The 115343-nt window shown below is 73.4% G+C and carries 91 protein-coding genes, 1 pseudogene and 1 riboswitch (2 of these 93 cut by a window edge); of the genes and pseudogenes, 46 read left to right on the top strand and 46 right to left on the bottom strand.

Translation table 11 applies throughout. The features are described 5' to 3' along the window. Positions 1-29: riboswitch (SAM riboswitch) on the top strand; it begins 125 nt to the left of the window's first position. A gap of 17 nt (positions 30-46) precedes the next feature. The 5 genes from thrC to ACRAS8_RS14550 all read left to right on the top strand — a co-directional run bounded on the left by thrC (position 47) and on the right by ACRAS8_RS14550 (position 6704). Then, positions 47-1384, top strand: a complete 1338-nt coding sequence (gene thrC / locus ACRAS8_RS14570; RefSeq protein ID WP_438486482.1) for a threonine synthase — start codon at positions 47-49, stop codon at positions 1382-1384. A 55-nt stretch (positions 1385-1439) separates the two neighbouring features. Further along, positions 1440-1718 carry a MoaD/ThiS family protein gene (locus ACRAS8_RS14565; RefSeq protein WP_385861534.1) on the top strand — a complete coding sequence of 93 codons (279 nt, stop codon included), beginning with the start codon at positions 1440-1442 and terminating at the stop codon, positions 1716-1718. Between the two features lie 472 nt (positions 1719-2190). After that, on the top strand, positions 2191-2394 hold the full coding sequence (locus ACRAS8_RS14560; protein WP_004986573.1) for a cold-shock protein: 204 nt from the start codon (positions 2191-2193) through the stop codon (positions 2392-2394). Positions 2395-3195: 801 nt separating this feature from the next. Continuing rightward, on the top strand, positions 3196-4818 hold the full coding sequence (groL, locus tag ACRAS8_RS14555) for a chaperonin GroEL (RefSeq protein WP_018540079.1): 1623 nt from the start codon (positions 3196-3198) through the stop codon (positions 4816-4818). A 509-nt stretch (positions 4819-5327) separates the two neighbouring features. Continuing rightward, complete coding sequence (locus ACRAS8_RS14550) at positions 5328-6704, top strand: DUF998 domain-containing protein (protein ID WP_438486481.1); 1377 nt, start codon at positions 5328-5330, stop codon at positions 6702-6704. 553 nt (positions 6705-7257) lie between these two features. Here ACRAS8_RS14550 and ACRAS8_RS14545 read toward each other — a convergent pair. The 3 genes from ACRAS8_RS14545 to ACRAS8_RS14535 form a co-directional block, all read right to left on the bottom strand. Next, positions 7258-9066 (bottom strand): PTS transporter subunit EIIC, encoded by a 1809-nt coding sequence (locus ACRAS8_RS14545; protein WP_438486480.1) that lies wholly within the window; start codon positions 9064-9066, stop codon positions 7258-7260. Positions 9067-9221: 155 nt separating this feature from the next. Next, entirely contained in the window at positions 9222-10169 is a 948-nt protein-coding gene (gene murQ / locus ACRAS8_RS14540; RefSeq protein WP_438486479.1) for an N-acetylmuramic acid 6-phosphate etherase, read from the bottom strand. A gap of 215 nt (positions 10170-10384) precedes the next feature. Further along, on the bottom strand, positions 10385-11338 hold the full coding sequence (locus ACRAS8_RS14535; protein ID WP_438486478.1) for a MurR/RpiR family transcriptional regulator: 954 nt from the start codon (positions 11336-11338) through the stop codon (positions 10385-10387). 171 nt (positions 11339-11509) lie between these two features. Between ACRAS8_RS14535 and ACRAS8_RS14530 the strand changes: the two genes are divergently transcribed. Both ACRAS8_RS14530 and ACRAS8_RS14525 read left to right on the top strand, forming a co-directional pair. Then, the gene (locus tag ACRAS8_RS14530; protein WP_221906147.1) at positions 11510-11872 is read left to right on the top strand and encodes a hypothetical protein; all 363 of its coding nucleotides are present in this window, start codon (positions 11510-11512) and stop codon (positions 11870-11872) included. 1 nt (position 11873) lies between these two features. Then, entirely contained in the window at positions 11874-12134 is a 261-nt protein-coding gene (locus ACRAS8_RS14525) for a DUF4031 domain-containing protein (protein ID WP_438486477.1), read from the top strand. Between the two features lie 193 nt (positions 12135-12327). On the opposite strand, the gene ACRAS8_RS14520 is transcribed toward ACRAS8_RS14525, so the two are convergent. The 5 genes from ACRAS8_RS14520 to ACRAS8_RS14500 all read right to left on the bottom strand — a co-directional run bounded on the left by ACRAS8_RS14520 (position 12328) and on the right by ACRAS8_RS14500 (position 16598). Continuing rightward, positions 12328-13539: a Cmx/CmrA family chloramphenicol efflux MFS transporter gene (locus ACRAS8_RS14520; RefSeq protein WP_438490485.1), complete on the bottom strand. Its 1212-nt coding sequence runs from the start codon at positions 13537-13539 to the stop codon at positions 12328-12330. 137 nt (positions 13540-13676) lie between these two features. Continuing rightward, positions 13677-14369 carry an HD domain-containing protein gene (locus ACRAS8_RS14515; RefSeq protein WP_438486476.1) on the bottom strand — a complete coding sequence of 231 codons (693 nt, stop codon included), beginning with the start codon at positions 14367-14369 and terminating at the stop codon, positions 13677-13679. 18 nt (positions 14370-14387) lie between these two features. Then, positions 14388-15245 carry a transporter substrate-binding domain-containing protein gene (locus tag ACRAS8_RS14510; RefSeq protein WP_438486475.1) on the bottom strand — a complete coding sequence of 286 codons (858 nt, stop codon included), beginning with the start codon at positions 15243-15245 and terminating at the stop codon, positions 14388-14390. A 76-nt stretch (positions 15246-15321) separates the two neighbouring features. After that, positions 15322-16122, bottom strand: coding sequence for a hypothetical protein (locus ACRAS8_RS14505; RefSeq protein WP_438486474.1), 801 nt, complete (start codon positions 16120-16122; stop codon positions 15322-15324). After that, positions 16119-16598, bottom strand: a complete 480-nt coding sequence (locus tag ACRAS8_RS14500; RefSeq protein WP_438486473.1) for a hypothetical protein — start codon at positions 16596-16598, stop codon at positions 16119-16121. Before ACRAS8_RS14500 ends, ACRAS8_RS14505 begins: the two co-directional genes overlap by 4 nt. A gap of 357 nt (positions 16599-16955) precedes the next feature. Between ACRAS8_RS14500 and ACRAS8_RS14495 the strand changes: the two genes are divergently transcribed. Continuing rightward, complete coding sequence (locus tag ACRAS8_RS14495; protein ID WP_438486472.1) at positions 16956-17687, top strand: copper homeostasis protein CutC; 732 nt, start codon at positions 16956-16958, stop codon at positions 17685-17687. 262 nt (positions 17688-17949) lie between these two features. After that, entirely contained in the window at positions 17950-20241 is a 2292-nt protein-coding gene (locus tag ACRAS8_RS14490) for an FG-GAP repeat domain-containing protein (protein WP_438486471.1), read from the top strand. Between the two features lie 108 nt (positions 20242-20349). On the opposite strand, the gene ACRAS8_RS14485 is transcribed toward ACRAS8_RS14490, so the two are convergent. Continuing rightward, the gene (locus tag ACRAS8_RS14485) at positions 20350-22449 is read right to left on the bottom strand and encodes a HelD family protein (RefSeq protein WP_438486470.1); all 2100 of its coding nucleotides are present in this window, start codon (positions 22447-22449) and stop codon (positions 20350-20352) included. Positions 22450-22842: 393 nt separating this feature from the next. Between ACRAS8_RS14485 and ACRAS8_RS14480 the strand changes: the two genes are divergently transcribed. Then, positions 22843-23055 carry a hypothetical protein gene (locus ACRAS8_RS14480; RefSeq protein WP_438486469.1) on the top strand — a complete coding sequence of 71 codons (213 nt, stop codon included), beginning with the start codon at positions 22843-22845 and terminating at the stop codon, positions 23053-23055. A gap of 293 nt (positions 23056-23348) precedes the next feature. Then, positions 23349-24644 carry a glycosyltransferase 87 family protein gene (locus ACRAS8_RS14475; protein WP_438486468.1) on the top strand — a complete coding sequence of 432 codons (1296 nt, stop codon included), beginning with the start codon at positions 23349-23351 and terminating at the stop codon, positions 24642-24644. A gap of 78 nt (positions 24645-24722) precedes the next feature. On the opposite strand, the gene ACRAS8_RS14470 is transcribed toward ACRAS8_RS14475, so the two are convergent. After that, complete coding sequence (locus tag ACRAS8_RS14470; protein ID WP_438486467.1) at positions 24723-26453, bottom strand: DNA repair helicase XPB; 1731 nt, start codon at positions 26451-26453, stop codon at positions 24723-24725. A gap of 104 nt (positions 26454-26557) precedes the next feature. Further along, the gene (locus ACRAS8_RS14465; protein ID WP_438486466.1) at positions 26558-29149 is read right to left on the bottom strand and encodes a helicase-associated domain-containing protein; all 2592 of its coding nucleotides are present in this window, start codon (positions 29147-29149) and stop codon (positions 26558-26560) included. 163 nt (positions 29150-29312) lie between these two features. Here ACRAS8_RS14465 and ACRAS8_RS14460 point away from each other — a divergent pair, with 163 nt between their 5' ends. Beyond that, positions 29313-30482 (top strand): hypothetical protein, encoded by a 1170-nt coding sequence (locus tag ACRAS8_RS14460; protein WP_438486465.1) that lies wholly within the window; start codon positions 29313-29315, stop codon positions 30480-30482. Between the two features lie 37 nt (positions 30483-30519). Here the strand turns inward: ACRAS8_RS14460 and ACRAS8_RS14455 are convergent. Next, positions 30520-30633 (bottom strand): annotated as a pseudogene (locus ACRAS8_RS14455) (cobalamin/Fe(3+)-siderophore ABC transporter ATP-binding protein); the annotation flags it as partial. Between the two features lie 121 nt (positions 30634-30754). Here ACRAS8_RS14455 and ACRAS8_RS14450 point away from each other — a divergent pair. Next, complete coding sequence (locus ACRAS8_RS14450) at positions 30755-31447, top strand: HAD family hydrolase (RefSeq protein WP_438486464.1); 693 nt, start codon at positions 30755-30757, stop codon at positions 31445-31447. Here ACRAS8_RS14450 and ACRAS8_RS14445 read toward each other — a convergent pair. Next, positions 31399-31662, bottom strand: a complete 264-nt coding sequence (locus ACRAS8_RS14445; RefSeq protein ID WP_438486463.1) for a hypothetical protein — start codon at positions 31660-31662, stop codon at positions 31399-31401. The genes ACRAS8_RS14450 and ACRAS8_RS14445 overlap by 49 nt on opposite strands. A 211-nt stretch (positions 31663-31873) precedes the next feature. On the opposite strand from ACRAS8_RS14445, the gene ACRAS8_RS14440 reads away from it, so the two are divergent. Further along, on the top strand, positions 31874-32257 hold the full coding sequence (locus ACRAS8_RS14440; RefSeq protein WP_018540341.1) for a cold-shock protein: 384 nt from the start codon (positions 31874-31876) through the stop codon (positions 32255-32257). 51 nt (positions 32258-32308) lie between these two features. Here the strand turns inward: ACRAS8_RS14440 and ACRAS8_RS14435 are convergent, their stop codons facing one another. From ACRAS8_RS14435 to ACRAS8_RS14420, 4 genes are all read right to left on the bottom strand, one after another. Beyond that, on the bottom strand, positions 32309-33160 hold the full coding sequence (locus ACRAS8_RS14435) for a 1,4-dihydroxy-6-naphthoate synthase (RefSeq protein ID WP_438486462.1): 852 nt from the start codon (positions 33158-33160) through the stop codon (positions 32309-32311). Beyond that, positions 33157-33921, bottom strand: coding sequence for a futalosine hydrolase (locus ACRAS8_RS14430; RefSeq protein ID WP_438486461.1), 765 nt, complete (start codon positions 33919-33921; stop codon positions 33157-33159). The genes ACRAS8_RS14435 and ACRAS8_RS14430 overlap by 4 nt, the downstream gene beginning before the upstream one ends. A 52-nt stretch (positions 33922-33973) precedes the next feature. Next, positions 33974-34483 (bottom strand): hypothetical protein, encoded by a 510-nt coding sequence (locus ACRAS8_RS14425; protein ID WP_438486460.1) that lies wholly within the window; start codon positions 34481-34483, stop codon positions 33974-33976. A 105-nt stretch (positions 34484-34588) separates the two neighbouring features. Then, positions 34589-35986: an MFS transporter gene (locus ACRAS8_RS14420; RefSeq protein ID WP_438486459.1), complete on the bottom strand. Its 1398-nt coding sequence runs from the start codon at positions 35984-35986 to the stop codon at positions 34589-34591. A 386-nt stretch (positions 35987-36372) separates the two neighbouring features. Between ACRAS8_RS14420 and ACRAS8_RS14415 the strand changes: the two genes are divergently transcribed. Together ACRAS8_RS14415 and ACRAS8_RS14410 are read left to right on the top strand one after the other, a co-directional pair. Next, complete coding sequence (locus tag ACRAS8_RS14415; protein ID WP_438486458.1) at positions 36373-37278, top strand: DUF3027 domain-containing protein; 906 nt, start codon at positions 36373-36375, stop codon at positions 37276-37278. Positions 37279-37857: 579 nt separating this feature from the next. Further along, positions 37858-41121 carry a sacsin N-terminal ATP-binding-like domain-containing protein gene (locus tag ACRAS8_RS14410; RefSeq protein ID WP_438490484.1) on the top strand — a complete coding sequence of 1088 codons (3264 nt, stop codon included), beginning with the start codon at positions 37858-37860 and terminating at the stop codon, positions 41119-41121. Positions 41122-41209: 88 nt separating this feature from the next. Here the strand turns inward: ACRAS8_RS14410 and ACRAS8_RS14405 are convergent, their stop codons facing one another. Both ACRAS8_RS14405 and ACRAS8_RS14400 read right to left on the bottom strand, forming a co-directional pair. After that, on the bottom strand, positions 41210-43633 hold the full coding sequence (locus ACRAS8_RS14405; protein WP_438486457.1) for an HAD-IC family P-type ATPase: 2424 nt from the start codon (positions 43631-43633) through the stop codon (positions 41210-41212). A gap of 30 nt (positions 43634-43663) precedes the next feature. Further along, complete coding sequence (locus tag ACRAS8_RS14400; RefSeq protein ID WP_438486456.1) at positions 43664-43921, bottom strand: DUF2530 domain-containing protein; 258 nt, start codon at positions 43919-43921, stop codon at positions 43664-43666. Between the two features lie 324 nt (positions 43922-44245). On the opposite strand from ACRAS8_RS14400, the gene ACRAS8_RS14395 reads away from it, so the two are divergent. Next, positions 44246-45715 (top strand): NCS2 family permease, encoded by a 1470-nt coding sequence (locus tag ACRAS8_RS14395; RefSeq protein ID WP_438486455.1) that lies wholly within the window; start codon positions 44246-44248, stop codon positions 45713-45715. A gap of 18 nt (positions 45716-45733) precedes the next feature. Here ACRAS8_RS14395 and ACRAS8_RS14390 read toward each other — a convergent pair whose 3' ends face one another. Then, the gene (locus ACRAS8_RS14390; RefSeq protein ID WP_438486454.1) at positions 45734-45934 is read right to left on the bottom strand and encodes a hypothetical protein; all 201 of its coding nucleotides are present in this window, start codon (positions 45932-45934) and stop codon (positions 45734-45736) included. Positions 45935-46075: 141 nt separating this feature from the next. Between ACRAS8_RS14390 and ACRAS8_RS14385 the strand changes: the two genes are divergently transcribed. Genes ACRAS8_RS14385 through thpR form a run of 3 tightly spaced genes read left to right on the top strand, consistent with a single transcriptional unit; the run spans position 46076 to position 48566 of the window. After that, positions 46076-46513 (top strand): MarR family winged helix-turn-helix transcriptional regulator, encoded by a 438-nt coding sequence (locus ACRAS8_RS14385; protein WP_438486453.1) that lies wholly within the window; start codon positions 46076-46078, stop codon positions 46511-46513. 30 nt (positions 46514-46543) lie between these two features. Next, positions 46544-47941, top strand: coding sequence for an MFS transporter (locus ACRAS8_RS14380; RefSeq protein ID WP_438486452.1), 1398 nt, complete (start codon positions 46544-46546; stop codon positions 47939-47941). Between the two features lie 58 nt (positions 47942-47999). Then, positions 48000-48566, top strand: a complete 567-nt coding sequence (gene thpR / locus ACRAS8_RS14375; RefSeq protein WP_438486451.1) for an RNA 2',3'-cyclic phosphodiesterase — start codon at positions 48000-48002, stop codon at positions 48564-48566. Positions 48567-48743: 177 nt separating this feature from the next. Here the strand turns inward: thpR and ACRAS8_RS14370 are convergent, their stop codons facing one another. The 5 genes from ACRAS8_RS14370 to ACRAS8_RS14350 form a co-directional block, all read right to left on the bottom strand. Then, complete coding sequence (locus ACRAS8_RS14370) at positions 48744-49745, bottom strand: aldo/keto reductase (RefSeq protein ID WP_438486450.1); 1002 nt, start codon at positions 49743-49745, stop codon at positions 48744-48746. A gap of 50 nt (positions 49746-49795) precedes the next feature. Further along, positions 49796-50467, bottom strand: a complete 672-nt coding sequence (locus ACRAS8_RS14365) for a GDSL-type esterase/lipase family protein (protein WP_438490483.1) — start codon at positions 50465-50467, stop codon at positions 49796-49798. A 75-nt stretch (positions 50468-50542) separates the two neighbouring features. Then, positions 50543-50959 carry a PPOX class F420-dependent oxidoreductase gene (locus ACRAS8_RS14360; protein WP_438486449.1) on the bottom strand — a complete coding sequence of 139 codons (417 nt, stop codon included), beginning with the start codon at positions 50957-50959 and terminating at the stop codon, positions 50543-50545. 119 nt (positions 50960-51078) lie between these two features. Then, the gene (serC, locus tag ACRAS8_RS14355; RefSeq protein ID WP_438486448.1) at positions 51079-52197 is read right to left on the bottom strand and encodes a phosphoserine transaminase; all 1119 of its coding nucleotides are present in this window, start codon (positions 52195-52197) and stop codon (positions 51079-51081) included. A 159-nt stretch (positions 52198-52356) separates the two neighbouring features. Further along, on the bottom strand, positions 52357-53361 hold the full coding sequence (locus ACRAS8_RS14350) for a helix-turn-helix transcriptional regulator (protein ID WP_438486447.1): 1005 nt from the start codon (positions 53359-53361) through the stop codon (positions 52357-52359). A 173-nt stretch (positions 53362-53534) separates the two neighbouring features. On the opposite strand from ACRAS8_RS14350, the gene ACRAS8_RS14345 reads away from it, so the two are divergent. Then, on the top strand, positions 53535-55007 hold the full coding sequence (locus tag ACRAS8_RS14345; protein ID WP_438486446.1) for an FAD-binding oxidoreductase: 1473 nt from the start codon (positions 53535-53537) through the stop codon (positions 55005-55007). A 67-nt stretch (positions 55008-55074) separates the two neighbouring features. Here ACRAS8_RS14345 and ACRAS8_RS14340 read toward each other — a convergent pair whose 3' ends face one another. After that, a complete protein-coding gene (locus tag ACRAS8_RS14340; protein ID WP_438486445.1) occupies positions 55075-55275 on the bottom strand; it encodes a hypothetical protein in 201 nt (66 codons plus the stop codon). Positions 55276-55353: 78 nt separating this feature from the next. On the opposite strand from ACRAS8_RS14340, the gene ACRAS8_RS14335 reads away from it, so the two are divergent. After that, the gene (locus tag ACRAS8_RS14335) at positions 55354-58395 is read left to right on the top strand and encodes an FAD-binding and (Fe-S)-binding domain-containing protein (protein WP_438486444.1); all 3042 of its coding nucleotides are present in this window, start codon (positions 55354-55356) and stop codon (positions 58393-58395) included. Positions 58396-58674: 279 nt separating this feature from the next. Further along, positions 58675-59880 (top strand): AbrB family transcriptional regulator, encoded by a 1206-nt coding sequence (locus tag ACRAS8_RS14330; RefSeq protein WP_438486443.1) that lies wholly within the window; start codon positions 58675-58677, stop codon positions 59878-59880. Positions 59881-59913: 33 nt separating this feature from the next. Here the strand turns inward: ACRAS8_RS14330 and ACRAS8_RS14325 are convergent, their stop codons facing one another. Next, positions 59914-60771 carry a LysR family transcriptional regulator gene (locus ACRAS8_RS14325; RefSeq protein WP_438486442.1) on the bottom strand — a complete coding sequence of 286 codons (858 nt, stop codon included), beginning with the start codon at positions 60769-60771 and terminating at the stop codon, positions 59914-59916. A 266-nt stretch (positions 60772-61037) separates the two neighbouring features. Here ACRAS8_RS14325 and ACRAS8_RS14320 point away from each other — a divergent pair, with 266 nt between their 5' ends. From ACRAS8_RS14320 to ACRAS8_RS14310, 3 genes are all read left to right on the top strand, one after another. Continuing rightward, positions 61038-61892 carry an EamA family transporter gene (locus ACRAS8_RS14320; RefSeq protein WP_438490482.1) on the top strand — a complete coding sequence of 285 codons (855 nt, stop codon included), beginning with the start codon at positions 61038-61040 and terminating at the stop codon, positions 61890-61892. 999 nt (positions 61893-62891) lie between these two features. Next, a complete protein-coding gene (locus ACRAS8_RS14315; protein ID WP_438486441.1) occupies positions 62892-63635 on the top strand; it encodes a helix-turn-helix domain-containing protein in 744 nt (247 codons plus the stop codon). Between the two features lie 3 nt (positions 63636-63638). Continuing rightward, a complete protein-coding gene (locus ACRAS8_RS14310; protein ID WP_438486440.1) occupies positions 63639-64109 on the top strand; it encodes an NUDIX hydrolase in 471 nt (156 codons plus the stop codon). A 94-nt stretch (positions 64110-64203) separates the two neighbouring features. On the opposite strand, the gene ACRAS8_RS14305 is transcribed toward ACRAS8_RS14310, so the two are convergent. Next, on the bottom strand, positions 64204-65226 hold the full coding sequence (locus ACRAS8_RS14305) for an ETX/MTX2 family pore-forming toxin (protein WP_438486439.1): 1023 nt from the start codon (positions 65224-65226) through the stop codon (positions 64204-64206). A 315-nt stretch (positions 65227-65541) separates the two neighbouring features. Here ACRAS8_RS14305 and ACRAS8_RS14300 point away from each other — a divergent pair, with 315 nt between their 5' ends. The 7 genes from ACRAS8_RS14300 (at position 65542) to ACRAS8_RS14270 (ending at position 74596) form a co-directional block, all read left to right on the top strand. Then, a complete protein-coding gene (locus ACRAS8_RS14300; protein WP_438486438.1) occupies positions 65542-66345 on the top strand; it encodes a TIGR03084 family metal-binding protein in 804 nt (267 codons plus the stop codon). Between the two features lie 37 nt (positions 66346-66382). Continuing rightward, positions 66383-68155: an acyclic terpene utilization AtuA family protein gene (locus tag ACRAS8_RS14295; RefSeq protein ID WP_438486437.1), complete on the top strand. Its 1773-nt coding sequence runs from the start codon at positions 66383-66385 to the stop codon at positions 68153-68155. After that, positions 68152-69750 carry an acyl-CoA carboxylase subunit beta gene (locus ACRAS8_RS14290; protein ID WP_438486436.1) on the top strand — a complete coding sequence of 533 codons (1599 nt, stop codon included), beginning with the start codon at positions 68152-68154 and terminating at the stop codon, positions 69748-69750. The genes ACRAS8_RS14295 and ACRAS8_RS14290 overlap by 4 nt, the downstream gene beginning before the upstream one ends. 50 nt (positions 69751-69800) lie before the next feature. Continuing rightward, complete coding sequence (locus ACRAS8_RS14285) at positions 69801-71729, top strand: acetyl/propionyl/methylcrotonyl-CoA carboxylase subunit alpha (protein ID WP_438490481.1); 1929 nt, start codon at positions 69801-69803, stop codon at positions 71727-71729. A gap of 113 nt (positions 71730-71842) precedes the next feature. Continuing rightward, complete coding sequence (locus ACRAS8_RS14280; protein WP_438490480.1) at positions 71843-73057, top strand: acyl-CoA dehydrogenase family protein; 1215 nt, start codon at positions 71843-71845, stop codon at positions 73055-73057. A 163-nt stretch (positions 73058-73220) separates the two neighbouring features. After that, complete coding sequence (locus ACRAS8_RS14275; protein ID WP_438486435.1) at positions 73221-73973, top strand: enoyl-CoA hydratase family protein; 753 nt, start codon at positions 73221-73223, stop codon at positions 73971-73973. Next, positions 73961-74596, top strand: a complete 636-nt coding sequence (locus tag ACRAS8_RS14270; protein ID WP_438486434.1) for a TetR/AcrR family transcriptional regulator — start codon at positions 73961-73963, stop codon at positions 74594-74596. The genes ACRAS8_RS14275 and ACRAS8_RS14270 overlap by 13 nt, the downstream gene beginning before the upstream one ends. A 592-nt stretch (positions 74597-75188) precedes the next feature. Here ACRAS8_RS14270 and ACRAS8_RS14265 read toward each other — a convergent pair. Further along, on the bottom strand, positions 75189-76292 hold the full coding sequence (locus ACRAS8_RS14265; protein WP_438486433.1) for a citrate synthase 2: 1104 nt from the start codon (positions 76290-76292) through the stop codon (positions 75189-75191). Between the two features lie 471 nt (positions 76293-76763). Here ACRAS8_RS14265 and pdxH point away from each other — a divergent pair, with 471 nt between their 5' ends. Both pdxH and ACRAS8_RS14255 read left to right on the top strand, forming a co-directional pair. Then, complete coding sequence (gene pdxH, locus ACRAS8_RS14260; protein ID WP_438490479.1) at positions 76764-77399, top strand: pyridoxamine 5'-phosphate oxidase; 636 nt, start codon at positions 76764-76766, stop codon at positions 77397-77399. A gap of 613 nt (positions 77400-78012) precedes the next feature. Beyond that, the gene (locus tag ACRAS8_RS14255; RefSeq protein ID WP_438490478.1) at positions 78013-79356 is read left to right on the top strand and encodes a PAS domain-containing protein; all 1344 of its coding nucleotides are present in this window, start codon (positions 78013-78015) and stop codon (positions 79354-79356) included. Between the two features lie 70 nt (positions 79357-79426). Here ACRAS8_RS14255 and ACRAS8_RS14250 read toward each other — a convergent pair whose 3' ends face one another. Continuing rightward, positions 79427-80194, bottom strand: coding sequence for an SIS domain-containing protein (locus ACRAS8_RS14250; protein WP_438486432.1), 768 nt, complete (start codon positions 80192-80194; stop codon positions 79427-79429). Between the two features lie 258 nt (positions 80195-80452). On the opposite strand from ACRAS8_RS14250, the gene ACRAS8_RS14245 reads away from it, so the two are divergent. Further along, positions 80453-81145, top strand: coding sequence for a metal-dependent transcriptional regulator (locus ACRAS8_RS14245; RefSeq protein WP_018540380.1), 693 nt, complete (start codon positions 80453-80455; stop codon positions 81143-81145). A gap of 497 nt (positions 81146-81642) precedes the next feature. Further along, positions 81643-82518 (top strand): alpha/beta fold hydrolase, encoded by an 876-nt coding sequence (locus tag ACRAS8_RS14240; RefSeq protein WP_438486431.1) that lies wholly within the window; start codon positions 81643-81645, stop codon positions 82516-82518. A 94-nt stretch (positions 82519-82612) separates the two neighbouring features. Here ACRAS8_RS14240 and ACRAS8_RS14235 read toward each other — a convergent pair whose 3' ends face one another. From ACRAS8_RS14235 to ACRAS8_RS14210, 6 genes are all read right to left on the bottom strand, one after another. Further along, positions 82613-83269 carry a hypothetical protein gene (locus ACRAS8_RS14235; protein ID WP_438486430.1) on the bottom strand — a complete coding sequence of 219 codons (657 nt, stop codon included), beginning with the start codon at positions 83267-83269 and terminating at the stop codon, positions 82613-82615. 413 nt (positions 83270-83682) lie between these two features. After that, the gene (locus tag ACRAS8_RS14230) at positions 83683-84939 is read right to left on the bottom strand and encodes a hypothetical protein (protein WP_438486429.1); all 1257 of its coding nucleotides are present in this window, start codon (positions 84937-84939) and stop codon (positions 83683-83685) included. Continuing rightward, complete coding sequence (locus ACRAS8_RS14225; protein WP_438486428.1) at positions 84929-87052, bottom strand: hypothetical protein; 2124 nt, start codon at positions 87050-87052, stop codon at positions 84929-84931. Before ACRAS8_RS14225 ends, ACRAS8_RS14230 begins: the two co-directional genes overlap by 11 nt. 620 nt (positions 87053-87672) lie before the next feature. After that, a complete protein-coding gene (locus ACRAS8_RS14220; protein WP_438486427.1) occupies positions 87673-89295 on the bottom strand; it encodes a transporter in 1623 nt (540 codons plus the stop codon). Beyond that, on the bottom strand, positions 89292-90131 hold the full coding sequence (locus tag ACRAS8_RS14215; protein WP_438486426.1) for an ABC transporter ATP-binding protein: 840 nt from the start codon (positions 90129-90131) through the stop codon (positions 89292-89294). Before ACRAS8_RS14215 ends, ACRAS8_RS14220 begins: the two co-directional genes overlap by 4 nt. Positions 90132-90228: 97 nt before the next feature. After that, complete coding sequence (locus ACRAS8_RS14210) at positions 90229-90903, bottom strand: bifunctional DNA primase/polymerase (protein ID WP_438486424.1); 675 nt, start codon at positions 90901-90903, stop codon at positions 90229-90231. A 469-nt stretch (positions 90904-91372) separates the two neighbouring features. On the opposite strand from ACRAS8_RS14210, the gene ACRAS8_RS14205 reads away from it, so the two are divergent. Both ACRAS8_RS14205 and ACRAS8_RS14200 read left to right on the top strand, forming a co-directional pair. Beyond that, positions 91373-92764: a transcriptional regulator gene (locus tag ACRAS8_RS14205; protein ID WP_438486422.1), complete on the top strand. Its 1392-nt coding sequence runs from the start codon at positions 91373-91375 to the stop codon at positions 92762-92764. Between the two features lie 258 nt (positions 92765-93022). Then, positions 93023-94786: a hypothetical protein gene (locus ACRAS8_RS14200; RefSeq protein WP_438486420.1), complete on the top strand. Its 1764-nt coding sequence runs from the start codon at positions 93023-93025 to the stop codon at positions 94784-94786. A gap of 223 nt (positions 94787-95009) precedes the next feature. Here ACRAS8_RS14200 and ACRAS8_RS14195 read toward each other — a convergent pair whose 3' ends face one another. Next, a complete protein-coding gene (locus tag ACRAS8_RS14195; protein ID WP_438486418.1) occupies positions 95010-96350 on the bottom strand; it encodes an ABC transporter substrate-binding protein in 1341 nt (446 codons plus the stop codon). 171 nt (positions 96351-96521) lie between these two features. Between ACRAS8_RS14195 and ACRAS8_RS14190 the strand changes: the two genes are divergently transcribed. Beyond that, on the top strand, positions 96522-96980 hold the full coding sequence (locus ACRAS8_RS14190) for an SCO4402 family protein (protein ID WP_438490477.1): 459 nt from the start codon (positions 96522-96524) through the stop codon (positions 96978-96980). 58 nt (positions 96981-97038) lie between these two features. Beyond that, positions 97039-97929 (top strand): formyltetrahydrofolate deformylase, encoded by an 891-nt coding sequence (gene purU, locus ACRAS8_RS14185; protein WP_438486416.1) that lies wholly within the window; start codon positions 97039-97041, stop codon positions 97927-97929. Positions 97930-98022: 93 nt separating this feature from the next. Here the strand turns inward: purU and ACRAS8_RS14180 are convergent, their stop codons facing one another. Beyond that, entirely contained in the window at positions 98023-99384 is a 1362-nt protein-coding gene (locus tag ACRAS8_RS14180) for a zf-HC2 domain-containing protein (protein ID WP_438486414.1), read from the bottom strand. Beyond that, positions 99381-100043, bottom strand: a complete 663-nt coding sequence (locus ACRAS8_RS14175; protein ID WP_438486412.1) for a sigma-70 family RNA polymerase sigma factor — start codon at positions 100041-100043, stop codon at positions 99381-99383. The genes ACRAS8_RS14180 and ACRAS8_RS14175 overlap by 4 nt, the downstream gene beginning before the upstream one ends. A gap of 680 nt (positions 100044-100723) precedes the next feature. On the opposite strand from ACRAS8_RS14175, the gene ACRAS8_RS14170 reads away from it, so the two are divergent. Beyond that, positions 100724-101098 carry an STAS domain-containing protein gene (locus tag ACRAS8_RS14170; RefSeq protein WP_438486410.1) on the top strand — a complete coding sequence of 125 codons (375 nt, stop codon included), beginning with the start codon at positions 100724-100726 and terminating at the stop codon, positions 101096-101098. Between the two features lie 37 nt (positions 101099-101135). On the opposite strand, the gene ACRAS8_RS14165 is transcribed toward ACRAS8_RS14170, so the two are convergent. The 6 genes from ACRAS8_RS14165 to ACRAS8_RS14140 all read right to left on the bottom strand — a co-directional run bounded on the left by ACRAS8_RS14165 (position 101136) and on the right by ACRAS8_RS14140 (position 107358). Further along, positions 101136-102479 (bottom strand): sensor histidine kinase, encoded by a 1344-nt coding sequence (locus ACRAS8_RS14165; protein WP_438486409.1) that lies wholly within the window; start codon positions 102477-102479, stop codon positions 101136-101138. 14 nt (positions 102480-102493) lie between these two features. Next, the gene (locus tag ACRAS8_RS14160) at positions 102494-103156 is read right to left on the bottom strand and encodes a response regulator (protein WP_438486407.1); all 663 of its coding nucleotides are present in this window, start codon (positions 103154-103156) and stop codon (positions 102494-102496) included. Between the two features lie 321 nt (positions 103157-103477). Next, entirely contained in the window at positions 103478-104044 is a 567-nt protein-coding gene (locus tag ACRAS8_RS14155; RefSeq protein WP_438486405.1) for a hypothetical protein, read from the bottom strand. A gap of 199 nt (positions 104045-104243) precedes the next feature. Next, positions 104244-105461: a helix-turn-helix domain-containing protein gene (locus ACRAS8_RS14150; protein ID WP_438486403.1), complete on the bottom strand. Its 1218-nt coding sequence runs from the start codon at positions 105459-105461 to the stop codon at positions 104244-104246. A gap of 61 nt (positions 105462-105522) precedes the next feature. Continuing rightward, positions 105523-106689 (bottom strand): hypothetical protein, encoded by a 1167-nt coding sequence (locus ACRAS8_RS14145; protein ID WP_438486401.1) that lies wholly within the window; start codon positions 106687-106689, stop codon positions 105523-105525. 198 nt (positions 106690-106887) lie between these two features. Further along, on the bottom strand, positions 106888-107358 hold the full coding sequence (locus tag ACRAS8_RS14140) for a hypothetical protein (RefSeq protein ID WP_438486399.1): 471 nt from the start codon (positions 107356-107358) through the stop codon (positions 106888-106890). Positions 107359-107521: 163 nt separating this feature from the next. On the opposite strand from ACRAS8_RS14140, the gene ACRAS8_RS14135 reads away from it, so the two are divergent. From ACRAS8_RS14135 to ACRAS8_RS14125, 3 genes are all read left to right on the top strand, one after another. Beyond that, positions 107522-109555: a protein kinase domain-containing protein gene (locus ACRAS8_RS14135; protein WP_438486397.1), complete on the top strand. Its 2034-nt coding sequence runs from the start codon at positions 107522-107524 to the stop codon at positions 109553-109555. Positions 109556-109746: 191 nt separating this feature from the next. Beyond that, positions 109747-111393 carry a succinic semialdehyde dehydrogenase gene (locus ACRAS8_RS14130; RefSeq protein ID WP_438486395.1) on the top strand — a complete coding sequence of 549 codons (1647 nt, stop codon included), beginning with the start codon at positions 109747-109749 and terminating at the stop codon, positions 111391-111393. Positions 111394-111516: 123 nt separating this feature from the next. After that, positions 111517-113406: a GMC family oxidoreductase N-terminal domain-containing protein gene (locus ACRAS8_RS14125; protein WP_438486393.1), complete on the top strand. Its 1890-nt coding sequence runs from the start codon at positions 111517-111519 to the stop codon at positions 113404-113406. A gap of 788 nt (positions 113407-114194) precedes the next feature. Here the strand turns inward: ACRAS8_RS14125 and ACRAS8_RS14120 are convergent. Beyond that, complete coding sequence (locus tag ACRAS8_RS14120; protein WP_438486391.1) at positions 114195-114527, bottom strand: chorismate mutase; 333 nt, start codon at positions 114525-114527, stop codon at positions 114195-114197. A 262-nt stretch (positions 114528-114789) separates the two neighbouring features. On the opposite strand from ACRAS8_RS14120, the gene guaA reads away from it, so the two are divergent. Further along, on the top strand, positions 114790-115343 hold the 5' portion of the coding sequence (gene guaA / locus ACRAS8_RS14115) for a glutamine-hydrolyzing GMP synthase (protein WP_438486389.1). It continues 1033 nt past the right edge of the window; only the first 554 of its 1587 coding nucleotides appear in the window; the start codon lies at positions 114790-114792; its stop codon lies beyond the right edge, outside the window.

Here is a 115343-nt window from a genome sequence, read left to right as displayed (position 1 = left end):
GGCGAGATGCGTCGTGAGGAAGATGAGGAGAAAGGGCCTCGCCTCCATGGCTGTGCAAGCAATCGAACCCACTTCCGCCGTAGCTCTCGGCCCCGCCGTCGCGCTCTCGTGTCGCGAGTGCGGACAGCGCTTTCCGCTCAGCCCGCTCTTCGCCTGCCAGGAGTGCTTCGGTCCGCTGGAGATCGCGTACCGTTGGACTGAACGGCAGTCACACCCCGTGGCTGAGGATCGCAACGGCCCTCTCGACGTCGCCTACGAACTTCCCAGCGGCGAGGAGCTGAAGCGCCGGATCGAGGCCGGCCCCGCCAACATCTGGCGCTACGCCCCGCTGCTGCCCGTCCCCGCCGACGTGGCCGACAAGCCCAACCTCAACCCCGGCTGGACCAAGCTCGTCCAGGCCGACCGGCTCGCCGCCGAGCTCGGCGTCACCGGCGGCCTGTACGTCAAGGACGACTCCGGCAACCCCACCCACTCCTTCAAGGACCGGGTCGTCGCGATCGCCGTCGAGGCCGCCCGCGCCTTCGGCTTCACCACCCTCTCCTGCTCCTCGACCGGCAACCTGGCGGGCGCGGTCGGCGCCGCGGCACGCCGCGCGGGCCTCAAGTCCTGCGTCTTCATCCCGCACGACCTGGAGCCCGGCAAGGTCGTGATGGCCGCGGTCTACGGCGGCGACCTCGTCGCCATCGACGGCAACTACGACGACGTCAACCGCTTCTGCTCCGAGCTCATCGGCGACCCGCTCGGCGAGGGCTGGGGCTTCGTCAACGTCAACCTCCGCCCCTACTACGGCGAGGGCTCCAAGACGCTGGCGTACGAGATCTGCGAGCAGCTGGGCTGGCGGCTGCCGGACCAGATCGTCATCCCGGTCGCCTCCGGCTCCCAGCTCACCAAGATCGACAAGGCGCTGAAGGAGCTGATCGCCCTCGGCCTCGTGGAGGACAAGCCGTACCGGATCTTCGGCGCCCAGGCCGAGGGCTGCTCGCCGGTCTCCGCGGCCTTCAAGGCCGGCCACGAGGTCGTCCGGCCGCAGAAGCCGGACACCATCGCCAAGTCCCTGGCGATCGGCAACCCCGCGGACGGCCCGTACGTGCTCGACATCGCGCGCCGCACCGGCGGTGCCGTCGAGGACGTCACCGACCCGCAGATCGTGGACGCGATCAGGCTGCTGGCCCGCACGGAGGGGATCTTCGCGGAGACCGCGGGCGGCGTGACCGTCGGCGTGACCAGAAAGCTCATCGAGAACGGCATCCTGGACCCGTCACTGACCACCGTGGTGCTGAACACCGGTGACGGCCTGAAGACCCTCGACGCCGTCGCCGCCGGGCCCACCGCCACGATCCGGCCGGACCTGGACGCGTTCCGCGCGGCCGGCCTGGCCGGCTGAGCCCGGCCCCGCCCGCCCCCCGACTCCCACTCCCGTAGCCCCGGAGGCATCCACCATGAGCGTCAAGGTCCGCATCCCCACCATCCTCCGCACGTACACCGGCGGCGAGGCCGAGGTCACCGCCGAGGGCGCGACCCTCTCCGAGGTGATCGCCGACCTGGAGAAGAACCACCAGGGCATCGCCGCCCGGGTGCTCGACGACGCCGGCAAGCTGCGCCGCTTCGTGAACGTCTACGTCAACGACGACGACGTCCGCTTCGAGCAGGGCCTGCAGACGCCGACCCCGGACGGGGCGGGCGTCTCCATCATCCCGGCGGTGGCAGGAGGCTGCTGACCCGCCCGAGGGCGCTCGACGCGGAACGGCACGATCGACACGGATCGCATTTGCGCCAACTCTTCCCTGCGCTGACTGGAATTGCCCCGTCCGACCTAAACGGACGGGGCAATTCCGTGTCGTGAAAGGGGATACCATTGGGGCGATTCCCCTCCGGTTATCTCCGCGTACATGCCGAACGCATATGAGATCGCGGTGACTTGTGCGCAAGTTGTGTGCGCGTTTTGTCGGTTGTGTGGCATATTCCCGGCCCGAATCGGGCTGCAATAACGCCATTTGAGCGTATACGGCCGTTTCCCCGGTGCCGGAATTCTCGTCCGATTGACCTGTTGCGCTGGGCATTGGTCCAGATACATTCAGCGGCGGTCGACGCGTTCCGGCGCACACCCCACGGGCCATTCCCGGGGGTGAGGTCTGACCCGGGTCCGCGAAGTGCGGTCCTGCGCAAGGGCCAGTAATAGGGGAGTTAGGCATGGCTCAGGGCACCGTCAAGTGGTTCAACGCGGAGAAGGGGTACGGCTTCATCGCGGTCGACGGTGGTGCGGATGTATTCGTCCACTACAGCGCGATCCAGATGGACGGTTACCGCACCCTTGAGGAGGGTCAGCGGGTCGAGTTCGAGATCTCGCAGGGCCAGAAGGGGCCACAGGCGGACATGGTCCGGGTCACCGCCTGAGGCGGCGGCCGACTGCATCGTCGGCGGAAGGCCCGCAACCCCGGTGAACGGGGCTGCGGGCCTTCTGTCGTGCCGGCGCGTTGTCGTGCGGTTGCGCTGTCGTCTGTTGTGCCGGGCGCCCGGCGGGGGCCGGCGTATCGGTCCGTGCCGCGCCAGGTGGGCGCGCGGCTTGTCTCCCGTGCGCCCTTCTCCCGTGATGACCGCCGCCCCGCACGCGGGCGCCCGCGGGTGTAGACGGGCGCGCATGGGGGAGGGGGCCTGCCTGTGTCCCGCTGCGTCCCGCTGTCAAAGGGGGCGCGTTGGGGTCGTTGGGGCCCGTTGGGACGCCTGCGCGCGGGCGTGCGCGGTGGAGGTGGAGGGGACCCATCGGTCCCGCATTCGACGTGGGGCCCGGCGCGCGGGGCGCGCATGAGTCGGCCAGGTCCAGGCCGGCCGTGACGGGCGTGGGGCCCGGTGTACGCGGGCATGCATGGGGGCGTGAGACGGCCGTCTCACGGGTGCACGGCCGCCCGCGGTCACTCCCGTCCGCCGGCCCGCAATCGACCGCACCCCACCGGGAGACATCCTCCAAGCCGCTTGCACTCGCCTGGTGCGAGTGCTAATCATTGCGTTAGCACTCTCCCCGTGAGAGTGCTGAATGTGGACCGGGTCGGTGAGGCCGGCACGCCAGGTGGGGCAAGGAACCACAGGGCATGTGGGCCGTCCGTCGCGGGCGCCAGCGCGGTCCGGAGCTTCCTCCCCCAGCTCGTCACACTTGTTCGGGCAGGGGGTACCCCCATCAGTCCGGAGGGACCACTTCACATGGCCAAGATCATCGCGTTCGACGAGGAGGCGCGGCGCGGCCTTGAGCGCGGTATGAACCAGCTCGCCGACGCCGTCAAGGTCACCCTCGGCCCCAAGGGCCGCAACGTCGTCCTTGAGAAGAAGTGGGGCGCCCCCACGATCACCAACGATGGTGTCTCCATCGCCAAGGAGATCGAGCTGGAGGACCCGTACGAGAAGATCGGCGCCGAGCTGGTCAAGGAGGTCGCGAAGAAGACGGACGACGTCGCCGGTGACGGCACGACGACCGCGACCGTCCTCGCCCAGGCGCTGGTCCGCGAGGGTCTGCGCAACGTCGCCGCCGGCGCCAACCCGATGGCCCTCAAGCGCGGTATCGAGAAGGCCGTCGAGGCCGTCTCCGGTGCCCTGCTCGACCAGGCCAAGGAGATCGAGACCAAGGAGCAGATCGCCTCCACCGCGTCCATCTCCGCCGCCGACCCGCAGATCGGCGAGCTCATCGCCGAGGCCATGGACAAGGTCGGCAAGGAAGGCGTCATCACCGTCGAGGAGTCCCAGACCTTCGGTCTGGAGCTGGAGCTCACCGAGGGTATGCGCTTCGACAAGGGCTACATCTCGGCGTACTTCGCGACCGACATGGAGCGCATGGAGGCGGCGCTCGAGGACCCCTACATCCTCATCGTCAACTCCAAGATCAGCAACGTGAAGGACCTGCTGCCCCTCCTCGAGAAGGTCATGCAGTCCGGCAAGCCGCTGCTGATCATCGCCGAGGACGTCGAGGGCGAGGCCCTGTCGACCCTCGTCGTCAACAAGATCCGTGGCACCTTCAAGTCCGTCGCCGTCAAGGCCCCGGGCTTCGGTGACCGCCGCAAGGCCATGCTCGGCGACATCGCCATCCTCACCGGTGGCACCGTCATCTCCGAGGAGGTCGGCCTCAAGCTGGAGAACGCCGGTCTCGACCTGCTGGGCCGCGCCCGCAAGGTCGTCATCACCAAGGACGAGACCACCATCGTCGACGGTGCCGGCGACAGCGAGCAGGTCCAGGGCCGGGTCAACCAGATCCGCGCCGAGATCGAGAACAGCGACTCGGACTACGACCGCGAGAAGCTCCAGGAGCGCCTCGCGAAGCTGGCCGGCGGCGTGGCCGTCATCAAGGCCGGCGCCGCGACCGAGGTCGAGCTCAAGGAGCGCAAGCACCGCATCGAGGACGCCGTCCGCAACGCCAAGGCGGCCGTCGAGGAGGGCATCGTCGCCGGCGGTGGCGTGGCCCTGCTGCAGGCTTCCTCGGTCTTCGAGAAGCTGGAGCTGGACGGCGACGAGGCCACCGGTGCCGCCGCCGTGAAGCTGGCCCTGGAGGCCCCGCTCAAGCAGATCTCCGTGAACGCCGGCCTCGAGGGTGGCGTCATCGTGGAGAAGGTGCGCAACCTGACCCCGGGTCACGGCCTCAACGCCGCCACCGGCGACTACGTCGACATGATCGCCGAGGGCATCATCGACCCGGCCAAGGTGACGCGCTCCGCGCTGCAGAACGCCGCCTCCATCGCGGCGCTCTTCCTCACCACCGAGGCCGTCATCGCCGACAAGCCGGAGAAGGCCGCCGCGGCCGCTCCGGGCGGCATGCCGGGCGGTGACATGGACTTCTGATCCACCGCGGCCCCGTCCGCCGGTCGATCAACGTCCGTTCCGTTCGCCGGGGCGGTACCCCCTCTCCCAGGGGGTACCGCCCCGGCGGCGTTTTTGGGGGGCGGGGCTCGGGGGCGATGCGTCTTATGCGCCTCGTGTGCCCCATGTGTTCCACGGGCTCTGTGAGTCCTGTGAGTCCTGTGTGTCCTACGAGACCTTTGTGCCGCCGGTGTCGTGCGTGGTTTCGTCCTGGTTGGGTCCCCGGCTGGGTCCCCGGCTGGGTCCCTGGCTGGGTCCTTGGTCGGGTCCCCGGTTCGATTCGGGGCTCGGCCCCTGGTGCCGTTCCGGCGTCCGCGATGGCGTCCTCAGTGCCGTCCCTGCGTCCCCCGGGCGGTTCCCGCGAACGGGGGATCGGTTCGCCCTGTCGAGTGGCTGCCCGGCGCGCCTCCGACCGGCGCGCCAACCTGGCGGGCCCTGGCGGGGAGAACCTCGGACCTGGCCCCCGACCCCACCCGGAACAGGACCCGCCCGTGCCGAACGTCCCGAACCACACGAGGCCCGGTGCCCGCACCGTCTACGAGCCCGTGGTCGCCCCCACCACCCGCTACGCCGGACGGGAGGCGGCGGCGGCCGTCCTCTTCGCCGTCGCCGCCCTGCTCTACAACTGGTGGCCGCTGGAATTCGCCTTCCCCACCGGCCTCGACCCCCGCCACTCCTACGTCAGCGAGCTCTACGCCGCCGACCAGCCGATGCGCCGCCTCTTCGGCGCCCTGGAAGCCGGCTGCGCGCTCCTCGTCATCGGCGGCGCCCTGCTCGCCCGCAGCACACCCTCCGGCCACGGCCGCTGGGCCCGTACGGGTTGGCTCGCGCTGGTCGGCCTCGGACTCTCCTCACTGGCCGACGTCCTGCTCCCCATGGCCTGCGCCCCCTCGGTGGAACGCGGCTGTCTGGCCGTCCACCCCTGGCACACCGCCACCAGCGCCTTCGCACACTTCTTCCTCTTCGCCTCGATGGCCTTCCTCAGCCGCGCGGCCGCCGTGCAGCGTCCCCCGATGCCGGCGGTCCGCCGCTGGGGTCCGCGCGTCCTGGCCGTCGCCATGCCCGCCGCGATCCTCACCGTCGGCCCGCTCATCGGTCACCCCGGCTGGCACGGCGTCCCCCAGCGCGTCCACCTGGCCCTCGTCGGTGTGTGGTTCCTTCTGCTGGCCGGGGCACTCGGCCGCTCGGCACGCCGCCGTCGCCGCTGGGCAGGCCACTGGGACGGCCCCTGGGCCCGCTACGTGGAGGGCCTCCGGCGCGCCTGCCACAACACACCCGCGGGCCACGGGAACGCACCGCCTACGGGCCACGAGAACACGCCACCTGCGGCCGACGAGGACGACACACCCGCCCGCCACCCCGAGGAGGCCCACCACGAGAAGGCATCGATTACCGGACGCGAGAACGGCCCTGCACCTGAGAATGGTCGTGCACCTGCTCCGGAGCAGTCCGCTGCCAGTCCGACTCCTGCGAGTCCGACCGCTACGGAGCAGGGGACGCCAGGGGTGGAGGCTGCGGGACCGGGCACTGCTGCGGGACTGGGCACTTCTGAACTGGGCCTTCCACAGGCGGGTGTTCCGGAGGGGGCGACCGCTTCTGAGGCCGCCGGCCAGGGGCAGGGTGGGCCCGAGGTGAGGGCCGGGGAGCACTCTGGCCCTGGGCTGGGGGCCCGGGGGCTGGGCGCTCCCGAACCGGGCGTCCGCGGTGCAACAAACACGGGGCAGGCAGCTCGGCAGCCAGCTGCTCCGAGCGCGGGCGTCCCCGGAACGGCCACCCAGGAGCCAGGTACCTCGGGACAGCCGGGTACTTCGGGACAGGAGCCGGGTACTTCGGGACGAGCGGGATGGGAGCCGGCCGGCCCGGAGTGAGCCGGCTGACCCGGCTGGCCCGGAGTGAGCCGGCGGGCGGCGTGGCGATTCGCAGCGAGCCGGTCCGCAGAGCGGCACTCCCGAATGTGCCAGTCCGGGCGCGGAGGTCCGGCATGCAGGTCCGAGCGTGGCCGTTTGACCGTCACCCGGGCCAGGGCCGATCCGATCAGCCTGAGCAGGCCGGTCCGGTCTGCTTGGGCCAGGCCGATCCGGTCTGGGGCCCTGGTTGAGCACCCTGACCTCCAACACAACCAACCGGCCCCCAACACAACACACCCCCAAGACGTGGTCGGCTCGACGCGGCTACGACGTGGTGGGGCGGCGGCACGACCGGCCCGGCGTGCTCCGGCAGCCAATGCGCCGCTATGGCCGCTCCAGCCCACCCCTACGGCCACTACGGCGGCGAGGACAAGCAATCGCCCACGGGGCCAAGCAATCGCCCACGGGGACGCGCAGTCGACCGCGGACCAAGTCGGCGGCGGAGGCGCTCACCGAGCGTCAGGCCGGTTTGGCCCAGCCGGGAGCGTCGCGGGGGCCTTGGGCCTCGGGCCGGTTACCCGACGCCTTCGAGCGCGGCGTTGCGGGCGTCCGGGTCCGTTCGCCGGGAGCCGTCGAGGGTGGCCGCGTCGGCGTCTGGTTGCGGTGCCTCGGTGGCCGCGTTGAGGTCCGAGCGCTGCTGCTTGCTGAGGCCGAAGAAGTAGGTGGCGACGAAGCCGACCGCGTAGCCGACGAGGAGGCCGAGGGCGTAGACGGCGATCGTCGTGCCTAGCGCCTGGTTGCCCTTGACCAGGGGGAAGAGGGCCAGGCCGGAGGGGCCGATGGCGGTGGAGCCGACGGTGTCGCCGAGTTGATTGACGAGGCCCACGAAGCCGCCGCCGAACGCGCCTCCGACGCAGGCGGTGATGAAGGGGCGGCCGAGGGGCAGCGAGACGCCGTAGATCAGGGGCTCGCCGACGCCCAGGAAGCCCGCGGGGAGGGCGGAGCGGATCGTCGTGCGGATCGAGTGGTTGCGGCGGAGGCGTAGGTAGAGGGCGAGTGCAGCTCCCACCTGGCCTGCACCGGCCATGGCGAGGATCGGCAGGAGGGTTGTGTAGCCCTGCTGTTGGATCAGGGTGGTGTGGATGGGGATGAGGGCCTGGTGGAGGCCCAGCATGACGAGGGGCAGGAAGAGCCCGCCGAGGAGGAAGCCGGCGAGCGCGCCGCCGTGGGCGAGCAGCCAGTCGGCGGCGGTGCCGATGGCTTGCGAGACCTCGCCGGCCGCGTACATCAGGCCGAAGACGGTGACCAGGCCGGTGAGGAGGACGGTGAGGGCGGGAGTGAGGAGGACGTCCAGGGCCTCGGGGACGCGTCTGCGGAGCTGCTTCTCGACGTGGGCGGCGAGGAGGGCGGCGGCGAGGCCACCGAGGACGCCGCCCTGGCCGGGGGCGAGCTTCTGGCCGAAGGCGGTGACGTTGGCGATGCCGGGGAAGACGATCACGGCGGCGACCGCGCCGCCGAGGACGGGGGTTCCGCCGAACTCCTTCGCGGTGTTGTAGCCGACGAAGACCGCGATGAGGGACATGAAGCCGGAGGCGATGGCCGTCATCGACGGGACCAGGGACGGGAGCCAACCGGCGTTGGTGAGCAGGCCGTTGAGGCCGGCGATGATACCGCAGCCGATCAGGGCGGGGATGAGCGGCACGAAGATGTTGGCGATGCGGCGGAGGAAGAGCTTGACGGGGGTGGCATTGCGCGCCTTTTGGCGGGCCTTGAGGGCGGCGCCTTGGGCGGCCAGGTCAGAGGCGGAGGCGGGGGCGGTGGTGGGGGTAGGAGTGGGGGTGGGGGGCCGGGGGGTGCTGTTGGCGGTTGGGGCGGGGGTGGGCGCCTCCGCCGTCGACTTGGTGGGCGGGGTGGTCGGGGTGGTGGGGGTTGTCTGAGGGGCGGGGGTGGTGGGGCGTGGGGTGTGTGGGTTGTGGGGGTGGGTGGGGGTGGCGTTTGCGGGGGCCGTGGGGGCGCCGCCTTTTTCCTTGTTACGGCAACGGTTACGGAGCGTGATTTGTTTCTGTGGAGTGTCACTGGATCGGGGGGTTTGGCGTTGGGGGGCTTCGCTGGGGGTGGTGGCGGTGGCCTTGGCCAGTAGGTGGGTGAACTCGGGGGTTACTCGGGCGACGGTGCCGGGGCCGAGCACGATTTGGTAGGTGTCGTCGTCGACCACTCCCAGGACGGCGGGGAGTGCTTTGAGGGCGTCTTCCTGGATCAGGGAGTGGTCCTTGATGCCCAGGCGGAGGCGGGTCATGCAGTGGGCGACGGAGGTGATGTTGTCGGCGCCGCCCACGAGGGGGAGGAGGGCGGCGGCGGTGGCGCGGTTTTTGTCTTCGGTCATGTGTGGCGCCTTGCTGTGGGGGTGGAGGTAGGGGTGGTGTGAGCAATGGGGAGGGGTGGTGTGGGGAGGGGGAGGTGGCTGGGGTGGTTGGAGACCGTGCAGTCGGTGCAGGAGCCGATGTACTGCTTCGGCTGCGGTGGCTGGTTGATGTTGGGTCAGGTGGTTTGGGTGGGGGTGGATTGGAGGGCGGTGCGGAGGTGGCCCTTGGTGGTGTTGAGGAGGCGGGCGGCCTCGTGGGCGTCGACGCCGCCGAGCAGGACGAGGATGGCGTTCTTCACCTCGCCGTCGGTCTCGGTGAGGGCGGCCTCGATCTCCAGGTCGGTGGCCCCGGTGGCGAGTGCGACGATGCGGCGCGAGCGGGCGCGCAGTTTGTCGTTGGAGGCGCGGACGTCGACCATCAGATTCCCGTAGGTCTTGCCCAGGCGGATCATGGTGATCGTCGAGATCATGTTGAGGACGAGCTTCTGGGCGGTACCGGCCTTGAGGCGGGTGGAGCCGGTGATCAGCTCGGGCCCGACGACGATCTCGATGCCGTGCTCGGCGGCCGCGGCGAGGGCGGAATCGGCGTTGCAGGACAGGCCGATGGTGAGGGCGCCGATGGCGCGGGCGTGCTCGACGGCGCCGATGGCGTAGGGGGTGCGGCCGGAGGCGGAGATGCCGACGACGGTGTCGCGGTCGGCGATGGCGAGGGCGGTGAGGTCGGAGGCGGCCAGCTCCTTGCTGTCCTCGGCACCCTCGACGGCGGTGACCAGTGCGGACGGGCCGCCGGCGATCAGGCCGAGGATCTCCGAAGGGTCGGTGTTGAAGGTCGGCGGGCATTCGCTGGCGTCCAGGACGCCGAGGCGGCCGGCCGTACCGGCGCCGGCGTAGATCAGGCGGCCGCCGCGGGCCATGCGGGCCGCCGTGGCGTCGATGGCGGCGGCGATCTCGGGGAGGCGTTCGGCGACGGCGGCGGGGACGGTGGTGTCCTCGTCGTTCATCAGACGGGCGATGTCCAGGGTGGGGCGGCAATCGATGTTGGCGAGGTCGGGGCGGAATTCCTCTGTGGTGAGGGTTGCCAACTGGGTACGGAGGGATGAGTAGTTGGGGTCGCTGGGTGGCATGGGTGGGGCTCCTCGGGGCGGGGCGGGACGCGCTGGGATGGGATGGGGCAGGGTGGTGGGTGCCTGGCCTGCGTGGGTGTGCTGCGGCGTGGTCGGCTGTATGCGGTGGGGGTGACGGGGGTTTGCGCTCGGCTGCTTGCTGGTGGGGGTGCCGCTGTGCCCACCCGTGCCGTCCCGGCGGCACGACTGCCCATAGTTGGGTGCAGGTTGGTGGATCAGTGGCGGGGGTTGTGGCGGTGGGCGAGGGCTTCGTAGGAGGCGGAGAGGGCGGGGGCGGCGGTCTCGTAGGTGCGTTGGGCGACGCCTATGAAGAGGCAGTCGACGACGAGGAGCTGGCTGGTGCGGGAGGACATGGCCGCGGGGCGCAGCTCGCTCTCGCGGGCCGTGGAGGTCGTCAGGATGTGGTCGGCGTAGGCGGCGATCTCGCCGTCGGGGCGGCCGGTGATGGCGATCGTCGTCGCGCCGTGGTCGAAGGCGACGCGCAGTGGCTCTATGACGTCTGTCGTGCGGCCGGAATGGGTGATCGCGATGGCCACGTCGCGTGCCCGCATCTGCACGGCGTTGGTGACGGCGAGGTGCGGGTCGGAGTGGGCATGGGCGATCAGGCCGATGCGCAGCAGCTTCTGGACCAGGTCCTGGGCGACGAGGTTGGAGGCCCCTATGCCGTAGACGTCGATGCGGCGGGCGGAGGCGAGGGCGGCGACGGAGGCTTCGAGCTGGGTGACGTCCAGCGCGGCGGCGGTGTCGGCGAGGCACTGCTGCTCTTCCTGCGCGAGTTTGGCGACCACGTCGATGAGGGAGTCGTCGACCGCTATGTCCGCCGTGACGGCGGGGGCGCTACCGGCCTCCTGCTGTGCGGCGAGCGCGGCGAGGGCGAGGCGCAGGTCGCGATAGCCGGGGTAGCCCAGGAGGCGGGAGGTGCGGACGACGGTGGCCTCGCTGGTGCCGGTGCGCTCGGCCAGGCCGGTGACGGTGAGGGCGGCGCAGCCGGCAGGGTCGCCGGCGACGGTCTCGGCGACCCGCTGCATGGAGCGGGTCATCGTCGGCGCGAGTGTGCGGACCTTGGCGGCCAGGGCCGCGGGTGGGGGCGGGGCCGGTGGGGTCGGTGGCGATGTGGGAGGAGTGGTCTGTCCGGGGCCGGTGAAAGTTTCCTTCAGTCCGCTGTTCATGACTGAAAGGTATTTTCAGCTCTGGGAGCGCGTCAATCCCCTGCGTGAAGCCTGTGGATAGGTCGACGGGCGGATGGGGCGGGTGGACAGGCGGAGGGGGGAACGCGGATCGCGTGGCGGTCTGCCTGTGGATAAGTCGGTCGGTCGGTGGCTGCGCGCGAGAATGAGGTCATGGAGCTGGAACAGGCATTGCACGCCGCGCGGGCGCTGGTGCTCGCCGACCTGATGGCAGATGACGTAGCGGACGCCGAGATCGTCTCGCTCGTCGAGGATGCGGTCACGCATCGCCGATGGTGGGTGGAGCAGTGGCCTGAGGGTGCCTCGTTCGTCGCGGGGCTGATAGCGCAGGACGTCCAGGACGCGCTGCTGGAGCGGTACGGCCGTTGGCCGCTGTGCCCGGTGTGCACGGAGTCCGGGGATCCTCATGCGCTCGATGTGGAGCCGGAGTTGGGTCCGGATCCGCACTGGGTGTGTCCGAAGACGGCGGTCGCCGTCGCCCCGGTCGGGCGGCTGCGCGCGCCGGCGGAGGGCTGAGGTGACGATCTACGTCGACCCGCCCATATGGCCAGGGCACGGTCGTATGTGGTCGCACCTGGTGAGCGACCGGTCGTTCGACGAACTGCACCGCTTCGCGGCCGCGCTCGGCGCGCCGCGACGGGCCTTCGAGCGCGACCACTACGACCTGCCGTCCGAGCGGTATGACGATGCCGTGCGGGCGGGAGCGGTGGCGGTCGGTTCCAAGGAGCTGGTCCGCCGGCTCACGGAGGCGGGGCTGCGGCGGCCGAAGGGGCGGTGAGGGGCGGGGGTGCAGGTCACCGGGCCGCCGAGGAGCTTCCTGGCGGCGGAGCCCCCGCCGTGACGGGGCGAGGGCTCCGCGGAGTAAGCGCATGTGCGAACGACGTTCGTGGACGCCGGGCGGTTGCATGCATCGCCCTCAGGGGGGCGCCGCCCTCAGGAGCGTTCGCCGCCCTTGAGGGCGTTCGGTGGCCTCAAGGGCGTTCGGCGACCTCCGGGGAGCGGGCGGCGGACTTCGTGACGGACGCGGCGTCGGCGGCCGGGGCCGAGGACGCGACGACGCGGGAGTGGGCCGAGGCGCGGTGGAGGCGGAAGGCGAGGGCGGTGGTGAGGACGGCGACGGCGGCGAGGGCGGCACCGGTCCAGGCGACGGCGGGGTAGCCCCAGCCGGCGCTGATGGCCAGGCCGCCGAGCCAGGGGCCGAGGGTGTTGCCGATGTTGAAGGCGGCCGTGGTGGTGGCGCCGGCGAGGGTCGGGGCGGCGTTCGCCACGTTGAACATCCGGGCGTTCAGCGCGGGGGCCGTGGTGAAGGCGGTGACGCCGAGCATGAGGGAGAGGGCGACGGCGGCGACCGGGCTGTGCGCGGTCAGCGCCAGGACGGCGAGGACGGCGGTGGAGGCCGAGATGCCGCCGAAGAGGGTGCCGAAGAGGTGCGCGTCGGCGATCCGGCCGCCGATGAACGTGCCGATCAGCGCGCCGACGCCGAAGAGGGCGAGCACCGTCGGGACCCAGCTCTCCGCGAGGCCGGCGGTGTCGGTCAGCAGCGGGGAGAGGTAGGAGAAGAGGGCGAAGACCGCGGCGCCGTTCATGGCGGTGGCGATCAGTGCCAGCCAGACCTGCTTGTCCCGGTAGATGGTCAGTTCGCGGCGGAGCCGGGGGCGGTCCTCGCCGGTGGGCACCTCGGTGCGCGGGACGAGGGCGATGACGCCTACGAGGCCGAGCACGGAGAGTGCGGCCACCGCCCAGAAGGCGGCGCGCCAGCCGGCGTGCTGGCCGAGCAGGGCGCCGGCGGGGACGCCGGCGATGTTGGCGATGCTCAGTCCGCCGACCATGACGGCCATGGCGCGGGCCCGGGCGGTCACCGGGACGAGCGAGACGGCCACGGCCGCGCCCACCGCCCAGAAGCCGGCGCAGGCCAGGGCGCTGATCACCCGGGAGGCGAAGAGGACGGCGTAGGAGGGCGCCAGGGCGCCGGCGGCCTGGCCGAGGCCGAAGATCGCGAGCAGGGTGATGAGGGTGGTGCGGCGGGGGAGGCGGAGCGTGGCGGCGGCCAGTACGGGGGCGCCGACCACCATGCCGATGGCGAAGGCGGAGACCAGCAGACCGGCCTGCGGGATGGAGACCCCGAGGTCGCGGGCGAGCGGCTGGAGGATGCCGGAGAGCATGAACTCGCTGGTGCATGACAGGTACCAACAGGGGGATGGGTGCTGACATTCCCGGTCGGTGGGGTGGCGTTCGCCACGTGGGGGCCGCGCCCGGGGCCCGGTGGGGCAGGTAGTCGGACGGTGTCCTGGACAGGTCTGCCGGTCTGCCGGTCTGTCGATCAGTCCGTGTCCCGATCAGGTGCCGCCCCGAGGGTGCCCCCGCCCCCGCTCTCCAGGAGGGCGAGTTCCGTGGCGAGGTTGCGGCGGGCCGGTGCCTCCCAGCGGTCGTGGCCCGTCGGGGTCCTGAACAGGCGGGGGAGTGCGAGGAGTTGGCGGAGGACGGCGGCGCGGCCGGCCCGGAAGTCCGGGTCGGGGACGAAGCCGTACTCGGCGCGGACCGCGGCGGCGTAGGCGGCGTAGGCGTCGGGGGAGCCGGCCAGGACGGCCAGGTCGGCGTCGCACAGGACGGCGCCGTCGTGGTCGCCGGGGGCCGGGTCGTGGGTGACGGTGAGGCGGACGAGGCGGGCGACCTCGGCGGTGCGCGCCTCGGTGATGCCCAGTTCGGGGAGGGCGCGTTCGGCGAGGGCGGCGCTGCGTTCCTCGTTCTCGGAGCGGTCGGGCCGGTAGACGGCGTCGTGGAACCATGCGGCCAGCTGGACGGCGGGCAGATCGTCGGCGTGCGCGGCGAGTTCGTCGATCCGGTCGAGGACGGCGGTGAGGTGGTCGGTGGTGTGGTAGCGGCGCTGCGGCTCGGCCCAGCGGCGGAGGAGGTTGTCCGCGTACGGGGCGGGGGCGGGGCCTTCCTGGGTGCCGCGGGCCCGGGCCACGGTGGCGGCCCAGCGGGCGGCCAGGTCGGGGCGGGAGTCGGTCATGGGCGTCATTGTGCCGGGTCACGGGGCTGACTTGTCGCGGCAGGAGTATTTGTCGAGGTCGTCCGCGCTGGGTTTGTAGTGCGCCTCCCAGTGGGCGTCGGCCTGCGGGATGGCGGGGAGTTCGGTGGTGAAGTCCCTTTTCCAGTCGCTGCTGTTGAGGTAGTCGCGCAGTGCGTCGCGGAGTTTCCGGCAGTCTTCACGGTGGCCCTTTTGCATGGCGATTCCGTAGCGGTTGGTGGAGTCGATGTCGATGCCGGGGACGACCTTCAGGTTCGGGTACTGCTTGCTCTGGGTGAAGCCGTGGAGAATCATCGTGTCGGTGGAGACCGCGTCGACTTCGTGGTTTTCGAGGGCGCTGACGCAGCCGTCGGCGGTGTTCTTGGCGGAGAAGACGAGGCCGGGGATCTTCTGCAGTGCGATGCCCGAGGTGGTGCCGGACCAGGCGCAGACGGATTTGCCGCGGAGGTCGGCGAGGGTCCTGATGCGGTGGTCGTCCTTGCGGACCATGACGCCCTGCGGGGTGATGGCGTAGGGGCCGACGAAGTCGACGTCCCGGCTGCGCTGGTCGGTGATGGAGAAGGTCGCGATGACCAGGTCCTGGCGCCCTTCGGTGACGGCGGTGGTGCGGCGTTCGGAGGGTACGGCGGTGAAATTCGGTTCGGTGTGGAGTTTCTTGAGGAGTTGCCGGGCGACGGTGATGTCGAAGCCGCGGAAGTCGTAGCTGTCGAGATAGCTGGTGCCGGGCTGGTCGCTTTTCACGCCGACGGAGACCTGTCCCTTGGCGAAGAGGGACGGCGGTGCGTTCGTTCCGCAGGCGGTCGCGGTGAATGCGGCGAGGGCGAGCAGGGCCGCGATTCCGGTGAGGCGTGTGGTCATGGGTCCCCGTTTTCTGTTGCTCTTTTTCGTCGCCGGCTGCGGGGTGGTGTCGTTCCTCCGCCGCGCGGGGGGTGGGTCAGGTGTCGTGGAGGGTGGCTCCGGTGGTCCTGACGTCCATGCGGCAGCCGCGGTCGGTGTGGAGGGTGAGGCCGATGCGGACGGTGCGGGCCTGCGGGTCCAGGGGGATGTCGAAGGTGCCGCCGTCGTGGACGGAATCCGGTGTGGCCGCGTGGCCGGGGGGCGGTGCGGTGAGCGCGACGGCGGTGACCGGGCGGCAGGCCGGGGCCGCGGGGTCGTGGTCGTCGATGGCCAGGGTGAGGCGGAGGGCGTCGCGGGCCTCCCCGGGGGCGACGGCGAGGGTCAGGGTGAAACGGGCGCCGTCGGGCAGGTCCCGTGCCGCCGTGGTGATCTTGCCGGTGGCGTCGATCTCGCCGTGGGCGACGACGTCCCGGAAGGCCAGCCAGCCGCCGACGGTGGCCAGGAGGGAGGCGAGGGAGAGGGCGGCGACGATCCGGGCGCCGCGCGGGCGCTGGACGAGGACGCGGGCGGTGGCGGCGCCGACGGAGACGGCGACCAGCGTGCCCCACAGCACGTACTGGGACGCGGGGCCGTCCGGCCAGGTGGTGCCGGCGACGACGAGGGCGGCGCAGGCCAGGAGCAGGGGCAGCCAGCGGGCGCTGGGGTGCAGGGCCCAGCGGATGAAGACGTTCCGGATGGTGCCGGCGGCGATGGAGTGGTCGCCGTGGGCGGTGGCGTCGTTGTGGATCTGCGCCGGCTCGTGGAGGCGCCCCGGGTCGTGGCCGTGTCCCGTGTCGGGGAGGCGTTCCGGGTGGTGGAGGTGCTCCGGGTCGGGCCGGGGCGGTCTCCGGGGGGTCATGTGTCGTCCCGGGGGTGCGCGGTGCCTCCCATGGTGATGTTGCCGTGGATCTCGCCGGCGGCGAGGGAGTGGTCGCCGGTCGCCGTGACGTGGTGGTGGACGGTCCGCGGGCCGGTGGCGGCGCGGGCGACGTGCTCGCGGAAGCCGGCGGCGTCGCGGTCGGCGGCGGGGGAGTCCAGCCAGGCGGTGAGGGCGGCGGCGAGGGTGCGGCGGTCGTGGTCGTCGAGGGTGGCCAGCAGCCGGTCGAGGGCGTCGGCGCGGTCGGTGTCCAGGAGCGGCCGGGTGGTGTCGTCGCCGAGGGTGGCCGGGCTGCCGTTGCGGCGGTGCAGCAGGCGGCGGAAGAAGCCCTCGCCGGCGGCCACGGTGCGTTCGGCGATCCGGTCCTGGGTGGCGGTGAGGACGGAGGTGCCCAGGCTGTTGGCCGCCAGGGCGAGATACGGGGCTATTTCAGCGGATACGGTTGCAAGGTCGGACATCCGGACTCTCCGTGCTCGGCACCACGGGTGTGCGGGGAACAGGCGCAACACCCTTATGGAAAAGGCGTGTTACCCATGTGAGGGCTGATCCACACGCGCGTCGTGAGGCGGTTTCGGGGTGACGGCAGAGGGGGTGACGGGGGCGCCGGGGGTGGATTTCGGCCGCGTCGCGGGCCGGGTGCGGGTGCGGTGGTCGAGGAGCGCTTAGGGTGGGTATTGGACTAGACCTGTGTGGTGTGGGTTGGGGGCCGGCCGGGGCGCGAGTGCCCGGTGCCGTTCCGGCCGCCCGCCCCGCGCGCCTGGGCCACGTCGTTCGTCACCTGGGCCATGTCATTCGTCAGCGGAAGGTTGGGTCGTATGAATCAGCGCGCGCTCCTGGAGGTGATCGCGCTCGGTCCCGAGGACGCGGTCGCCGCGCAGGCCGGCGGTGCCGACCGCCTGGAACTGGTCGCGGACATGGCGGCGGACGGGCTGACCCCGCCGCGCGCCACGTTCGCCGCGGTCCGGGCGGCCGTCGGCATCCCGCTGCGGGTGATGCTGCGCGCCTCCGACGGCTTCGCGGCGGGCGACGCGGGCGACGTGGCCGCGCTGTGCGGGGCGGCCGAGGCGCTGCGCGCGGAGGGCGCCGAGGAGTTCGTCCTGGGCTTCCTGACGCCGGAGGGGCGGCCGGACCTCGCGGCGGTCACGGCGCTGGCCGAGGTGCTCGACGGGTGCCGGTGGACGTTCCACCGGGCCATCGACCGGGCCGCCGACCGGGACGCGCTCCGCCGGGAACTGGCGGGCTTCGCCGGCGCGGCCGGCCTCGACACGTATCTGACCGCCGGTGCCGCGGACGGGGTCGGCGCGGGACTGGCGACGCTGGTCGCCGAGCAGGCGCGCACGGCGGCGGACGAGCCCGGGTACGCGCCGCGGATCCTGGTGGGCGGCGGGCTCACCCTCGCGCACCTGCCGGAGCTGCGGGCGGCCGGGCTGGACGCGTTCCACATCGGGGGCGCGGCCCGCCCCGGTGGGTGGAGCGCGCCGGTGGACGCGGCGGCGGTGCGGGAGTGGCGGGCGGCGCTGGACGCCCCGGTGGTGGCGCCGATCTAGGGACGCTGGCGGTCCCGCGGACGTGCCCCCGGTCCCGCGGACCCACGGCAAACCCGAGACAGTGCCACAAAACCCCGAGATAGCGCCCATAACCCGAGCTGGTGCCCATAACCCGAGCTGGTGCGGAAAAAGGGAAAGCGCGCCAGACCTACCCGTTGGTAGGATTCGCGCGAATCGGCATGGGGGGACCAATTCGTCGGCTCGGGGAGGCAGTTCCCTCCTGGCCGCCCTCCGGCCGCACCACGCATCGCCAGGAGGGCAGATGACCCGATCCGCCATAGTTCGACGGCCTCGCACGCCGGGGCCGTCCGGCCGTTCGCGCCGGCTCGTCACCGGAGCCGTCGCACTGGCCCTGGCGGTCACCGCCGGTCCGCTCGTCGTGCCCGCCGTCGCCGCCGGCCCCGCCGCGACGGCCACCGGGGCCCCCGCTCAGCTGCTGAAGATCGCCGCCGGCTCCGAGATCGTCAGCGCCGGCCGGACCGGCTTCCTCTCCGTGGACCCCCGGCACCAGGTGCTGTGGACGCGCTACGCCGACGGCGTCACGACCCAACTCGCCCAGGACGACCCCCGGACCTCCTACGACACCACGCACGGCACCGCCTCCGACGTCGTGGCCCTCGGGGACGATCCGGTCATGGGCGCCTCCCGCAAGATCACCCTGCGGGACATGGCCGGCGGGACGTCCGCTCTCATCGACCTCACCGCGTACGGCTACCACTATCTGGGCACCGTCGGCTCGCGCGTCCTCGCCTACCAGCGGGGCGACAAGGGCACCGTGCGGGCGCACGTCCTGGAGGCCGCGGGCGGCACGGTCACCGACCGGGAGATCACCGGCCTGCCCGACGGCACACGGGACGTCGACGTGGCGTCCGGCTTCGGCGACTCCGTCGTGCTGCGGTACTCCGCCACCCCGGACGGCGTCGACGACCACGGCATGGAGGAGTACACCGTCGCCGACCTGGCCTCCGCCAAGGTCGTCACCGGCCGCGGCATGGTGGGCGGCTTCCCGACCGTCGCCGCGGTGTCGGGCCGTCATATGGCGCTCGCCGGCGGCCTGTTCATGGGCGACGCCACCACCTCCCTGCGCACCAAGGCGCTCGGCGGCGACCAGCGGCGCTGGAGCACGGACCTCGCCGGCGTCATCACCCCCCTCGTGGGCCTGGCCGGCGACTGGGCGCTGTACGGGAACGCCTGGCGGGCCAACGAGGGGAGCGACAGCGGCCAGGCGTCCTTCCGGGCCGTGCCGATCGGCGGCGGCACCGCCCGCAAGGTGCTGGAACACGCCTCCTCCGTCACCCCGGCCCCGGACGGCGGACTGCTGGTGATGGGCGGCACGGTGGAGAACGGGGAGGGGCTCTACCGCGTCGCCCCCGGGGCCGACGGCGCCCCCGTCGCCAAGCTGGTGGCGAGCACCGGCGAGCGGACGGGGCTCGCCCTCGTCGGCAGCGAGGTCCCGGCCGTGGCCGAGCCGGCCAAGGGCCACTGGCGGCCGCGCTGGCAGCTGTCGCACGGCAACGCCGAGGTGTCCGTCACCCTGCGCCACACCGCCTCCGGCGCCCGGCGCACCTTCGACCTCCGGATCGACCCCGCCAAGTGGGAGGCCCCGGGGCCCACTTGGGTGGACCTGGACTGGGACGGCCTGCTCGGCCCCTCCTACGCCCCCGACCTGGCCGCCCCCAACGGCGGCTACACCTGGACGCTGACCGCCAAGCCGCGCAACGGCATCGGCCCGGTCCTCACCGCCGACGGCGCCTTCACGGTCGCGCGCCCGCCCGCCCCGCACGACTACACCGACAACGGCACCCCGGACCTGCTGCTGCGCGACGGCTCGGGAGACCTGGAGCGCCAGGACACCTACACCGATCCCGACACGGCGCGGCTCAAGAGCCGGGACGCGGCCCGGATAGGCAGCGGCTGGGACGTCTACGACCAGGTCACGGCGGTCGGGAACGTCGCGGGCGCGGTGCACGGCGACGTGGTCGCGCGGGACCGGTCCGGGGTGCTGTGGCTGTACCTCGGCAAGGGGGACGGCACCTTCGACGCCCGGATCAGGGTCGGCGCCGGCTGGGGCGGCTACACCCAGCTCACCGGCGGCGGCGACCTCGACGGCGACGGCCGCGGCGACCTGCTGGCCCGCGACTCCGACGGGGTGCTCTGGCTCTACAAGGGCACCGGCAGCTGGCGGGCGCCGTTCGCGCCCCGGGTGAGGATCGGCGGCGGCTGGCAGGTCTACGACCGGATCGTCTCGGTCGGCGACGTGGCCGGCGGGCCCGCGGGGGACGTGGTGGCCCGGGACAAGGACGGGGTGCTGTGGCTGTATCCCGGCAAGGGTGACGGCACGTTCGAGGGCCGGGTCAGGGTCGGCGCCGGCTGGGGCGGCTACACCCAGCTGACCGGCATCGGCGACGCCGGCACCGACGGCCGGGCCGACCTCCTGGCCACCGCGCCGGACGGCACCTCGTACGTCTATCGCGGCACCGGCGACCGGCAGGCGCCGTTCGCCCCGCGCGAGCAGACCGGCATCCAGGTGCTGCCGGGCCAGACCGTGTCCTGAGTGGTGACCGGCGGTGCGGGGGCGGCGCCTGTACGGCGTGCGCCCCCGCACCGCTCTCGTGTGACACCCCCGCCGCCGTCAGCCGTTGTCAGCCGCCGTCAGCCGCCCTCAGCCGTCGGTGAGCCGCTCCGGCAGCTCCGCCGCGTGCACGATCGTCAGGCCCGAGACCGGTCGGGTCAGGCACACGTACAGGCGGCGCAGGCCGGTCCGCTCGTCCGGTTCGCCGTCCACGATCGCCGCCGGCTCGTCCAGCACCACGTAGTCGTACTCCAGGCCCTTGGCCAGTGTGGCCGGCACCAGCGTCAGCCGGGCGTCGGCCGAGGTCTCCGCACCCGGGGGCAGACAGGCGATGCCGGCCTCCTCAAGTGCCGTGCGCAGCACCGGAACACGGGCGTCCGCGGCGATCAGGCCGATCGAGCCCTCCTTGGCCAGCGCATCGCGGCAGGCCGCGAGGACCGTCGTGGCCAGGTCGGCGGGCCGCACCGACCGGATCTCGAAGTCGCCCGCCGACTCGCGGATGGACGTGGCCTCCGTCAGGTCGGGCGCGATCACCGGCAGCAGACGGGACGCATAGGCGATGACCTCGCGCGGCACACGGAAACCCTGGGTCAGCTCCTCCACGGTGGAACCGGGCTTGCCCAGGTGGGCCAGCGCCTGCTCCCAGGTGTCGGTCGCCCACGGGGTGGTGCCCTGGGCGATGTCGCCCAGGATCGTCGCCGAGCCCGTACTGCAGCGGCGGCCCACCGCGCGGTACTGCATGGGGGACAGGTCCTGCGCCTCGTCCAGGACCACATGCCCCAGCGAGTGTGTACGGGTCACCAGGTCCGTCGCCTCGTCGACCAACACCGCGTCCGCCGACGACCACTTGGCGCTCTTCACGCTGCGCGGGGCCCTCTTTCCCGATCCGGGCTGCGGCCACAGGATCGTCTTCTGCTCCTCGTCGGTGAGGATCCCCGCCGCGTGCTCGGCGAGGAAGTCGGCGTCGCTCAGCAGCCGCAGCACCAGCTTCGCCGGATCGACCGGCGGCCAGATCGCCTTGACCGCCGCCTTCACCGCGGCATTGCGGGCCACCGCGTCCTGCACCCGGTCGTCGGGCGCCTCGCCCGCCTGCTCCATCCGCACCAGGACCGCGTGCGCGATCCGCTGCGGCAGCGCCTCGCGGGCCGCCCCGTAGCGGATGTCGCGGTCCAGCAACTCCTGGACGATCTCCTGGAGTTCGTAGGCCGGGACGCGCCAGCGGCGGGAGCCGCGGACCACCACACAGGGCTCCTGCGGCGGCATGACGTGCGAGCGGACCGCCCGGCGCAGCACCTCGGCCATCCGCGCGTCGCCCTTGACCGTGGCCGTGGCCGCGTCGTCCGTGCCGCGCACCTCGACATGGCCTACGAGGTCGTCGATGGTGGCCTGCTTGACCTCCAACTCCCCCAGGGCGGGCAGCACCTGCTCGATGTACTGGAGGAAGGAGCGGTTCGGACCGATGACCAGGGTGCCGGAGCGGGCCAGCCGCTCCCGGTGGGCGTAGAGCAGATACGCGACACGGTGCAGGCCCACCGCGGTCTTGCCCGTACCGGGCGCCCCCTGGACGCAGACCGTGCCGCCGATGCCGGCCCGGACGATCTCGTCCTGCTCGGGCTGGATGGTGGCGACGATGTCCCGCATCGGGCCGACGCGCGGGCGCTCGATCTCCGCCTGGAGGAGGGCGCTGGTCCGCTCGGCCTCGGCCGGGTCGGTGAGGTGCTCGTCCTCGTAGGCGGTCAGCTCGCCGCCGGTGTAGCCGAAGCGGCGGCGCAGCTTGAGGTCCATCGGGTCCTTCTTGGAGGCCCGGTAGAACGGCTGGGAGACGGGGGCGCGCCAGTCGATGACCATGGGGTCGCCGTCGGCGTCGTGGACGTGGCGGCGGCCGACGTAGAAGTTCTCCCCGTCGGCACCTTCGGCGAGGTCGACGCCGGGGGCGTGGAGGTAGTCGAGCCGGCCGAAGAAGAGCGGGGTACCGGAGAGGTCCGCGAGGGCCTTGATGCGGGCGTCGATCTCGCCCTGGAGGACCTCGGCGTTGACCCAGTTCGCCGTGACGTCCTTGATGTTCAGGGCCTGGGCGTCCTCGCGCATCGCGCGCAGGGCGGCGCGGGAGGCGGCGAGGTGGGCGCGCTCCCGCTGGAGGGGGTCGGCGGGGCCGGGGTGGTCGGGTGACGGGTGGGCGTGCGAGGGCACGGCTTGCCTCCGGTGACGGGTCTTTCCTCGGTACGTGGCGCGCGCGGCGTGCGACGGAGAACGTGGACGGCGCGACGGCGTGCGACGGCGTGGTGCGAAGGGCCGACCGGTTTCCGACCGGACGGCGGCGCTCCCCTGACGGGAGGCAGGCAGGCGCGCGATTGTAGTCAGCAGCTATCCGGGGCGCCAACGGATTTCCGCGCGCCCCGCCGCGGCGGAGCGCCGTACCCGGGAGGGACGGTCACAGACGCGCCTGTATCCGGGAGGGGCGGCCCCGGAGTTCCGTAGGTCTCCCGTAGGGGTCGGTGTGGGCCTGGAGGTTGATGCCGGGGCGCCGGGAGATGGAACCGTGGGGCGATGTGCGCGGCCCGCCCGAAATCGATGATTGAAGGCATGAGCAGCGCAACGATGTCCTCGGTCCCCGTCCACGCCGTCCCCCGCCGCCAGGCCAAGGCCGCCGCGGCCCTCGACAGAGCGCCCACCGCCGGCCAGGCGGACGACGCCCGCGAGCACCGCCGCCCGCTGGGCGTTGCCTGCCGCGCGGTGAAGGTCTTCGCCGCCGCCGCGTTCAGCGTGGTGGTGATGGGCGAGTATGCCGAGGGATGAGCGGACGCGAGCCGGTCGGGTCGGTCGAGCCGGTCGGGACGCACCACCGCTCGACACCGGAGCCGCGGCGGGATCGCCTGCCCTGTACGGTCGGGCGGGATACGTCCCTTTCGTGCGCTTGATAGCTGATGGCGACCGATGGACCGATGACGGCCAATGACAGCCAATGACGGCTGATGGCGGCCGATTACGCATGGACATCCGGTTGACCGGAAAGCGTTACGGACGGGCGGTCTCGATCTACTAGCGTCGCCGCAAGGAGCGCGCTCAGGGCGACGAGGAGGGGTCACACGGTGTCTGCCGCCGAGGGGACGTGGACAGAGAGACGCACCTGGGCGCAGGGCATCGCCGGCCCCGGCCGGCTGGCGATAGGCGTGGCCCTGCTCGGGCTGTCCTTCGCCGGGCTCTACGCGCTCTCGCTGGCCGTGCAGCTCCCGATGTCCGACATAGAGGTGTACCGCGCCGAGGGCCAGGCCGCCGCGACCGGCGGTGATCTCTACGGCTTCACGGTCACCAAGTGGGCGCTCCCGGCGACGTATCCGCCGTTCGCCGCCCTGCTGTTCGTCCCCACCACCTGGATCTCGCTCACCACCCTCAAGATCACCTGCGTGCTGGTCAACGCGGCCCTCCTGGCGCTCCTGATCCACCTCTCCTGCAAGGCCGCCGGTCTGCGCCGGGCCGCGTACTCCGCCCCGCTCCTCCTCGCCACCACCGCGCTCGGCCTCTGGCTCGAACCGGTCTTCCAGACCGTGGTCTTCGGGCAGATCAACCTCGCCCTGGCCTGTCTGGTCCTGTGGGACCTCGGGCGTCCGGACGGCGCCCGCCTCAAGGGCTTCGCCACCGGCCTCGCCGCGGGCATCAAGCTGACCCCGGCGATCTTCGCGGTGTATCTGCTGATCACCGGGCGGGTGAAGGCCGCGTTCAGCGCCCTCGCCGGATTCGTGGTGTCGGTGCTGCTCGGCGCGCTGGTGCTGCCCGGGGCCACGGTGGATTTCTGGACGCGGCGGATGTTCGAGACGCAGCGGGTCGGCAAGGTGTGGATCGTCGACAACCAGTCGCTCCAGGGCCTGCTCGCCCGGCTCCTGCACACCACCGAGCCGGGGCTGTGGTGGCTGGGTGCGGCCGCGGTCACCGGCGCGGCCGGGCTGTGGATCGCCCGCCGGGTCTTCGTCCGCCGCGGCCTGGACCTCTGGGGCGTGCTGGCCACCGCCGTCACCGCGCTGCTGGTCTCGCCGATCAGCTGGTCGCACCACTGGGTCTGGTGCATACCCCTGCTGGCGGCGCTGATCGCGCACGCCCGGCGGGACGCCTGGCGCTGGGCGCTGGTGGCCGCCGTCACGGTTGCCTTCACCGCCCGCTCGATGTGGGCCCTCTACCACAGGGGCACCCTGGCCCTGCACTTCGCCTGGTGGCAGCAGCCGCTCGCGGCCCCCTACCCGGTGCTCGGCCTCGCCCTGCTGGCCGCGCTGGCCTGGTGGACGCTCCGGACCCCCGACCGTCCGGGAGCCCCTGGCGGCCATCCGGCCGCCCACGTCCCCTCGCCCCGCGACGACGCCCGCCGGCGGCCCGCCCGGGCCACCACGGGCTGACGACCACCGCAGTCCGCACCGAGGATCACGCCGCCCGGGATCACGCCCGGGAGCACATCGCCCCGGCTCCGCCCCGGATCACGCCGGCGCGGGATCGTCCTCCCCAGCCGCGACGCCGTCGCCGTCGCTGACGCCGTCGCCGTCGCTGACGCCGTCGTTGCCGTCCCCGTCCACCGTCAGCAGGTCGCGGGCGTCCACGATCCGGTAGGCGTAGCCCTGTTCGGCCAGGAAGCGCTGGCGGTGCGCGGCGAAGTCCTGGTCGATGGTGTCGCGGGCGACGACCGAGTAGAAGCGGGCCTCATGCCCGTCCGCCTTGGGACGCAGGACCCGGCCCAGCCGCTGGGCCTCCTCCTGGCGCGAGCCGAAGGTGCCGGACACCTGGATCGCGACCGTGGCCTCCGGCAGGTCGATGGAGAAGTTCGCGACCTTGGACACCACCAGCACCGAGATCTCGCCCTCCCGGAAGGCGTCGAAGAGCTTCTCGCGCTGTGCGTTGCTCGTCTCGCCCTTGATCACCGGCGCGTCCAGATGCTCGCCCAACTCGTCCAGCTGGTCGATGTACTGGCCGATGACCAGCGTCTGCTCGCCCGCGTGCCGGCGCACCAGCGCCTCGGTCACCCGCTGCTTGCTGTCCGTGGTCGCGCAGAAGCGGTACTTCTCCTCCGCCTCGGCCGTGGCGTACGCCAGCCGCTCCGAGTCGGTGAGGTCCACCCGCACCTCGACGCAGTCCGCCGGCGCGATGTACCCCTGCGCCTCGATCTCCTTCCACGGGGCGTCGAACCGCTTGGGCCCGATCAGCGAGAAGACGTCCGACTCCCGCCCGTCCTCGCGCACCAGCGTCGCCGTCAGCCCCAGCCGCCGCCGGGCCTGCAGATCGGCGGTGAACTTGAACACCGGCGCGGGCAGCAGATGCACCTCGTCGTAGACGATCAGGCCCCAGTCCCGGGAGTCGAACAGCTCCAGGTGCGGGTAGACGCCCTTCCGCTTCGTCGTCAGCACCTGGTACGTGGCGATGGTGACCGGCCGGATCTCCTTCTTCGTCCCGCTGTACTCGCCGATCTCGCTCTCGGTCAGCGACGTCCGCTTCACCAGCTCGTGCTTCCACTGCCGGGCCGAGACGGTGTTGGTGACGAGGATCAGGGTGGTGGCCTTGGCCCGCGCCATGGCGCCCGCGCCGACCAGCGTCTTGCCGGCGCCGCAGGGCAGCACCACAACGCCCGAGCCGCCGTGCCAGAAGCCCTCCACGGCCTGCGACTGATACGGGCGCAGCGCCCAGCCGTCCTCCGCCAGCTCGATCGGATGCGCCTCGCCGTCCACATAGCCGGCCAGGTCCTCGGCCGGCCAGCCCAGCTTCAGCAGCGTCTGCTTGATCTGCCCGCGCTCGGAGGGGTGCACCACGACGCTGTCCGGGTCGATCCGCGCGCCGACCAGCGGCTGCACCTTCTTCGAGCGGAGGATCTCCTCCAGCACGGGGCGGTCGGTGGTGGACAGCACCAGGCCGTGCGCGGGGTGCTTGGTGAGCGTCAGCCGCCCGTAGCGCGACATGGTCTCGGCGACGTCGACGAGCAGGGCGTGCGGCACCGGATACCGCGAGTACTGCACCAGCGCGTCCACGACCTGCTCGGCGTCATGGCCGGCGGCCCGCGCGTTCCACAGCCCGAGCGGCGTCACCCGGTAGGTGTGGATGTGCTCCGGCGCCCGCTCCAGCTCCGCGAACGGCGCGATGGCCCGCCGACAGGCGTCCGCCAGCTCGTGGTCCACCTCCAGCAGCAGCGTCTTGTCGCTCTGGACGATGAGGGGTCCGTTCACGGGCCTCGCCTTTCGCTTTCCGGTGTCGAACCGTCGGGCCGTGGGCCGCCGTGACGGCCGGACGTGTCAAACGTCCAGTGTGCCGCATCGCGTCGGAGCGCCGGTCAGACCGCGTCGTCGGCCAGTTCCGAGACGCCGGTGATGCGGTGCAGGGGGTAGGTGCGGACCTCGTCGGAGGTGTGGTCGTAGGCGGTGACATAGCCGCCCTCGACGCGTACGGGGGCGATGACCCGCTGGCTGGCGGCGCCGTCCGCGTTGACGTAGCCGATCCAGACGGGGGAGCTGGTGAGGACGGCGGCCTGCATGGTGGCCAGGGTCTCGGCGGAGGTGGTGCGGGGCAGCGCGCCCGGGGCCGGGGCGGTGGTCGGCGCGGTGGCCGGTTTGCGTTCGGCGGTGGCGGCGAGGTCGCCGGCGCGGATGGCGCGGACGGCCGCCTCCAGCAGGGTGCGGTCGGGCGGCGGCGGGCCGTCCGGCACCGGGGCGGGGGCCGTGCGGGGCGGGGTGCGGTAGGAGTCGGCGCGGGTCACCAGGACGTCGCCGGCGGCGGACTCGGCGGCCGGGGCGTAGCCCATCGCCCGCAGCCCGTCGAGGAGTTGGTCGGGGGAGGACTGGGCGGCGAGCACCGTCGGGGCCAGCCGGCGCAGCCGCAGGGCGGCGGCGCGGCGGTCGGCGAGGATCTCGGAGAGCAGCGCGTCGTCGTCGCAGCGGACGTAGGCGGTGGCCGCGCCGATGCGCAACTGGCCGTGTTTACGGGCCACATCGTCGATGAGGTACGCGAGGGGCTGGGGCACGGGGGTGCGGGAGTGGGTGGTGAGGAATTCCTGGAGTTCGGCGGCGGAGCGGCCGGCGTCCAGGGCGCGGCGCACCGAGGCGGGGGTGAAGCGGTAGACCGTGGCGCCGCCCTTGGACTCGACGTCGGCCAGCACGTCGAGGGCCTCGGCGAGCGGGCGGCGCAGCGGGCCGGGCGCTACGGCGGTCAGGTCGGCCTGGAGCAGGACGTGGTCGAGGGGTTCGGGGAGGAGGGGGGCGAGCAGGGCGGCGGCGCGGGCGGCGGAGGCGGTGGCCTCGGCCGGGGTGAGGGGAGTGGGGCCGGGGCCGGGGCCTTCCGGGGCGGTGTCCGTGCTTGCCGTGGCGCCCGTGCTCGCTGTGGTGGCGTTCGCGTCCGCGGCGATGAGGGTGCGGCCGTGGGTGGCGAGGGCGGCGCGGCCGGTGACGCCCAGCAACTCGGCCTCGGTGAGGGCCCATTGGGCGAGCCGGGAGCGGAGGTCGTCGGCCGCCGTGGGGGCGTCCGGGGTGTCGGGTGCTGCCGGGGAGGGGGACGCCGGGGGCTGGGCGGCGGCCGGGGCGGCGGCCCGCAGGGGGCGTTCCCAGCGCAGCCGGGCGAGCAGGGCCGGCTGCGGGACGGAGGTGCCGGGCGGCAGCGTGGCGAGCAGGGTCAGGACGCGGTGGCGGACCTCGGGGGCCGGGGAGCGGTCCAGGTGCGGGCCGAGGGCGGCCAGCGCGCGGCCCTTGGCGTCGGCGGTGCCGACCACGCCGGGGGTGCGGGTGGCGGGCAGCCAGGCGGCGACCAGGGCCGCCCAGCGCTCGTGGTCGGGGAGTTGCAGCCAGTCCTCGGCGGCCGGGGTGGCGGCGTAGCGCTCGTCGGCCTCGCCGTCGGAGGCGATCAGCCCGGCGGCGTAGGCGAGTTCGAGCCAGAAGGCGGCGAGCGGTTCGGTGGTGTCCAGGGCGACCGCGGTCCGCTTGAGGTCGCGGACGCTGAGGCCGCCGGCGCGCAGAACGGGCGGGCCGCCGAGGTCCCAGTCCTTGAGCAGCTCCTCGACGGTGGCCAGCGCGGTGAACGCTTGGCCCGCGGCGGCGTTGTCCACAAGCTGTGGATCGCGGGTGGTGGCCGGGGTCAGAGCGGGCGGTGCCGGCTCGGGGGCGCGGTGCGCGCGGCCGGCGCGCAGGTGCAGCGCGGCCTCCCGGGGCAGTACGACGTTGCGGGCGCCCGCCGGGAGCAGCAGCCCGCGGTCCAGCAGCCAGCGCAGATGCGCGGCCGGACGGTCGGTGACCGCCCCGTACGGCGGGCCCCACACCAGCTTGTCCAGGACGGCGGCGGCCTCGGCGGGCGCGGTCTCCAGCAGCGCGGCCATCCGGGCGCGGTCGGCGAACAGCGCGGTCAGGGCGGCGACCGCGGACACCGGGTCATGGGTGGCGGGCAGCCCGGCCGCGGTCAGGATCTCCTGGAGCCGGCCCGGCGACATCCCGGCGGTGGCCTCGGCGACGGTCGGGCCCAGACCGGTCGGGGAGGGGCGGGCGGCGCTCGGGGTGAGGAGTTCCCGGGCGGTGCGCACCAGGCGCAGCCGGTCGTCCGGGCCCCACACCAGCGCCTGGGCGCGCAGCACGGCGACCGCCCCGGGCAGCGCGGCGGCGACCGTCTCGTCCCCGGCGTCCCCGGTCATCAGCCCTGCCAGCGTCCCGTACGGGCAGGGGTCGGGGGCGATCGCCAGCGCCTCGGCGGTCTGCAGGGCGAAGGTGTCCAGCCGCTCCACCGCGCGGACCACCGACGCGCGGGTGCCGGCCCGGGTGGCCAGCTGCGTCAGGTCGCCCGGCACCGGGTTGAGCAGGTCGGGCCGGGCCCGCAGCAGGCCGGCGAGCCCGCGGTCGGAACGGGTCCTGAGCTCCTCGGCGAGGGTGCGGGGGGTAGCGGTGGTCATTCGTCCTACGTTAGCCGGGCGGCGCAGGCGGCGGGAGGAGGTGACCGCGGTCCGGGGGAGTCCGGCCGGGTGTCCGCGCGCCCCGTCGCGGGCGGCCGCGGTGGCGCGGCGGACTCGCGCGGTACCGTCGGGGCAGCAACCAGCGCACGCCGCAGGGGATTTCGTGGGGATCGAGAGCGAGCAGCTCGTCTTTGACTATCTGAGCCGGGTGGGCGACCTGGCACAGCAGCGCGGGCTGCCGTCCGGCGCCCGGATGCGGCTGGTGGCCTCGCTGCGGGCCGAGATCGACGCGCGCAAGGCGGACCAGAAGGCCGATTCGGTGGCCGGGGTGAAGCGGATGCTGGCCCGGCTGGGGACACCGGAGGCGGTGGTGAAGGCCGCGGCCGAGGCGGAGGGAGTCGGCGGCGGGCCGGCGGCGGGGCCGGCCCGGCCGGTGGCCGCGCCCGTGGAGCCGGCCCGGCCGGCGCAGTGGTCCGGTGCGCGGGAGACGTTCGGCGGGCTGATCGGGAAGGTGCCGACGCCGCGCGACCGGGACGCGGCGGAGGAGGACGGCCGCCGGCCGGGGCTCCTCAAGAAGCGCGGCCGCCCGCCCGTCCCGGATACCTCGCCCGCCGCCGCGCCGCCCCATCTGGCCGGTGCCGACGAACTGGGGGACGGGGAGGAACCGCCGGACTGGTGGCGGGTCCAGGCCGGGCCCACGGGCGCGGAGGACGAGGTGCCCGGCTTCGTCGGCGGCATCGAGATCCCCGAGGTCTGGCACCGCCCGGAGAAGGACGCCGAGGACGCCGACAAGACTGACGACGCCGACAAGACCGGGGAAGCCGGGAAGGCCGGGGCGGGGGCGGCGCCGTCGGGCAAGGGGCGGCGGGGGCTGCCGGCCCTGGTGCGGCGGACGCTCGGCCGGCGGCCCGAGGAGGCGGCCGAGGCCGCGCCCGCGCTTGACGGGGCAGGCGCGGAGGAGGCCGCGGACGCCCCGGCGGCGGTGCCGCTGCGGGCGTGGCTCAGCCCGGCGCCGACGCTGGCCGTGCTGCTGCTGGTGGCCGGTGCGGTGGTCGGCTCCTGGATGGCGCTGGCCGGCGGCTGGGGGCTGGCCTACGTCTCGCGCCGGCTCAGCCGCACCGAGGCCAAGTTCGCGGCGCTGGGCGTGCCCGGCATCGTCGTGGGCGGCCTGCTGGTCTGGGTCTGGGGCCGCAACGACGGCCGCTGGGGCGCCCCGATCCCGCCCGGCCACCTCGGCACGGAACTGCTCGCCGGCCTCCCCGGCGTGGTGCGGGTGGCGGCGGTCGCCTCAGCACTGTTCCTGCTGTGGCGGATGCGGCGGACGGTGGGGTGAGAGGGACGCGCCACGACCCGGTGCGGGGAGTTGGGGACCGCCACCGGCGCTGGTGCGGCCGGCGGCCGCGGGCCACCAGGTCGGCGACGGTGATCGCCTCCGGTGCGACCGGGGTCTGCGGCAGCAGGCCGAGCGACTGGGCGATCTTCCGGTGGCCCCTGATGAGCAGCCGGATCGGATATGGGGCGCCGACCGCGGCGGTCAGCACGCCCACCGGCAGCTCGGTCGTCCTGGTCGTCGCCGCCCGCAGGACCGCGGGCACAATGGCAGGCATGGCTGCGCACCCCCTGACCGTCGGCTTCGACCTCGACATGACGCTGATCGACTCCCGTCCCGGCATCAAGACCGCCTACGAGGCGCTCGCCGCCCGCACCGGGACGTACATCGACGCCGACGCCGCGGTGACCCGGCTCGGGCCGCCGCTGGAGGAGGAGATCCGCCGGTGGTTCCCCGCGGAGCGGGTGGCGGAGGCCGGCGACCTCTACCGCGAGCTGTACCCCACGCACGCGGTGGCCGGGAGCCTGGCGATGCCGGGTGCCCGGGAGGCGATCGAGGCGGTGCACGCGGCCGGGGGTCGCGCGGTCGTCGTCACCGCCAAGTTCGAGCCCAACGCCAAGCTGCACCTGTCCCACCTGGGCCTCGCCGCGGACGCGGTCATCGGCTCGCTGTGGGCGGAGGCCAAGGCCGTGGCGCTGCGCGAGCACGGCGCGCGGATCTACGTCGGCGACCACACCGGCGATGTGCGCGGCGCCCGGACCGCGGGGGCGCTGTCCGTCGCGGTCGCCACCGGCCCGTGCGGCGCCGACGAGCTGCGGGCCGCCGGCGCCGACGTGGTGCTCGACGACCTGACGGCCTTCCCGGCGTGGCTGGATCATTACGCATCGAACCCGGATCGTTACGCGGCGGACCCGGATCGTTACGTTCCGGGCGGCCCCGACGGGGACGGTGCGGCAGCCTCCGCCTGACGGCGCTGGGCGGCCACGGAACGCAGCACTCCGGCGCCCGCGATCAGGAAACCGGCGCCCATCAGCATGGACACCCAGTAGAACTCCCACGGCAGCGGCTTCGTCCCGAGGAACAGCGGTAGCACCGTGACGAGAGTGGCCAGTGCGCCAACTAGGAACACGATCGCGCCGATTCGGACCAGCAGATCCCCGGCCTGGGGCGTTTCATCAGACACCTGACCAGGGTAAGTCGGGGCCGGAAGCGCAGAGGATCCCCCCGGCGACGTCTTGTCACCGGCCCCCGGACCATTAGCCTTGGGAGTGGCGGGCTCGGTGGCCCGCTGCACTCTTATCCAGACCAATTTTTTTCTCCGAGTGCCGCGGCTCCCACCGTGCCCGCGGCCGACCAGCCAGCATTTCCCGACGAGTACGAGGACGAGGACAGACGTGCCTACCGGCAAGGTCAAGTGGTTCAACAGCGAGAAGGGCTTCGGCTTTCTCTCCCGCGACGACGGCGGTGACGTCTTCGTACATTCGTCGGTACTGCCCGACGACGTGGACGCGCTCAAGCCCGGCCAGCGCGTCGAGTTCGGTGTCGTCGCGGGCCAGCGCGGTGACCAGGCACTGAGCGTCATCCTCCTCGATCCGGCCCCCTCGGTCGCCGCGGCCCAGCGCCGCAAGCCCGACGAGCTCGCCTCGATCGTCCAGGACCTCACCACCCTGCTGGAGAACGTCACCCAGCAGCTGGAGCGCGGCCGCTACCCCGACAAGGCGCACGGCGCCAAGATCGCCGGCATGCTGCGGGCGGTCGCCGACCAGCTCGACGTCTGAGCCGGCCCCGCCCGCGCTCCCCGGGAGCCGCGGGCGGGCGCACCGGATCCGTCAGAGGAACGCCAGCGCATCGCGGCCGAGGGGCGGCACCAGCCCCTCGGCCGCGGCGCGGGTGAGCAGCCCGCGCACCGCGGCGTAGCCGTCCTCGCCGAGGTCGGCGGTGAACTCCGTGACGTACAGCCCGATGTGCTGGTCGGTCACCTTCGGGTCCATCTCCTGGGCGTGCTCCAGGACGTACGGGCGGGAGGCTTCCGGGTCGTCCCAGGCCATCCGGACGGAGGTGCGGATCGACTCGGCCAGGCGGCGCAGCACCGGCTCGCCCAGCGACCGCTTGGCGATGATCGCCCCCAGCGGGATCGGCAGCCCGGTGGTCAGCTCCCAGTGCTCGCCCATGTCTCCCAGGCAGTGCAGCCCGTACTCCTGGTACGTGAAACGGGCCTCGTGGATGACCAGGCCCGCGTCGACCTTGCCGTCCCGCACGGCCGGCATGATCTCGTGGAACGGCAGCACCACGACCTCGCCGACGCCGCCCGGCACCTTGTCCGCCACCCACAGCCGGAACAGCAGGTACGCGGTGGACCGCTCGCTGGGCACCGCGACCGTCCTGCCCGCCAGGTCCGCCGCCTCGCCCGGCTCGCGGGTCAGCACCAGCGGGCCGCAGCCGCGCCCCAGCGCCCCGCCGCAGGGCAGCAGCGTGTACTCCTCCAGCACCCAGGGCAGCACCGCGTACGACACCTTCAGCACGTCCAGTTCGCCGCGCTCGGCCAGGCCGTTGGTGACGTCGATGTCGGCGAGGGTGACGGCCAGCTCCGGGGCGTCCGGGACCCGGCCGTGCACCAGGGCGTCGAAGACGAAGGTGTCGTTCGGGCACGGGGAGTAGGCGATGGACAGCGGCCGGGTCACGGGGTCCTCCGGTGGGTGTCGGGCGGTGTGGTGGGAGCCCCGGGGAGCGTCGTCGCCGGGGGCAGGTCCGCCAGGGCTCCGGGGAACGTGCGGAAGGCGCCGGTCAGCGCGGCGAGGGCGGGGCCGATCCGCCAGGCGGCGCGGTCCCGGGGGCCCACCGCGTTGGAGATCGTGCGGATCTCCAGGACGGGCAAGCCGTGCGCGGCGGCCGCCTCGGCGACGCCGAACCCCTCCATCGCCTCGGCCAGCACGCCGGGGTGACGCCGCGCCAGTTCGGCGGCGCGGTCCGCGCTGCCGGTCACCGTGGAGACCGTGACGACCGGCCCGGCCGCCCCGCCGGTGGCCCGCGCGACGGCCGCGACCAGCGCCGGGTCGGGAAGGTGCGCCGTGGTCCCGAAGCCGAGTTCGGCGACCGGGACGAAGCCGTCGGGGGTCTCGGCACCCAGGTCGGCGGCGACGATCGCGTCCGCGACGACCACCGAGCCCAGTGGCGCGGACGGTGCGAAGCCGCCGCCGATGCCGGCCGAGACGACCAGGTCGTAGCGGGTGCCGGCCAGGGCGGCGGCGGTGAGCGCGGTGGCGGTGCCGGCGGCCGCGGCGGCCGGGCCGACGCCGGCGGCCAGCACGTCCGGGGCCGGCGACCCGGCGGGCGCGCGGTGCAGCGCGCAGCCGCCGGGCAGCGGCCGGACGGTGTGGCCGCCGGCGGCTGCGCACACCGCGTCGCGCTCGGCGGCCACCGCGGTGACGACCAGCGTCCGCATCAGACGCCGCCCACCGCGCGCCGCCGGTCCCGGGCCGCCGCGCTCAGCGCGCTCAGTCCTTCAGCTTGAGGTTGAAGTGCCACAGGGCCGTCGGGCCCGCGCCCTCGGTGCCGCCGGCCTCGGCGACCATCAAGGTGACCTCGCGCAGCGACTCGCCCTGCCCGGTCGCCGGGTTCACCGCCTTGAACAGCTCGTCCGCGCTGAAGGTGCGGTACGTGTCGGTGCTCGGGGCGGTCATCACCGGGCCGCCGCCGACGGCGAACCAGCCGGCCTTGGCCACCTTCGGGTCGACGCCCACGCGGATCCGCTCGCCCGGGCGCACGGTGATCGTCTTGCCGCCCTTCTTGGAGATGCACTCCTGGACGGTCTTCTTGTCGAGGGACTTGCCGTTGCCGTCACATCCGGGGGTCACCTCCGCCGTCACCGTGTCCGAGCCGACGGTCACGGTCGCCAGCGAGGTCGGCTGCTGGCAGGCGGAGAGGGTGAGCAGGCCCAGGGTCACGGCACCGAGGGCAGCGGCGGCGCGGCGGCCCTTGCCCCGGGAGATCAACGCAGCGGTCATACGGGGCAGGCTATCGGGCCCTCCGGCGCACGCCACGCCCGGGTGCGGCGCGCCGCTCGCGGGCCCGCCGCATCGCGCCGCCCCGGAGGCCGCACCGAGGGCGCGTCACACCACCCGCGGCGCCGGCCGGCCGCCCCGCCGGGCCGCGCCGAGCAGCCCCCGCACGGCCAGCGCGACGCCCACCGCCACCAGGCCGGCGGCCACCGCCATGCCCAGCGTGCCGATCAGCGGCAGCGCGATCCCGAGCGCCCCGCCCACCACCCACGCCAGCTGGAGCACCGTCTCGGAGCGGGCGAACGCCGAGGTCCGCACCGCCTCCGGCACGTCCCGCTGGATCATCGCGTCCAGCGACAGCTTCCCCAGCGCCTGGCACAGCCCGGCGGTGGCCGCCGCCGCGGTCACCACCACGATCGCCAGCACCTCGTAGAACAGCGCCGCCAGCACCGTGGCGCCCAGCGCCAGCCCCAGCACCGCCGCGACGATCTGCTCCGGGCCGCGCGCCTTCAGCCAGGCGCCGACCGCCGTGCCCAGCGCGTTCCCGGACCCGGCCGCCACCGCGACCAGCCCCAGCGACACCGCCGCCCCCAGCCCGCCCAGCGGGTGCTCGCGCAGCAGGAACGCCAGGAAGAAGGTGAGGAAGCCGGAGAGTGAGCGCAGCGCGGCGTTGGCCTGGAGGCCGTGCAGCACGGACGGGCCCACCGTCCGCAGCCCAGGCCGCCGCCCGGGCGCCGCGCCGTGCACCGTGCCGTCCCGGGACGCCAGCCGGGCCCGGGCCTCGCCCTTGCCCGAATCCACCGCGTGCGGCAGCGAGAACGACAGGAACGTCCCGGCCCCGAACACCGCGCACGCCCCGTACAGCGGCCAGGCCGGCCCGATCAGATGCAGCCCGGCGCCCACCGGTGCCGCCGCCCCGGTCGCCAGCAGCCCCGCCAGCGTCACCCGGGAATTGGCCTTCACCAGCGAGATCCGCGGCGGCAGCAGCCGCGGCACCACCGCGCTGCGCACCACCCCGTACGCCTTCGACGACACCAGGACGCCGAGCGCGGCCGGATACAGCTCCAGCCCACCGCCGGCCACCGCCCCCGACATCGTCAGCGCCAGCAGCGCGCGGGCCAGCATCGAGCCCGCCATCGCCGCCCGGCGGCCGTGCGGCAGCCGGTCCAGCAGCGGCCCCACCACCGGCGCCAGCAGCGCGAACGGCGCCATGGTGACGGCCAGATACAGCGCCACCCGGCCCCGCGCCTCGTGCGTGGGCACCGAGAAGAACACCGTCGAGGCCAGCGCGATCGTGATCATCATGTCGCCCGCGGAGTTCACCGCGTGCAGCTCGATCAGCTGTGCCAGTCCCGATTCGCCCGCGCCCTGCGCGTGGGTGGCGCGCCGCAGCCCCCGGGCGGCGCCGGTCAGTGGCCGCCGCAGCGCGCGCCCGGCCGCCCGGCCCGCCCGGCGGGCCTCCGACTTTCTCGACGCCCTGACGCCACCCACCCGGTCATACTGCCCCAACTCGCCCCGAAGAGGGCGTTTTCTCCCCTGGTCCGGGCGGGGCGCATCGGCCGCCCGGCGGGCACCGCGGCACATCCGCCCGGCCGCGGTCGGAGAGATTTGCTGCTCCCGCCGAGGGGTCGTGCAGCGTTGAAGGGGTAGCGTGTCCAGAGCGCCACCGGCGGTCTGTTTCGGCCGCGTACCTCATTTCCCTGCGATCGCGCAGAATAGGACGTAAGAGGTGCGCTCGACCGAACGAACCAGCCGGGCGCGGACGTCGACGCGGTCCCCAGGTCCGCTCCGCCCGCCCCGGTCCCCGCCGGTCGTCCGGACAGGACCAGGACAGCCCCGGCTGGCGCGCTCGTGAGACGGCGTGGAAGAGAGAATCGATTCTTGTGAGTGCTGCGATGCGAAGCCGTACCCCCGACCGCCTGTGCGCCGAGGCCGTTGACCTCGCCCGCGCGGCGGCCGAAGAGGTCGCCACGCCCGGCATGGTCGGCGAGCACATCGATGCCGTCGCCGAGGCGGACCGCGTCGTCACCCATCTCTTCGCCTGCAAGGAACCGGGCTACCGCGGCTGGCGCTGGGCCGTCACCGTCGCCCGCGCCTCCCGCGGCAAGGTCGTCACCCTCGACGAGTCGGTCCTGCTGCCCGGCCCCGACGCGCTGCTGGCCCCCGAGTGGGTGCCCTGGAGCGAGCGGCTGCGCCCCGGCGACATGGGCCCCGGCGACCTGCTGCCCACCGAGGCCGACGACCTGCGGCTGGAGCCCGGTTTCAGCGGCGAGGACGTCCCGCCGCCGAACTCCCCGGTGGCCGAGGGCATGGCCGCCGACGTCGCCGACACCGAGGAGGCGGTCGTCGTCCCCGGCTCGCCCGCGGTCCAGCCGGCGCCCGCCCGCGGCGGCCTCGCCGCGGTCGCCGAGGAACTGGGCATGGCCCGCGCCCGGGTCCTGTCCCGCTACGGCCTGCACGCCGCAGCCGACCGCTGGGAAGAGTCCTTCGGCCCCAAGACCCCGATGGCACAGGCGGCCCCCGCCACCTGCGTGAGCTGCGGCTTCCTGACGCCGATCGCCGGCTCCCTGCGGCAGGCGTTCGGCGTCTGCGCCAACGAGTTCTCACCGGCCGACGGCCGCGTCGTCTCGCTCTCGTACGGCTGTGGGGCCCACTCGGAGGCCGCCGTGATGCCGAAGCCTCCTCGGCCGGCTGAGCCGGTGCTGGACGAGACCGTGGTCGAGGCGGTCTCGATCCGCCCCGCGGCGGATGGGGGGTCCGTCGAGGACGGCGGGCCGGCCGAGGAGCTCGGTCACAGCTAGACGCTGGCCGCTGGGCGCCGCGCCCCACGTTGTCGGCTTTCCCGCCGTGCCTGTTTTCCGCCTTCGGCGGAGGGGGTGTGTTGGGCGGGAGCCGCTCCTGTATGTGGTGGGTGCCGGGGTGGGGCTGTGGGGCGGTCCTCCGGGGGTGGGTTGTCGGACTGCTTCGCTTTACGTCCGACAACCCACCCCCTCCGGCCCACCCCACAGCCCCACCCCTCCCGTAGACGGTTCGGTCCCGCCCGGTGGGGGAGGGGAAGTGGCCCCGTCGTGGTGGCCCTCCAGCCAGAAGCGCGGGTTGAGCGTGAGCACCCCTGACCTCCCCTTTTCCCCCAAGGGGCGGGGAGCCGCGTCTCCGGCGGGAGGGTGTGGGGCCGGAGGGGTGGGTGTTCGGACGTAAAGCGAAGCAGTCCGAACACCCACCCCGGAGGCCCCGCACCCGGCACCCACCACACACAGGGCGCCCCCGCCCCACCAACCCCTCCGCCGTAGGCGGAACCACGCACGGCGGGGCAGCCGACGACGTGGGGGGTACCGTCGGGACAGACATCTCTGACGAGGGAGACGAGAAACGTGGCAGGAATGCCGTGGGTGCGGGGCGCGGACGAGGGCGCCGACCCATTCGGTACGGCCCGGTTGCGGCGCGGTGTGCTCGACGCCTGGGCCGCGTCGCCGGCCCGGTTCCGGGAGGACGCCAATGCCGAGGAGGACCTCGCGCTCGGCGGCTACCGCGACCGGCTCGCCGTGGAACTGGCGCAGAACGCGGCGGACGCGGCGGCCCGCGCCGGCGTCCCCGGCCGGCTGCGGCTGACCCTGCACGCCGCCGACGGCGGTGCGCCCGCGGTGCTCGTCGCCTCCAACACCGGTGCCCCGGTGGACGCCACCGGCGTGGAGTCGCTGTCGACCCTCCGCGCCTCCGCCAAACGGGAACCGAGCGTCGCGGCCGGCGCGGTCGGCCGGTTCGGCGTCGGGTTCGCCGCGGTGCTGGCGGTCAGCGACGAACCGGCGCTGGTGGGCCGCACCGGCGGCGTCCGCTGGTCGCTGGCCGAGGCCCGGGAGCTGACCGAGGCGGTCGCCGCGCACAGCCCCGGCCTGGGCGGTGAGCTGCGCCGCCGCGAGGGCCACGTCCCGCTGCTGCGGCTGCCGTTGCCCGCGGAGGGCACCGCGCCCGACGGCTACGACACCGCGGTGATGCTGCCGCTGCGCGACGGCGCCGCGCAGGATCTCGCCGAGCGGCTGCTGGCCGGGATCGACGCGGCGCTGCTGCTGACCCTGCCGGGGCTGGCCGAGGTCGTGGTGGAGACGCCGGAGGGCCGACGGGTCCTGACGCGTCGCCAGGACGGCGAGTATGTCCTGATCGAGGACAGTGAGCGGGGGGCCACCCGGTGGCGGGTGGTGACCGACGGCGGCCCGCTGGACCGGGCGCTGCTGGCGGACCGCCCGGTCGAGGAGAAGCTGCGGCCGTCGTGGTCGGTGACCTGGGCGGTGCCGGTGGACGAGGCCGGGGCGCCGGCGCGGCCGGGCACCGTACCGGTGCTGCACGCGCCGACCCCGACCGACGAACCGCTGGGGCTGCCCGCGCTGCTGATCGCCTCGTTCCCGCTGGAGCCGACCCGGCGCCATGTCGCGCCCGGCCCGCTCGCGGACTTCCTGGTGGGCCGGGCGGCCGCCGCGTACGCGGGGCTGCTCGGCGCCTGGCAGCCGGTGGCGGCCGGCACCCTGGACCTCGTCCCGGGACCGCTGGGCAAGGGCTGGCTGGACGGCGAACTCCGGCGCCAGGTACTGGAGTTGCTGCCGCGGGTGCGCTTCCTGCCGAGCGCGGCGCGCGGCGCGGCCGCCGACGGCGGTGCGGACGGCGGCCGGGCGGCGGAGGCCGAGGCGTGGGACGAGGACGGGGGCGAGGACCGCGAGCGGTACGTCCTGCGGCCGGTGGACGCCGAGTTGCTGGAGGGCGCCGGCGCGGCGGCCGTCGGCGTACTGGCCGAGCTGTTCCCCAGTCTGCTGCCGGCCGGTCTCGAACGGCGTGCGGAGCTGCGGGCGTTGGGCGTGGCGCGGGTGCCGCTCACCGAGATGATCGACCGGCTGGCGGGCGTGGAGCGCGCGCCGGAGTGGTGGCGGCGGCTCTACGACGCGCTGGCCGGCACCGACCCGGACCGGCTCAGCGGCCTCCCGGTGCCGCTGGCCGACGGCGGGCGGACCGCCATCGGGCCGCGCCAGGTGCTGCTGCCGCTGCCCGGCGGCGGCGCGGACGCCGGCTCCGAGGCCGCCGAGCGGCACCGCACCCTGACCCGGCTCGGCCTCAAGGTCGCCCACCCGGACGCGGTGCACCCGCTCCTGGAGAAGCTGGGTGCCACCCCCGCCGCCCCCCGCGCCGTACTGACGACCCCTCAGGTACGGGCGGCGGTCGCCCACTCGCTGGACGCCGACGAGGACGCCTACGACGTCTTCGAGGACGAGCTGGCGCCGGGCGCCGGGGTGCCGCTGGGTGCGGAGGAGCTGGCCGAGGCGGTTCTCGGGCTGGTCCGCGACGCCGATCTGGCGCCCGGCGACGAGCCCTGGCTGGCCGCTCTGGCGCTGCCCGACGAGGACGGCGAACTGGCGCCGGCGGGCGAACTGGTCTTCCCCGGCAGCGACTTCGAGCGGGTGATCCGAGAGGGGGAACTCGCCGCCTGTGATGCGGATCTGGCGGAGCGGTGGGGGGAGCAGCCGCTCACCGCAGTCGGGGTGCTGGCCACCTTCGCGCTGGTCCGGGCCACCGACGTGGTGCTCGACCCGGACGAACTGGAGCCGCGGGACGGCGTCTTCCCCGAGCCGGACGACGCCGGGCTGCTGGACGCCGTCGACGTGTGGTGCGAGGACCTCCTCGACGCGCTGCCGGAGAGCCCGGTGCCGCCGGTCGTCACCGAACTCGTCGCCGTCCGCGACCTCGACCTGGTCGCCGACGGCGCCTGGCCGCGGGTGCTGGAGATGCTCTCCCGGCCGCCGCTGCGGGACGCCCTGACCGCGCCGGTGCGGGTGCTGCTGCCGGACGGCACCACCGAGTCGGTGCGGCCGTACACCGCGTGGTGGCTGCGCGGCCACCCGGTGCTGGACGGGCGCCGTCCGGCCGGGCTGCGCGCCGCGGGCGGCGACCCGCTGCTGGCCGGGCTGTACGAGGCGGCGGACGCGGGCCGGGTCGACGCCCAGGTGCTGCGCGCCCTCGGCGTCCGCACCTCGGTGGACGCGCTGCTGGACGAGCCGGGCGGTGCGGCCGAGCTGCTGGCCCGCCTCGCCGATCCGGACCGCCGCGTCGGGATCTCCCAACTCCACGCGCTCTACGGCCTGTTGACCGATCTCGACCCGGACCGGGTGACGCTGCCCGACGAGCTGCGGGCGATTGTGGACGGTGCACCGCGGGTGGTGGACGCGGCGGACGCGCTGGTCGCGGACGCCCCGGACCTGATGCCGCTGGCTGGCGGCCGGCCGCTGCTGCCGGTGCGGCCGGCCCGCGCCGCGGAGCTGGCCGAGCTGTTCCAGGTGCGGCGGCTGAGCGAGGCGGTCGCCGCGGAGGTCCGCTCCGACGGCACGGTCCACGACGTCCCGGAGGCGGTCCGCGCCCTGCTCGGCCCGGACACCCCCGAGACGTACGTCGAGCACGAGGAACTGCTGGTGGACGGCCCCGAGGGCGGCGTCGAACTGGACTGGCGGTGGACGCCGGACGGCACCCTGCACGCCGCGACGCTGGAGGGCGTGGCGGCCGGCCTGGCCTGGGCGGCCGGCCAGTGGCCCCGCCGCTTCGAGGTCGCGGCGCTGCTGGAGGACCCGGAGCGGCGCGACGAGCTGGCCCGGGCGCGCTGGTTCGACTGAGTCCGGTGCCCGGCCCGGGGTGACAGGAGCGGCGCGGCGGCCGTCGGACGGTGTGTCCGGCGGCCGTCGCCGTACGGGTGCCCCGGGCTCACGCCGGGAAGCGCCGCCCCACCCACCGCCAGGCGGCCTCCAGCAGCAGCGCCGCCACCGCGGCGATCGCCACCGCCGCCCACGGCATCGTCGTCCCCACCAGCCGCAGCTCGAAGAAGTGCTGAAGCCACGGCGTCGCGAGGACGATGAGGAAGCACAGCCCCATCAGCAGCACCAGCCCGATCCGCCACCAGGTGTACGGGCGGGCGATGATCGCCAGCACGTACAGGGCGGTGAGGAAGAGGGTCAGGGTGGCGGCGCTGGTCTGGGCGGCGAGGGCGTCCGGGCCGGTGTAGTGGACGCGGGCCAGCAGGTAGGTGGCGAAGGCCGCGACGCCGGTGATCAGGCCGGAGGGAATGGCGTAGCGCATCACCCGGCGGACGAAGTGCGGGCGGGCGCGCTCCTTGTTGGGCGCCAGCGCCAGGAAGAAGGCGGGGACGCCGATGGTCAGCGTCGACAGCAGGGTGAGGTGCCGCGGCAGGTACGGGTACGGGATCTGGCAGCAGGCCACCAGGATCGCCAGCAGCACCGAGTAGACGGTCTTGGTGAGGAAGAGGGTGGCGACCCGGGTGATGTTGCCGATGACGCGGCGGCCCTCGGCGACCACCGACGGCAGGGTGGCGAAGCTGTTGTTCAGCAGCACGATCTGGGCCACCGCCCGGGTCGCCTCGGAGCCGGCGCCCATGGCGACGCCGATGTCGGCGTCCTTGAGGGCCAGCACGTCGTTGACGCCGTCGCCGGTCATCGCCACATGGTGGCCGCGGGACTGCAGCGCGCCGACCATGTCCCGCTTCTGCTGCGGCGTGACCCGGCCGAAGACGGCGCCCTCCTCCAGGGCCTTCGCCATCGCCTCCGGGTCGTCGTGCGGCAGCTGCCGGGCGTCCACGGGCGCGTCGGCGCCGGGCAGCCCCAGTTTGCCGGCGACCGCCCCCACCGACACCGCGTTGTCGCCGGAGATCACCTTGGCCTGGACGCCCTGCTCGGCGAAGTAGCGCAGGGTGTCGGGGGCGTCCGGGCGCAGCCGCTGTTCCAGGACGACCAGGGCGGTCGGCCGCCCTTCGCGGGCGACGTCGGGATGGTCCAGCGGGCGGGCGGCGCGGGCCAGCAGCAGGACGCGCAGGCCCTGGGCGTTGAGCCGGTCGATCTCCGGCAGCAGCGGGTCGCCGGCGGGCAGCAGCACGTCCGGCGCGCCGAGCAGCCAGGCGGAGCGCTCCCCGCCGGGCTCCTCGAAGGCGGCGCCGCTGTACTTGCGGGCGGAGGAGAAGGGGAGGGTGGCGGTGCACCGCCAGGAGTCGGGGGCCGGGCAGGCGTCGACGACTGCCTGGAGGGAGGCGTTGGGGCGCGGGTCGGACGCGCCGAAGGCACCGAGCACCTGCCGGACGCGGCCGGGGTCCTGGCCGTCCAGCGGCCGCACCTCGCCGACGTCCATGCCGCCCTCGGTGAGCGTGCCGGTCTTGTCCAGGCAGACCACGTCCACCCGGGCCAGGCCCTCGATGGCTGGCAACTCCTGCACCAGGCACTGCCGGCGGCCGAGGCGGACCACGCCGATCGCGAAGGCGACCGAGGTCAGCAGCACCAGCCCCTCGGGGATCATCGGGACGATCCCGGCGACCATCCGGCGGACCGCGGCGTCGCCCGGCAGCCCCAGGGTCAGCAGATGGCTGAGGATCAGGCCGAGCGCGGTCGGGACCATCATCCACGTCACGTACTTGAGGATCCGGCTGATGCCGGTGCGCAGTTCGGAGTGGACCAGGGTGAACCGGCTGGCTTCCTCGGCGAGCTGCGCCGCGTACGCCGCCCGGCCCACCTTGGTCGCGGTGAACGCGCCGCCGCCGGCGACGACGAAGCTGCCGGACATCACCGCGTCGCCCGGCTTCTTCACCACCGGGTCCGCCTCGCCGGTCAGCAGCGACTCGTCGATCTCCAGGCCGTCGCTCTCCAGCACCTCGCCGTCGACGATCACCTTGCCGCCCGGGCCGAGTTCGATGACGTCGTCGAGGACCACCTCGGAGGTGGTCAGCTCCACGGCGGTTCCGTCGCGGCGGACGGTCGGCCGGGCCTCGCCGATCAGGGCCAGGCTGTCCAGGGTCTTCTTGGCGCGCAGTTCCTGGAGGATCCCGATGCCGGTGTTGGCGATGATGACGAAGCCGAACAGGCCGTCCTGGAGCGGGCCGACGATCAGGATGATGACGAAGAGGACGCCGATGATGGCGTTGAAGCGGGTGAAGACGTTGCCGCGGATGATGTCCGCGGTCGAACGGGAGGAGCGCACCGGGACGTCGTTGACGTCGCCCCTGGCCACCCGTTCGGCGACCTCGGCGGTGGTCAGTCCGTGCCGCGCCGCCTCCCGGCCGCTTCGGTCGGCGGGCCGGCCGCCGCCGGGCTCCGGTTGCTCGACTTCGGTCTGCGCCGGGTCCGTCATGCCCTAGACGTTACGGGCGGATTGCCCGCTTCACCCGCCGGTGGCCGCCGCCCGCTTGATTGCCGCGTCCCGCCTGCGCACGTACCAGACGCCCACCAGGCCGAGCCCGCCGCCGGTCAGGCACGTCCACAGGAACCAGGTGTGGCCGTGGTCGGCGTACCAGCCGTAGAAGGGCAGCTGGGCGAGGAAGAGCACGAACCAGATGACGGTGCCGCCGGTGATCGTGCCGACGACGGGACCTTCGAGGGGCGCCGGGGCCTCGCGCAGTTCGGACTTCTTCCACCACATGGGGATCAGCTTACGGGGCCGGGGGCGGCGCCGGTCCGGGGCCGTACGAGTGGGCGTGCGTACGGGCTCCGGGCGGCGGGTCTACGCGCGGAGATAGCGATCAACGAATTGTTTATTCATACTGAACCTTTCCGGAACTGACTGGTTCGGATCGTTGCTTCCTCCAATCCGATCCCTTCAGACTGTTCCGGTTCATTGGTTGCTCTCCCGCCGCCTGTGCGCGTCCCCTCGGGGTGCGTCCGGTGGATCACGACCCTGTCTGATCCGCCGGACGGCGCCCCGAGGCCCTCGCGCCTGCCCCGGCCCGTACGACTGAGGTCTTGCATGTCGCCCTCGACCCCCACGGTCGACGCCGTGAAGAGTCCCGGCCCCCAGCCGCCCAAGAACGGCCTCGACCGCTTCTTCAAGATCTCCGAGCGGGGGTCGACGGTCGGCCGCGAACTGCGCGGCGGACTGGCCACGTTCTTCGCGATGGCCTACATCATCGTGCTGAACCCGATCATCCTCGGCGCCGGCGTCGACAAATACGGCCACCACCTCGACAACGGCCAGCTGGTCACCGCCACCGCCCTGATGGCCGGTCTGGGCACCGTCCTGATGGGCGTGATGGGCAACGTCCCGATCGCCATCGCGGCCGGCCTCGGCATCAACGCCGTGGTCTCCCTCCAGCTCGCGCCCAAGATGAGCTGGCCGGACGCGATGGGCATGGTGGTGCTCGCCGGTCTGGTGCTGATGATCCTCGTCGCCTCCGGGCTCCGGCAGCGGGTGATGGACGCCATCCCGGGCGGGCTGCGGCGGGCCATCGCGATCGGCATCGGCCTGTTCATCTCGCTGGTCGGCCTGGTGGACGCCGGCTTCGTCAGCCGCAACCCGGACGCCGCGCACACCACCGTCCCGCTGAGCCTGGGCCAGGGCGGTCAGCTCAAGGGCTGGCCGGTGCTGGTGTTCGTGCTCGGCCTGGCGCTGATGTTCGTGCTGACCGTGCGGAAGACCAAGGGCGCGATCCTGATCGGCATGGTCACCATGGCCGTCGTCGCGATCGTCATCAACGCGGTGGCGACCATCCCGGACGCGGCCTGGGGGCTGGCCGTCCCCAACGTCCCGGACCGGATCGTCGGCGCGCCCGACTTCGGACTCATCGGGCACATCAGCCTCTTCGGCGGCTTCCGGGAAGTCGGCGTGCTGACCGGCTGCCTGTTCGTCTTCACCGTCCTGCTGTCCGGCTTCTTCGACGCGATGGGCACCATCATCGGCGTCGGCGAGGAGGCCGGGCTGCTGGACAACAGGACCGGCAACCTGCCCAACATGGGCCGGATCCTGATGGTGGACGGCATCGCGGTGGCCGGCGGCGGCTTCGGCTCGGCCTCGGCCAACACCTGCTTCGTGGAGTCCACCGCCGGCGTCGGCGAGGGCGCCCGCACGGGCCTGGCGAACCTCGTCACCGGCGGGCTGTTCCTGCTCGCGCTGATCTTCACGCCGCTGGCCACCGTCGTCCCCTCGCAGGCCGCCACGCCCGCGCTGCTGGTCGTCGGCTTCCTGATCATGGCCTCGAACGTCCGGGACATCGACTGGAGCGACTTCACCATCGCCGTCCCGGCGTTCCTGACCATCGCCTCGATGCCGTTCACCTACAGCATCACCAACGGCATCGGCATCGGCGTACTCGCCTTCATCCTGCTGCGGACGGCGACCGGCCGCTTCAAGGAGATCCCCTGGCTGCTGGACGCGGTCGGGGTCTGCTTCCTCGTCTACTTCCTGCTCAACCCGATCGAGCAGCTGCTCGGGGTCAGGTAGGCGGAAACCCGGCGCCTCCTACGAGGGTCTGGGCGCCGGGCCCCAGCCGTGCAGCTGCTCGGTCGCGTCGACCGCGCTCGACAGCCGTTCATCGAAATCCTCGCGAATGAGCGTCCGGACGACATAGTCCTGGACGCTCATTCCGCGTTTTGCGGCATGCTGCCGAAGGCGCTCCAGCAGCTCCCCGTCCATGCGCAGGCTGAGCACTCCCGATCCCATGCCGACACGGTCCCCGCACGGCGTGGTCAGGTGTGTCGCTTTTGGCGACGTCCTCACTCGTATGGGTGAGGTCTGGTTCCTCCTCGCGAGGGAGCTGACCGGCACTTTCCTTAGAGAGGCTAATGAGCTATGCTAAAGACCATGCCGGAACTGTCCAACGGCGCCGACGCTGACGCCGTGAATTCCCTGCGGTCCGCCGTGATGCGGCTCGCGCGCCGACTGAAGCACCAGCGGGTCGACGAGTCGCTCAGCCCCACCGAGATGTCGGTGCTCGGCACCCTCGCCCGGTGCGGCCGCGCCACCCCCGGCGAGCTGGCCCGCAAGGAGCACGTGCAGCCGCCGTCCATGACCCGGATCGTGGCGATGCTGGAGGCCAAGGGGCTGGTCCGGATGGAGGCGCACCCCGACGACCGCCGCCAGAAGGTGGTCACCCAGACCGAACAGGCCGAGGCGATGCTCGAGGAGAGCCGCCGCAAGCGCAACGCCTGGCTCGCCGAGCTGGCCTCCGGGCTGGACGCGGACGAGTGGGCCAAGGTGCGCGACGCCGCACCCGTGCTGGAGAAACTCGCACAGCTGTAGCCGCAGGGCCTTGAAGGAGGCGAACCCACTTTGAGTACGGGAACCGGAGCACACTCCGCCCCCGCACCGAACCCCGACGACACCCCCACCCGCGACACCGGACCCGCCGCCCCCGCACGCACGGGCATGTTCAGCTCGCTCCGGATACGCAACTACCGCCTCTTCGCCACCGGCCAGGTGGTCTCCAACACCGGCACCTGGATGCAGCGCATCGCCCAGGACTGGCTGGTGCTCAGCCTCACCGGCTCGTCCGGCGCGGTCGGCATCACCACCGCGCTGCAGTTCCTGCCGATGCTCCTCCTCGGCCTCTACGGCGGCGTGCTCACCGACCGCTTCGCCAAGCGCAAGCTGCTGCTGTGCACCCAGTCCGCGATGGGCCTGACCGGCCTGGCGCTGGCCGGGCTCACCCTCAGCGGCCAGGTCCAGGTCTGGCACGTCTACGCCGGCGCCTTCCTGCTCGGCCTGGTCACCGTCGTCGACAACCCGGCCCGGCAGGCGTTCGTCTCCGAGATGGTCGGCCGGCGGGACCTGCGCAACGCCGTCAGCCTGAACTCCGCCAACTTCCAGTCCGCCCGGCTGATCGGCCCGGCCGTCGCCGGCGTGCTGATCACCGCCTTCGGCAGCGGCTGGGCGTTCCTCTTCAACGGCCTGTCGTTCCTCGCCCCGCTCACCGGCCTGCTGATGATGCGCACCGCCGAGCTCCACAAGGCGGACCCCGTCCCGCGCAGCAAGGGCCAGCTGCGGGAGGGCCTGGCCTACGTCCGCCGGCACCCCGAACTGATCTGGCCCATCGTCCTGGTCGGCTTCATCGGCACCTTCGGCTTCAACTTCCCGATCTGGCTGACCGCCTTCACCTACAAGGTCTTCCACGCCGGCGCCGGGACCTACGCGCTGTTCAACGGCCTGATGGCGGCCGGTTCGCTGATCGGCGCGCTGCTCGCGGCCCGCCGCTCCGGCTCCCGGCTGCGGACGCTGGTCGGCGCGGCGCTGGTCTTCGGCCTGCTGGAGTGCGTCGCGGCGCTGGCGCCCGGCTTCTGGGTCTTCGCGGCACTGCTCGCCCCGATCGGCCTGGTCGGCCTGACGATCAACGTCACCGCCAACTCCAGCGTCCAGATGGCCACCGACCCGGCGATGCGCGGCCGGGTGATGAGCCTGTTCATGATGGTCTTCATGGGCGGTACGCCGCTGGGCGCGCCGCTGGTCGGCTGGGTCACCGACACCTACGGCCCGCGGTTCGGCTTCCTCGCCGGCGGCGTGGTCTCCATGGCGGCCGCGGCCCTGGTCGGCCTGGCCCTGGCCCGGGCCGGCGGACTCCGCCTCAAGATCGACCTGCGGCGCGGCCACCAGCACGTGGCGTTCGTGCCGCGCATGGGCTCCGCCGGGGTGGGCGACGAGGCCCCGGAGCAGAAACTGGCGGCCGCGGCGTAGCGCGGCGCGCCGGGCCGTTCGGCGGGCACGGTGGCGAGGCGGGGGCAACACTGGCCCCATGAGACTCTTCGCCGCCGTGCTGCCCCCGGACCGTGCCCTCGGCCAACTCGCCTCGGTGGTGGGCCACTTGAAGCGGCTGCCGGACGCCGACCGGCTGCGCTGGACCGGCCACGACGGCTGGCACTTCACCCTCGCCTTCTACGGCGAGGTGCCCGACGCGTACCTGCCCGAACTCCACGAGCGGCTGGCCCGGGCCGCCGGCCGGCACGCGCCGTACGAGCTGCGGATCGCCGGCGGCGGGCGGTTCGGCGACCGGGTGGTGTGGGCCGGCGCGGACGGCGACCGGCCCGCGATGCGGCACCTCGCGGACGCCGCCGAGGCGGCCGGCCGCCGGACGGGCCTGCGGATGGGCGAGCACCGCCCGTACACCCCGCACCTCACCCTCGCCCGGAGCCGCACCGGCCACCTCGACCTCGTCCCGTACGCGGCGGCCCTCGCCGACTTCGCCGGCAGCCCCTGGACGGTCCAGGAGATGGCGCTGATGCGCAGCCACCCGCCGGCGCCCGGCGTCCCCGGCGCCCAGCCGCACTACGAGCCGGTCGCCCGGTGGCCGCTGGGCGGCTGAGCCGGGCCCGGCCCCGGGCGCCGTGGCGGGCCGGGCCGGTGCGGCGCCCGGTTCCGCCCCGGTTACGCTCAAAGGGTGGATCCCAAGACCCGTAACCGGATCATGTCCGGGCTGCTCGCCGTGCTGCTGATCGTCGTCGTCGTGGCGGCGGCGCTGCGCTGACGCCGGCCGCCCGCCTCACCAGGCGAACGCCTCCGGCGACGGCCCCGGCCCCGGGAAGACCGCGTCCAGGCCCGCCAGCAGCTCCGCCGGCAGTTCCAGCCCGACCGCGCGCACCGCGGAGGCGAGCTGTTCGGCGGTGCGCGGGCCCACGATCGGCCCGGTCACCCCGGGCCGGGTGAGCAGCCACGCCAGCGCCACCTCGCCCGGCTCCAGGCCGTGTTCGCCGACCAGGTCCTCGTAGGACTGGATCTGCGCCCGGACCGCCGGCCTGGCCAGCGCGTCCGCGGTCCGGCCCGAGGCCGAGCGGGCCGACCCGGTGCCCTCCCGCTGCTTGCGGAGCACCCCGCCCAGCAGCCCGGCATGCAGCGGCGACCAGGGGATCACGCCCAGTCCGTAGCCCCGGGCGGCCGGGATGACCTCCATCTCGGCCCGCCGCTCGAAGAGGTTGTAGAGGCACTGCTCGCTCACCAGGCCGTACGAACCGCGGCGCGCGGCCGCCTCGTTGGCCCGGGCGATATGCCAGCCGGCGTGGTTGGACGACCCCGCGTAGAGGATCTTCCCCTGCTGGACGAGGACGTCGACGGCCTGCCAGATCTCGTCCCAGGGGGTGTCCCGGTCGACGTGGTGGAACTGGTAGAGATCGATGTGGTCGGTGCCCAGCCGCCGGAGACTGGCGTCCACCGCGCGCCGGATGTTGAGCGCGGAGAGCTTGTCGTGATTGGGCCAGGCCGGCGGGCCGGCCGGCGACATGTTCGCGTACACCTTGGTGGCCAGCACGGTCTTGTCCCGCCGCGCGCCTCCCTTGGCGAACCACGAGCCGATGATCTCCTCCGTGCGGCCCTTGTTCTCGCCGAACCCGTAGACGTTGGCGGTGTCGAGGAAGTTGACGCCCGCGTCCAGCGCGGCGTCCATGATGCGGTGGCTGCCGGCCTCGTCGGTGTGCGGCCCGAAGTTCATCGTTCCGAGGACGATGCGGCTGACCTTGAGTCCGGTGCGTCCCAGCTGCGTGTACTCCATGGCCGTTCACCCAAGCCGCTGGAGCGCGCTCGAAGCAAGGGGACAGGGGGTCAGGGCGCGTACGGGCCGCCGACGTCCCACGCCTGGTGCAGTGCGTCGGCGAACGCCCCGGCCAGCAGGTGCTCGCCGAGCGGCGAGGGGTGGGTGCCGTCGTAGGTCGCCCGGTCGAGGTGCCAGCCGGCCGGCTCGGAGGCCAGCAGCAGCGGCGAGGCGGGCGTGGAGAGGTCGGCCACCGCCTTGGCCAGCAGCTCGTTGAGGCGGGTGCACTGGGCGCCGAACTCCGGGTCCCCCAGGGCCCGTACGTTGGGTATCACGGGCATCAGCACCGCCCTGACCCGCGGCCGGGCGGCCCGCGCGCCGGCCACGAAGCGCCGGACGTTCTCCGCCGTCTGCTCGGGGTCGGTGTAGAAGCCGAGGTCTATCAGGCCCAGCGAGACCAGCAGGGTGTCGGCCCGGTGCGCGCGGACCGCGTCCTCGATCACCGGCGCCATGTGCAGCCAGCCCTCGCCCCAGCCGGCCAGGTGGCGGCGGGCCTTCTCGGGGAAGGCCGGGTCGGCGTAGGCGGCGGAGTCCGCGGCGCCGGTGGCCGGGTCGTGGAGGCCGGTGCGCGGGCCGACGAGAGCGAAGGGGCCGGGGTACGTGGCCGCGAGGTGCTGCCACATCCGGTAGCGCCACGTGAAGTCGCCGGAGCTGCCGATCGTCATCGAGTCCCCGACGCACATGATCCTCATCCGGCCATGATGACCGAGAACGCTACCGCCGGGTACGTGACGCTGGCCACGCCGCCGGGCTACGTCCTAGCCGGGTGGGGGCGCGTCCTCGATCAGCCGCAGCTCGTAGTGGAGCGTCCGCTCCCCGCGCAGCCGGTGGACGAGCGGCGCCACCAGACCGTGGATCAGCGGGTACTTGCGGGTCAACGACCGCTCGGCGCGCCGGAATTCGCGGGTGTCCGGACCGAGCAGCCGGGCCCGGGCCCGCACGGCCGGTCCGATCGGCCGCCCGCGCCACGTCGACGCGCAGAACTCCACCTCGGGGAAGTTCCGGATCCGCTTGACCTTGCCGGCCCCGCCGACGGTCCGGAAGTAGGCGCGATCGCCGTCCACCGCCACATTGACCGGGGTACCGACCCCGGTGCCGTCCCTCTTGTACGTGGTCAGCAGGATCGTCGTCTGCCGCTCAAAGGGGGCGAGCCCGGGGCTGGGGGAGGTCTTCATGCCTCTATGGAGGCACATCCGGACCGTGCCGGCATGCGGACGGGCCCCGGCGGGGCGCTGTGCGCCGTGTTTGCCGGGGTCCGTCCGTGTTGGTGCGGTGGTGGCGTCAGAGGGTGTGGTCAGAGGCGGTCGATGACGTAGTCGATGCAGGCCGTCAGGGCCTCGACGTCCGCCGGGTCGATGGCCGGGAACATTGCGATCCGCAGCTGGTTGCGGCCGAGCTTGCGGTACGGCTCGGTGTCGACGATGCCGTTGGCGCGCAGCGTCTTGGCGATCGTCGGCGCGGCGATGTCGTCGTTGAAGTCGATCGTGCCGATGACCTGCGAGCGCTTTGCCGGGTCGGTGACGAAGGGGGTGGCGTGCTTGGAGTCCTCGGCCCAGCCGTAGAGGGTGCGCGAGGAGGTGGCGGTACGGCGGACCGACCAGTCCAGGCCGCCCTGGCCGTTGATCCACTCCAGCTGCTCGTTGAGCAGGAAGAGGGTGGCGAGGGAGGGGGTGTTGTACGTCTGGTTCTTCAGGGAGTTGTCGATCGCGGTGGGCAGCGAGAAGAACTCCGGGACGTGGCGGCCGGAGGCGTGGATCGCGCGGGCGCGCTCCAGGGCGGCCGGGGAGAAGACGCCGAGCCAGAGGCCGCCGTCCGAGGCGAAGGACTTCTGCGGCGCGAAGTAGTAGACATCGGTCTGGGAGATGTCCACCGGGAGGCCGCCGGCGCCGGAGGTCGCGTCGACCAGCACCAGCGCGCCCTCGTCGGCGCCGGCCACCCGCCGGATCGGGGCCGCGACACCGGTCGAGGTCTCGTTGTGGGTGAAGGCGTAGACGTCCACGCCCGCCTCGGCGACCGGCTCCGGGTGGGTGCCCGGGTCGCTGGCGATGACGGTGGGCTCGGCGAGCCAGGGGGCCAGCTTGGCGGCCTTGGCGAACTTCGAGGAGAACTCGCCGAAGGAGAGGTGCTGCGACTTGTTCTCGATCAGGCCGTGCGTCGCGATGTCCCAGAACGCGGTGGAACCGCCGTTGCCCAGGATGACCTCGTAGCCCTCGGGGAGCTGGAAGAGGTCGCGCACGCCCTGCCGCACCTTGCCGACCAGGTTCTTGACCGGGGCCTGGCGGTGCGAGGTGCCGAGCAGCGAGGAGCCGGTGGCGGCCAGCGCGTCGAGCGCCTCCGTACGCACCTTGGAGGGGCCCGCGCCGAAGCGTCCGTCGGCGGGCTTGATGTCAGCGGGGATCTCGATATCAGCCACGGGGGCAGCCTAAGGGGTCGCGCGGGGGCCGGGTGGCGCGTCCAGCGGGTGAGATGACGGCTGGTCGGAGTGTGGACGTGGGTGTGGGCGCGGAGTGTGGACGCGGGGTGTCGCGGGTGCGCGGGATGTCGTGGGCGCAGCCGGCCCGTTGGGCACGCCTCAAGGGCGGTCTGCCGCGTAGAGGTGCGTGAGCGCGGCCGCGGCGTCGGCCAGGACGCGGCGTGCCTCGGGAGGGTCCAGGACCTCCAGGGAGTCGCCGAACTGGAGCAGCTGGCGGACGGCGGAGAGGACGGGGTATCCGAGTTCCAGGATGGCCCAGTCGTCCGCCCTGTCGTCCGGTTCTTCCGCCCGGAGTTCCCCGTCGGCCTGCGTCCGAGGCGGCGCGGTCAGCATGGGGCCCAGGATCCGTACCGCCATGTCCAGTCGCTCCCGGCGGATCCGGGCGGTCACCCGTACAGGCGCCGGCCGCTCCTCCACCTGCTGCCGCAAGTGCGCCCAGACGTCCGCCAGTTCGGCGCCCGGCCGCCGCCGCACCGGGGCGTCGGTGACGGTCGCCGAGGCCACCCGGTCGGCCCGGAACAGCTGCGGCCGGCCGCGCCGGTCGGCGACCAGGTACCAGGTGCCGGCCTTGGCGACCAGCCCGTACGGATCGACGGTGTACGTGCGCGGGCGGGGCTCGCCGCTGTGGCGGTAACGGATGCGCAGCCGCCGGTCGGTGAAGACGGCGGTCTGCAGCTCGTCCAGGTCCACCGCCGGGCGGGGCCCGCTCAGCCAGCGGTCGGGGTCCACCAGGACGCGGCGGCCGACGAGTTCGGCGGCCGGGCGGTGCGGAGCGGGCAGCGCCGCCATCACCTTGCGCAGCGCCGAGCCCAGCGCCTCGTCGAGGCCGAGCGCGTGGTGTGCGCCCTGCGCCGCCAGCACGAACAGCGCCCGGGCCTCGTCGGTGGTCAGCCCGGTGACGTCGGTGCGGTAGCCGGGCAGCAGCGCGATCCCGCCGTGCCGGCCGCGCTCGGCGTAGACCGGTACCCCGGATGCCGACAGCGCCTCGATGTCGCGGTAGACGGTGCGGGTGGAGACCTCCAGGCGGGCGGCCAGTTCGCTCGCCGGTACCCGGCCGCGGGTCTGGAGGAGGAGCAGGATCGAGAGCAGTCGGTCGGCCTTCACCCCCGGGTTATATCCCGTCGGGTGGTATGCCGCCGGGTGGTGTCCCGCTCTTCGGCTGCGTTCTGAGTTCTGAGTATTCGGCCGCGTTCTAAAGCCGCGTTCTAAAGCCGCGTTCTAAGGCCGCGTTCTAAATATGACGGCGGGTGTCAGGTTATTGCCGGAGAGTGCGGCGCATGACGACGACCGACGCACTCGCCACCGCCCCGCACCGACCGACCACCGTGTCCGCCCGGCCCGCCCGGCCTGGTCGGCCCGCCCCGGACACCGTCGCCGACCTCGTACGGCAGGTCCGTGGCCCAGTCTTCCGCCCCGGTGACGAGGGATACGACGCCGAGCGCTCCGGATTCCAGGCCGGCTACCGGCACCGCCCCGCTGTCATCGTCGGCGCGGTGGACGCCGCCGACGTGGCCGCCGCGGTCGGCTTCGCCCGCGCCCAGCGGCTGCCGGTCGCCGTCCAGGCCACCGGGCACGGGCTGTCCACCGCCACCGACGGCGGGCTGCTCATCAGCACCCGGCGGATGACCGACGTCACCGTGGACCCCGCGGCCGGCACCGCGCGGGTCGCCGCGGGCGTCGTCTGGGGCCAGGTCGTCGAGGCCGCCGCGCCGTACGGGCTCGCCCCGCTCAACGGCTCCTCGCCCGGCGTCGGCGTGGTCTCGTACACCCTCGGCGGCGGCGTCGGGGTGCTGGCCCGCACCTATGGCTTCGCCGCCGACCATGTCCGGGCGATCGACCTGGTCACGGCGGACGCGCGCCGGGTACGGGTGACCGCCGAGACCGAACCCGACCTCTTCTGGGGGCTGCTCGGCGGCGGGCACGGCCTCGGGGTGGTCACCGGCATGGAGTTCGGGCTGGTGCCGGTGGCGCGGCTCTACGGTGGTCAACTCGTCTTCGGCGCCGAGCAGATCGACGCCGCGCTGGCCGCGTACCTGCGCTGGACCGAGACCGTCCCGGACACCCTGACCTCCTCGCTCGGCCTGATCGTCTACCCCGACCTGCCGCAGCTGCCGGCCCCGCTGCGCGGCCGCCACCTCCTCCAGATCCGGATCGCGTTCACCGGCACCGCCGAGGACGGCGAGCGCCTGGTGGCGCCGCTGCGCGCGGTCGGCCCGGCGGTCGCCGACGACCTGCGCGAGATGCCCTACGAGGAGTCGCACAGCGTCCACCGCGACCCCAGCGACCCGCACGCCTACAACGGCGACAACGTGCTGCTCGGCGACCTCGACGCGGCGGCGCTGCACCGGGTGGCGAAGCTGGCCGGGCCGGCCGCCCCGGTGATGGTGGTGGCGCAGCTGAACCACCTGGGCGGCGCGCTGGCGACCGGCCCGGTGGGCGGCGGTGGGGCCGGTGCGGTGGGCCATCGGGAGGCCCGGTTCGCGCTGCGGGTGCTCTCCCCGCTGGGCGACGCCGACCCCGAGGGCGACCTGGCGACCGTGCGGGCCGTACACGCCGAGGTGCTGGCGGCCGTGGAGCCCTGGCGGCTCGGCCGCAGCGTCAACTTCCTCCTCGGCGAGCAGCGGGGGCGGGCGGACGCGGCCGAGGTGGCCCGCAGCACCCACGGCACGGCGGCCCGGTCCCGGCTGGCGTACCTCAAGGCCGCCCACGACCCGGAGAACGTGTTCCGCTTCCATCCGTACGGAGTGTGAGACGGGTCCGCCGCTTCCTCCCGTGGGCCGGCGCGCGCCCGGCTGGCTGACGCCGGTGCCGGCCCGGCTAGCTGAAGACGGCCGCCAGGACGACCAGTGCCACGAGGATGGCGAGGGTCTCCCAGCGGGCCGCGCGGCGCAACGTGTCCAGCGACGACGGGTGGCCGGACGAATGGTGCGGCTGCCAGGGGGAGTAATCGTCCGACGAGTGGTGGGAGCTGTGGTGGACCGTGTGGTGGGACGTGCCACCGGATGCGTCGTCGCTCATGCGTTCCATGCTAGGGGCGGCGACGCAGTTATCCACAGCCCTTGATCGGCCCCCGCCCTTTCCGGGCACTCTGGGTACATGGCTGATCGCAGGGAGACGAGCAAGACAGACAGGACAGGCAAGACGGACGAGCGGAACGACGACGGATCGGGTACGAGCGGACCCGGCACGAGCGGACCCGGCACGGTCGGGAGGGCGGCGGACCGGGCGGCGACCGCCCGCCGGGACCTGGCGCGCGAGCTGGCCACGGCCATACGGGGCGAGGTCTCGGCCGCCGCCGCGGACCGCGCCCTGATGACGATGGACGCGTCCAACTACCGGCGGGTCCCGGAGGTGGTGGTGGCACCCCGGGACGCCGAGGACGTCGCCGCGGCGCTGCGGATCTGCCGTGCCCGCGGCGTCCCGGTGGTGCCGCGCGGCGCCGGCACCAGCATCGCCGGGCAGGCCACCGGCATCGGCGTCGTCCTGGACTTCACCCGCCATATGCGCCGGATCGTCGCGCTGGACCCCGAGGCCCGCACCGCCGTCGTCCAGCCCGGCGTCATCCTCGACGACCTCCGGGCCGCGGCCGCCCCGCACGGCCTGACCTTCGGCCCCGACCCCTCCACCCACAGCCGCTGCACCCTCGGCGGCATGATCGGCAACAACTCCTGCGGCTCCCACTCCGTGGCCTGGGGCACCACCGCCGACAACGTCCGCACCCTGGAGGTGCTCACCTACGGCGGCGAGGCGGTCCGGGCCGGCCGCGGCACCGACCCCGAAGGCCGCCCCACCGGCCTCCCGCCGCGCCTGCGCGACGGCGTCAAGGCCCTGGTGGACGGGGAGTTGGCGCTGCTGCGCACCGGCTATCCGGCCGGCCTCCCGCGCCGCATCTCCGGCTACGCCCTGGACGCCCTGCTCCCCGAGGCCGGCACCGACCTGGCCCGCGCCCTCACCGGCAGCGAGGGCACCCTCGGTGTCGTCACCGAGGCCGCCGTCCGGCTCGTCGAGGCCCCCGCGGCCCGCGCGCTGGCCGTCCTCGCCTACCCCGACGAGAGCGCCGCCGCCGAGGCCGCGCACACCCTTCTCCCGCATCATCCGCTGACCGTCGAGGGCATGGCCGCCGATCTCGTCGGCAAGGGCGCCGCCGGGCTGCCGGACGGCGGCGCCTGGCTGTTCGTCGAGACCGGCGGGGCGAGCCGCGCCGAAGCCGTCGCCCGGGCCGAGGCGCTGTGCCGCGCGGCGCGGGCCGACGGCGCCACCGGCCACACCCTCGTCACCGACCCGGCCGGCCAGCGCGCCCTGTGGCGCATCCGCGAGGACGCCTCCGGCACCGCGACCCGTCTGCTGGACGGCAGCGAGGCGTGGCCCGGCTGGGAGGACTGCGCCGTGCCGCCCGCCCAACTGGGTCCTTATCTCAGGGACTTCCGGTCACTCCTCGCCCAGCACGGCCTGCGCGGCACCCCCTACGGCCACTTCGGCGACGGCTGCATCCACGTCCGGATCGACTTCGACCTGCTCACGCCGCCCGGCGTCCGCCGCTTCCGGGAGTTCTCCACCGACCTCGCCGCCCTGGTGGTGGCGCACGGCGGCTCGCTCTCCGGTGAGCACGGCGACGGCCAGGCCCGCGCCGAACTCCTCCCGGCGATGTACGGCGACGAACTGGTCGGCCTCTTCGGCCGGTTCAAGGACCTCTGGGATCCGGCCGCGGGCCTCAATCCCGGCATGCTGGTCCGCCCCGACCGCCTCGACGACAACCTCCGCTTCGCCCCGCTGCCGAAGCGCCCGGTCCCGGTGGAGTTCGGCTATCCGCACGACGACGGCGACTTCTCCGCCGCCGTCCGCCGCTGCGTCGGCGTCGCCAAGTGCCGTACGGAGAAGCTCGGTTCGGGATCGGCGGACGTCATGTGCCCGTCCTTCCGGGCCACCGGCGAGGAGCAGCACTCCACCCGCGGCCGCGCCCGGCTGCTGCACGAGATGCTGGCCGGCGAGGTGGTCACCGACGGCTGGCGCTCCCCGGAGGTGCGCGACGCCCTCGACCTCTGCCTGTCCTGCAAGGGCTGCCGCAGCGACTGCCCCGTGGGCGTCGACATGGCCACCTACAAGGCGGAGTTCCTGCACCACCACTACGCGGGCCGGATCCGCCCCGCCGCCCACTACACCATGGGGCGCCTGCCCCAGTGGCTGCGCGCCGCCGCCCCCGCCGCACCGGTGCTCAACGCCCTCGCCCGCACCCCGCTGGCCGCGGCCGCCAAGCGGCTCGCCGGCATCGCCCCGGAGCGGGAGATCCCGGCGCTCGCGGGGGAGAGCTTCCGCCGGTGGTGGTGGCGCAGGCGTGCCGCGGCGGGTGCGCCGGCGTCCGGCCGCACGGTCGTCCTCTGGCCCGACACGTTCACCAACTACCTCTCCCCGGAGGTGGGCCGCGCCGCCGTCCGCGTCCTGGAGGCCGCCGGCCTACGCCCCCTGCTCCCGCCCACCGCGCCCCTGCCGGCGGCCCGCCCCTCGCTCCCGCTGTCCCGCCTCCACCGCCCCGGCCTCTGCTGCGGCCTGACCTACGTCTCCACCGGCCAGCTCACCCGGGCCCGGGCCGTTATGCGCCGGACGGTGGAGGTGCTCGGCCCCCTGGTGCGCCCCGGCCGCCCCCTGGTCGTCCTCGAACCGAGCTGCGCCGCGGCGCTCCGTACGGACCTGCCGGAGCTGCTCGCCGACGACCCCCGGGCCGCCCGGCTCGCCGCCGCCGTCCGCACCTTCGCCGAGGTACTGGAGGAACTGGCCCCCGACTGGGCCCCGCCCCGCATCGACCGTCCGGTCGCCGGCCAGACCCACTGCCACCAGCACGCTGTCCTCGGCGACGCCGCCGACCGCCGGCTCCGCGAACGCGCCGGCCTGACCGGGACGTTGAGCGGTGGCTGCTGCGGCCTGGCCGGCAACTTCGGCTTCGAACGCGGCCACTACGACGTCTCGGTGGCCTGCGCCGAGGAACAACTCCTCCCCGCCGTAAGGGCCGCGGGGCCGGACGCCGAGATCCTCGCGGACGGCTTCTCGTGCCGGACCCAACTCGCCCAGCTGGGAGAGCGCCGGGGCCGGCATCTGGCAGAGGTGCTGGCGGAGGGGCTGGGGGAGGGATCGGGGGAGGGGTGAGGGGTCGGCGCCCGGCTACCGTACGCGGCCGGCTCGTCACTGGAGCGCGTTTCACCGGCTCGGCCGGCTTGCGCGCGGCTATTTCACGTCGCTCGTTCGCGTCTCTCGCGGAAAGCTCATTCATGGGAACGAAAAGGCGGATTCACCTATTGGAAACCTCTAGACGTTCATGATGGCCACTGGCTTACGCCGAATGTCGGAGATGGTCTAATGCGCGTAGCTGAGCGGTTTCTGAGCCGGGTCCGGAATGCACTCGACGGCCCCATGGGAATCGGGTGCGTGACGGTGGGAATCCTTGCCGTCTCGGCGGTCCTGGAGCCCCTGGGCGCCCCGTCGCCCCAACTCCTCCTCGGGCTGCTGGTCGGGGCCGTGATCGCCTTGCGGGGCAGACGGCAGCACCATCTCTCGAAGACCGTCGACCAGGGCGTGCAAGCCCTCATCGGCGTCATGATCGGCGCCTATCTCCAGATCTCGGTCCTGCGCGACGTGGCCGGCGCCATGCTTCCGCTGACGATGCTCACGCTGGTGACGACCGTCCTCAGTGTCGGAATTGCCGTCATGATCGCGCGGACCGGCCGCATGGACCGGCTCACCGCGACGCTCGGAATGATCGCCGGAGGGTCGGTCGCCGTGACGTCGTGCGCGAAGGACATGGGCGCGGATTCCCGGGTCGTGGCGTTTATGCAGTACACCCGTGTCGCCGTGATTTCGGCCGCCGCGCCGCTGGTGGCCATGCTCATCGCCGACCCCGCGGCCGGCGGCGCGGAGGACGGCGGTGGTGCGAGCGCCACCGCCGGATGGTCCTGGGTCCTGGTGCCCCGGGGCGATCAGCTGGCCGGGTTGTCCATCACCCTCGTCCTGGCCGCAGTCGGCCTGCGTCTGGCCCGGCGCATCAGGCTGCCCAGTGCGGCTCTCCTGGGGCCCATGCTGCTCTCCGCGGCCGTTACGGCGCTCGGTCTGACGCACGGCTATTCGCCGGCGGGCCTGTTCAAGGAGACGCTGCTGGTACTCGTCGGGTTGGAGGTGGGTCTGCGCTTCGACCGCGAGACCGTACACGCGGTGCGGCGCATGATCCCGCTGGTGCTGGGCGCCATCCTGCTGCTCTGCGGTGTCATCGGGGGGATCGCCGTCGGGCTGGCCCCGTTGCTGGGGGTGAGCCGGGCCGACGCCTACCTCGCGACGACGCCCGGCGGTATCAACGCGGTCCTCGCCAGCGCGTCGACCAGCGATGCGCACATGGGGCTGATCTCCAGTGTGCAGACGCTGCGGCTGTTCCTCATGGTGCTGCTGCTGCCGCTGCTCCAGGGGTGGTTGTCGCGAAGTTCCGCTCGGTCGCGTAACTCTGCTCTGTCGCGCAATTCCGCTCGGTCGCCCGACTCTGCTCGATGGGGCGACTCTGCTCAGCGCACCGAGAACGCGCAGGGGCGGCAGGAGAAGCCGGGGCCCGAGACCGAGCCTGAACCTGCGGCGGCCCGGGACGCGTGACGTAGCTATGGCTGCCTCATGCCTGGCTCACGCTCATGCCTGGCTCATGACCTCGTGCGCCAGGGTGACCAGGTCCGGGATGCGGGGGTGGCCCGGGCCGTCGTGCCAGGCGATCACGACGGGGACGGGCGGGGCGTCGGTCAGCGGCACGTACGCCATCGCCGGGTGCGGGTGCATACCGGCGGTGGCGGAGGTGGTGACGCCCACCGCCCGGCCGCCGGTGATGGCGGCGATCCAGTCGTCGGTGTTGCCGATGGTGATCGTGGAGGAGGGGCGGGCGCCGGGCGGCCAGAGGTCGAGGGTGGTGATCCCGGAGACCGTGTTGAGGGCGAGGGTGCGGGAGGCGAGATCGGCCAGGGAGAGGGTGGGGCGGGCGGCCAGGGGATCGTCGACGGGGAGGCCGGCCACCCGGGGCTCGGTCGTCAGCTGCTCGGTGCGCAGGCCGGGGGTGGTGACCTCGCCCCGGAGCAGGGCCGCGTCCACGTCGCCGCGGGCGAGGCCGGCGGTGCGGTCGTCGATCCGGAGGAGTTCCAGGGGCGTCTCCGGGTGCTCCTCGTGCCAGCGGCGCAGCAGGGTGGTGGTGTCCGCGCCCGCCGCCGACCAGGCGTGGCCCAGGCGGAGCGGCCAGCCGGTGCGGCGGCCGTAGGCGAGGGCGCGGTCGAAGGCGGAGACGGCGAGCGCCGCCCGGTCGCGGAAGGCGAGGCCGTCCGGGGTGAGGGCGAGGTGGTGGGTGGTGCGCTCGACGAGGCGGACGCCCAGCGTCTCCTCCAGCCGGCGGAGCGTGCGGGAGACGGCGGGCTGGGTGAGGTGCAGGCGTTCGGCGGCGCGGGTCACGCTGAGGGTGTCGGCGATGGCGAGGAAGCAGCGGAGATGGCGCAGCTCGATGCTCATGCGTGCGGAGCATAACAACCGGCGAAACGGCATTTCACGTGCGCGAACGCGGGTCGTAGCGTGGGGACGTGAATGCTTCCTCCGCGCCGTTCGGGTCGTCCGCAAAGTCGCCTTCCGCTTCCGTTGATCCTTCTGATTCCGTTGTTCCTTCTGCTTCCGGTGAGCCTTCCGCCGGGTCAGCCGATGCCCCGATACCGCAGTCCGTGCCGCCCTCGCCCGAGGTGCGGTCGGCCGAGGCGGTGGCCGCGGCCCATGGGGTGGGCGATATGGGCGCGGCGCGGGCGCGGGGCCGGCTGGTGTCGGTGGGGCTGGTCATCGGCGGGATCGTCTCGCTGCAGTTCGGGGCGTCGGTGGCGGTGCTGCTGTTCCCGCGGGCCGGTGCGCTGGGTGTCGTCACCTTGCGGCTGGTCGTGGCGGCGCTGGTGTTGCTCGTCGCCTGCCGGCCGAAGGTGCGGGGCCACACGCGGGGTGACTGGGCGACGGTCGTCGCCTTCGGTGTCGCGCTGGTCGCGATGAACTCGCTTTTCTACCAGGCGCTGGACCGGATTCCGCTCGGGGCCGCGGTCACCCTGGAGTTCCTCGGCCCGCTGATCCTCTCCGTGGTGACGTCGCGGCGGCTGCTGAGCGTGGTGTGGGCGGTGCTGGCGCTGGGCGGTGTGGTGCTGCTGGGGCGTGCAGGGCTCGACGGGCTGAATCTCACCGGGGCCGGTTTCGCGCTGGCCGCCGGTGGGTTGTGGGCCGCGTACATCCTGCTGTCGGCGCGCACCGGGCAGCGGTTTCCGCAGGCGGACGGGTTGGCGCTGGCGATGACGGTGGCGGCGGTGCTGAGTCTGCCGCTCGGGGTCGCGAGCGCCGGGGCGGCGCTGCTGGACCCGGTGACGGTGGGGCTGGGGGCGGCCGTGGCGCTGCTGTCGTCGGTCATGCCGTACACGCTGGAGCTGCTGGCGCTGCGGAAGCTGCCCGCGTCCGGGTTCGCGGTGATGATGAGCCTGGAGCCGGCCGCGGCGGCCACGGCCGGATTCCTGGTGCTGGGGCAGGCGCTGGGGTGGGTCGAGTGGCTGGCGATCGGGCTGGTGGTGGTGGCCAGCGCGGGGGCGGTGCTGGGCGCGTCGCGGCGCTGATCCCCACGTTGTCGGCTTTCCCGCCGTAGGGGTTCGCCTTTTTGCGCCTGGCGGCGCTTGCTTTGTTGTCCGCTGCGCGGGGCTGTCGGGTGCGGTGACGGGCCTCCGGGGCAGGGGTGTGCCGGACTGCTTCGCTTTACGTCCGGCACACCCCTGCCCCTCCGACCCGTCCCCTCCCGTGGGTGGGTGGGAGAGGGGCGGGAGAGGGCCGATGCCGGTGGGTCGGTGCGCATGGTCGGTCCTCTGCATCCCGGAGCCGCTGTTTCCCTGGCCGGTCGCAGTGCCGCATTCCCCTGCCATCCCAGTAGCCGGTATCACTTCGCTCAGCGGAATGACCGACTCACGTGTTGCCGCAGCAGGAGCGGGGTGCGTCCATAGGTATTACTCACCCGCACGTGCGGAGAGGAGGTGCCGCCATGTCCGAAGGCATCGTGAGCCATCACGGCCGGTACGAGCACTACGACGGCGACGAGTAGCGAAGGCACCGCTCTGGGCGCGGCATCGATGCGCGCCCGGAGCGACCCGTCGGCCGGTCCCTGAGAGGACAGCCCCTGCGAGGGTTCACTCGCGGGGGTCTTACGACGCGGGTGACGCGCCCTCCGGATGCTCCGGGGCCTCACCGACCGCATCCTGCAAGGCATCGGCGCATATCGGCAGAGCGGACACCATCTCTTCCAACTTGGTGTCGGGGTGACCGGGGTGACGGCGCATCTCGACGTTGCAATCGGACGCCGCCGACCTGTCTCCGCGCTTCCGTGCCTCCGCCCGGTGCTTGGCCAGCGCCGTGCACACGTCGCAACCGTCTACGGGCGCGGGCTCCAGGTCCAGGCGTAAAGGCAGTACAACCGGTGCTGCGGCGTATCTCGTTGGCTCGGTCATGGGAGCGATCTTCGCGCCCTCCACCAGGACGTAGGAACGTCGTACGTTTCCCACTTCGGGACGTCCCGCAGTGGGTAGAACGTCCCTGGCAACGTCCCAACGCGCGGGGTGACACTGACTATGCGGAATGAGCGTCTGCGGGCCGTCCTGGCGTCCAAAGGGTGGACGCACTCAGACCTGGCCAAGGCAACCAGCGTTGATCCCAAGAGTGTTGAACGGTGGGTCAACCTCGGACGCACGCCCAGGCGAGCAACCGCGCTCAAGGCAGCCGAGGCGTTGGGGGAAGATGTGTATGCGCTGTGGCCGGCGCTCAGGCAGGCCCGCTCTGCACGGGCGGTCAGTCCCGAACTGGTCGCGCTGTACGACCAACGGGCCGATGTCCCTGTTTCCACGTACGTGGATTTGTTCGCCCAAGCAGGTGAGCACATCGATGTTCTGGTCTACGCGGCGGTCTTCCTGCATGAGGCATATCCGCGTCTGAACGACCTCCTGCGAGAGCGGGCCGCCGAGGGGTGCACCGTCCGAATCGCCATTGGTGACGCCGACAGTGAGAACGTCAAACGGCGAGGGAGGGAAGAACGGTTTGGCCACGGGATCGAATCGCGCTGTCGACTCGCGCTCCTGCATTACCGGTCATTGCTCGGGGTGTCTGGGATCGAACTGCGGACGCACGGCACAACCCTCTACAACAGCCTCTACCGCAGCGACGATCAGATGTTGGTCAACGCGCACGCCTGGGGCGTAAACGCGTACGGCGCACCCGTGTGGCACCTGCGGCGCCACAGCGACGGCGGGATATTCGATCGCTATGCGGAGAGCTTCAATGCCGTATGGGGCCAGGCAACTCCTGCGCAGGAAGGCTAGAAATTGGCACGCATCGAGTACTACGAGGACCCCAACGCGCCGAAGCCGAACAGTCTCGTCGTCGCCGCCTCAGCGGTCGTGACCGACGACAAAGGCCGAATTCTGCTACAGCGCCGCCGGGACAATGACCTCTGGGCGCTGCCGGGCGGCGGAATGGACATGACCGACTCGCTACCGGGAACGGCCGTGCGGGAGGTCAAGGAAGAGACCGGCTACGACGTGGAGATCACGGGACTGATCGGTACGTACACCGATCCGCGCCACATCATCGCGTACAGCGACGGGGAGGTAAGGCGGCAGTTCAATGTGTGCTTTCGAGCGCGTATCGTCGGCGGCTCGCTGACCGTCTCCGACGAGAGTACGGAAGTCCGCTTCGTGGAGCCAGGCGAACTGGACACGCTTCCCATGCATCACACCCAGCGGCTACGGCTCCAACACTTCCTGGAGGACCGGCCGATGCCGTATCTGGGATAGGGCAGACCCACCACCGCACCCGTCGCCTCGAAATCCAGGGAGACGGGTGCGGGGGCTCTGTGGGTGGGGTCAGGGCGGGACTCGGCCGGGCTGGTCAGCGGCCGGCGTGGACGGCGCGCTTGCCGTTCTGGGTGAGGGGGACCGGGATGGACTGGGGGGCGCTGCGCTTGGTGCGGCCGTCGAGGTCCTTCTGGACGACGTTGACGTTGACGGAGACGCCCTGGCCGCCGCCGAACTTCCCGCCGGCGAAGGCGTCCACGCCGCTGCCGGTGATCTCGTAGCCGGTGGTGTCGGCGATGCCGTGGGCGCGGCAGTCGCGGAACACCTCCTCGATGGGGACGAACCACAGCCAGTGGTAGTCACCGTCGTGGTTGAGATCGACCTTGTCGTTGAACCAGATCGCCACGGCCCCCGACATGCCTACCGTGGCCGTCCAGTCGATGTCGTACTTCTGGGTGCCGATGACCAGGGACGCCTCGATGACCGACTTGGCCGGGATCTTCAGCGGGAGGTCGACGCCCCAGTTCTGGGTCTCCTTGTGGGTGTACTCCTGGGTCGAGGAGAGGTTGGTCTCGATCGACGTGGTCTCGGACACCTTGGCCACGGCCGGGATTTCGGCCGAGACCTCCATGGAGACGCCGATCTTCAGCGACTCGGTCACGGAGATGCGCAGGTCCTGCTCGGTCGTCTTGCTCTGCTTGTAGGTGACCTGCTGCTCGACGGCGGAGCCGTTGCGGTAGTTGGTGGTGACGGAGCTGACCTGGCCCGGTATGGGCGATGGGGCCTTGGGGTCGTAGGTGATGCCGCGGTACTCCGTGCTCACCTGGTACTTGTGGTAGGCGCCCAGCTCGCCGCGCTGTCCGTAGTCCGTGGAGGCGGTGAAGCGGCAGCCGTGGGAGCCGGGGAAGCGTTCCCGGGCCATCCAGGCGCCCCACGCGTCCGTGATCTCCTGGAGCGAGCGGGTGGCCGCCTTGCGCTGCGGGGCGGCTTGAGGGGCGTTCGGCTGTTTGGGGGCCGCGAGTGCGGAGCCCGCGGTCGCGAGGGAGACGGGGACGGCCGCCGCGAGGCCGGCGACGGGGACGGCGGCGAGGAGGCGCCGTCTGGAGACATGGCTCATGAGGGGCCCAATCCGAGGGGGCGGAACAGGGGGTATGTCTTGGGGAGCAATGCAATCGACGATCTTCCGCCGCACATAGGGACTTTGGTCCCGAAGTCATGGAATTGGCGTGTGGCTGGGGCATTCGCGGGGTGGGGAGTTGCCCGGTAGCCGGGCGCGGCGTGGCAAGAAATCATGCAGGCGTGCTTGATTGTTTCTAGGGGTGCTGCCACTCTCGGTGCTCGCATCACCGCAACAGCTGGCAGCGTGACGAAGTGTCAATGTGCCCTGCGCATAAGGGACATGGGCGTACGGCGTGGATGAGGAGAGCGCGCGATGGCCGATCCGCGGGAGGTTCGTGAGGTCCTGGCGGACCTGCGGGCCGAGGGTGAGGAAGTGGACGGGCTGGTGGCGGGGCTGCCGGCGGCGGAGTGGGGGCGGGCGACGCCGGCCGCCGGATGGAGCATCGCGCATCAGATCGCGCATCTGCTGTGGACGGACGAGCGGGCCGTGCAGTCGGCGGTCGATCCCGAGGGGTTCGGGCGGGAGGCGAAGGCGGCGCTGACCTCGCCCGACACGTTTGTGGACGAGGGGGCCGAGCGCGGGGCGGGCATCCCTCCGGAGCAGCTGCTCGCGCGGTGGCGGGCGAGCCGGGCCGAGCTGCTGGAGGTGCTGGCGGCGCAGCCCCAAGGCGGGAAACTGCCCTGGTACGGGCCGCCGATGAGCGTGGCGTCGATGGCCACCGGGCGACTGATGGAGACCTGGGCGCACGGGCAGGACGTGGCGGATGCGCTGGGGGTGCGGCGAGTGCCGACCGCCCGGTTGCGGCATGTGGCCCGGATCGGGGTGCGGGCCAGGGACTTCGCGTATGCGGTGCACGGGCTGACGCCGCCGGGGGAGGAGTTCCGGGTCGAGCTGACGGGGCCGGGCGGCGAGGCGTGGGCGTTCGGGCCGGAGAGCGCGGCGCAGCGGGTGAGCGGGACGGCGCTGGACTTCTGCCTGCTGGTGACGCAGCGGGCGCACCGGGACGATGTCTCCCTGGTGGCCGTTGGGGCGGACGCCGAGCGGTGGTTGGGCATCGCACAGTCCTTCGCCGGGCCGGCGGGGGCGGGGCGGGCGCCGGGCCAGGTGCGGCGATGACGGGGCCGGGTGCGGCGATGACGGGCCGGCGGCGGCGATGACCGGGCCAGGTGCGGCAACGGCCGGACCCGGGGCCGGGGAGCCGCTGCGGATCGGCAACGCGTCCGGCTTCTACGGGGACCGGTTCGAGGCCGTGCGGGAGATGCTGACCGGTGGGCCGCTGGACGTGCTGACCGGGGACTATCTGGCCGAGCTGACGATGCTGATCCTCGGGCGGGACCGGCTGAAGGACCCGCGGCTGGGGTACGCCAGGACGTTTCTGCGGCAGCTGGAGGAGGGGCTGGGGCTCGCCGTCGGGCGGGGCGTGAAGATCGTGACGAACGCGGGTGGGCTCAATCCGGCCGGACTGGCGGATGCGGTACGGGAGTTGAGCGTACGGGTCGGGGTCCCGGTGCGGGTCGCGCACGTCGAGGGGGACGACCTGGTGGGGCGGGGGTGGGGTGAGGGGGTGCTGACCGCCAACGCCTATCTGGGCGGGGCGGGAATCGCGGCGTGTCTGCGGGCCGGGGCGGATGTCGTGGTCACCGGGCGGGTGACGGACGCGGCGCTGGTCAGCGGGCCGGCCGCGGCGCACTTCGGCTGGGCGGCGGACGACTACGACCGGCTGGCGGGGGCGGTGGTCGCGGGGCATGTGCTGGAGTGCGGGGCGCAGGCGACGGGCGGGAACTACGCGTTCTTCGAGGAGTTGGGGGAGTTGGGGGACCTGCGGCGGCCGGGGTTTCCGCTGGCCGAGGTCCGCGCGGACGGCAGCGCGGTGATCACCAAGCACTCCGGGACCGGGGGCGCGGTGACGGTGGGGACGGTGACCGCCCAGCTGCTCTACGAGACGGCCGGCGCGCGCTATCCGGGTCCGGACGTCACAGCGCGGCTGGACACCGTACGGCTCGCGGCGGACGGGCCGGACCGGGTGCGGATCGACGGGGTGCGGGGCGAGGCGCCGCCGGCGACGCTGAAGGTCGGACTGACCCGGATGGGCGGCTGGCGCAACGAGGTGGTGTTCGTGCTCACCGGCCTCGGCATCGAGGCCAAGGCCGAGCTGGTGCGCGGGCAGGTGGAAGGCGAGCTGGCGCGGCTCAAGAGAAGGCCGGGGGAGGTGAGTTGGACGCTGGCGCGGACCGATCACGCCGATGCGGGGGTTCAGGAGGAGGCGAGTGCGCTGCTGCGGCTGGTGGTGCGCGACCCGGACGCCGAGGCCGTCGGGCGGGCCGTCAGCGGAGCCGCGGTCGAGCTGGCGCTGGCCAGCTACCCGGGCTTCCATGTGACGGCGCCGCCGGGGAAGGGCGCCCCGTACGGGGTGTTCGAGGCGGCGTATGTGCCGGCGGAGGAGGTGCGGCAGGTGGCGGTGCTGCCGGATGGGGAGCGGGTGGAGATTGCGTCGCCCGGGCCCGCGTCGCCCGGGCCCGCATCGGCGGACGAGCCGGAGGCCGTGGAACACGATGTCGTGGAAGGGGAGCTTCCAGTCCCGTTGCCGGCGGGGTCGACCCGTAGGGCGCCCCTGGGGCTCGTCGCCGGGGCGCGCAGCGGCGACAAGGGTGGCTCGGCCAACGTCGGGGTGTGGGCCCGGACGGACGAGGCATGGTGGTGGCTCGCGCACGAGCTGACGGTCGCCAGGTTCCGCCAACTCATCCCGGAATCCGCCGGTTTGGCGGTGTGCCGCGAGGTGCTGCCCAACCTGCGGGCGCTGAACTTCACCGTCGAGGGGCTGCTGGGGGCGGGCGTCGCCTCGCAGGCACGCTTCGACCCGCAGGCCAAGGCGCTGGGGGAGTGGCTGCGCTCCCGTTACGTGGAGATACCGGAGGTGCTGCTTTGACCGTCCTGCGGAGCGCGCTGGACACGGCCGGTGCCGAGTACGCCGAGCGGCGGGCGGCGATGCTGGAGAAGCTCGGGGAGGTGGCCGGCGAGCACGCCAGGGCGCTGGCCGGCGGCGGGGAGAAGTACGTCGCCCGGCACCGCGCGCGGGGCAAGCTGCCGGCCCGGGAGCGGATCGAACTGCTGCTGGACCCCGATACGCCGTTCCTGGAGCTGTCGCCGCTGGCCGGCTGGGGCAGCGACTACGCGGTGGGCGCGTCGCTGGTCACCGGCCTCGGGGTGATCGAGGGCGTGGAGTGCCTGATCACCGCCAACGACCCGACGGTGCGCGGCGGGGCGAGCAATCCGTGGACGCTGAAGAAGGCGCTGCGGGCCAACGAGATCGCGTTCGCCAACCGGCTGCCGGTGGTCAGCCTGGTGGAGTCCGGCGGTGCCGACCTGCCCAGTCAGAAGGAGATCTTCATCCCCGGCGGGGCGCTCTTCAGGGACCTGACGCGGCTGTCGGCGGCCGGGATTCCGACGGTCGCGGTGGTCTTCGGCAACTCGACGGCCGGCGGCGCGTACGTCCCCGGGATGTCCGACCACGTGATCATGGTGAAGGAGCGGGCCAAGGTCTTCCTCGGGGGGCCGCCGCTGGTGAAGATGGCGACCGGCGAGGAGAGCGACGACGAGGCGCTGGGCGGGGCGGAGATGCACGCCCGCACGTCGGGGCTGGCCGACTACTTCGCGGTGGACGAGCCCGACGCGCTGCGGCAGGCGCGACGGGTGGTGGCGCGCCTCAACTGGCGTAAGGCGTACGCCGATCCGGGCCCGGCCGCGCCGCCGGAGTACGACGAGGAGGAGCTGCTGGGCATCGTCCCCGGCGACCTCAGGGCCCCCTTCGACCCGCGCGAGGTGATCGCCCGGATCGTCGACGGCTCGGACTTCGACGAGTTCAAGCCGCTGTACGGGGCGAGCCTGGCGACCGGGTGGGCGGAACTGCACGGCTACCCCGTCGGGATCCTCGCCAACGCCCGGGGCGTGCTGTTCAGCGCGGAGTCCCAGAAGGCCGCCCAGTTCATCCAGCTGGCCAACCAGCGGGACATCCCGCTCCTCTTCCTGCACAACACCACCGGGTACATGGTCGGCAGGGAGTACGAGCAGGGCGGCATCATCAAGCACGGCGCGATGATGATCAACGCGGTGTCCAATTCCCGGGTGCCGCATCTCTCCGTCCTGATGGGCGCCTCGTACGGGGCCGGGCACTACGGGATGTGCGGACGGGCCTACGACCCGCGGTTCCTGTTCGCCTGGCCGAGCGCCAAGTCGGCGGTGATGGGGCCGCAGCAGCTCGCCGGGGTGCTCTCCCTCGTGGCCCGCGCCTCCGCCGAAGCGAAGGGGCAGCCGTACGACGAGGAGGGCGACGCGGCGCTGCGCGCCATGGTGGAGCAGCAGATCGAGGCCGAGTCACTGCCGATGTTCCTGTCCGGGCGGCTGTACGACGACGGCGTCATCGACCCGCGCGACACCCGCACCGTCCTCGGCCTGTGCCTGTCCGCCGTGCACACCGCGCCGGTCGAGGGCGCGCGGGGCGGCTTCGGCGTCTTCCGGATGTGAGGGAGGGGATTCCTGTGACGACCAGCGATTCCGGGGCCGGGGCCGGGGCTGTGGCCACGACCGGGACGACGGACCCCGCGGAGATCCGTTCGGTGCTCGTCGCCAACCGTGGCGAGATCGCCCGCCGCATCTTCCGCACCTGCCGTGAACTGGGCATCGCCACCGTCGCGGTGTACTCCGACGCGGACGCGCACGCCGCGCACGTACGGGACGCGGACGTCGCGGTCCGGCTGCCCGGGGAGGCGCCCGCGGACACCTATCTGCGCGGTGAGCTGCTGGTGAAGGCGGCGCTGGCGGCCGGGGCGGACGCGGTCCACCCGGGGTACGGGTTCCTCTCCGAGAGCGCAGCGTTCGCCGCGGCGGTGGCGGACGCGGGGCTGGTGTGGATCGGGCCGCCGCCGGCCGCCATCGAGGCGATGGCCTCCAAGACCCGTGCCAAGGAGCTGATGGCGGCGGCCGGGGTGCCGCTGCCGGCCCCGGTCGATCCGGCCGCGGCCGCCGCCGGGGACCTGCCGCTGCTGGTGAAGGCGGCGGCCGGCGGCGGCGGGCGCGGCATGCGGATCGTACGCGAACTGGCTGCTTTGGAAGGGGAGTTGAGTGCAGCGCGGGCAGAGGCTGCGGCCGCGTTCGGGGACGGTGAGGTATTCGTCGAGCCCTATGTGGAGGGCGGGCGCCATGTCGAGGTGCAGGTCCTCGCCGACGCGCACGGCGACGTCTGGACGCTCGGCACCCGGGACTGCTCGCTCCAGCGCCGCCATCAGAAGGTCGTCGAGGAGGCCCCGGCCCCAGGGCTGCCCGACGCGCTCCGGGACACCCTGCTCCGGTCCGCCGCCCAGGCCGCACGGGCCATCGGCTACCGGGGCGCGGGCACCGTCGAGTTCCTGGTGTCGGCCGACGGCCGCGGCTACTTCCTGGAGATGAACACCCGCCTCCAGGTGGAGCACCCGGTCACCGAGGAGATATACGGGCTGGACCTGGTGGCCCTCCAGATCGCGGTCGCCGAGGGCCGCCCGCTCCCCGCCGAGCTGCCCGAACCGCACGGCCACGCCGTCGAGGCCCGGCTCTACGCGGAGGACCCGGAGGCCGGCTGGCAGCCGCAGACCGGCACCGTGCGGCACCTCGCCGTACCGGACGGCGTCCGGCTGGACTCCGGGGTGACCGACGGCGACACCGTCACCGTCCACTACGACCCGATGCTGGCCAAGGTGATCGCCTGGGCGCCGACCCGCGCCGAGGCCGTCCGCAAGCTGGCGGGCGCCTTGGAACGGGCCCGGATACACGGCCCGGTCACCAACCGCGAGCTGCTGGTCCGCTCCCTGCGGCACCCCGAGTTCGCCACCGCCACCGGGCTCGACACCGGCTTCTACGACCGCAACCTCGCCGCCCTCACCACACCGGATACCGCCGGCGACGCCCTGAGCGCGCTGGCCGCCGCGCTCGCCGACGCGCACGGCCGCTCCCGCTTCGGGGGCTTCCGCAACCTCCCGGCCGGCCCGCAGACCAAGCGCTACGCCCGCGCGGACACCATCCACGAGATCCGCTACCGGCTCGGGCGCGACGGGCTGACCGCCGAGGACTTCCCCGGCGTCCGGCTGGTCGCCCTGGCCGCGGACGAGGTGGTGCTGGACGTCGACGGGCTGCGCCGGACGTTCGCGGTCGCCCGCTACGGCGACGACCGGGTCCACGTCGACTCGGCGCTCGGCGCCCGCACGTTCACCGCGCTGCCCCGTTTTCCCGACCCCGCGGCCCGTACGGAGCCCGGTTCGCTGCTCGCCCCGATGCCCGGCACCGTCGTCCGGATCGCGGACGGGCTGGCCGAGGGCGACCGCGTCGAGGCCGGCCAGCCGCTGCTGTGGCTGGAGGCCATGAAGATGGAGCACAGGATCACCGCACCGGCGGCCGGCACCCTGACCGCCCTTCCCGTCCGGACCGGCCGGCAGGTCGAGGTGGGCACCCTGCTCGCCGTCGTCGCCGACTGACCTGGCGCCATGCGCCACGCGACGGGCATCCGCGCCGCGCTCGTCACCCGCCATCCCACAGGCACTCATACACCGCCCCAGGAGCCGTCATGAGCAAGGCCACGAGCAACGCCATGAGCAACGCCCTGAGCAACCCCGTGAACCCCGTGATCGAGTCCGAGGAACACCGCGCCCTCCGCGCGGCCGTCGCCGCGCTCGGCAGGCGCTACGGCCGGGAGTACTTCACCACCGTCGTCGCCGAGGGCGCCCACACCGACGCGCTCTGGCAGGAGGCCGCCAAGGCCGGCTACCTCGGCGTCAACCTCCCCGAGGAGTACGGCGGCGGAGGCGCGGGCATCACCGAACTGGCCATTGTCCTAGAGGAGTTGGGTGCGGCCGGCTGCCCTCTCCTCATGCTGGTGGTCTCGCCGGCGATCTGCGGCACCGTCATCGCCCGCTTCGGCACCGAGGAGCAGAAGCGCGCCTGGCTGCCCGGACTGGCCGACGGCAGCCGCAAGATGGCCTTCGGCATCACCGAACCGGACGCCGGCTCCAACTCCCACCGGATCACCACCACCGCCCACAAGGAGGGCGGGGACTGGATCCTGAACGGGCGGAAGATCTTCGTCTCCGGGGTGGACATCGCCGACGCGACACTGATCGTCGGCCGCACCGAGGACGCCCGTACCGGAAAGCTCAAGCCCTGCCTGTTCATCGTCCCGCGCGAGACTCCCGGCTTCGGCCGCCGACCCGTCCCGATGGAACTGGCCGCCCCGGAGAAGCAGTTCGAGCTGACCCTGGACGCGGTGCGGCTGCCCGCCGACGCCCTCGTGGGCGGGGGCCCCTACCATGCATCCGGCAATGGAGGAGAGGACTCCGGACTGCTCCAGCTCTTCGCCGGCCTCAACCCCGAACGCATCATGACCGCCGCGTTCGCCCTCGGCATGGGCCGCTACGCACTGGCCAGGGCCGTCGACTACGCCCGCACCCGCCAGGTCTGGAAGGAGCCGATCGGCGCCCACCAGGCCCTCGCCCACCCGCTCGCCCAGTGCCACATCGAACTGGAACTGGCCGCGCTGATGATGCGCAAGGCGGCGCTGCTCTACGACGCCGGTGACGACACGGCCGCCGGCGAGGCCGCCAACATGGCCAAGTACGCGGCGGCCGAGGCCGCGGTGCACACCGTCGACCAGGCCGTGCACACCCTGGGCGGCAACGGCCTCACCCGGGAATACGGGCTGGCGTCACTGATCACCGCCGCCCGGGTGGCGCGGATCGCCCCCGTCAGCCGGGAGATGATCCTCAACTACGTCTCCCACCAGTCCCTGGGGCTGCCCAAGTCGTACTGAGCGAACGGGCGGTGCGCCGGGACGGCTTCCACCGGGCCGGCGTTCCTGGTGCGCCGCCCGGGGGCCGCGCTCACCGCCGACGAGGTCATCGCCTACGTTGTGCCACCACCGGAAAGATCCTCCGGCGCGAACTCCGTGCCGGGGAAAGGAGTTCGACGGCCCCATGACGGACGTGGAGCGCTCCCACGAGCGCGGCATCACCACCCTCACCCTCAACTCGCCGCACAACCGCAACGCCCTCTCCACCCGCCTGGTCGCCGAACTGCACCAGGCCCTCGCGGACGCGGCCGCCGACGACGCCGTCCGGGCCGTGGTGCTCACCCACACCGGCACCACGTTCTGCGCCGGCGCGGACCTCTCCGAGGCCACCGCGGGCGACGCCAAGGACGGCCCGCTGGGGCTCGCCCGGCTGCTGCGCGCCCTCGTGGAGCTGCCCAAACCGGTCGTCGCCCGGGTCACCGGCCACGTCCGGGCCGGCGGACTCGGCCTGCTCGGCGCCTGCGACCTCTCCGTCGCGGGCCCGGAGGCCACCTTCGCCTTCACCGAGGCACGGCTCGGCCTCGCCCCCGCGGTGATCTCGCTGCCCCTGCTGCCCCGCCTGGACGCCCGGGCCGCCGCCCGCTACTACCTCACCGGCGAGCGGTTCGGCCCGGCCGAGGCGGCCCGGATCGGCCTCGTCACCCTCGCCGCCGACGACGTCGACACCGGCCTGGCACCCCTGCTCGACGGCGTCCGCAAGGGCTCCCCGCAGGGCCTCGCCGCGTCGAAGAAGCTGGTCACCGCCGACGTGCTGGCCGCCTTCGACCGCGACACCGACGCGCTCGCCGAACAGTCCGCACGCCTCTTCGCCTCCCCTGAGGCCCGCGAGGGCATGACCGCCTTCCTGGAGCGACGGGACCCGGCATGGGTGCGCTGACCCCGGCCCGCGGCGCCAAGGAGCCCCAGCAGGAACGCAGCCGCGCCACCCGCCTCAAACTGCTGGAAGCCGCCGTCGCCTGCCTCGCCGAACGCGGCTGGACCGGCAGCACGGTCTCCGTCGTCGCCGAGCGGGCGGGCGTCTCCCGGGGCGCCGCCCAGCACCACTTCCGCACCCGCGAGGACCTCTTCACCGCGGCCGTCGAACACGTCGCGGAGAAGCGGCAGGGCGCGCTGAAGGCCGCCCTGGCACACGATCTGCCGCCGGCCGGCTCCCTGGCCCGCACCCGGCGGATCGTCGAGGAACTGGTCGGCCTCTACACCGGCCCCCTCTTCCGCGCCGCGCTCCACCTGTGGGTGGCGGCCTCCGACGAGGAGCAGCTCCGTGAACGCGTCACCGCCCTGGAGGCCCGGGTGGGCCGTGAGGCGCACCGCACGGCCGTCGCGCTGCTCGCCGCCGACGAGTCCGTCCCGGGCGTCCGGGAGACGGTCCAGGGCCTCCTGGACATGGCCCGCGGCCTGGGCCTGGCGAATCTCCTGACGGATGATTCGGCCCGACGGGTTGGGGTTGTCGCGCAGTGGGCTGCGATCCTCGACAGCGCGCTGTCGGGCGGGCGCCCGTAGGCTCCGCCTTCCCGCCCCACGTTGTCGGCTTTCCCGCCGCGGGGTTCGCGTTTTTGCGCCTGCGGCGCGGGGCCGCTGCGCGGGGCTGTTCGGCCGCGGTGCGATTCCGCTGCGCGGGGCTGTTCGGCCGCGGTGCCGGGCCTTCGGGGCAGGGGTGTTCCGGACTGCTTCGCTTTACGTCCGGAACACCCCTGCCCCTCCGACCCGTCCCCTCCCGTTTGATGGGTGGATTCCAGGTGCGCTGGGGCGCGCGCCCGGTGGGCAAGTGCCGGCTCCGGACTGATGGGTGGCCGTCTGCCGACGGGCGACGCCCACTTGACGAGCGACCGTCAGGGGACCACTCGGCTCAGCCCCCACCCACCGTCTTCATGACCCCCAACGGGAGGGGACGGGTCGGAGGGGGTGGTGTGCCGGACGTAAAGCGCAGCAGTCCGGCACACCACCCCCGGAGGCCCGTCACCGCACCCGAAAGCCCCGCGCAGCGGATAACAAGCCCGCGAAGCGGGCCGGAAGCGCGCCGTCAGGCGCAGGCGCGGCGAACCCCTACGGCGGGACAGCCGACTACGTGGGGCGAGCCCCAGAGACGCAGGCTCTAGAGACGAACAATGCCGTCGTAGCCGGCAATAACCCGCGGGCTCCGCGCACCGGGCCCGACATACCGCGCAGACGGGCGCACCAGGCGCCCGGTCCGCTTCTGTTCCAGGATGTGCGCGCTCCACCCCGCCGTGCGGGCGCACGTGAACATGGACGTGAACATGTGCGCCGGGACCTCCGCGAAGTCCAGGACGATCGCCGCCCAGAACTCGACGTTGGTGGCCAGTACGCGGTCCGGGCGGCGGTTGTGGAGCTCCTCCAGGGCCGCCTTCTCCAGGGCCTCGGCGACCTCGAAGCGCGGGGCGCCCAGTTCCTTGGCGGTGCGCCGCAGGACCCGCGCCCGCGGGTCCTCCGCGCGGTAGACGCGGTGGCCGAAGCCCATCAGCCGCTCGCCGCTGTCCAGCGTCCGGCGGACGTAGGCGGCCGCGTCGCCGGTCCGCTCGATCTCCTCGATCATGCCGAGGACGCGGGACGGCGCGCCGCCGTGCAGCGGGCCGGACATGGCGCCGACCGCGCCGGACAGCGCCGCGGCGACGTCCGCGCCGGTCGAGGCGACGACCCGGGCCGTGAACGTGGAGGCGTTCATGCCGTGCTCGGCGGCCGAGGTCCAGTAGGCGTCAACGGCCTTGACGTGCTTGGGGTCGGGCTCCCCGCGCCAGCGCTTCATGAAGCGTTCGACGACCGTCTCGGCCTTGTCGATCTCCTTCTGCGGGACCATCGGCAGGCCCTGGCCGCGGGCGGACTGGGCAACGTAGGACAGCGCCATCACCGCGGCCCGGGCGAGGTTGTCGCGGGCGGTCCGCTCGTCGATGTCGAGCAGCGGTTTCAGGCCCCATACGGGCGCGAGCATGGCCAGTGCGGACTGCACGTCGACGCGGATGTCACCCGAGTGCACGGGGATCGGGAAGGGCTCGGCGGGCGGCAGCCCCGGCGTGAACGCCCCGTCGACCAGCAGCCCCCAGACGTTCTCGAACGAGACGTGCCCGACGAGATCCTCGATGTCCACCCCGCGGTAGCGGAGCGCGCCGCCCTCCTTGTCGGGTTCGGCGATCTCCGTCTCGAACGCGACGACTCCCTCAAGCCCGGGAACGAAGTCGGACATCAGGCGGCTCCTCAAGATGGGGTCGGCAGCCGGCCGGTGACCGGCTGCCGTGCGGTCGAGTCAGTTGCGGCGCCGGTGCGGCTACGCGGCTGCGCGGCAGCTCGCGGTCCGTACCGGTCACCCCGGTGATGCCCCGCCGTGGCAGGGGCCACGCGGCGGTTCCGCCCGCGGGGTGGTCGGTCCACGGGCGCGGGCCGCCACGTGTGCTGCCCGCGGCGGCCTGAAGACGGACACGATAGCTTCCGGTGTCCGAGGGCCACAGTGGGCCGGGCCATGATTTTGGCGGGTTCATCAGCAGCGGGGAAGCGTGACATCCGGCACACTGGGCGATTTGCCGACGGGAGGGTTACGCGTTGGCGACGGGGGGCAGACTTCCGGCCCATCGGGCTGCCCGGCGCGGGGCCGATGCTGCAAGATGAGGCCGTGCATCCCGCCGACATGCCCTCCGCCGACACCCCCGACCCCTCGTCCATGCGCGCGCACTACCGCGCCGAGGGAATCGCCGAGCACGATCTCGCCGCGAGCCCCTACGACCAGTTCGCGCGCTGGTTCAAGGACGCGGCGGCAGCCGGTCTGCACGAGCCGAACGCCATGGTCGTCTCGACGGCGGACGCCGCCGGCCGGCCCAGTTCAAGAACCGTGCTGCTGAAGGCGTTCGACGAGCGCGGCTTTGTCTTCTTCACCAACTACACCAGCCGCAAGGGCCGCGAGCTGGCCGAGAACCCGCACCTGTCGCTGCTGTTCCCCTGGTACCCGCTCGCCCGCCAGGTCATCGTGACGGGCACCGCCGAACGCATCGGCCGGGACGAGACCGCCGCCTACTTCCGCACCCGCCCGCACGGCTCCCAACTGGGCGCCTGGGCCAGCGACCAGTCCGCACCGATCGCCTCCCGGGACGAACTGGAGCGCGCCTACGAGGAGTTGGCGGCCCGCTACCCCGAGGGTGAGCAGGTGCCGGCGCCGCCGCACTGGGGCGGCTACCGCGTCACCCCCGAGGCGATCGAGTTCTGGCAGGGCCGCCTGAACCGTCTCCACGACCGGCTGCGGTACGTCCGCGAGGGCGCGCCCGAGGCCGACCAGTGGCGGGTGGAGCGCCTCGCGCCGTAGCGGAGGGGCCGCCTGTGGGGCCGTTCCCGGCCGTGGACGCAGGCGACCCGCGGGCTGTTTCCTCCGCGCCGGTGGCGCGAAGGGCCGGTCGGACGAACCGGCAGCCCGCGGGTCGGGTGACTGCTTTGGGATTGGGCCGGCTGCGCATCTGCAGTATGCGCGAATCCGGCGCTGCACTTCGGTGAAGCGTCGGGCTGCTAGCCCGCAGCCACCTCACGCGTCCGGTGCGAAATCATCTGCCGAACCACCTCCCTTCTCGTGTACCCCACACGTTAGGAACCGCCCCGGCGCCGCACAACCGGTTTTTTCCGGGGCCGGAATCCCCTGGCGGCGATTTCCGCGAATGGGGTGTGCTCCACGTCACGTTCCAGTTGAATGACCCCACGTGGAGCATGCGCGGCCGCGTTCGTAAGGGGTGCCAGTGACTGCCTCGTCAGCTTCTTCTGCCTCGTCGGCCTCGTCGTCGCAACGGCCTTCCGCCGCCGGGCCGCCCGGCACGGAGGACGGGCCGGGGCAGGCGACCCCCGGGGCGCCGCGGTCCGGCGCCGGCGCCGAGCCCGACCGGCCCCCGGACACCGACGACTCCGGACTGCTCGCCGCCCTCCTGGACGGCATGGACGCCGCCCTGATGGCCTTCGCCGCGGACGGCACGGTCACCCACTGGAACCACGAGGCCGCGCGCATCCTCGGGTGGACCGCCGAGGAGGCGGTCGGCCGCCCCGGCCTGAAGGGGTGGGCGGTCCGCGCGGAGGACGCCGACGGCGTGCAGTCCGCGCTGGCGGCCGCCATGCGCGCCCCGGGCCGCCAGGTGCACGACTTCGCCCTGCTGGCCAAGGACGGCCACCGCGTCCTGGTGCGCACCCAGTCCTCCGCCGTGCACGCCCCGGACGGGCGGGTCGCCGGGGCGTACTGCGCCTTCGGCGAGTCGCACACCCAGCTCGACCTGGAGCGGGCCGTGGCACTCAGCGAGGCGCTCTTCGAGGAGGCCACCTGGGGCGTGGTGCTGATCGACGCAGACCTGCGCCCCGCGGTCGTCAACGCGCACGCCGCCCGCGTCATCGGCAGGGGCCGTACGGCGCTGCTGGGCCGGCCGCTGGGCGAGGTGCTGGCCCAGGGCGTCGAGGAGCTGGAGAACGCCTTCCAGCACGTCCTGGCCGAGGGCACGCCGCCGGCCGTCGCGGAGGTGTGGGTGACGCTGCGGGACGGCGAGGCCGAACTCCCGCGCCGGTGCTGGCGCAGCGGTTTCATCCGGCTGGCCTCGCCGCTGGCGGAGGAGCCCGTTCCGCTCGGTGTGGCCTGGCTCTTCCAGGACGTCACCGACCTCAAACGGGCCGAGCAGGACGGCTCCCTGCTGCGCTTCCGCGCCCACCAGCTGCACCGCGCGGGCCGGGCCGCCGCCGAGTGCCCCGACCCGGCCGAGGCCGCCGCCGTCCATCTTGACTTCGCCCTGGCGGGCTTCGCCGACCACGCCCTGGTCGACCTCGCCCGCACCCCGGGCCCGGCCCCGTACGGCGCGGTGGACGCGGACGCCGCCTGGGCCGCGGATTCGCCGCCCACCGAGGACGGCGGGACCGGTACCGCGGCGCCGCGGCTGGTACGGGCGCTGGCCTCCCCGGCGGGCGCGCCCGGCCCCTCGGAGGCCGTCCCGCCGACCGGCATCCCGGTGGCCTACGTCCCGGGCCATCCGGCGCTCCAGGCGTACGCGCGGTGCGGCTCGGTACGGGCCACCGCGGGACCGGCCCCGGCCGAGGGCTGGGCGGCCGCCCGCAACTGGCCGGACGGCACGGTCCACGGACTGTGCGTGGTGCTCCGCAGCCGGGGTCGCACCCTCGGGGTCGCCACCTTCCTGCGGGCGCCCGCCCGCCGCCCGTTCGACCGCGCGGACGCCGACTACGCCGAGGAGGTCGCCGCCCGGGTCGCGGCCGCCCTCGACCTCGCGGGGGCGGCAGAGGCGTGAACGGGCCGGGGCACCGGCGTCCGGCCCGCCGGCGTCCGGCCCATCCGTGCCCGGGGGCTGCCCGGTGCCCTCAGTGCCGGTAGAAGATCCGGTCCCCGTACTCCCGCATCACCCGGCCGTTCCACTCGTGGCCGCCGTCCACGTTGCCCGAGCGCAGCAGCGGCGGCTGCACCCCGCGCTCGGCGAGCGCACCGGCCGCGGTCGCCACCACGGCCTGCATGATCGCGGCGGTGACGACCGTGGAGGCGGGGGCGAACGGCGCCTCGATGCCGGGCATCGTCAGCTCCGCGTCGCCGACCGGGATCCGGCTGTCCAGGACGATGTCGCAGTGGTCCTTGAGGTGGCTGCCCGAAGAGTGCCGGGACTTGGTGGCGGCCGCGTAGGCCACCGACGTCAGGCCGATGACCTTGATGCCGAGGGCCCGCGCGTTGATCGCCATCTCGACCGGCAGCGCGTTCCGCCCCGAGAGCGAGATGATCACCAGGACGTCGCCGCGCTCCAGCGGACTGGTGTCCAGCACCGCCCCGGCCAGCCCGTCGACCCGCTCCAGCGCGCTGCCCAGCGTCGCCGGGCGGACGTCCACACCGACGACCCCGGGGACGGCGAGGAGGTTCATGACCGCCAGTCCGCCGGCACGGTAGACGGTGTCCTGAGCGGGCAGCGAGGAGTGCCCTGCCCCGAAGGAGAAGACCCGGCCGCCCGCCTCCACGGTGTCCGCGATCATCCGTCCGGCCGCCGCGATCCGGTCCGCCTCCGCGTCGCGGACCTGGCGCAGCAGGTCGATCGCGGCGTCGAAGTACCGCCCGGCCAGCCCCTCGCTCCGGTCGCTCTCAGCCATTGCCGCGGGCCCCTCTCGTCGCGTCTGGATGGGATCTGTGGCGGACGGCACCGGCGCGCCGGCGCCCCGTCGTCGTCGCCTCGTGGATCAGTGGCCCGGATCACGTTGCGGTCTGGACCAGCGCGCTGTCAATACGCCGGGCAACGCACCGTCGCGCCGGTCGCGGAGCCTGTGCTGCGCGGACGAGGAGGCACCGTTGTCAGTGGGATGCGTCAGAATTGAATCCAGGGCCACCGCACGACATATCGAGGGGCACGCATGTCCGGACTGATCGACACCACGGAGATGTATCTCCGCACCATCCTCGAACTGGAAGAGGAGGGTGTGGTCCCCATGCGCGCCCGCATCGCGGAGCGGCTGGAACAGAGCGGCCCGACGGTCAGCCAGACCGTGGCCCGCATGGAGCGGGACGGCCTGCTCACGGTCGCCGGCGACCGGCACCTGGAGCTGACGGAGGAGGGCCGCCGGCTGGCCACGCGGGTGATGCGCAAGCACCGCCTCGCCGAGTGCCTGCTGGTCGACGTCATCGGCCTGGAGTGGGAGCAGGTGCACGCCGAGGCGTGCCGCTGGGAGCACGTGATGAGCGAGGCGGTCGAGCGCCGCGTCGTGGAGCTGCTGCGCCACCCCACCGAGTCCCCGTACGGCAACCCCATCCCGGGCCTGGAGGAACTGGGCGAGAAGGCCGAGGCCGACCCGTTCCTGGACGCCGGCATGGTGAGCCTGATGGATCTGGACCCCGGAGCCGACGGCAAGACGGCCGTGGTGCGCCGGATCGGCGAGCCCATCCAGGCCGACGCCCAGCTGATGTACACGCTGCGGCGGGCCGGGGTGCAGCCGGGCGCGGTGGTCAGCGTGACGGAGTCCCCGGCCGGCGTGCTGGTCGGCAGCAGCGGCGAGGCCGCCGAGCTGGACGCCGAAATCGCCAGTCATGTCTTCGTCGCCAAGCGCTGAGCCGGCGCCGCTTTCGCCCATGAGCCCGCTGAGCTGCGCCGATGTGCGCACCGGCGGGCTCGTCAACGTCCGGCGCGATGAACGGTCTTGTGTGAGTCCGTGCGAATCGGCCGCGCTCGTGTCACTCTGGCGCTGACGCATGGCCATGCGTCGTCACTCCGGCATGCTGCGTTGACGGCCGAGGGGGCCCGGATGTGTCCACTGAGACCGGTCGGGGACGGTCAGGGCCCCGGCGCTGCGAGCTGCCGGGGCCCTGCCTCCCCATGTCCCCCCACCGTGACCCGGAGCCCCGAGCTCTCAGGGTCGTTCCCCACGGGCCCCCTTCCCGGTAGGGCCCGCCTCCCGGCAGATGTCTCCCCGTGGTGGGCGTGGCCAATCCCGCAGCAAGGTCACTCAAAAGTGGGGTGTTGGGCGCGGCAGCGATCCGTTCGAATGCAGGTTCGATAGTCTGGGGTGTGCGGGGCTGGTCAGGGGGGCGATTGGGGGTGCCAGGGCACATGGTGCGGCGTATCGATGTGACGGGATCCGGCGGCGTGCGGCTCGCGGCCTGGGAGTTCACCGACCCGCCCAAGAGCGGCGGCGGCCTGGGGGAGAGCGGGCGGCGGCCCGGTGTGCTGCTGCTCCACGGCCTGATGGGCCGCGCCTCCCACTGGGCGGACACCGCCCGCAGGTTGAGCGCCGCACACCGCGCGGTCGCCCTCGACCAGCGCGGTCATGGCCGCAGCGAGAAGCCCGCCGACGGTCCGCTCGACCGCACCGCCTACGTCGAGGACGCCATCGCCGCCGTCGAGCAGCTGGAGCTGGCCCCGGCGGCCCTGGTCGGCCACGCCATGGGCGCCCTGACGGCCTGGCAGGTGGCGGCCCGCCGCCCGGATCTGGTCAGCGCCCTGGTGATCTGCGATATGCGCGCCTCGGCGCTGGGCGCGGCCTCGCAGCGCGAGTGGGCGGAGTGGTTCCGCTCCTGGCCGGTGCCGTTCGCCACCCTCGCCGACGTCCGCAAGTGGTTCGGCGAGGACGATCCGACGCTGGAGCGCCCCCGGCCGGCCCGCGGCGAGTTCTTCGCCGAGGTGATGGCCGAGCGCGCCGACGGCTGGCGCCCGGTCTTCTCCCGCCGCCAGATGCTCAGCGCCCGCGAGACCTGGGTGCACGACGCCCACTGGGAGGAGCTCGCCCAGGTCACCTGCCCCACCCTCGTCGTCCGCGGCCTCGATGCCCAACTCGGCCGCGCCGAGGCCCAGGAGATGGTCCGCGTCCTGCCGCGCGGCACCTACGCCGAGATCCCCGACGCCGGCCACCTGCTGCCCTGGGAGCAGCCCGACGCCTGGTGCCGCGCCATCGAGCCCTTCCTCGGCGCGGTGGCGGCCCGCTCCTGAGGACGGGGCGGAGGCCCGGGCGGGCGTGGGTCCCCGCACGGATCACGGCACGGTCACTGCAACCACCCGACGCAGCAGGAAAGTTGACGCCACCTCACCCGGCCCCGTCGAATTTCCACACCAGCGGCTTCGTGGTGCCTGTGGTGCCCGTGTCGCCCCTGTCGCCCCAGTGAATCTCCAGGGACCGGGCACCCCCGGGGATCATGTACGTCCGGCAGATGACATGGCTCTCGCCGACCTGCCAGTTGTCGATGTCGACCGGGTCCTCGCAGCCGGGGAGGTCCTCCGGGGCGCCGGTGAGCAGGCCGCCGCGCTGACCGTCGGCGTAGATCCCGGTGCCGTTGACCACCTTCGACAGGCCCTTGACGACGACGGGGCCCTTGTTCGTGAACTTCACATAGACGGTCGCCGCGACCAGGCCGTTGGCGTCCTTGGGGTCCTGGACCATCTTCTGCGCGTCGGCCTCGGTGCCCACATGGACCTGCTGCGCGAGGACCTCGTAGGTGATTTTCCCGGAGTCCTCCTTGTACTGCACGGTGCCGCTCTGGCCGGACTTCAGTACACCGTCACCGGCCGCATCGGCCGGCTTCCCGCCGACCGGCGCCCCGGTATGCGCGGAGCTCTCCCCGACGTCCGCCCGGGGACCGGTGGCGGAAGCCGGCGCGCCCTTGCCGTCGCAGGCGGACAGCGCCAGCGCCAGGACGGCGACCGGCGCGGCGGCGCGCAGCCATGCGGCCTTGGTGTGCAGCAAAACGTTCTCCTGGTCCTTGCTCTCCCCCGTTGCACGGCACCGTTGCCCAGTGCGCGCGAACGGCCGTGAGAGCGGAGCATAAGAGCGTGCTTTCCACCCTGTCGAAACGCGTCATACGGGCGCCCGTCACCTGGCGTTGGGCCGGTCCGGGAGCGTCCCGGCTGATTCACCGCAATTCCCGCGAAACGGCTCGCGGATTCCACCGTCGTCATCGCCCAATTGCGGGTGAATTCAGCGGCATTGCGCTCCGGCCGGGCACGGAGGGTAATCCCCGAACAAAACTTGTACCCGGTTTTCGCATGAGTGGGGTGGGACGGTCGGGATGCCGTGCTGCCTGCGGCGGCGCGGCACGCCGTACCGCCCCGCCCTCCCGGCTACGTGCCCACGCCAACGTCCGGGTGACGGCTACGTGCCTACGCCAACGTCCCGGAGAAATCGCCACGTTGGACCCGGGCGGTGAGCGAGTCGCCCGCCAGCAGGGAGCCGTAACCGGTGGCGGCCCAGAGGCTCCGCTCCGCCGGCACCTCGAAGTACGGGACCGGGCGGCCCTCCAGGCGGTCGGTGAGGACTTCGGGCGCGCGGCGGGTGCGGACGGCGCGGAGGCAGGCGTCGCAGGCGGCGACCCGGAGCTGCTCCCGGCGGCCCAGCGGCCGCCAGGGTATGCGGCGGACGGCCGGGCCGTGCAGCGGGTGGAAGAAGCACAGCGGCAGCGTGACGGGAGCCGGGGAAAGCGCCGCGCGGCCCTCGGCCACCAGCGCGAACACGCCCGCCAGGTCCGGTATGCCGCGGGCGCGGTCCAGCACCGTGCCGGCCGCGGCATAGGCGTCCAGGGCGCGCTCGATGGCCGCCGGGTCGCCGTCGGCGGTGCGGGCCTCCTCGCCGAGCCGCACCACCGCCTCCCCTGCCCGCTCGCGCAGCCCCTCCTCGTCGGCCTGGTGCGCGGCGGCGAAGACCGACCGGGGCACGGCGAACGGCGTCCCGAAGTCGCGCAACCGGGACCGGCGCCGCAGCAGCAGCCAGGCCGCGGCGAGCACCAGCACCGGCCCGGCGGCCGGCGCCACGATCCGGAGGACCGGGGACGTCCCCGCCGCGGGCCTCTTGGGGGTGCTGTCGCCCGACGTGTGGAGGCGGGCGGTGAGCCGCTCGTACACCTGGTCGCCGTCGCCGGCCTTGATGATGTCGATCGCCCGGGATATGCGCTTGGTCAGTCCGGCGCCCTTCAAGGCGTCGTCGAAGTACACGGAGGCGGCGGCGTGTTCCGCCTGGTGGGTGTTGGCGGGCCACTCCTTGGCCGCGATGTCGCCGGCGAGCTCCCCGGGCGTGATGAGGATGGCCGGGCCGCCGCCCATCCGCTCGTGCACCACCTCGGCGAGCTGCTCCGGCTTGCCGCCCCAGTTGTCGCCCTCGACCAGCGGGACCAGCACCACCCGGATCGGCAGCCGGGCCTGCCCGATCTGCCGCGCCAGGGCGCGCTGGTCGTCCGCGTCGACCGCCGAGGAGAGGGACGGATCGACGTACACCGGCGAGCCGCGCAGGGCGTCCGCGATCTTCTGCCCCGGGCTCTCGGCGGCCGCGGCGGGCCCCGCGACGGCGCAGAGCAGTGCGGCGGAGGCCGCGCCCACGGCGAGGGCGGACCGCAGCGGACGGCGGTGGCGAAGGTCAGTTGACACCGAAGGACTCCCGTACCTCGCGGGTGAGTTGATCTATACCGGCGCCGTTGGCGAGCGCCGCCAGGGGGCCGGGATGCAGCGGGTAGGGGTGGTAGCCCAGGCACCCGGAAGCGTCCGCACCGTACAGTCGCAGCACCTCGCCGGGCTTCTCCCGGCAGGCCGCGCACACCGGGCGTATGGGCACCTTGCGGCGGCCGGCGGGCGGCTTGGGCCGCCGCTCGGCGGCCGTGCCGTGCAGCGGATTGCGGTGGCAGACATACGCCGGGGCGGACGGCTCCCGGACCGCGGCCCGCCCGGCCCGCGCCAGCACGATCGCGCACGCCAGGCCGGCGGGGGTGGCATCGCCGTCGACGCGCCCGTCGCTGTCGCCGTCGACCAGCAGCGCGGCCGCGTCCAGACACTCCCACGCCCGGCGCCGGGCCGCCTCCGGCAGCTCGGCCACCGACTCCAACTCGGCCGTGAGCGCGTCCACTTCCGCCCACGCCGTACGCCGCAGCCACGTCCGGCGGGGCTCCACGGGCGCCGCCGCCGCGGCCACGGCCCGGGCGCGCCCCCGGCCCAGCCACCGGACGAGCGCCCAGACCGCCACCACCAGCCCGAAGAGCAGCATGGCGGCCAGCCCGCCGATGAACAGCCCGGCCCGGAAGTCCCCGGTGAACAGGCCGGGAAGCTTCTGCTGCGCGACCGGGTCCGGCGCGGGCGGCGGGTCGTAAGGCCGGCCGGGACGCGCGGACCGGGGGGCCTTGGAGAGATAGGTGAGCAGCTTGTCCAGACGGGAGCCGAGCGGGGCCGCGGCGGGATCCGCGGAGGAGAGGCCGCCGGGACGGTCGTAAAGGTAGGAGGGCTCCACAGGGACGCCGTAGTTGACGATCTCGATACGGCCGCTCGTCGGGTTGGCGAGCACGAACAGGGCGTCCCGGCGCAGGCGGTCGTGGAGTCGCTTCGCCAGGAGATCCTCGTCGCCCTGCGACTCGTCGTCCGTCGACATGGGCACGGCGGCGATCAGCACCGGGACGGGCAGGCCGCCGAGTCGCTTGCGCAACGCCGCGTGCTGCGCGGCGTCCAGAGGCGACCCGATCTCCGGATCGACGTAGAGCGGGTCGTGGCGGAGCCCCTCGGAGATGCGGTCGACCCGGGCCCGCATATCGGCGGCCGTCGGCACCGAACCGTCTCCGGTGGTGGTGTCGTCGAAGACCCGCGACGCGGTGAAGGCGAGCAGCGCCGCGAGTACCAGCGCGCCGAGCTCCAGCGATGGCCACTGCCGCCGTGGCCGAGCGGGGGCGGCTGCGCCGCCGGGCTCGGCCGACGGCCCGGCCCGGCCGGTACCGCCGACGGCTCGGCCGGTACCGCCTTTCGCGGTGCCGCCGCTCGGGTCGCGTCGGGAACGGCGCCTGGCTCCCGCGTACTTCGTGATCAGCAGCGCCGTCAGCGGCACTCCGATGACCGTGACACCGGTCAGAAAGCTCTGGTCCTCACGATCCGTCTGCGTGGTGTGCAGAGCGGGGGGCTCATCGGAGTTGTCCGCACCGCCGTAACGAGCGCGGGCCTGATCGGCGCGCTGATGGGCCTGCCCCGAGAGGAGCATGTCGGTGAAGTGCCGGAACGCTTCGCGGGGCGTGGCGTCCATGGGCATCTCGTACATCGTCGCGGTCTTCGCGTCCTGTGCGCCCGGCACGCTCATGCCGAATGCCTGGACGTCCGACAGGCCCATCTCGGACAGCGCGACATACAGCCCCTTGCGCCCCAGATGGTCGTGGATTCCCGCGAGCAGCCCGGAATCCGGACTCCCGGAGGCGGCGAACGGCAGCACGACGACATACGTCGGAACGTGCAGCCGCCGGGCCTGCGCGGCGAAGAAGGGGGCCGTGGAGCGGGGCACGGCGCGCGGCAGTTCGTCGCTGACGTACACCGGGTCGTGCCGGAGCTGTGCGGCGAGGTACGCGGATGGCCCCGTTGGGGCCTGTGCCTGTGCCGGGGCCTGTGCCTGTGCGGCGTTTGCCGCGCCGACGGTGAGCAGCGCCGAGCCTGCGGTGAGGAGGGCCGCGATGGCGGCGAACAGTGCTGCCAGCGATCTCGTCGCCCGCGACGTGCCGGAGCGTTGCGTGCGTTGCACGGCTTTCACCGCCCCCCTCGTTCTTGTCGTTGCGATGACGCTACAGCGGTGGGTTGTGGCGCGGGGAAGGGTGTGGATAACTCGGGCGGGGGCGCGGGTGTTTGTCTGTCGGTCGTGTGGTGGGTGCGGGGTGGGGCTGTGGGGCGGTCCTCCGGGGGTGGGTTGTCGGACTGCTTCGCTTTACGCTCCGCTTCGCTCCGCCTTTGCTCTAATTCGAGCCTTCGGAAGCAAAGCCCGACAACCCACCCCCTCCGGCCCACTCCACAGCCCCACCCCTCCCGTACGCGAGCGGCCCCCGCCCGGTGGGGGTGAGGAAAGAAGGGCCGTCGTGGTGGCCCTCCAACCAGAAGCTCGGGTTGAGCGTGAGCACCCCTGACCTCCCCTTTCCCCAGAGGCGGGGAGTCGCGTCTCCGGCGGGAGGGTGTGGGGCCGGAGGGGTGGGTGTTCGGACGTAAAGCGCAGCAGTCCGAACACCCACCCCGGAGGCCCCGCACCCGCCACCCACCACACACAGAGGCGGCCCCCACCCCACACACCCCTCCGCCGAAGGCGGAAAGACCGAAGCTCCACGGCGGGATAGCCGACAACGTGGGGCGCCCCCCGACAACGTGGGGGAAAGGTCACCCCTTACTAACGGCCGCCAGAATCTCCGGCAGTCGGGTCGCCGCCCGTGGGGCCGCGACCCGCAGCCCCAGGGTCGCGATACCCAGCCCGTACAGCGCGCCGACCGGCAGTACGGTCCACAACAGGCTGTGCAGGTCGGCCACATGGAGGCCGATGGTCAGTGCCAGCAGCGGGGCGATCAGCGCGGTGGCAGCCAGCAGGCCGACGAGGAAGCCGCCCCATGCGAGTGAGCCCTGGCCGGCGGCCGCGGCCTTGTTGCTCTCCGCGGGGACCGAGTACGGGGTCAGTGCCGAGGCCACCGCCCCTGTGGCCACCAGCGAGCCGAACAGGGCCAGCGAGAGGCCGTAGACCTCCGGGAAGGCCGACCACGGGCCGAGAAGGGCAGCGGCGGCGACGGTGACCAATGTGACGTACGGGACGGCCACCAGCGCCACGGCCAGCGCACGCGCCCTCAGCTCCTCGTAGGCGTCGCGTGCGGTGGAGATCGTCGAGGCCACCATCCAGAATGCCGAGGTGTCCTGCCCGAACTGGTTGAACATCTGCGAACCGAGCATCCCGGCCGCCCACAAGGCGGTGTAGACACTGCGGTTGCCCTGGAAGGACCAGACGACCGGCATCAGCAGGCCGAAGCCGAGCGACATCGACCAGGACATCTTGGACTTCGGGTCGCGCCAGGCGTAGCGCAGCGTACGCAGCATGGCGGTGCCCGTCCGCCCGCCCGGCAGCAGGCGTACGAGGCCCGTCTCCCCACCCTTCGGCCGCCGCGCGCTGTCCTTCTCCACGGCCTGGAGGGTGGAGGAGTCCGGTGCGGTCATCAGGGCCGTCAGGGTGCGCTGCCACCACCACAGGAGGAGGGCCAGAGCCAGTGCCGTCAGTGCCAGGCCGGCCGCCGCGCGTCCGTAGGCGCCGTGCCCGGCGTCGTCCACCGCGCTGATCGCGGAGGCCGGTGGCACCCAGCGCAGCACGCCGCCCAGCGGTTCGAGTATGGACAGGCCGTCGGGGCGGCCCAGTCGTTGGGTGACGAGGTTGATGCCCTGGGCGCCGAGGGCGGTGAACAGGCCGCCCAGTACGGCGAGGTCGCGGCCGCGGCGGCTGGTCAGCAGCCGCGTCGAGGCGGTGGCGATCGCCCGCGCCAGGGCGACGCACACGAGCACCACCAGGACGACGGCCGTGACGCCGACGACGGCTCCGACCGCCCCGTTGGCGACCGAGATCACCGCGCCGGTCACCACGGCGAGCGTGATGACCGGCCCGATTCCGACCAGCGACGTCACCAGCAGCGCACGGATCAGCGGGCGCGGCCGCAGCGGCAGCATCACCAGCCGGGTCGGGTCGAGGGTCTCGTCGCCCGTGGGGAAGAACAGCGGCATCACCGCCCAGCCCAGGGTGAGGACGCCGATGAGAAGGACGGCGAGCGCGCCGGCGTGCGGATTGCCGCGCAGCGCTATCAGGCCGAGGACGACCAGGCCCGCGACGACCAGGCCCATGAATGCGGAGGCGACATACCCCACCGTGCGGCCCGGTGACTGCCGCATGCCGTTGCGCAGCAGCGTCAGCTTGAGCCGGACGAAGACGGAGATCGGCGACGAGGGGGCGGTGGCGGTGGCTTCGGTGCTCATCGGGCGCCGCCGCCCAGCCAGTCGAGGTCCTGGCCGGCGCCGCGGCCGCGGGCGCCGACCAGTTCGAGGAACGCGTCCTGCAGCGAGGGCGCGGCGCCGCGCACCTCGGCCAGCGGGCCCTGTGCGCGGATCCGGCCGGCGGCCATCACGGCGACCCAGTCGCAGAGCGACTCGACCAGCTCCATCACGTGGCTGGAGAAGATCACGGTGGCCCCGGAGGAGGTGTAGCGCTCCAGCACGCCGCGGATGGTCTGCGCGGACACCGGGTCGACGCCTTCGAAGGGCTCGTCCAGGAAGAGGATCTCCGGGTTGTGCAGCAGGGCTGCGGCCAGGCCGATCTTCTTGCGCATGCCGGTGGAGTAGTCGACGACGAGCTTGTGCTGGGCGCCGGAGAGGTCGAGCACGTCCAGCAGCTGGCCGGCGCGCTTGTCCACCTCGGCGCCGGGGAGGCCGCGCAACCTGCCTATGTAGGCGAGGAGTTCCCGTCCGGAGAGGCGCTCGAAGAGGCGCAGGCCCTCGGGCAGTACGCCGATCCGGGACTTGACCGCCACCGGGTCGCGCCAGACGTCGTGGCCGCCGATCTCGACCAGTCCGGAATCGGGCCGCAGCAGGCCCGTCACCATGGAGAGCGTGGTGGTCTTGCCGGCGCCGTTGGGGCCGACCAGACCTATGAAGTGGCCCGCCGGCAGCGTCAGGTCGATGCCGTGGACGGCGGTCTGTTCGCCGAACCGCTTCCACAGGCCCTCGATGCGGACCGCGGGCGGGCCGTCCACGGCGCCGCCCGGGGCCGTGACCGACCCGTCCCGCTCTTGCTTCTTCTCCGGTTCGCTGGCCACGGCCTGCCCTTCGACGTCCCCGCAGGGGCCTGGTCATGGCCCCCGTCCAGGCGTCCCACGATACGGGCAGGCACTGACATACCGACTGGGGGCCGGGTCAGCGTGCGCGGAGGGCCGCGGCGTCGCGTGCGCAGGCGTACGCCAGCGGGCTGATCAGCTCTTCCGCGTCCGGCAGCCAGCGGTTGCTGGCGGTGGGGCGGCGCGCCCACTGCACCGCGCCGTGCGAGCCGACCCGGGTCGGCGGCGCCGCGATGTACTCGCCCTCGCCGCGGCAGATCAGGTCGAGCGCGGCCGGCGGCCAGCCGAGGTTCCGCACCAGGTCCGGGACCTTCGCGGAGGCGCCGGGGAGGACGAGGAAGAGCATTCGGCGGTCCGGGGTGCGGGTCACCGGGCCGAGGGTCAGGCCCAGCCGCTCCATCCGGGCCAGCGCCAGGCAGCCCGCCATCTCGGGTACGTCCAGGGCCTCGAACGTCCGGCCCGTCGGCAGCAGGATCGACGCCCGGGGGTGTTTGTTCCACATCCGGCGGACGGCGGTGGCGCTGCCGGTGGCCGTGCCGGCCCAGCCGGGTGCGGTCGGATGGGCGCCGGGGGAGGGGCAGTTGACGGTGCCGCACGAGCAGCGCGGCCGGTCGCCGTCGTGCTCCAGCCATGCGCCGGGGAACACCTCCCAATGGCGTTCCTCCGCGTAACGCACCGCAGTTTCGATGAGTTGCTCGCCGCGCTGTTTGGGGATCTGCGGGGCTCCTGTTGTGACTCCGATGGTCTCTTCCACGAAGATGACAACTGCACGTGTCACCAAGGGTTACGGCCGAATGGGTGACTGCCCCGGCGCATCGTTCCCGCACGTGGGGCGCATGGATGCACCAGTGGGGGCGCGTGTGCGGAGGAGGCCCGGGAAGCGGGTAGCCACCTGCGTGACGGGCGGAGAGGCCGCCCGGCGGTCGGCCGGTGCAGCAGGGGAGAGCTGCATCGCCCGCCGTGACCGGTGCACGGGCACCGGGCGCCCCCTCCTCGTGGACCAGCCCTTCGCGGCACGGACGTCGGGATGCCGCGCTTCGCACGACGACGCACGGGCAACGCGCACATCGCACGTATCCCGGGCATCCGATGCGAAGCGCGTCGCCCGGTTCGTACCGCCGCATATCCCGGATGTCTTGGATATCCCGGATATGTACGGGGAATTGATCGCGGGGACGGCGTTCGCCGGTGAACGCGCAGCAGCAGTACAGGGGGTACACACCATGGCCGCCAGGCCACTCGTCGCGCGCCAGCCCAATGAACGGCTGCAGGCGCTCATCCAGGAGGCCGGCTGTTCCAACGCCGGTCTGGCCCGCCGCGTCAACATGTGCGGCGCGGAACACGGCCTCGACCTGCGCTACGACAAGACCTCCGTGGCCCGTTGGCTCCGCGGACAGCAGCCGCGGGGCCGCGCCCCGGCCATCATCGCCGAGGCCCTGGGCCGCAAACTGGGCCGCACGGTCACCATCGACGAGATCGGGATGGCCGACGGCAAGAACCTCGCGTCCGGGGTGGGGCTGCAGTTCTCACCGACCGTCCCGGGCGCCATCGAGCAGGTCTGCGAGCTGTGGCGCAGCGACGTGGGGCGGCGGGACTTCCTGAGCGGCTCCACGGTCGCCGCCTCCGCGCTGGTCGAGCCCAGCCGGGACTGGCTGATCACCGGGGCGGACAGCCAGGTGTCCCGCAACGCCGGGGCCCGGGTGGGCATTTCGGACGTCGCGGCCGTACGGGCCATGACGTCGGCGCTCAGTGAACTGGACCACCGCTTCGGCTCCGGGCACGTCCGGCCCGTCGTCGTGCACTACCTCAACAGCGTCGTCTCGGGGCTGCTGGCCGGGTCGTACCGCGAGGCGGTCGGGCGGGAACTCTTCGCCGCGGTCGCGCGGTTGACCGAACTGGGCGGCTACATGGCCGTCGACACGGGGCAACCCGGCCTGGCGCAGCGCTACTACATCCAGGCGCTGCGGCTGGCGCAGGCGGCCGGCGACCGCGGCTACGGCGGCTATGTGCTGGCCGCCAGCATGAGCCATCTGGCCGCGTCGCTGGGGAACCCGCGGGAGATCGCCCAGTTGGCGCGGGCCGCCCAGGAGGGGGCACGGGGGCAGGTCACGCCCAGGGCGGAGGCGATGTTCTTCGCCGCGGAGGCGCGCGGCCATGCCCTGATGGGCGACGCCCGGGCCTTCCAGTCGGTCGCGGGCCGCGCGGTGGCGGCCATGGAGCGCGCCGAGGCAACGGCCGACGCCGGCGACGACCCGGCGTGGATCGGCCATTTCGACCCGGCCTATCTGGCCGACGAACTGGCCCACTGCCACCGGGACTTGGGTCAGCCGGCCCCGGCCGCGCAGCGCGCGCAGGAGGCGCTGGAGGGCCATCCGCCGGGCCGGGCGCGCCGCCGCGCCATCGGGCTGGTGCTGCTGGCCAGCGCCCAGGCGCAGCAGCGGGAGGTCGAGCTGGCCTGCCATACGGGCACCCAGGCGCTGGAGTTGCTGGGCGCGCTGCGCTCGGACCGCGGTACGGAATACCTGGACGACTTCCGGCAACGTCTGGAGCCATATCAGGACGAACCCGTCGTAAGGGAATTCACCGCACGGATGGAACTCCGCGCCGTGGCGTGAGCAACGCCTCAGCGGGCGGCCGCGGGCCGGGAAAACGGGGGCGGGGCACGCGCGGAAGGAGGAACGGGCCGAGGGGCGTTCGGCCGTGTGCTGCCGGGGCGGGCCGGGGATTCCGGCCCGCCCGCCGGGCGTCCGGCGGCGCCGGGGCCGGGGCCGCTCCGCGATCGGGCGGTTACCAGGACACATGGTCGAACGTTGCCGCGAACCGGTAGCGTGCAGCCGACGATTCCATAGGTCTGCACGATGGTAGGAGTCCCGGTGACGCAGAGCGGACAGGGTCACGACCCGCAGAATTCTGCGGCCGGCCCGGCCAGGGAGGGCATAGTGCTGCCCGCTGGCGGCGGAGACGCCTGGGCGCCCGAGCAGCAGGCCGCACCACCCGCCGGACAGCCGTGGGGCCAGCCCTGGGGGCCCGGCCAGCAGCCGGCCGCACCGCAGGCGCCCGCGCAGCCCGGAAGCACCCCGGGCGGGCCGCAGCCGTACGGGCAGCACGCGGCGCAGGGCTACCCGGCCGCCCAGCACCCGGCCGCCCAGCCCCCCGTCACGCAGCAGCCCCCGCCGATGCCGGCCGCGGCTCCCCCGATGCCCCCGCAGGCGCCCCAGCAGCCCGCCCCGGCGCCCCAGGCGGGCCCGCCGGCCGCCGGGCCGCTGCCGCCCCCCGCCGGGGGCCCCGAGGCCACCACCGTCCTCCCCCTCGCCGGCCGGTCCGCCCAGCAGCCGGCCCCCGCCGGTCAGCCCGGGGCCGGCGCCCTGCCGCCGCAGAACGCCCCGTACGCCGGCCAACAGCCGCCCCCGTCCGGCGAGATAGTCCGCGCCACCCGGCAGGCCGGCGCGCCGCTGCCGCCCGCCGCGGGCGACGCCGAGGCGACCACCGTCCTGCCGCCCGTCGCCGGCCACGCCCCGCCCGGCGCCCCCGGTGCCGCCCCGCTGCCGCCCCAGGCCGCCGCCCCCGAGCACGGCGACACGGCCACCCAGACGCTGCGGGCGATCAAGCCCCACCAGGCGCCGCCGGCCGGCCAGCCGATGCCGCCGTCCCAGCCGATGCCCGGCGCCGGCACCGAGGGCTCCGAGCCCACCCAGCTGATCCCGCCGGTCGGGGGCGCCGCCGGCGCCGCGGCGCCCACCCCGCCGCCCGGCGCGCCCTACGGCGTCCCGCCCGGTGCGCCCGGCGGGCGGCCGACCCCCGCCGAGTTCGACGGCCTGTTCCGCGACGGCCCGGCCGGCCCGGGCGCGGCCGCCGCCCCCGACTCCACCGCGCAGCTGCCGCGCTTCGACCACCAGGCCCCGCCGCCCTACGGCCAACAGGGCGGCCCCGGCAGCCCGTTCGCCCCCGCTGGCGGGCAGGACCAGTACGCCTCCTACGAGGACGACGGCGGTCGACGCCGCAGGATTCCCGCGGCGGCGATCGTCGGTGCGATCGTGGTCGCACTGGCGGCCGTCGGCCTCGGAGTCGGCTGGGCGCTCAGCGGCAGTGGTGGCGACGACGCCGGCCAGAAGAAGAAGGAAGAGCCCGGCTCCAGTACGGCCAAGTCGGCCGGCGACAACGCCTCCAAGTCGGCCGACGACCCGGCCGCGGGTCAGGCCAAGGGGCTGGACGCGCTGCTCGCCGACAGCAACAACAGCCGCTCCGCGGTCATCGGCGCCGTCCAGAGCATCAAGTCCTGCAGCAACCTCGCCGGTGCCGCCAACGACCTGCGGTCCGCCGCGGGCCAGCGCAACGACCTGGTCAAGCGGCTCCAGCAGCTCCCGGTGGACAAGATCCCGAACAGTGCGGAGCTGACCGCCGCGCTGACCAAGGCATGGCAGTCCTCCGCCGCCGCCGACAACCACTACGCGGCCTGGGCCGACAAGGTGGGCGGCAAGGGCGGCTGCGACAAGGGCCACGCCAAGGGCGGCAAGGAGGCGTCCCAGGGGAACGCGGCCAGTGGCGCGGCCACCCAGGCCAAGCGGCAGGCGGCGGGCCTGTGGAACCCGCTCGCCCAGAAGTACGGCCTCCGGGAGCACCAGCCCGAGCAGCTGTGACGACAGGGCCTGCCCCCGCGGGTCACTAGGGCGCTTCTGATGGGTCTCCGCGGCGTCGCGGCGCCTGGCACGGCACCTCGCCGCGTTGCCGAAACGTCCCGATAGCTCCGCTATCAAGACGCTCCGGCGCCTTGCGATGCTCCCCCATGCCCTGAACGGGCACGGGAGGTACCCCCATCCCCAGACGCCGCGACCTATCCGCCACTGACCCATCGGACACGCCCTAGTGGTCCGTCGGCCGCCGCTCCAGTGTCCCGCCGACGTCGACGAACCCCTCCTGGGCGGCGACCAGTTCGCCGTTCCGCACCACCTGGTACGTCACGTTCGCGTTGACGATGCGCGGGAAGTCCGCGACGGCCAGCATGTCGTCGTCGCGCCAGCGCAGCTTCGGCGTCAGACCGCCGGTGTCGACGGCCCGGTCGCCGCGGTCCAGGGCGGACTGGAGCGCGTGCGCGGTGATGTCCGCCACGCCCGCGTCGGCCAGCTGCCGGATCACCGCGCTCAGCACGGTGTAGGCGATCCAGGTCGTCTGGACACCCTGGTCGGCCGGATCGAGGCGGTTGTCGTCGAACGCCTCCTCGGTGATCACCCGGCGCATCGGCGCCCAGCGTGGATCGCCGGGCACCGGGTACCAGCCGGTGACGTCCGCGCCCTCCAGAGGACCCGAGGCGCCGCCGGTGCGGTTCACCATCGACTGGTCGACGCTGCCCAGGACGGAGCCGACCCGCACCGCGGGGCTGCTCTCCTGGAGGCGCCGGAAGGAGTCGAAGAAGGTGTCGGTGTCGTCGCCCAGCGAGGCCGCCACACAGGAGCCGGGCGCCTCGCCGCCGGAGCGCGCCGTCCCGTAGCGGGCGGGTTCCGCGCCCACCGCCTTCAGGGCGGCGGTCACCTGCGCCGAGTAGTCGGTGCGACCCTCGGGTGCCTTGACGTCCACGGCCGGACTGCTCCGGCCGGCTCCGCGCCCGCTGCCGAGGCCGGCGTCGAGGAGGCCCGGCATCTGGTCGCCCTGGATGGTGTCCGGGCGGACCAGCGCCACCCGCCGGCAGTCCGCGGCCAGTTGGCGGCCGTTCCCGGCCAGGAGGGCGGCCTGGCCGCCGTTGACGGGGTAGGACAGCGGGCTGGCGAACTCCTCGGCGGACGCGCCGTAGCCACCGATGTACGGGATGCCGGCCCCCTCCAGCGGCGACATGAACGAGCGGCCCCACTGGCTGTACGAGCCGACCACCGCGACCGCCCCGGCGTCCACCGCGCGCCGGGCGCACCGCGCGGCCTCCACCGAGTCGTCGTGCTCGTTGCAGGTGAGGACCTTCAGCGGGTGGCCGGCGATGCCGCCGCGGGAGTTGACCCAGCGGGCGTACGCCTGCGCCATGGCCGGCATGCCCGGCATGTTGGTCGTCCGGGTGCCCTCGGGCGCCCAGGTCATCACCGTGACCGGTTCCCCCTCCCCGCCCCCTGTGCCGGGGAGGGGGCCGCAGCCGGACAGCAGCGACGCGAGGGCCGCCGTGCACGCCGCGGCGGTCGCCGAAGCGCGAGGGAAGGGGAAGGGGCGTCGCCGACCGGTCATGGCCCCGCAGCCTCGCGTCCCGTACCGAACGCGTGCGTGACACCCGGACAACGGACGGTGACATCGCGGTGAAGTCCGGGGGGCCGATCGAGAGCAATCGGGAGGAACGTACGATTCCCTGCTGTGCAAGGTTCGGAGAAGTCTTCCCGTCGCGGCCGCCGCTCGACCACCATGGGCGCTATGCCGCTCTCCGACATGCCGTGGTGGCGCTGGCGCAGCAATGTGCGCTCCGCGCTGCACATGCTCTCCGACCCCGTTTTCCAGCAGCACACCTGGCTCGCCGGCCGGCCCGGATACGGGGACGTGACGGACGCCGTCTACCGGCTCGTCGAGGACACCTGGCTGGACAACTGGTCCGCCGACAAGTACATCGGCACGATCTTCCGCGACACCCAGGAGGCGCAGCTGGTGGACGTCGCCGTCCTACGGGTGCTGCGCATCATGCACGCCGTCGGGCCGGACGCCCCGGTCGCCGCCTACATGGAGCACCCCGGCTGGCCCGACGCCGTACGGGCCGCCCGCGAGGCGCACGTCCAGATGGCCGCCGCGGACGGCGAGGACCCGGACACCGCCCCGCACTCCCTCGACGCGCTGGCGGCCCTGACGGGCCCGCTCCAGGCCCCCGCCTGACCGCTGCTCCCGGCGCTGCGGTCGGAGCTGCCCGGCGGATATGCGACCCTATGAGGTCATGAGCGAGTCGCAGCCCACCCAGCCCGGTCAGCAGGACCGGAACAACCAGTACGTCCTCACGCTGTCCTGCCCGGACAAGATGGGGATCGTGCACGCCGTCTCCAGCTATCTCTTCATGACCGGCTGCAACATCGAGGACAGCCAGCAGTTCGGCGACCACAGCACCGGGCTGTTCTTCATGCGCGTCCACTTCACCGCGGACGCGCAGGTCGACGTCGAGAAGCTGCGGGCCAGCTTCGCGGCGGTGGGCGACTCCTTCGGCATGGACTGGCAGATCCACCGGGCCGACGAGAAGATGCGGGTCGTGCTGATGGTGTCCAGGTTCGGGCACTGCCTGAACGATCTGCTCTTCCGCTCCCGGATCGGCGCGCTGCCCATCGAGATCGCGGCCGTGGTCTCCAACCACACCGACTTCGCCGAGCTGGTCGGCTCGTACGGCGTCCCCTTCCACCACATCCCGGTGACCCGGGACACCAAGGCCGAGGCCGAGGCGCAGCTGCTGGAGCTGGTGGAGAGGGAGCGGATCGAGCTGGTGGTGCTCGCCCGCTACATGCAGGTGCTCTCCGACGACCTCTGCAAGGCGCTGGCCGGCCGCGTCATCAACATCCACCACTCCTTCCTGCCGAGCTTCAAGGGCGCCCGGCCCTACCACCAGGCGCACGCCCGCGGCGTCAAGCTGATCGGCGCCACCGCGCACTACGTCACCGCGGACCTCGACGAGGGCCCGATCATCGAGCAGGAGGTCGAGCGCGTCGGCCACGAGGTCACGCCGGACCAGCTGGTGGCGATCGGCCGGGACGTGGAGTGCCAGGCGCTGGCGCGGGCCGTGAAGTGGCACAGCGAGCGCCGGGTGCTGCTCAACGGCACCCGCACGGTGGTCTTCGCCTGACGCGGGCCGTGCTCTTCACCTGACGCGGGCCGCCGCACACGGCCGCGGTGCGCCCGGCGTCGGGCGCCGCGGCCGGCCGGCCGCCGGGCCGGCTCACAGGCGGGACAGCGCCGCCGTCGCGAACAGCACCTCGCGGATCGCCTCGCGCTCGCCGTCCTGCCCCGCCGCGGTCTCCTCGGGCGAGATGTGCCCGGCGGCGAGCTGGCAGAACTCGTCGCTGTCCAGCGCGAGATGGGCGACGGCGTGCTCGGGCGAGCCGACCGCCGCCGGCGAGTCCAGGGCTATGTACCAGTCCCCGCCGCCGCTGCCCTCGACCTCCAGGTGGAGCGAGCGGCCCGGGGCGCCCGCGGCGACGAGGCGCTGCGCCGGCGATGCCAGCCCGTCCCGCCGCCGCCGGGCGAGCGTGCCCGGCAGCAGCCGGGCCGCGAGGTCGACGAGCAGGTGCAGATGGCCGGCGGCCGGTGGTCTGTACGGATAGTCCACGGCGTCGGCGATGTCCCCGGCGTGCACCCAGGTCTCGAAGGCGCGGTCCAGGAAGGCGTCGCGCAGCGCGAGGGTGAACTTGCCATACGGGACGGAGAGTTCGGCGACCCCGCCGCCGGTGAACGACGCCGTTCTTATCAGCGCCTGGCTCTGCTCGCGCCACGGGTCGTGCGGCGCCCGCGGGTCCGGCTCCTCGCCCAGGGTGCGCCAGTACGCCTCGGTGCGGCGGCGCGGGCCGGGCTGCTCCGGGGCGGCCGGGCCCAGCGGGTCGGGCAGCCCGAGGGCGGTGGCGACCATGCCGTCCACCGCCATCAGGTGCCCGATCACCCCGGCGACCGTCGTCCCGCGCTCGACCGGCTCGCGGCCGTCGAACCAGCGCAGCCGCACCGGGGCCCGCCACTCCGCCTCGCCCATGTCACGCAGCAGCGCGTCCAGCTTGGCGGCCTCCGCGTCGTACGGCGTGGCCCACTCGGGAACCGGGATGCGCGGCGGCCGGCGGCCCAGGCAGCCCTCCAGCACCCGCGAGCGCAGCAGCGGGTCGAGATCGAGGCTGTCCGCGGGGTGCAGCAGCCCCACCGCGTCGCGCAGCCGCAGCGCCTCGTCGGCGCAGGCGGCGCAGTCCGTCAGGTGCGCCTCTACGGCGGCCGTCTCCTCCGGCGAGCAGGCGGCCAGCGCCCAGGCGCCCAGCAGGGACTTGAGCACCTTGTGGGACGGGGCGGCCGGGGGCGGGTGGCTCGGGTCGGTGCCGTCGCCGGTCACGGGGTGGTCATCGCTCTCGTACTCCGCAGGGACGTCGTGGGGCGGGGCGTGGTCCGGGACGGGACCGGGCCGCGGGCGGGGGGCGGACGGGACGGGCGGGAGGTCCGGGAGCGGACCGTGGTCCTCCGCGGCGGGGCGCGGGGACGGTATCCGGGGACGTTCACCGGGGCTGCCGGGGCGCTCGTGGCCGTCCCACTCGTCCGGGCCCCTCACAGGGACCGTCCGTGGCCCGGACCGGGCGGTGTGGAGTGCGGCGGGCGCGGGGTGTGCGGGCCGCCGTGGGGGACGCGGCGCATGGGGACCGCCGGGAGCGCCTGGTGGTTGTGGGCGGTGGACAGCAGCTGGAGGCCCAGGCGGAGCCGGCGCCGCGCCTCGTCCTCGGTGACGCCGAGGTCGGCTGCGGTCTGGCGGTAGTCCCGGCGCTGGAAGTACGCCAGCTCCAGGGCCTCGCGCAGCGGGGCGGGCATGGACGTGACGATGTAGTCGGCGCGGGCGGCGGTGGACGCCTCGCGGATCCGTCGTTCCAGCTCGCGCTCCGACTCGGCGGACCCGGGGCCCTCCTCGCCGCGGTCGCGCGCCGAGTCGGCCTCGGTCTGGCGCAGCCGCTGGACGGCGTGGTGCCGGGTGATGCCGGCCACCCAGGAGCGCAGCGAGCCCTGCTTGGGGTCGTAGGAGTCCGGGTGCTCCCAGAGGTAGGCGAAGACCTCGCGGGTGATGCGGTCGGCGGCGGCCTCGTCGTCCAGGACGCGGTAGGCGAGGCTGTGCACCAGCGAGGCGAAACGGTCGTAGAGCTCGCCGAGTGCGGCGGCCTCGCCGCGGGCGAGCCGCTGCTGCATCCGCCTGTCCCAGCGCGGTGGTGCGTCTTGTGCCATGGGACCCCCATCCCTGCCCGTCGCGACCGGGCTCACACCTCGGCCGGCGCTCTGCCGGGGAGCGCCTCGCGGCCCCGGCCTCCCCGGAGGGCCCGCGCGCCGCAGGGCCCCGTGTCGTCACTCCCGCCCACTGTCGTACCCGTATCCACCCCTCCGCTCACGATCGCCGGGGTCGTCACCCGATCCGGCGGCGCGCCCTGCCGGATGTGGACCGGCGTGGGACGCCCGGACGCCGTGGCACTCCGCGTGCGCGCGCCGTGACGGCGACCGTGCCCCCGAATGTAGTGCGAGGGTCTGACAACGCACGCGCCTTTGCGGCAAAGCCGGCCGCGAGGGCGTCGCGGATGGTAAGGGCGTGATGACGTTGTGGCAGATCCGGGGGCGAGCGGATCCGGAGGCGACCGGGGGTGATCGGGGTGATCGGGGGTCGTTCCGGCGCTCGAAGTGGATCGATGTGGATCGTTCATGCCCGTATCGACCCATGCGTTACGCGGGTGTGACCGGTTGCGGGCGAAAACCCGCCGACCTGTGGGCATAGCCTTGGGGACGGGAAGCCCGCCGTGCCACGGAAGCGACAGCGTTTCGCGGGGGAGAGGCCGGGCAGTCGAGCCGGGAAGGGTGGGTTCCCGATTGCGATCCGGGCGCATCCGGTCCGAAAGCGAGCGAAAGGCTTCGAGCGCGTGTCGTTGAAGGTGGCAGAGGACGAAAAGGGCCCCTGGGCCGTACTCCAGGTCTCCGGCGAGATGGACCTCGTCACGTCGCCCGCGGTGCGCCAGCATGTGCACGACGCGGTGGCCGAGGGCCGGCGGTCCCTCGTGCTCGATCTCTCCGGGGTCCGGTTCTGCGACTCCAGCGGGGTCGGCGTGCTGATCGCCGCCCGCCGCCTGATGCGTTCCTGTCAGGGCCGGCTCCGGCTGATCCTGCCCGCCCAGGGGGCCGTCGACGGCTCGCACGTCAACCGCGTCCTGGCCGCCCTCGGGGTCCGCCGCCTCTTCGAGGTCTACCCGGACCTGCCCACGGCGGTGGACGAGACGGCGGCGCCGCTGTCGGCCTGAGGCGGACGGCGGGCCATACGGGCCGCGGGCCAGGCGGTCACCCCGCCGCCCCGTACGGGAACTCCGCCCGTACGACGAAGCCGCCCTCGGATGTCGGCCGCGCCTCCAGCGTCCCGCCGAGGCTCTGCGCGCGTTCGCGCAGCCCCACCAGACCATGTCCGCCCCCGGGGAGCGCGGGGACCGAAGCCGTCGCGTCCGGCGGCCCGTTGCGGATCTCCACCCGCAGCCCGTCCCGCGCCCGCTCCGCCGCCCCCGCGCCGCCCGGCGCGCCCAGCTCCACCGCGTCGACCCGGACCCGCACCCGCGCCCCCGGCGCATGTTTGCGGACGTTGGTGAGCGCCTCCTGGACGGTGCGGAAGGCGGCCCGCTCGACCGTCCTGGCGCCGCGCGGACGGCCCGCCCCGGCTCCCGCGCCGTCGTCGTCCGCCGCCGGCCCCTCGTACGTCACGTCCAGCGCGCTCATCTCGATCAGCCGGGGCAACTCGTCCAGGGACGGCTGCGGCGCCAACTCGCCCGTGTCCTGGACGTCGCCGCCGGCCGCCCGGAGGACGCCGACCATGTGCCGCAGCTCCTCCAGGGTGCGGACGGACAGCTCGCGGATCGTGCGGGCCCCGTCCCGCGCCGCCTCGTCCGCGGTGCTCACCTGCACGGCACCGGCCTGGAGGCTGATCAGGCTGACCTGGTGGGCCACCACGTCGTGCATCTCCCGGGCCAGCCGGGCCCGTTCGGTGGTCTTCACCCGCTCCGCCAGCAGCCGGTCCTCGCGGCGCAGGCTGCGGGTCAGGTCCTCGACCCGGGAGGCCAGTTCGCGGCGGGTTCGCACCAGCAGGCCGAGCGCGATCGGCGCCGCGGAGGTGACACCGGCGTCGATCAGCACCAGGGTGTTCTCGCGGTACGCGGTCGGCTCGAAGTCGGAGATCGGATACGGCAGGAAGTGCGCGGTGACCAGCAGCAGCGCACAGACGCCGAGCCGGACGCGGACCCGGGCGGGGGTGCCTCCCGAGCGCGCGGAACCGGGGCGGGGGGACGCGGCGAGGGTGTAGAGGGCGATCATCGGCGCGAACCAGATGTAGCCGATGTACAGCCCCGGCAGCGTCACCAGGAACACCAGCAGCGGCCAGCGGCGCCGCAGCAGCAGGGCTCCCGCCGCGACCACCGAGACGCCCAGCTCCAGGGCCATCTCCAGCCCGTTGACGAGCAGCGCGTCGACGATCGCGAGCACCACCGGGACGACCACCGGGCCGATCCGGCGCAGCAACCGGAACAGCAACCGGAACAGCCGGCCGCGGCGGAGTCGGCGGACCGCGCGACGGGCGATACCGGCACGGAGGCGGGCGATACCGGCACGGGGCGTTGAGCCGCCCCGGCGGCCGGATGTCACCCGGGCCCCCGCTCTCACCCGGACCCCCGCGGAGCCCCCGCCACCAGGCCCGCGCGGTCCGCGACGATCGCCGCCTGTATGCGGTTGATGCCGCCCAACTTGGCCAGCAGCGCCCGCACATGGTCCTTCACCGTGCTGGGCGCCAGCCCCATCCGCTCCGCGATCTGCGCGTTGCCCAGGCCCTCGCCCAGCAGCGCCAGCACCTGCGACTCGCGCGGCGTCAGCCCGCTCACCGCGTGGGCCGCGGCGGCCTGGTCCTCGGCCGTCAGATAGCCGCCTATCACCGCCCGGGTCACCCCGGGGTCCAGCACACTGCCGCCCGCCGCCAGGGTCCGTACCGCCCGCACCAGTTGCTCCGGGTCGGAGTCCTTGAGGAGGAAGCCCGCCGCGCCCTCCCGGAGCGCCGCCGTCAGGTACTCCTGCGCGTCGAAGGTGGTGAGCATCGCCACCGCCGGCGGCTCCGGGGCGGCGCGCAACCCCCGTAGCACGGTCAGCCCGTCCACGTCCGGCATCCGGATGTCGAGCAGGACGACCTCGGCCGCGCAGCCCAGCACGGTCTCCACGGCCTCCGCGCCGCCGCAGTCCGCCACCATCTCGATGTCCGGGGCGGTCCCCAGGATCATCCGCAGTCCGGACCTGACGAGCCTCTCGTCGTCCACCACAGCGACACGGATCACCGGCCGCCCCTTTCTTCCCACACTCCCGTCCGAGCCCCGGAACCGCCCGGCGCTGCGCGACTCCGTCCTCTGCCGCCGGGTCCTCCTCAGGAGGGCCCCGTACCCCGCCGACCGGCGGGGGTCCTCGCCCGACCTGCGGACGATGGCGCGGGGCGGGCCCCGCGGGCAGAGTGGTTCACATGCTGCACCACTGAAGAGGCCACAAGCCCAGGACGCGTTGCAGCTCACATCGACGGCCGCCGCGGCCCCCACACGCGGCGGACGTCCCCGGCGCGCGGGGGCGGCCCGAAGGGGACTTCCCCCCGAACGGTCATAAGGGGCCTACGAGGTCCTGTCGCCGCCGCTCCCGCCGCCGATCTGCTCTTCCTCCGACGTGTCCGACCGGCTTGCTTCGTTCGTGTCCCGGGTGCCCGTGCCCCAGTCGTACGCGTCCGCATCGTCCGCATCGTTCGCATCGCCCGTCTCGTCGGCATCGCCGAGACCATCCATATCCTCGGCACCATCCGTACCGTCCGGTTCCTCGGCCCGTCGGTACTCCTCCAGCCGCCGGCCCCGGCTCTCCGCGACCCGGACGGTGTCCTCCAGGGCGGTCCGCAACTGCGCCGACAGGAACCGCAACTGCCCGGCGTCGGCCGACGGGTCGTCGATGAGGGGCTCGGCGTGGCCCAGCAGCCCGACGCTCATCCTCAGTTGCAGCGCCTCGATCCGGTCCGCGTAACGGGAGACGGGCCCGTCGCCCGTATGGTCGGTCAGCAGATAACAGGGCTGGCCGGAGGACCCGGTCCAGGGAAGCAGCCCGGCAACGGAACGGGCATCGGGACGGACATCGGCAGAGGCATCGGAACGGGCATCGGAACGGGCGTCGGAACGGGCGTCGGGATGCGACATGTTGGCCTGCTTTCGTTCGGTGGGCGGGCACGGTCCGGTGCGCGGACCGGGGCCGTCGTTCTCGACGGGCCGGCAACGCTAGGCGGACGCGCACCCCACGGACAGCGACGTCCTGTGCCACTTCGGGCGAGGTGTAGGACGCTCTGTCCCACCCGCCGCTCCCTCGGAAGACCGCGTCACTCCCTCCGACGACCGCGTCCTACGCGTCGAGGTCGAGCCGGTCGGCGAGTTCCACCAACGGAGAGGTCCGCCGCCTTTCCCGCCCGCGGAGTTCGGACACCAGGCGCAGGCTGGTGGAGTGGTAGCGCATCCACTCCGGGGCGGTGCGCTCGGCCGTGAGCAGGGCCGCCACCGCTCCCTCGTCGTGGTGCAGATCGGCGAGTGCCAGGGCGCGGTCGACGTGGAAGCGCGCACGCCACGTGGGCGGCAGGGCCCGCAGCTCCGGAACGGTGCGCGCGGCGCGCAGGGCCTCCGCGCCGTCCTCCATCTCCACCAGGAAGTTGACCTTCGCCACGCCGACGTTCGTGGGGCCGAACGGCGTGGCGTAGTCGATCCGGTCCGCGCCGATCCTGGCCGCCGCCGCGCCCGCCAGCGTCAGCAGGTCCAGTACGGTGTCCCGGCGCTCCAGCCGGACGGCCGCCGTCGCCGCCCGCAACAGGAGGATGCCCCACAGCGCCAACTCCACGGGCGGTGAACGGAAGCCCGGTTCGATGCGCTCGGCAGCACTGAGCGCGACGCGTTCGGCGTCCGCCAACCGCCCCTGCTTGGTCAGGACCCAGGCGAGGCTGGAGAAACCCATGGCCTCCAGGTGGGGATCGTCCCCGTCGGCCGCCGCCACCCTCGCTCGTTCGAGCGCGGTGAACGCGGCGTCCTCCTTGCCCAGCGCCGCCAGCGTCGTCGCGGCGATCTGGTACGCCTCGGCGAGCACGGACCGTGCGGCGGCCGCCGTACTCCCCGTGGACGCGTGCGCCACCGCCTTGGCGTCCCTGATCAACTGCGGCAGCAGCGCCCCGATTTCGGCCATGCGCCCTTCCCGGCGGATGCGCTCCGTCGAGCGAAGCGAGGCACGCAGGGCCGCGATGTCCGGCGGGTCCTCGGGGTCCGGCTCCTCTCCGAGAAGCTCGGACACGGGAGTGACGGCCTGGCGCAGCGCCAGTACGGACGGCTGCTCGCCGTCGCCGCGCACCTCGAACGTGGCGGGCTTGCCGACCAGCGCGGACGTCTCCACGTCCAGTGCACGGGCCAGCGCGTTGAGCGTGCTCAGCCGGGCTGTCCGGCGGACGCCCTGTTCGAGCTTGCGCACGATGTCGACGGACAACCCGGCGCGCTCGGCGAGCCCTTCCTGGGCCAGCTTGCGCCGGGCACGCAGCCGGGCGATGCGGTCCCCGATGCCGGGCTCCTCGTGGAACAACTCCATGGCCACCCCCGCGAGACGGACGTATCGACCACGCTACGCCCGCGGAGCACCGCACGTCGCATCACGTCGCATCACCCCGCACCGCCGCCCCCGACGGCTCCGCCTCCCCCTCGCGTCCCGGCCGCCACCCCATCACCAGCACCACCACCGACGTCATCGACGCCAGGCCGAACGCGGTGGTGGCCATCGAGAGGGTGCCGTCGGGGGTTTCGAAGGACTGGTTGAAGAAGTCGGTGACGGCCAGCCAGACCGCGGTGCGGACGGTGAGGTACAGCTCCACGGAGGCGAAGACCAGCAGCGCGCCGCGGACGTCACGGCGGGCGCGGAAGGCCAGTACGCCCAGGACGAAGAAGCCCAGGATCGAGCCGAGGGTGGTGAATTCGGCGGAGGCGGCGAGGTTGAGGGTGCCCAGCACCGAGCCGTCCACCGCGCCCCGGAGGTACCGGACGGTGTCCATCTCGGCGGTGGACAGGTCGCGGGTGGTCCAGGCGAGCCGGATCGCGCCCATGGCGAGGAAGAGGACACCGCAGATACGGGAGAGGCGGCGGCCCCGGGCGCCGGCGCAGGGACCTGGCACGGACGCGTCCGCACCGCTCCCGTGCGGCCCCGGCTCCCCCGCTCCGGCGGATTCACGCCGGCCCCGCCCCCGGTCCTCCGACCCGGCGGGCTCGCCCCGGCCCAGCCTCTGGCCCTCCGACCCGGCGGACTTACTCCGGCCCCGCCCCCACCCCCTTCCCTCCGTCGCCGGGAGCATCGCGGCCAGCACCACCACCGCGACCACCAGGCCCAGTACCCGGGTGGCCAGCGCCCATCCGCCGAGCGGATCGGTGGCGTACTGGTCGCGGTAGGCCGCGTCGAACAGGCCGATCATCTCCCGCAGCGAGACGGCCAGCAGGAAGAACCCGGAGAACAGCGCCGCGCTGCGGGCCGGCCGGCGGTGCGCCACCGCGAGCCCGGCGGTGGCGAGGAACGCGGCGGCGAACGCCCACTCGTACGGCCCGACGAGCTGGGAGGCGGGCGAGGCGCCCGGATTGAAGAGCCCCTCGACGAAGTCCCATACGGAGCCGTCGCCCTGGACGATGCCGTACACCGTCCAGGCGGTGAGCGCGGCAGCGTAGAGCGTGAGGAAGAACGCGGTGGTGTGGTACGCGCCGTGGTGGTGCGGAGCGGCGCGGGACGGATCGCCGCCCGGACGGACGTCCAGCGCGTCGCCGTCCTGCATCACCATGGCCGATCCCCGTTTCCGTGCTGCCCGCTGCTTGCTGCCGTGGCGGAGGTGTCGCCGGTGGCGCCGCTGCCGCCGCTGCCGCCGCCTCACTGTGTCAAGGACGGGCGGAGGGGCGGGGGAGGTTCCGTTCCGTGTGTCGCGAGTTGATCAAGATACGGACCCGGCCGCGCCCGCGCCCCCGTTCACCGCATCCGGCGTTCACCGCATCCGGCGGGCCGTGGCCGCCACGAAGTCGCGGATGCCCCGGCGGGTGGCGGCCCGCAGCTCGGTGAGGGCGTTGCGGTCCGCGGCCCAGTGGAGTTCGGTCACCTCGGCCATGATCCGCTCGGTGCGGTCCAGGACCTCCGGGTCGTCGCTCACCATCTGGGCCCGGAACATGGCCTCTTGGGCCGCGTAGCGGCTCTTGTAGACCTCCTCGCGCAGCTCCGGGGTGTCCTCGGCGCAGCGCTCGCCCTCGTGCAGTACGAACCAGCGGTGGACGAGGACCCGGCGGTAGTCCAGCAGCGCACCCGCGTACGCGCAGTATGCATCGATTCGCTCCTGCCGAAGCCGCTCCGCGCGGGCGAACCGCTCGCTGCGCTCGGCGGACCGGCCCTGGAAGTGGTGGGTGACGAGGGACCCCAACAGGGTCCCGAAGACGGCGACGACGCTCGCTATGACTGCCTCCATACAGACAGTGGACCACAAGGGAAGGGAGGTTCCGGTCATTTTCCCAACCGGCGCAGGTGGCGGTCGCATTCATGTCATGTTGGCAGTAACGGGCCGTATCCAAGCGGGTGTTGGGGAGGTAGCCGCCGTCATCCGGCAGCCGGTCGTGCGGCAAGATAGCGCCATGGGCATCTTCGGGGGAGAAGGCCGGCTGATCGGTGACCGCTACCGACTGGGCATTCGCCTGGGCCGCGGTGGCATGGGAACGGTCTGGCGGGCCACGGACGAACTGCTCGGCCGCCAGGTGGCCGTGAAGGAACTCAACCTGGACGACCTGGTGGCCGAGCCCGAGGCCCGGGTGCAGCGCGACCGGGCGATGCGGGAGGCACGCACGGTCGCCCAGGTCAAGCACCCGAACGTGATCGTGGTGCACGACGTGGTCGAGCAGGACGGGCGGCCGTGGATCGTGATGGAGCTGGTGGCGGGCCCGTCGCTGGCCGACCGGCTGGCGGCCGCCGGGCCGCTCGCGCCGGACGAGGCGGCCCGGATCGGCCGGGCGCTGCTGGGCGCGCTGCGCGCCGCGCACGCCCGCGACGTGCTGCACCGCGACATCAAACCGGCCAATGTGCTGCTGGAGGACGGCAGTGACCGGGTGGTGCTCACGGACTTCGGGATCGCCCAGGTGCCCGGGGCGACGACGCTGACCGGCGCCGGCGGCTTCGTCGGGTCGCCGGAGTACACCGCGCCGGAGCTGATGGCCGGGCGCGGCGCCGGCCCGGAGGCCGACCTGTGGTCGCTGGGCGTGCTGCTGTGCGCCGCCCTCAGTGGCGTGACGCCGTTCCGCCGGGACTCCATGGCCAGGGTGCTGCACGCCGTGGTCTACGAGGACATCGAACTCCCGTCGGTGGACGGGCCGTTGGGCGAGGCGGTCCGGGGCCTGCTGGAGCGCGATCCGCGGCGGCGGCTGGACATCGACGCGGCGGAGCGGCTGCTGAGCGGCGTCCCGGCCCCGGCCCGCGATCCGTTCGCCGAGCGCGATCCGTTCACTGAGCGTGCCCCCTTCGCTGAGCGCGATCCGTTCGCCGAGCGCCGCACCGGCGCCCGGCCGGGTGCGCCCGTCCCCGCGACTCCCGCGGGCTCGGGCCGCCCTCCGGCCGACGACCCCTTCCGGCTCGCCCGGCCCGCCAGTACGCCGCTGCTGCCCACCCCGGGTGGCCCGGCCGGGCCCGGCGCGGCGGAACTCGCGCCGCCCCCGGTGGGACACGCCGCGACCCCCGGCCACCGGGACGGCGCAGCCGGCGTCTCAGCCCCTGCTGCCGCCCCCGGCGTCTCCGTCCCGGCCGCCGCCCCCGCCACCTCCGTACCGGCCGCCGTCCCCAGCAGCCCCATACCGGCCACCGCCCCCGGTGTGCCCGTACGGGCCGCCGTTCGCCCCCAGGCCCGCCGGAGGGGCCTCGCCCTGGTGGCGGCCGCCGCCGTCGTCGGCATCGGTGGTGCCGCGGCCGGCGTCACCGCCTTCCTGGCCAACGGGGACGGCGACCGCGCCACCGACGACCTGACCGCCGCGCACACCGGTACGTCGGCGCAGGCGACCACACACGAGGGCACACACAAGGGCACGCCCAAGGGGAAGAAGGGACGGCAGGGCCCGCCCGGTTCCTCCGGCACCCCTGGGCCGGCGGGCTCGTCGAACCCGCAGGGCATCGCGCCGGGCGACCTCGTCCCCACGGTCACGGTGACCGCGTCGGCCGGGCGCGACGGCGCCGCACAGGCCCCGCCCGGCTACCGGACCGTCCGGGACCCGGCCGGCTTCACCATAGCCGTCCCCACCGGCTTCACCCGCTCCTACGAGAACTCGCGGGTCTACTACTACTCCGAGGGCAAGCGCTTCCGGATCGGCGTGCAGCTGCAGAAGCCGGTGCCGGAGGGGCCGATCGGCGCGATGCGCACGGCGGACACCAACGGGCCGAAGAACTACCCCGGTTACCGCGACGGCACCGTCGTCGAGACCACCCACAACGGCCTCCAGGCCGGCCGCTGGGAGTTCGTCTGGGACGGCAGCGCCCAGGACGCCGGCGCCCGCTACACCTACGACCTCAGCTGGAACGAGGGCGGCCGGATGATGGACATCTGGATCTCCTCGCCGGTCGCCTCCCGCGCGGACGCCAAGCGGCAGTTCGACACCGCGATCGACTCCTTCCAGCTGGCCGGACGCTGAGCCCGGCCGGCCGGACACCGAGCGACCCGCCCGGCGACCTGCCCGCCGGCACCGGCCATCCGCCCCGTCAGCCCCATCCGCCCAGACCAGTGCCCTTACGGCCAGCAAACACTGGCGCGATCGTGTGCCGCGCGCGAAAACCTGTTACTGCCGGGTACACAAAGCGGTCCCGGACGAATACGCTCGCCCGCATGACGGACTCGCAGGACCAGGACACCGGAACTTCCGCCTCCGCCACCGGCGAGGCCCCCGCCGACGGCAACCCGGTCGCGCTCGCCGCGCCCGGCACCCGTACCGCCGCGGACGTCGTCCCCCCGGAGGTGGCCGCCCGCCTCACCCGCGCCGTGGTCGGCAGCGGGCAGACCGCCAACCACACCCCGTTCACCGGGGAGAAACTGGCGGACCTGCCCGAGTCCACCCCCGAGGATGTCGCCACCGCCTTCGAGCGCGCCCGGGCCGCGCAGGAGCGCTGGGCGAAGGTCCCGGTCCGGCAGCGCGCCGCGGTCCTGCTCCGCTTCCACGACCTGGTCCTGCGCCGCCAGGCCGAGGTGCTCGACCTGATCCAGCTGGAGACCGGCAAGGCGCGGCTGCACGCCCACGAGGAAGTGCAGGCGGTCGCCGTCGCCGCCCGCCACTACGGCCGCAAGGCCCCCGCCTACCTCCGCCCCAAGGGCCACACCGGCGTCGTCCCGACCCTGACCAAGGTCACCGAACTCCGCCAACCGCGCGGCGTGGTCGGCCAGATCGCCCCTTGGAACTACCCCTTCGAGCTGACCGTAGGCGACGCCCTGCCGGCCTTCGCCGCCGGGAACGCCGTGGTCATGAAGCCCGACACCGAGACCGCGCTGACCGCCCTGTGGGCGCGCGAGCAGCTGATCGAGGCCGGGCTCCCGGAGGACGTCTGGCAGGTGGTGCTCGGCGAGGGCCCGGTCATCGGCCCGGAGGTCGTCCGGCACGCCGACTACGTCTCGTTCACCGGCTCCACCCGCACCGGCCGCGAGGTCGCCCAGGGCGCCGCCGCCCGCCTCGTCGGCGTCTCCCTCGAACTCGGCGGGAAAAACGCCATGTTGGTGCTGCACGACGCCGACGTGGAGAAGGCCGCCGCCGGCGCCGTCCGCGGCTGCTTCTCCTCCGCGGGCCAGCTGTGCATCTCCATCGAGCGCCTCTACGTCCACGAGTCCATCGCCGACGACTTCCTCCAGCGCTTCGCCGCCCGCACGAAGGCCATGCGTCTGGGCAACGCCCTCGCCTACGGCGCCGACATGGGCTCGCTGGTCGGCGCGCGCCAGCTGGAGACCGTCACCCGGCACGTGGAGGAGGCGGTGGCCAAGGGCGCGCGGGTGCTCGCCGGCGGCCGCCCCCGCCCCGACATCGGCCCGCTCTTCTACGAGCCGACCATCCTGGAGGGCGTCGAGCCGCCGATGGCCGTCTGCGGCGAGGAGACCTTCGGCCCGGTCGTCTCGATCTACCGCTTCCGCGATGAGGACGAGGCGGTGACCCGCGCCAACGCCACGCCGTACGGCCTGAATTCCAGCGTCTGGACCAAGGACGGCCGACGCGGCCGGGCGGTCGCGGCACGGCTGCGCACCGGCACGGTCAACGTCAACGAGTCCTACGCGGCCGGCTACGGCAGCGTGCAGTCCCCGATGGGCGGCATGGGCGACTCGGGCCTGGGCCGCCGCCACGGCTCCGAGGGCATCCTCAAGTACACCGAGGCCCAGACCGTCGCCCAACAGAGGCTGATGCCCCTGGCCCCGTCCTTCGGCATGACCGACGAAAAGTACGCCGCCTTCATGACCCGCAGCCTGCGCACCATGAAGGCCCTCCGCCTGCGCTGAAAAATTCCAGCCCCTCTTTTTCAGCCCTTGTTTTCAGCCCCTCCGGCTGGAAATTTCAGCCCCTCCGGCGTTTGAGGAGCGGGGTCCGGGGCGGAGCCCCGAACTACGGATACGGAGGTACCGGTGCCACAGGAGAACCCCGCCCACCACCCCACCGACGCCGACCACGGCTACGACTACGACTACGACTACGACGTCGTAGTCATCGGCTCTGGCTTCGGCGGCTCCGTCTCCGCCCTCCGCCTGACCGAAAAGGGCTATCGCGTGGGCGTCCTCGAAGCCGGCCGCCGCTTCACCCGCGACACCCTGCCCAAGAACTCCTGGGACCTCAAGAACTACCTGTGGGCCCCGGCCCTCGGCCTCTACGGCATCCAGCGCATCCACCTGCTCGGCAACGTCATGGTGCTGGCGGGCGCCGGCGTCGGCGGCGGCTCGCTCAACTACGCCAACACCCTCTACGTCCCGCCCAAGGCGTTCTTCGACGACCCCCAGTGGCGCGGGATCACCGACTGGCAACAGGAGTTGAAGCCGTACTACGACCAGGCCCGGCGGATGCTCGGTGTCCGGCTCAACCCGACGATGACCCCGTCCGACGTCCATCTGAAGGCGGCCGCCCAGGCCATGGGCGTCGGCGACTCCTTCCACATGGCCCCGGTCGGGGTGTTCTTCGGCGACGGCGAGGACGCCGACGGCACGCCGCGCGCGAAGCCCGGCAGGGAGGTCGCCGACCCCTACTTCGGCGGCGCGGGCCCGTCCCGGCGGGCGTGCACCGAGTGCGGCGAGTGCATGACCGGCTGCCGGCACGGCGCCAAGAACACCCTCACCGAGAACTACCTCCACCTCGCCGAGCGGGCGGGTGCGGTGATCCACCCGATGACCTCGGTCGTCGCCCTCACCGAGGACTCCCGCGGCGGCTTCGCGGTCCGGACGCTGCCCACCGACAACAAGAAGAAGGGCGCCGGCCGCACGTTCACCGCCCGCCGGGTGGTCCTCGCCGCCGGCACCTACGGCACGCAGACGCTGCTGCACCGCATGAAGGACAGCGGGCTGCTGCCGTACCTCTCCGACCGCCTGGGCACCCTGACCCGCACCAACTCCGAGGCGCTGGTGGGCGCGCAGACCACCAGCCGCCGCTACCACAGGCGGCACGGCGCCGACCGGGTCGACTTCACCCAGGGCGTCGCGATCACCTCGTCCATCCACCCGGACGAGAACACCCACATCGAGCCGGTCCGCTACGGCAAGGGCTCCAACTCCATGGGCAGCCTGACGGTGCTTCAGGTCCCGTACCGCCCGGCCGGACGGGTCCTGGGCTGGGCCGGCAACATGGTCCGCCACCCGCTGCTGGCGCTCCGCTCGCTCTCCAACCGCCGCTGGTCCGAGCGCACCATCATCGGCCTGGTCATGCAGTCCCTGGACAACTCCCTGACCACGTACCGCAAACCGCGCGGCCTCGGGAAGGGCCTGCTCACCGCCCGGCAGGGCCATGGCGCCCCCAACCCCGACCAGATCCCGGCGGCCACCGAGGCGGCCACCCTGCTCGCCCAGGAGATCAACGGCTTCGCGGGCAGCAACATCGGCGAGCTGATGGGCACTCCGCTCACCGCGCACTTCCTCGGCGGCTGCCCCATCGGTGCGGACGCCGGCCACGGCGTGATCGACCCCTACCACCGCCTCTACGGCCACCCGGGCATCTCGGTCGTCGACGGGGCCGCGGTCTCCGCCAACCTCGGCGTCAACCCGTCCCTGACCATCACCGCCCAGGCCGAACGCGCCATGTCCCTGTGGCCCAACAAGGGCGAGCCGGACCCGCGCCCGGCCCCCGGACAGCCCTACGCCCGCGTGACGCCCGTCGCGCCCCGCCACCCGGCCGTCCCCGCCTCCGCCTTCGCCGCCCTCAAACTCCCTCTCCTGCCCATCCCTTCGGTCCCACCAAGATCAGAGAACTCGGACAGCTCGGAGAACTCAGAGAACTCAGAGAACTCAGAGAACTCAGGGAAAGCCCGGGAGTAGCCGCAGCCACCCCAACTACCTGCACCAGCAAGGGCAGTTCCCCCCCCAGCAGGAGCCGCCCTCACCAAAAAGGGTTGGTGGTTCAACCGGAGTCATCGGGAGCGCGCCGCCCACCCACAGCGAAGGGCCCCGGAATCTTCCGCGAGGGGGGAACGCGGAGGCCACGGGGCCCTTGGCTTTCGGTGCCGGCGTCAGGGCAGCGCCGGCACCGACGTGCGGCGCTGGGGGGAGCGCCGCTGGCTCATCGGGGTGGTGCGGGGTATGGGGATGGTGCGGGGTCGTGCGCGAGGCCGCTGTCGCTCAGGGTGTGGACCATGCCGGGCGAGGCGAGGGTCCGTACCGGAGACGGTTCGCGGTTTGCGGCTCGTCAGGCATCGTGCTCGATGCGTCTCACCTGGCGCAACCGTTTCGACGGATGCGGTCGGTCCGACGGATGCGGTCGGTCCCGGGCGTCCCCAGGACCGACCACCCCATCGGTGTGACCGGGCTGCTGTCCCCTGCTGACCGGTCACGGACCGGAACGAGGTCCCACGATGCGGACCGCTGCCAGCGGCCGGCGTCTCATCGCTCCGGCTTTCCGCCCGTGGGGCGGCGTCTACGCGTAGTCCTGCAGGCCGCGCCTGGCTGGCGTGGCACCGGGAACAACGACCCCTCTCCGGAACCGGTCACGCGCCGTACGGGTGAGAGGGCACCCGAACTCAGTTCCAGCAGGGCCCCCACGCGGATCCGGCCCGGAAGCGGCCGCGCGACCGATCGGATCCGGCCGCGAGCCGGGGGTGGAGCCGGTCTCAGACCCGGCCCCGGGAGAGCTCCAGCAGGGTCATCGCCAGCGCGGTGCCCTGGCGGCCGAGCTGGTCGCGGTAGTGGCCGAGCACCTCCATCTCGCGGGAGAGGCTCAGGCGCGGCCCGCCGGAGGCGATCCGTTCGCGTTGGACGACCGCCGAGACGGCCATCCGTTCCTGGATCAGCCCGATGATGCGGCCGTCGAGATCGTCGACCCGGCGCCGGGCGTCCCGGATCACCTCGGCCGCCTCGGGGGTCCGTGCGCCGGAGTCCGGGGCGGGGCCGGCGGCCGGGGTGGCGGGCGTGGTCGTCGGCGCGGTGCTGCTCGTCATGGTCATGTCCGTCTCTCCTGGGGTGAGGGCCCCGAAGCCTGGAGACCGATGACCGTCCCGGACAAAAACACCAGCGCCCCGGACCGTCATCGGCCCGGGGCGCCTGGGGAAGTCGTGTGTCAGTCGATCAAGCAGCACGACCATGGCAGCCGGACGGGCCGGTGCCATAGGTAAAGGCGAAGCTGTGCTGCTGGAACATGGCGTTCAGTATGAGCCCGTTAGAATCGAAAGTCCAACCCCTGCTCCACACCGCCGGAAGGCCGCCGAAGTGCCATCAGCGCCCCCTGCCGCCGCACCGGACGTCGTCCTCGTTGTCGACTTCGGCGCGCAGTACGCCCAGCTCATCGCCCGCCGGGTCCGCGAGGCCCGGGTCTACAGCGAGATCGTGCCGTCCACCATGCCGGTGGCGGAGATGCTCGCCAAGAACCCCCGGGCGATCATCCTCTCCGGCGGTCCGTCGTCGGTCTACGCCGAAGGTGCCCCCAGCCTCGACCGTTCGCTGTTCGAGGCCGGTGTCCCGGTCTTCGGCATGTGCTACGGCTTCCAGCTGATGGCCACCGCCCTCGGCGGCACGGTCGACAACAACGGTGCCCGTGAGTACGGCCGCACCGCGCTGACGGTCAGCAAGCCGGGCTCCACCCTCTTCGAGGGCACCCCCAGCGAGCAGTCCGTGTGGATGTCGCACGGCGACGCCTGCTCCGCGGCCCCCGAGGGCTTCACCGTCACCGCGTCGACCGACCTGGTCCCGGTCGCCGCCTTCGAGAACGACGAGAAGAAGCTCTACGGCGTGCAGTACCACCCCGAGGTGATGCATTCCACACA

Origin of the sequence: Streptomyces sp. S186 (genome assembly GCF_051603415.1) — a bacterium.
GTDB lineage: Bacteria > Actinomycetota > Actinomycetes > Streptomycetales > Streptomycetaceae > Streptomyces.
Note: the sequence above shows the minus strand (reverse complement) of the source record. Positions and strands in the feature narration are given on the sequence as shown.

Bases quoted from the DNA above. Each gene is read 5' to 3' on its own strand.
- thrC (WP_438486482.1), top strand. From the start codon at position 47: ATGGCTGTGCAAGCAATCGAACCCACTTCCGCCGTAGCTCTCGGCCCC.
- ACRAS8_RS14565 (WP_385861534.1), top strand. From the start codon at position 1,440: ATGAGCGTCAAGGTCCGCATCCCCACCATCCTCCGCACGTACACCGGC.
- ACRAS8_RS14560 (WP_004986573.1), top strand. From the start codon at position 2,191: ATGGCTCAGGGCACCGTCAAGTGGTTCAACGCGGAGAAGGGGTACGGC.
- groL (WP_018540079.1), top strand. From the start codon at position 3,196: ATGGCCAAGATCATCGCGTTCGACGAGGAGGCGCGGCGCGGCCTTGAG.
- ACRAS8_RS14545 (WP_438486480.1), bottom strand. From the start codon at position 9,066: ATGACCGAAGACAAAAACCGCGCCACCGCCGCCGCCCTCCTCCCCCTC.
- murQ (WP_438486479.1), bottom strand. From the start codon at position 10,169: ATGCCACCCAGCGACCCCAACTACTCATCCCTCCGTACCCAGTTGGCA.
- ACRAS8_RS14535 (WP_438486478.1), bottom strand. From the start codon at position 11,338: ATGAACAGCGGACTGAAGGAAACTTTCACCGGCCCCGGACAGACCACT.
- ACRAS8_RS14530 (WP_221906147.1), top strand. From the start codon at position 11,510: ATGGAGCTGGAACAGGCATTGCACGCCGCGCGGGCGCTGGTGCTCGCC.
- ACRAS8_RS14515 (WP_438486476.1), bottom strand. From the start codon at position 14,369: ATGACCGACTCCCGCCCCGACCTGGCCGCCCGCTGGGCCGCCACCGTG.
- ACRAS8_RS14510 (WP_438486475.1), bottom strand. From the start codon at position 15,245: ATGACCACACGCCTCACCGGAATCGCGGCCCTGCTCGCCCTCGCCGCA.
- ACRAS8_RS14505 (WP_438486474.1), bottom strand. From the start codon at position 16,122: ATGACCCCCCGGAGACCGCCCCGGCCCGACCCGGAGCACCTCCACCAC.
- ACRAS8_RS14500 (WP_438486473.1), bottom strand. From the start codon at position 16,598: ATGTCCGACCTTGCAACCGTATCCGCTGAAATAGCCCCGTATCTCGCC.
- ACRAS8_RS14495 (WP_438486472.1), top strand. From the start codon at position 16,956: ATGAATCAGCGCGCGCTCCTGGAGGTGATCGCGCTCGGTCCCGAGGAC.
- ACRAS8_RS14490 (WP_438486471.1), top strand. From the start codon at position 17,950: ATGACCCGATCCGCCATAGTTCGACGGCCTCGCACGCCGGGGCCGTCC.
- ACRAS8_RS14480 (WP_438486469.1), top strand. From the start codon at position 22,843: ATGAGCAGCGCAACGATGTCCTCGGTCCCCGTCCACGCCGTCCCCCGC.
- ACRAS8_RS14465 (WP_438486466.1), bottom strand. From the start codon at position 29,149: ATGACCACCGCTACCCCCCGCACCCTCGCCGAGGAGCTCAGGACCCGT.
- ACRAS8_RS14450 (WP_438486464.1), top strand. From the start codon at position 30,755: ATGGCTGCGCACCCCCTGACCGTCGGCTTCGACCTCGACATGACGCTG.
- ACRAS8_RS14430 (WP_438486461.1), bottom strand. From the start codon at position 33,921: ATGCGGACGCTGGTCGTCACCGCGGTGGCCGCCGAGCGCGACGCGGTG.
- ACRAS8_RS14425 (WP_438486460.1), bottom strand. From the start codon at position 34,483: ATGACCGCTGCGTTGATCTCCCGGGGCAAGGGCCGCCGCGCCGCCGCT.
- ACRAS8_RS14415 (WP_438486458.1), top strand. From the start codon at position 36,373: ATGCGAAGCCGTACCCCCGACCGCCTGTGCGCCGAGGCCGTTGACCTC.
- ACRAS8_RS14410 (WP_438490484.1), top strand. From the start codon at position 37,858: ATGCCGTGGGTGCGGGGCGCGGACGAGGGCGCCGACCCATTCGGTACG.
- ACRAS8_RS14405 (WP_438486457.1), bottom strand. From the start codon at position 43,633: ATGACGGACCCGGCGCAGACCGAAGTCGAGCAACCGGAGCCCGGCGGC.
- ACRAS8_RS14400 (WP_438486456.1), bottom strand. From the start codon at position 43,921: ATGTGGTGGAAGAAGTCCGAACTGCGCGAGGCCCCGGCGCCCCTCGAA.
- ACRAS8_RS14395 (WP_438486455.1), top strand. From the start codon at position 44,246: ATGTCGCCCTCGACCCCCACGGTCGACGCCGTGAAGAGTCCCGGCCCC.
- ACRAS8_RS14390 (WP_438486454.1), bottom strand. From the start codon at position 45,934: ATGGGATCGGGAGTGCTCAGCCTGCGCATGGACGGGGAGCTGCTGGAG.
- ACRAS8_RS14385 (WP_438486453.1), top strand. From the start codon at position 46,076: ATGCCGGAACTGTCCAACGGCGCCGACGCTGACGCCGTGAATTCCCTG.
- thpR (WP_438486451.1), top strand. From the start codon at position 48,000: ATGAGACTCTTCGCCGCCGTGCTGCCCCCGGACCGTGCCCTCGGCCAA.
- ACRAS8_RS14370 (WP_438486450.1), bottom strand. From the start codon at position 49,745: ATGGAGTACACGCAGCTGGGACGCACCGGACTCAAGGTCAGCCGCATC.
- ACRAS8_RS14365 (WP_438490483.1), bottom strand. From the start codon at position 50,467: ATGTGCGTCGGGGACTCGATGACGATCGGCAGCTCCGGCGACTTCACG.
- ACRAS8_RS14360 (WP_438486449.1), bottom strand. From the start codon at position 50,959: ATGAAGACCTCCCCCAGCCCCGGGCTCGCCCCCTTTGAGCGGCAGACG.
- ACRAS8_RS14345 (WP_438486446.1), top strand. From the start codon at position 53,535: ATGACGACGACCGACGCACTCGCCACCGCCCCGCACCGACCGACCACC.
- ACRAS8_RS14340 (WP_438486445.1), bottom strand. From the start codon at position 55,275: ATGAGCGACGACGCATCCGGTGGCACGTCCCACCACACGGTCCACCAC.
- ACRAS8_RS14335 (WP_438486444.1), top strand. From the start codon at position 55,354: ATGGCTGATCGCAGGGAGACGAGCAAGACAGACAGGACAGGCAAGACG.
- ACRAS8_RS14325 (WP_438486442.1), bottom strand. From the start codon at position 60,771: ATGAGCATCGAGCTGCGCCATCTCCGCTGCTTCCTCGCCATCGCCGAC.
- ACRAS8_RS14320 (WP_438490482.1), top strand. From the start codon at position 61,038: ATGGGCGCGGCGCGGGCGCGGGGCCGGCTGGTGTCGGTGGGGCTGGTC.
- ACRAS8_RS14315 (WP_438486441.1), top strand. From the start codon at position 62,892: ATGCGGAATGAGCGTCTGCGGGCCGTCCTGGCGTCCAAAGGGTGGACG.
- ACRAS8_RS14305 (WP_438486439.1), bottom strand. From the start codon at position 65,226: ATGAGCCATGTCTCCAGACGGCGCCTCCTCGCCGCCGTCCCCGTCGCC.
- ACRAS8_RS14300 (WP_438486438.1), top strand. From the start codon at position 65,542: ATGGCCGATCCGCGGGAGGTTCGTGAGGTCCTGGCGGACCTGCGGGCC.
- ACRAS8_RS14295 (WP_438486437.1), top strand. From the start codon at position 66,383: ATGACCGGGCCAGGTGCGGCAACGGCCGGACCCGGGGCCGGGGAGCCG.
- ACRAS8_RS14280 (WP_438490480.1), top strand. From the start codon at position 71,843: ATGAGCAACGCCCTGAGCAACCCCGTGAACCCCGTGATCGAGTCCGAG.
- ACRAS8_RS14275 (WP_438486435.1), top strand. From the start codon at position 73,221: ATGACGGACGTGGAGCGCTCCCACGAGCGCGGCATCACCACCCTCACC.
- ACRAS8_RS14270 (WP_438486434.1), top strand. From the start codon at position 73,961: ATGGGTGCGCTGACCCCGGCCCGCGGCGCCAAGGAGCCCCAGCAGGAA.
- ACRAS8_RS14265 (WP_438486433.1), bottom strand. From the start codon at position 76,292: ATGTCCGACTTCGTTCCCGGGCTTGAGGGAGTCGTCGCGTTCGAGACG.
- pdxH (WP_438490479.1), top strand. From the start codon at position 76,764: ATGCGCGCGCACTACCGCGCCGAGGGAATCGCCGAGCACGATCTCGCC.
- ACRAS8_RS14255 (WP_438490478.1), top strand. From the start codon at position 78,013: ATGGACGCCGCCCTGATGGCCTTCGCCGCGGACGGCACGGTCACCCAC.
- ACRAS8_RS14250 (WP_438486432.1), bottom strand. From the start codon at position 80,194: ATGGCTGAGAGCGACCGGAGCGAGGGGCTGGCCGGGCGGTACTTCGAC.
- ACRAS8_RS14245 (WP_018540380.1), top strand. From the start codon at position 80,453: ATGTCCGGACTGATCGACACCACGGAGATGTATCTCCGCACCATCCTC.
- ACRAS8_RS14240 (WP_438486431.1), top strand. From the start codon at position 81,643: ATGGTGCGGCGTATCGATGTGACGGGATCCGGCGGCGTGCGGCTCGCG.
- ACRAS8_RS14220 (WP_438486427.1), bottom strand. From the start codon at position 89,295: ATGAGCACCGAAGCCACCGCCACCGCCCCCTCGTCGCCGATCTCCGTC.
- ACRAS8_RS14205 (WP_438486422.1), top strand. From the start codon at position 91,373: ATGGCCGCCAGGCCACTCGTCGCGCGCCAGCCCAATGAACGGCTGCAG.
- ACRAS8_RS14195 (WP_438486418.1), bottom strand. From the start codon at position 96,350: ATGACCGGTCGGCGACGCCCCTTCCCCTTCCCTCGCGCTTCGGCGACC.
- ACRAS8_RS14190 (WP_438490477.1), top strand. From the start codon at position 96,522: ATGGGCGCTATGCCGCTCTCCGACATGCCGTGGTGGCGCTGGCGCAGC.
- purU (WP_438486416.1), top strand. From the start codon at position 97,039: ATGAGCGAGTCGCAGCCCACCCAGCCCGGTCAGCAGGACCGGAACAAC.
- ACRAS8_RS14175 (WP_438486412.1), bottom strand. From the start codon at position 100,043: ATGGCACAAGACGCACCACCGCGCTGGGACAGGCGGATGCAGCAGCGG.
- ACRAS8_RS14155 (WP_438486405.1), bottom strand. From the start codon at position 104,044: ATGTCGCATCCCGACGCCCGTTCCGACGCCCGTTCCGATGCCCGTTCC.
- ACRAS8_RS14150 (WP_438486403.1), bottom strand. From the start codon at position 105,461: ATGGAGTTGTTCCACGAGGAGCCCGGCATCGGGGACCGCATCGCCCGG.
- ACRAS8_RS14145 (WP_438486401.1), bottom strand. From the start codon at position 106,689: ATGGTGATGCAGGACGGCGACGCGCTGGACGTCCGTCCGGGCGGCGAT.
- ACRAS8_RS14140 (WP_438486399.1), bottom strand. From the start codon at position 107,358: ATGGAGGCAGTCATAGCGAGCGTCGTCGCCGTCTTCGGGACCCTGTTG.
- ACRAS8_RS14135 (WP_438486397.1), top strand. From the start codon at position 107,522: ATGGGCATCTTCGGGGGAGAAGGCCGGCTGATCGGTGACCGCTACCGA.
- ACRAS8_RS14130 (WP_438486395.1), top strand. From the start codon at position 109,747: ATGACGGACTCGCAGGACCAGGACACCGGAACTTCCGCCTCCGCCACC.
- ACRAS8_RS14120 (WP_438486391.1), bottom strand. From the start codon at position 114,527: ATGACCATGACGAGCAGCACCGCGCCGACGACCACGCCCGCCACCCCG.